Source organism: Kitasatospora sp. NPDC088264 (assembly GCF_040685715.1).
GTDB lineage: Bacteria > Actinomycetota > Actinomycetes > Streptomycetales > Streptomycetaceae > Kitasatospora.
In genome coordinates this window covers 1-98728 of sequence record NZ_JBFBIR010000030.1, presented here as the reverse complement: position 1 = coordinate 98728, position 98728 = coordinate 1, and the positions used below count along the sequence as shown (strand labels likewise).

Annotated in this window: 88 protein-coding genes and 1 pseudogene; 46 read left to right on the top strand and 43 right to left on the bottom strand. The window is 74.1% G+C overall.

The genetic code is table 11. The annotated features are described in order from the left end of the window. Positions 1–39: 39 nt before the first annotated feature. Entirely contained in the window at positions 40–564 is a 525-nt protein-coding gene (locus AB0O82_RS23145) for a hypothetical protein (RefSeq protein ID WP_363585845.1), read from the bottom strand. A gap of 411 nt (positions 565–975) precedes the next feature. On the opposite strand from AB0O82_RS23145, the gene AB0O82_RS23140 reads away from it, so the two are divergent. Beyond that, positions 976–1710, top strand: a complete 735-nt coding sequence (locus AB0O82_RS23140) for a DUF2306 domain-containing protein (RefSeq protein WP_363585844.1) — start codon at positions 976–978, stop codon at positions 1708–1710. Between the two features lie 96 nt (positions 1711–1806). On the opposite strand, the gene AB0O82_RS23135 is transcribed toward AB0O82_RS23140, so the two are convergent. The 4 genes from AB0O82_RS23135 to asnB form a co-directional block, all read right to left on the bottom strand. Beyond that, positions 1807–2328, bottom strand: a complete 522-nt coding sequence (locus AB0O82_RS23135; RefSeq protein WP_363585843.1) for a hypothetical protein — start codon at positions 2326–2328, stop codon at positions 1807–1809. Positions 2329–2404: 76 nt separating this feature from the next. Further along, on the bottom strand, positions 2405–3829 hold the full coding sequence (locus tag AB0O82_RS23130; protein ID WP_363585842.1) for a pyridoxal-dependent decarboxylase: 1425 nt from the start codon (positions 3827–3829) through the stop codon (positions 2405–2407). Positions 3830–3990: 161 nt separating this feature from the next. Then, the gene (locus AB0O82_RS23125) at positions 3991–5109 is read right to left on the bottom strand and encodes a hypothetical protein (protein WP_363585841.1); all 1119 of its coding nucleotides are present in this window, start codon (positions 5107–5109) and stop codon (positions 3991–3993) included. A gap of 239 nt (positions 5110–5348) precedes the next feature. Beyond that, on the bottom strand, positions 5349–7199 hold the full coding sequence (asnB, locus tag AB0O82_RS23120; protein ID WP_363585840.1) for an asparagine synthase (glutamine-hydrolyzing): 1851 nt from the start codon (positions 7197–7199) through the stop codon (positions 5349–5351). Positions 7200–7403: 204 nt separating this feature from the next. On the opposite strand from asnB, the gene AB0O82_RS23115 reads away from it, so the two are divergent. Together AB0O82_RS23115 and glmS are read left to right on the top strand one after the other, a co-directional pair. Then, entirely contained in the window at positions 7404–7679 is a 276-nt protein-coding gene (locus AB0O82_RS23115; protein ID WP_063350341.1) for a hypothetical protein, read from the top strand. A 117-nt stretch (positions 7680–7796) separates the two neighbouring features. After that, positions 7797–9623, top strand: coding sequence for a glutamine--fructose-6-phosphate transaminase (isomerizing) (gene glmS / locus AB0O82_RS23110; RefSeq protein WP_363585839.1), 1827 nt, complete (start codon positions 7797–7799; stop codon positions 9621–9623). Between the two features lie 74 nt (positions 9624–9697). On the opposite strand, the gene AB0O82_RS23105 is transcribed toward glmS, so the two are convergent. Then, entirely contained in the window at positions 9698–11062 is a 1365-nt protein-coding gene (locus tag AB0O82_RS23105) for a lanthionine synthetase LanC family protein (RefSeq protein ID WP_363585838.1), read from the bottom strand. Then, a complete protein-coding gene (locus AB0O82_RS23100) occupies positions 11059–14508 on the bottom strand; it encodes a lantibiotic dehydratase (protein ID WP_363585837.1) in 3450 nt (1149 codons plus the stop codon). Before AB0O82_RS23100 ends, AB0O82_RS23105 begins: the two co-directional genes overlap by 4 nt. 255 nt (positions 14509–14763) lie before the next feature. Here AB0O82_RS23100 and AB0O82_RS23095 point away from each other — a divergent pair, with 255 nt between their 5' ends. Next, positions 14764–14895, top strand: coding sequence for a hypothetical protein (locus AB0O82_RS23095; RefSeq protein WP_279634947.1), 132 nt, complete (start codon positions 14764–14766; stop codon positions 14893–14895). A gap of 101 nt (positions 14896–14996) precedes the next feature. On the opposite strand, the gene AB0O82_RS23090 is transcribed toward AB0O82_RS23095, so the two are convergent. The 5 genes from AB0O82_RS23090 to AB0O82_RS23070 all read right to left on the bottom strand — a co-directional run bounded on the left by AB0O82_RS23090 (position 14997) and on the right by AB0O82_RS23070 (position 21929). Next, positions 14997–15917: a cupin domain-containing protein gene (locus tag AB0O82_RS23090; RefSeq protein ID WP_363585836.1), complete on the bottom strand. Its 921-nt coding sequence runs from the start codon at positions 15915–15917 to the stop codon at positions 14997–14999. Between the two features lie 481 nt (positions 15918–16398). Further along, on the bottom strand, positions 16399–17784 hold the full coding sequence (locus AB0O82_RS23085) for an MFS transporter (RefSeq protein ID WP_363585835.1): 1386 nt from the start codon (positions 17782–17784) through the stop codon (positions 16399–16401). Positions 17785–18318: 534 nt separating this feature from the next. Continuing rightward, the gene (locus tag AB0O82_RS23080; protein ID WP_363585834.1) at positions 18319–19074 is read right to left on the bottom strand and encodes a heparin lyase I family protein; all 756 of its coding nucleotides are present in this window, start codon (positions 19072–19074) and stop codon (positions 18319–18321) included. 222 nt (positions 19075–19296) lie between these two features. Beyond that, a complete protein-coding gene (locus AB0O82_RS23075; protein WP_363585833.1) occupies positions 19297–20715 on the bottom strand; it encodes a solute carrier family 23 protein in 1419 nt (472 codons plus the stop codon). A 260-nt stretch (positions 20716–20975) separates the two neighbouring features. After that, entirely contained in the window at positions 20976–21929 is a 954-nt protein-coding gene (locus AB0O82_RS23070) for a helix-turn-helix transcriptional regulator (RefSeq protein WP_363585832.1), read from the bottom strand. Between the two features lie 191 nt (positions 21930–22120). On the opposite strand from AB0O82_RS23070, the gene AB0O82_RS23065 reads away from it, so the two are divergent. From AB0O82_RS23065 to AB0O82_RS23050, 4 genes are all read left to right on the top strand, one after another. Further along, complete coding sequence (locus AB0O82_RS23065) at positions 22121–22840, top strand: G1 family glutamic endopeptidase (RefSeq protein WP_363585831.1); 720 nt, start codon at positions 22121–22123, stop codon at positions 22838–22840. A gap of 151 nt (positions 22841–22991) precedes the next feature. Beyond that, entirely contained in the window at positions 22992–23639 is a 648-nt protein-coding gene (locus AB0O82_RS23060) for a TetR family transcriptional regulator (protein WP_363585830.1), read from the top strand. A 44-nt stretch (positions 23640–23683) separates the two neighbouring features. Then, entirely contained in the window at positions 23684–24529 is an 846-nt protein-coding gene (locus tag AB0O82_RS23055; protein ID WP_363585829.1) for an SDR family NAD(P)-dependent oxidoreductase, read from the top strand. Further along, on the top strand, positions 24526–25566 hold the full coding sequence (locus AB0O82_RS23050) for an NAD(P)-dependent alcohol dehydrogenase (RefSeq protein ID WP_363585828.1): 1041 nt from the start codon (positions 24526–24528) through the stop codon (positions 25564–25566). Before AB0O82_RS23055 ends, AB0O82_RS23050 begins: the two co-directional genes overlap by 4 nt. A gap of 86 nt (positions 25567–25652) precedes the next feature. Here the strand turns inward: AB0O82_RS23050 and AB0O82_RS23045 are convergent, their stop codons facing one another. Continuing rightward, the gene (locus AB0O82_RS23045; RefSeq protein ID WP_363585827.1) at positions 25653–26243 is read right to left on the bottom strand and encodes a lytic polysaccharide monooxygenase; all 591 of its coding nucleotides are present in this window, start codon (positions 26241–26243) and stop codon (positions 25653–25655) included. A 200-nt stretch (positions 26244–26443) separates the two neighbouring features. Further along, positions 26444–27475 (bottom strand): medium chain dehydrogenase/reductase family protein, encoded by a 1032-nt coding sequence (locus AB0O82_RS23040; protein WP_363585826.1) that lies wholly within the window; start codon positions 27473–27475, stop codon positions 26444–26446. Positions 27476–27608: 133 nt separating this feature from the next. Between AB0O82_RS23040 and AB0O82_RS23035 the strand changes: the two genes are divergently transcribed. Beyond that, a complete protein-coding gene (locus tag AB0O82_RS23035; RefSeq protein WP_363585825.1) occupies positions 27609–28289 on the top strand; it encodes a TetR/AcrR family transcriptional regulator in 681 nt (226 codons plus the stop codon). A 75-nt stretch (positions 28290–28364) separates the two neighbouring features. Here AB0O82_RS23035 and AB0O82_RS23030 read toward each other — a convergent pair whose 3' ends face one another. Continuing rightward, positions 28365–28727 (bottom strand): hypothetical protein, encoded by a 363-nt coding sequence (locus AB0O82_RS23030; RefSeq protein WP_363585824.1) that lies wholly within the window; start codon positions 28725–28727, stop codon positions 28365–28367. A 178-nt stretch (positions 28728–28905) separates the two neighbouring features. Further along, entirely contained in the window at positions 28906–29133 is a 228-nt protein-coding gene (locus AB0O82_RS23025) for a hypothetical protein (protein ID WP_063350359.1), read from the bottom strand. A 439-nt stretch (positions 29134–29572) separates the two neighbouring features. Between AB0O82_RS23025 and AB0O82_RS23020 the strand changes: the two genes are divergently transcribed. Next, positions 29573–29776 (top strand): cold-shock protein, encoded by a 204-nt coding sequence (locus AB0O82_RS23020; protein WP_063350360.1) that lies wholly within the window; start codon positions 29573–29575, stop codon positions 29774–29776. Positions 29777–30129: 353 nt separating this feature from the next. Next, positions 30130–31572, top strand: a complete 1443-nt coding sequence (locus tag AB0O82_RS23015; RefSeq protein WP_363585823.1) for a DEAD/DEAH box helicase — start codon at positions 30130–30132, stop codon at positions 31570–31572. 78 nt (positions 31573–31650) lie between these two features. On the opposite strand, the gene AB0O82_RS23010 is transcribed toward AB0O82_RS23015, so the two are convergent. From AB0O82_RS23010 to AB0O82_RS23000, 3 genes are all read right to left on the bottom strand, one after another. Further along, a complete protein-coding gene (locus AB0O82_RS23010; protein WP_363585822.1) occupies positions 31651–32529 on the bottom strand; it encodes an alpha/beta fold hydrolase in 879 nt (292 codons plus the stop codon). Positions 32530–32690: 161 nt separating this feature from the next. Beyond that, entirely contained in the window at positions 32691–33101 is a 411-nt protein-coding gene (locus AB0O82_RS23005) for a hypothetical protein (protein WP_363585821.1), read from the bottom strand. A gap of 222 nt (positions 33102–33323) precedes the next feature. Beyond that, positions 33324–34253 (bottom strand): glutaminase, encoded by a 930-nt coding sequence (locus AB0O82_RS23000; protein ID WP_363585848.1) that lies wholly within the window; start codon positions 34251–34253, stop codon positions 33324–33326. 286 nt (positions 34254–34539) lie between these two features. Between AB0O82_RS23000 and AB0O82_RS22995 the strand changes: the two genes are divergently transcribed. Further along, complete coding sequence (locus AB0O82_RS22995; RefSeq protein ID WP_363585820.1) at positions 34540–36633, top strand: AAA family ATPase; 2094 nt, start codon at positions 34540–34542, stop codon at positions 36631–36633. Positions 36634–36674: 41 nt separating this feature from the next. On the opposite strand, the gene AB0O82_RS22990 is transcribed toward AB0O82_RS22995, so the two are convergent. Beyond that, a complete protein-coding gene (locus tag AB0O82_RS22990; protein WP_363585819.1) occupies positions 36675–37376 on the bottom strand; it encodes a DUF3152 domain-containing protein in 702 nt (233 codons plus the stop codon). Positions 37377–37813: 437 nt separating this feature from the next. Between AB0O82_RS22990 and AB0O82_RS22985 the strand changes: the two genes are divergently transcribed. After that, positions 37814–38029: a heavy-metal-associated domain-containing protein gene (locus tag AB0O82_RS22985; RefSeq protein WP_363585818.1), complete on the top strand. Its 216-nt coding sequence runs from the start codon at positions 37814–37816 to the stop codon at positions 38027–38029. 96 nt (positions 38030–38125) lie between these two features. Here the strand turns inward: AB0O82_RS22985 and AB0O82_RS22980 are convergent, their stop codons facing one another. Next, positions 38126–38668: a DinB family protein gene (locus AB0O82_RS22980; RefSeq protein WP_363585817.1), complete on the bottom strand. Its 543-nt coding sequence runs from the start codon at positions 38666–38668 to the stop codon at positions 38126–38128. A gap of 99 nt (positions 38669–38767) precedes the next feature. Between AB0O82_RS22980 and AB0O82_RS22975 the strand changes: the two genes are divergently transcribed. Then, positions 38768–39742 carry a YafY family protein gene (locus tag AB0O82_RS22975; RefSeq protein WP_363585816.1) on the top strand — a complete coding sequence of 325 codons (975 nt, stop codon included), beginning with the start codon at positions 38768–38770 and terminating at the stop codon, positions 39740–39742. After that, positions 39694–40107: an enoyl-CoA hydratase-related protein gene (locus tag AB0O82_RS22970; protein ID WP_363585815.1), complete on the top strand. Its 414-nt coding sequence runs from the start codon at positions 39694–39696 to the stop codon at positions 40105–40107. The genes AB0O82_RS22975 and AB0O82_RS22970 overlap by 49 nt, the downstream gene beginning before the upstream one ends. A 353-nt stretch (positions 40108–40460) precedes the next feature. On the opposite strand, the gene AB0O82_RS22965 is transcribed toward AB0O82_RS22970, so the two are convergent. From AB0O82_RS22965 to AB0O82_RS22955, 3 genes are all read right to left on the bottom strand, one after another. Then, on the bottom strand, positions 40461–41372 hold the full coding sequence (locus tag AB0O82_RS22965; RefSeq protein ID WP_363585814.1) for an immunity 49 family protein: 912 nt from the start codon (positions 41370–41372) through the stop codon (positions 40461–40463). Positions 41373–41496: 124 nt separating this feature from the next. Continuing rightward, positions 41497–42285 carry a maleylpyruvate isomerase family mycothiol-dependent enzyme gene (locus tag AB0O82_RS22960; RefSeq protein WP_363585813.1) on the bottom strand — a complete coding sequence of 263 codons (789 nt, stop codon included), beginning with the start codon at positions 42283–42285 and terminating at the stop codon, positions 41497–41499. Between the two features lie 63 nt (positions 42286–42348). Next, positions 42349–43701, bottom strand: a complete 1353-nt coding sequence (locus AB0O82_RS22955; protein WP_363585812.1) for an aldehyde dehydrogenase family protein — start codon at positions 43699–43701, stop codon at positions 42349–42351. 118 nt (positions 43702–43819) lie between these two features. Between AB0O82_RS22955 and AB0O82_RS22950 the strand changes: the two genes are divergently transcribed. Beyond that, positions 43820–44269 carry a MarR family transcriptional regulator gene (locus AB0O82_RS22950; RefSeq protein ID WP_363585811.1) on the top strand — a complete coding sequence of 150 codons (450 nt, stop codon included), beginning with the start codon at positions 43820–43822 and terminating at the stop codon, positions 44267–44269. A 37-nt stretch (positions 44270–44306) separates the two neighbouring features. On the opposite strand, the gene AB0O82_RS22945 is transcribed toward AB0O82_RS22950, so the two are convergent. After that, positions 44307–45656, bottom strand: a complete 1350-nt coding sequence (locus AB0O82_RS22945) for an erythromycin esterase family protein (RefSeq protein ID WP_363585810.1) — start codon at positions 45654–45656, stop codon at positions 44307–44309. 386 nt (positions 45657–46042) lie between these two features. Here AB0O82_RS22945 and AB0O82_RS22940 point away from each other — a divergent pair, with 386 nt between their 5' ends. Then, entirely contained in the window at positions 46043–46705 is a 663-nt protein-coding gene (locus AB0O82_RS22940) for a DUF6461 domain-containing protein (protein ID WP_363585809.1), read from the top strand. A gap of 67 nt (positions 46706–46772) precedes the next feature. Here the strand turns inward: AB0O82_RS22940 and AB0O82_RS22935 are convergent, their stop codons facing one another. Next, the gene (locus AB0O82_RS22935; protein ID WP_363585808.1) at positions 46773–47993 is read right to left on the bottom strand and encodes a DUF6596 domain-containing protein; all 1221 of its coding nucleotides are present in this window, start codon (positions 47991–47993) and stop codon (positions 46773–46775) included. Continuing rightward, entirely contained in the window at positions 47990–48361 is a 372-nt protein-coding gene (locus tag AB0O82_RS22930) for a YciI family protein (RefSeq protein WP_350883944.1), read from the bottom strand. Before AB0O82_RS22930 ends, AB0O82_RS22935 begins: the two co-directional genes overlap by 4 nt. Positions 48362–48670: 309 nt before the next feature. On the opposite strand from AB0O82_RS22930, the gene AB0O82_RS22925 reads away from it, so the two are divergent. Further along, on the top strand, positions 48671–49591 hold the full coding sequence (locus tag AB0O82_RS22925) for a polysaccharide lyase (protein ID WP_363585807.1): 921 nt from the start codon (positions 48671–48673) through the stop codon (positions 49589–49591). 3 nt (positions 49592–49594) lie between these two features. Here the strand turns inward: AB0O82_RS22925 and AB0O82_RS22920 are convergent, their stop codons facing one another. The 4 genes from AB0O82_RS22920 to AB0O82_RS22905 form a co-directional block, all read right to left on the bottom strand. Then, positions 49595–49999, bottom strand: a complete 405-nt coding sequence (locus AB0O82_RS22920; RefSeq protein WP_363585806.1) for a hypothetical protein — start codon at positions 49997–49999, stop codon at positions 49595–49597. A gap of 116 nt (positions 50000–50115) precedes the next feature. Then, complete coding sequence (locus AB0O82_RS22915; RefSeq protein WP_363585805.1) at positions 50116–51942, bottom strand: Ig domain-containing protein; 1827 nt, start codon at positions 51940–51942, stop codon at positions 50116–50118. 489 nt (positions 51943–52431) lie between these two features. Beyond that, complete coding sequence (locus tag AB0O82_RS22910) at positions 52432–53037, bottom strand: hypothetical protein (protein WP_363585804.1); 606 nt, start codon at positions 53035–53037, stop codon at positions 52432–52434. Beyond that, complete coding sequence (locus AB0O82_RS22905; RefSeq protein ID WP_363585803.1) at positions 53034–53414, bottom strand: PadR family transcriptional regulator; 381 nt, start codon at positions 53412–53414, stop codon at positions 53034–53036. Before AB0O82_RS22905 ends, AB0O82_RS22910 begins: the two co-directional genes overlap by 4 nt. A gap of 262 nt (positions 53415–53676) precedes the next feature. Here AB0O82_RS22905 and AB0O82_RS22900 point away from each other — a divergent pair, with 262 nt between their 5' ends. The 5 genes from AB0O82_RS22900 to AB0O82_RS22880 all read left to right on the top strand — a co-directional run bounded on the left by AB0O82_RS22900 (position 53677) and on the right by AB0O82_RS22880 (position 59505). Then, positions 53677–55263 (top strand): alpha/beta hydrolase, encoded by a 1587-nt coding sequence (locus tag AB0O82_RS22900; RefSeq protein ID WP_363585802.1) that lies wholly within the window; start codon positions 53677–53679, stop codon positions 55261–55263. 70 nt (positions 55264–55333) lie between these two features. Further along, positions 55334–55939: a DsbA family protein gene (locus tag AB0O82_RS22895; RefSeq protein ID WP_363585801.1), complete on the top strand. Its 606-nt coding sequence runs from the start codon at positions 55334–55336 to the stop codon at positions 55937–55939. A 115-nt stretch (positions 55940–56054) separates the two neighbouring features. Then, entirely contained in the window at positions 56055–57971 is a 1917-nt protein-coding gene (gene ftsH / locus AB0O82_RS22890; protein ID WP_363585800.1) for an ATP-dependent zinc metalloprotease FtsH, read from the top strand. 110 nt (positions 57972–58081) lie between these two features. Next, positions 58082–58915, top strand: coding sequence for an ammonia-dependent NAD(+) synthetase (gene nadE / locus AB0O82_RS22885; protein ID WP_363585799.1), 834 nt, complete (start codon positions 58082–58084; stop codon positions 58913–58915). Between the two features lie 119 nt (positions 58916–59034). Then, complete coding sequence (locus tag AB0O82_RS22880) at positions 59035–59505, top strand: SAM-dependent methyltransferase (RefSeq protein WP_363585847.1); 471 nt, start codon at positions 59035–59037, stop codon at positions 59503–59505. Between the two features lie 121 nt (positions 59506–59626). Here the strand turns inward: AB0O82_RS22880 and AB0O82_RS22875 are convergent, their stop codons facing one another. Continuing rightward, complete coding sequence (locus AB0O82_RS22875; protein ID WP_363585798.1) at positions 59627–60370, bottom strand: hypothetical protein; 744 nt, start codon at positions 60368–60370, stop codon at positions 59627–59629. Positions 60371–60538: 168 nt separating this feature from the next. On the opposite strand from AB0O82_RS22875, the gene AB0O82_RS22870 reads away from it, so the two are divergent. Beyond that, complete coding sequence (locus tag AB0O82_RS22870; protein WP_363585797.1) at positions 60539–60694, top strand: hypothetical protein; 156 nt, start codon at positions 60539–60541, stop codon at positions 60692–60694. Positions 60695–60758: 64 nt separating this feature from the next. Here the strand turns inward: AB0O82_RS22870 and AB0O82_RS22865 are convergent, their stop codons facing one another. The 3 genes from AB0O82_RS22865 to AB0O82_RS22855 all read right to left on the bottom strand — a co-directional run bounded on the left by AB0O82_RS22865 (position 60759) and on the right by AB0O82_RS22855 (position 64104). Further along, entirely contained in the window at positions 60759–62459 is a 1701-nt protein-coding gene (locus tag AB0O82_RS22865; protein WP_363585796.1) for a DUF885 domain-containing protein, read from the bottom strand. A 153-nt stretch (positions 62460–62612) separates the two neighbouring features. After that, positions 62613–63554 (bottom strand): SDR family oxidoreductase, encoded by a 942-nt coding sequence (locus tag AB0O82_RS22860; protein WP_363585795.1) that lies wholly within the window; start codon positions 63552–63554, stop codon positions 62613–62615. Positions 63555–63675: 121 nt separating this feature from the next. Further along, positions 63676–64104 carry a DUF5997 family protein gene (locus tag AB0O82_RS22855; protein WP_363585794.1) on the bottom strand — a complete coding sequence of 143 codons (429 nt, stop codon included), beginning with the start codon at positions 64102–64104 and terminating at the stop codon, positions 63676–63678. Positions 64105–64162: 58 nt separating this feature from the next. Between AB0O82_RS22855 and AB0O82_RS22850 the strand changes: the two genes are divergently transcribed. The 3 genes from AB0O82_RS22850 to AB0O82_RS22840 all read left to right on the top strand — a co-directional run bounded on the left by AB0O82_RS22850 (position 64163) and on the right by AB0O82_RS22840 (position 66219). Continuing rightward, positions 64163–64957 carry a LysR family substrate-binding domain-containing protein gene (locus AB0O82_RS22850; protein ID WP_363585793.1) on the top strand — a complete coding sequence of 265 codons (795 nt, stop codon included), beginning with the start codon at positions 64163–64165 and terminating at the stop codon, positions 64955–64957. A 108-nt stretch (positions 64958–65065) separates the two neighbouring features. Then, positions 65066–65647 carry a YetF domain-containing protein gene (locus AB0O82_RS22845; RefSeq protein WP_363585792.1) on the top strand — a complete coding sequence of 194 codons (582 nt, stop codon included), beginning with the start codon at positions 65066–65068 and terminating at the stop codon, positions 65645–65647. A 113-nt stretch (positions 65648–65760) separates the two neighbouring features. Next, a complete protein-coding gene (locus AB0O82_RS22840; RefSeq protein ID WP_363585791.1) occupies positions 65761–66219 on the top strand; it encodes a hypothetical protein in 459 nt (152 codons plus the stop codon). Between the two features lie 53 nt (positions 66220–66272). Here the strand turns inward: AB0O82_RS22840 and AB0O82_RS22835 are convergent, their stop codons facing one another. Next, complete coding sequence (locus tag AB0O82_RS22835) at positions 66273–67604, bottom strand: cytochrome P450 (RefSeq protein ID WP_363585790.1); 1332 nt, start codon at positions 67602–67604, stop codon at positions 66273–66275. 240 nt (positions 67605–67844) lie between these two features. Here AB0O82_RS22835 and AB0O82_RS22830 point away from each other — a divergent pair, with 240 nt between their 5' ends. After that, entirely contained in the window at positions 67845–69248 is a 1404-nt protein-coding gene (locus AB0O82_RS22830) for an amidase (RefSeq protein ID WP_363585789.1), read from the top strand. Positions 69249–69318: 70 nt separating this feature from the next. On the opposite strand, the gene AB0O82_RS22825 is transcribed toward AB0O82_RS22830, so the two are convergent. Continuing rightward, on the bottom strand, positions 69319–71268 hold the full coding sequence (locus tag AB0O82_RS22825; protein WP_363585788.1) for an FUSC family protein: 1950 nt from the start codon (positions 71266–71268) through the stop codon (positions 69319–69321). Positions 71269–71721: 453 nt separating this feature from the next. On the opposite strand from AB0O82_RS22825, the gene AB0O82_RS22820 reads away from it, so the two are divergent. The 5 genes from AB0O82_RS22820 to AB0O82_RS22800 all read left to right on the top strand — a co-directional run bounded on the left by AB0O82_RS22820 (position 71722) and on the right by AB0O82_RS22800 (position 77307). Beyond that, positions 71722–72816 carry a YbiU family protein gene (locus tag AB0O82_RS22820; protein WP_363585787.1) on the top strand — a complete coding sequence of 365 codons (1095 nt, stop codon included), beginning with the start codon at positions 71722–71724 and terminating at the stop codon, positions 72814–72816. Then, positions 72798–74162: a DUF6271 family protein gene (locus AB0O82_RS22815; protein ID WP_363585786.1), complete on the top strand. Its 1365-nt coding sequence runs from the start codon at positions 72798–72800 to the stop codon at positions 74160–74162. The genes AB0O82_RS22820 and AB0O82_RS22815 overlap by 19 nt, the downstream gene beginning before the upstream one ends. Positions 74163–74276: 114 nt before the next feature. Next, a complete protein-coding gene (locus AB0O82_RS22810) occupies positions 74277–75455 on the top strand; it encodes a type III PLP-dependent enzyme (protein WP_363585846.1) in 1179 nt (392 codons plus the stop codon). Then, positions 75452–76060, top strand: coding sequence for a GNAT family N-acetyltransferase (locus AB0O82_RS22805; RefSeq protein ID WP_363585785.1), 609 nt, complete (start codon positions 75452–75454; stop codon positions 76058–76060). The genes AB0O82_RS22810 and AB0O82_RS22805 overlap by 4 nt, the downstream gene beginning before the upstream one ends. Positions 76061–76065: 5 nt before the next feature. Then, positions 76066–77307 carry an MFS transporter gene (locus tag AB0O82_RS22800; RefSeq protein ID WP_363585784.1) on the top strand — a complete coding sequence of 414 codons (1242 nt, stop codon included), beginning with the start codon at positions 76066–76068 and terminating at the stop codon, positions 77305–77307. Positions 77308–77391: 84 nt separating this feature from the next. Here AB0O82_RS22800 and AB0O82_RS22795 read toward each other — a convergent pair whose 3' ends face one another. Together AB0O82_RS22795 and AB0O82_RS22790 are read right to left on the bottom strand one after the other, a co-directional pair. Beyond that, complete coding sequence (locus tag AB0O82_RS22795) at positions 77392–77778, bottom strand: MerR family transcriptional regulator (protein ID WP_363585783.1); 387 nt, start codon at positions 77776–77778, stop codon at positions 77392–77394. 18 nt (positions 77779–77796) lie between these two features. Further along, positions 77797–78819, bottom strand: a complete 1023-nt coding sequence (locus AB0O82_RS22790) for an NADP-dependent oxidoreductase (RefSeq protein ID WP_363585782.1) — start codon at positions 78817–78819, stop codon at positions 77797–77799. A gap of 200 nt (positions 78820–79019) precedes the next feature. On the opposite strand from AB0O82_RS22790, the gene AB0O82_RS22785 reads away from it, so the two are divergent. Further along, complete coding sequence (locus AB0O82_RS22785; protein WP_363585781.1) at positions 79020–79769, top strand: PIG-L family deacetylase; 750 nt, start codon at positions 79020–79022, stop codon at positions 79767–79769. 121 nt (positions 79770–79890) lie between these two features. Here the strand turns inward: AB0O82_RS22785 and AB0O82_RS22780 are convergent, their stop codons facing one another. Together AB0O82_RS22780 and AB0O82_RS22775 are read right to left on the bottom strand one after the other, a co-directional pair. Continuing rightward, entirely contained in the window at positions 79891–80085 is a 195-nt protein-coding gene (locus AB0O82_RS22780; protein WP_363585780.1) for a DUF1918 domain-containing protein, read from the bottom strand. A gap of 140 nt (positions 80086–80225) precedes the next feature. Next, a complete protein-coding gene (locus AB0O82_RS22775; RefSeq protein ID WP_363585779.1) occupies positions 80226–80903 on the bottom strand; it encodes a TetR/AcrR family transcriptional regulator in 678 nt (225 codons plus the stop codon). Between the two features lie 363 nt (positions 80904–81266). Between AB0O82_RS22775 and AB0O82_RS22770 the strand changes: the two genes are divergently transcribed. From AB0O82_RS22770 to AB0O82_RS22740, 7 genes are all read left to right on the top strand, one after another. Continuing rightward, on the top strand, positions 81267–82064 hold the full coding sequence (locus tag AB0O82_RS22770; protein WP_363585778.1) for a phytanoyl-CoA dioxygenase: 798 nt from the start codon (positions 81267–81269) through the stop codon (positions 82062–82064). 80 nt (positions 82065–82144) lie between these two features. Continuing rightward, a complete protein-coding gene (locus AB0O82_RS22765; RefSeq protein ID WP_363585777.1) occupies positions 82145–82735 on the top strand; it encodes a DUF6309 family protein in 591 nt (196 codons plus the stop codon). Next, the gene (locus AB0O82_RS22760) at positions 82732–87033 is read left to right on the top strand and encodes an amino acid adenylation domain-containing protein (RefSeq protein ID WP_363585776.1); all 4302 of its coding nucleotides are present in this window, start codon (positions 82732–82734) and stop codon (positions 87031–87033) included. The genes AB0O82_RS22765 and AB0O82_RS22760 overlap by 4 nt, the downstream gene beginning before the upstream one ends. 116 nt (positions 87034–87149) lie before the next feature. Then, positions 87150–88424 (top strand): aminotransferase class III-fold pyridoxal phosphate-dependent enzyme, encoded by a 1275-nt coding sequence (locus AB0O82_RS22755; protein ID WP_363585775.1) that lies wholly within the window; start codon positions 87150–87152, stop codon positions 88422–88424. An 18-nt stretch (positions 88425–88442) separates the two neighbouring features. Next, on the top strand, positions 88443–89303 hold the full coding sequence (locus AB0O82_RS22750; protein ID WP_363585774.1) for a TauD/TfdA family dioxygenase: 861 nt from the start codon (positions 88443–88445) through the stop codon (positions 89301–89303). Then, positions 89300–90070, top strand: a complete 771-nt coding sequence (locus tag AB0O82_RS22745) for an SDR family oxidoreductase (RefSeq protein WP_363585773.1) — start codon at positions 89300–89302, stop codon at positions 90068–90070. Before AB0O82_RS22750 ends, AB0O82_RS22745 begins: the two co-directional genes overlap by 4 nt. A gap of 3 nt (positions 90071–90073) precedes the next feature. Beyond that, entirely contained in the window at positions 90074–90844 is a 771-nt protein-coding gene (locus AB0O82_RS22740) for a methyltransferase domain-containing protein (RefSeq protein WP_363585772.1), read from the top strand. Between the two features lie 100 nt (positions 90845–90944). Here the strand turns inward: AB0O82_RS22740 and cpt are convergent, their stop codons facing one another. Continuing rightward, complete coding sequence (gene cpt, locus AB0O82_RS22735) at positions 90945–91511, bottom strand: chloramphenicol phosphotransferase CPT (RefSeq protein ID WP_363585771.1); 567 nt, start codon at positions 91509–91511, stop codon at positions 90945–90947. A gap of 250 nt (positions 91512–91761) precedes the next feature. Here cpt and AB0O82_RS22730 point away from each other — a divergent pair, with 250 nt between their 5' ends. From AB0O82_RS22730 to AB0O82_RS22720, 3 genes are read left to right on the top strand one after another with little or no spacing between them, the layout of a single operon-like run. After that, entirely contained in the window at positions 91762–92928 is a 1167-nt protein-coding gene (locus AB0O82_RS22730) for a terpene synthase family protein (protein ID WP_363585770.1), read from the top strand. Then, on the top strand, positions 92925–94340 hold the full coding sequence (locus AB0O82_RS22725; protein ID WP_363585769.1) for a cytochrome P450: 1416 nt from the start codon (positions 92925–92927) through the stop codon (positions 94338–94340). Before AB0O82_RS22730 ends, AB0O82_RS22725 begins: the two co-directional genes overlap by 4 nt. Continuing rightward, a complete protein-coding gene (locus AB0O82_RS22720; RefSeq protein ID WP_363585768.1) occupies positions 94337–95734 on the top strand; it encodes an FAD-binding protein in 1398 nt (465 codons plus the stop codon). Before AB0O82_RS22725 ends, AB0O82_RS22720 begins: the two co-directional genes overlap by 4 nt. A gap of 150 nt (positions 95735–95884) precedes the next feature. Here AB0O82_RS22720 and AB0O82_RS22715 read toward each other — a convergent pair whose 3' ends face one another. After that, positions 95885–96109 carry a hypothetical protein gene (locus AB0O82_RS22715; RefSeq protein ID WP_363585767.1) on the bottom strand — a complete coding sequence of 75 codons (225 nt, stop codon included), beginning with the start codon at positions 96107–96109 and terminating at the stop codon, positions 95885–95887. Positions 96110–96352: 243 nt separating this feature from the next. On the opposite strand from AB0O82_RS22715, the gene AB0O82_RS22710 reads away from it, so the two are divergent. Next, positions 96353–97693 carry a GH1 family beta-glucosidase gene (locus tag AB0O82_RS22710; protein WP_363585766.1) on the top strand — a complete coding sequence of 447 codons (1341 nt, stop codon included), beginning with the start codon at positions 96353–96355 and terminating at the stop codon, positions 97691–97693. Between the two features lie 45 nt (positions 97694–97738). Continuing rightward, a pseudogene (locus AB0O82_RS22705) lies at positions 97739–98613 on the top strand (IS5 family transposase). Positions 98614–98728: the final 115 nt, after the last annotated feature.

The following is a 98728-nucleotide window of genomic DNA, read 5'->3' as shown; positions in this document are numbered from 1 at the left end:
GGCAGCGGGTGGCACAGGTGGTGATCACCATCTGCGGGATCACCTTCGCCCCGGTCGCCACCGCCATCGCGGTCGAGGTGCTCGGCCGGAGCGGCGGCGCAGCATCGCGAAGCCCAGCGCACCGGCGCCGACGGCCGCGACGGCCCCGCCACCGGCCAGCATCAGGCCGTTGCTGTCGGTCTCGCCGGACCCGTCGCCGGCCTGGGCCGCGCCCTTGGGCACCTCACGGACCTGGGCCTTGCCGTCACTGGAGACTCCGGCGCCGCCGGCGGCGGGCTGCGCCGTGGGCGCGCCACTGACGGCGGGCTGCGCGCTGGGCTTCGCCGTGGGCGTGGTCGAGGCGTCCTTGCCCGCGACCGAGGGGGCGGCCGGGGCGGGGCGGGCCGGGGTGGGCGTAGAGGTGGGGGCGGCCGACACGCCGGCACCCGCAGCAGGCGCGGCGGACGGGGTCCCGTCGGCGAAGGCCTGTCCGCCGGTGACGACGGTCAGCAGCGCGCCGCCGGTCAGGGCGCAGACGGCCAGCACGCGGCGGGCGGGGGAGCGGTGGGTACGGCTCCTGCTCATACGGTGTTCTCCTTCGTCATGGACGCCTCCCGGCCGGGGTGGCCGGTGCGTCGTCCATGACGGTAGGAGGCCCGTGTCGCGGTCCCCGGCCGGTCGTGTCACGGCCGCCCATCGGCTGCGTAACGAACCCCGGGGCCCGTTGCGGTCAAGCTGGCGGCGGCGGTGCCCGTGCGGTGGGAGGCCGTCCGGTTGACGTCGCGTCGGGTCGTGGGGGTAACCCCCCTCCCGGCCCGGGGGGCCGCTCCATGGCCCGGGGCCGCGGGCCCGGCCACACTGGCTGCGGTTCGAACAGCGTGGTGGTAGGCCCCAGTTCCGGGGTGGTGGTGGGCGCCGCGAGCAGAGCGCCGGCCGACCGCGCGACGCGCACCGTGCACGTGATGCCGTCCCACCTCCAGCCGATCGGGGTCACCGATGACCAGTACCGCCGCCCGCGCCGCGACCGCCCCCGCCCCGACGAGCAGGAGGGGAGGGCGCGTCCGCTGGGCCGTCGTCCTGCTGACCTCGCTCGCGATCGTCGGGTACGCCGTGGGGACGTACGCCCAGGCCGGCCTGCCCATCGCCGCGTCGGAGGGCGGCGTGTCCGCCACCTACGCCGAGCGCCCGACGGCCGTCCAAGTCACCTTCTACGTCCACATCGTGACGGCCGCGCTGGCGCTGCTGGTCGGCCCGTTCCAGTTCTCCACCACGCTGCGCCGGCGATCCCCCGCCGTCCACCGCTGGACCGGCCGCGTCTACGTCTTCGGGGTCGCGGTGGGATCCCTGGCCGCGTTCGTCATGGCGTTCTTCAACTCCGCCGCCTTCAACGGCTTCTTCGGCTTCGGTGGGCTCGCCCTGCTCTGGGCCTGGACCACCTGGCGCGGCTACCGCGCCGTCCGCGACCGCGACCTGCCGAGCCACCGCGCCTGGATGATCCGCAGCTTCGCCCTCACCTACGCCGCCGTCACCCTCCGGTCCTGGCTCGGCGTCCTCATCCTCCTCCAGACGCTCACCGCCCAGGGACACGTCGACGGCGAGCGCTTCTTCGACAACGCCTACGCCGCCGTCCCGTTCCTCAGCTGGCTGCCCAACCTGATAGTCGCCGAATTCCTCATCCGCCGCCGGGGCCTGCCCGCCTACCGTCTCACTCCGGCCGCCCCGCGGTCCTGAGCCGGACGCGGCGTGCGGGCTCGCGGGAGGGGCGTCGAACCCCCTCCTGCGGAGCGGTATTGGGGAGCCCGCCGCGTCGCCGTGGTCGCGCCGCGGTCAGCCGATGCGGGTGGGGGTGTCGAGGAGGGGGTGGCCGGTGGTGGCGAGGAGGGTGGTGAGGTCGGTGGGGGTGAGGGTGTGGGGGGCGCGGAGGTAGAGCTCGTCGACGGTGGTGCCGGGGAGGGGGTGGGGCTGGCGGGAGAGGACGGCGACGTGCTGGTCGGCCAGGGCGGTGTGGACGCGGGCCAGGTCGTCGGGGGTGCTGCGGGCGGCGGTGCGGACGCGCCACAGGGTGGTCGGGGGCGCGGGGGAGTGGGGGTGGTGGCGCTGGGACCACCAGGTGTGGAAGAGGGCGGTGGCGAGGAGGGCGAGGGCGGCGGCGGCGAGGACCACCGGGCCGTCGGGGCCGCGGACGACGATCTTGGCGACCAGGTCGGCCGCGGTGACCGAGACGAAGACGGCGGCGAGTTCGACGCTGTCGCGGCGCCAGCGGTGGGTGCCGGCGCCGCGTCGTCGGGCCCGGGGGAGGGTGGGCGTCGGCTGCATGGTCGGGTGCTCCGTGTGCTCCGTCTGCTCCATGACAGCACTCTGCCCGACGGGTGTTTCCTGTCCACGAACCCGCCGTGACCTGGTGGTTAAGGTCGCCGGGCCCGCGTTACGGTTGCAGGTCCGCAGCCGCCGCCTTGACCTCCGTGAGCAGGAGCTCCAGGTCGGCCTCGGTGGTGGCGGCGTTGAGCAGGCAGGCGCGGAGCATCTCGCGGTCGCCGAGGCGGGCTCCGGTGACGAAGACCCGGCCGCGCCGCTGGACGACGGCGGGGAGTTCGCGGTTGAGGGCGTCGACGGCGGCCTCGTCGTGCCCGGGGGTGCGGTGGCGGAACGCGACGATGGAGGTCTGGACCTCGGCCAGCAGCTCCAACTCCCCGTCTGCCCCGATCAGTTCGCCGAGGCGGCGGGCGAGGGCGGTGCAGCGGGCGATGTCCCGGGCGATGCCGTCGCGGCCCTTGTGGGCGATGGTGGCCCAGACCTTGAGCGCGCGGAACGGGCGGGTCTGCTCGGTGCCGTACTCGGAGAACCAGCCGAGCGCGCCGGCCGCCTCGTCGCGCAGGTAGGAGGGGACGAGGCTGAAGGTGGCGCGCAGTTCCTCGGTGTCGCGCACCAGCGCGCAGCCGCAGTCGACGGGCACGCCCAGCCACTTGTGCGGGTCGAGGGCGAGGGAGTCGGCGCGCTCCAGGCCGGCGTAGCGGTGGGCGATGGCCGGGTCGAGCCTGCCGAAGGCCCCGTACGCGCCGTCGACGTGCAGCCACAGGCGCTGCTCGGCGCAGAGGTCGGCGATCGGGCCGAAGTCGTCGACGGCGCCGGTGCCGACGGTGCCGGCCGAGGCGACGACCAGGAAGGGCAGCAGTCCGGCGGCCCGGTCGCGTTCGACGGCGGCCCGCAGTTCGGCGGGGTCGAGGCGGCCGTCCGGCCCGGTGGCGACGGTGCGCAGGTGCCGGCTGCCGAGGCCGAGGAGTTCGGCGGCCTTGCGGACGCAGGAGTGGGTCTCGCCGGTGACGTAGCCGACCAGCGGCGGCAGGCCGGCCAGGCCGTCCTCGCGGACGTCCCAGCCGGCCCGGCGGGCGGCGCGGTTGCGGGCGGCGGCCAGGCACACGATGGTGGCCATCGAGGTGCCGGAGGTGAGCAGGCCGCCGCCGGCCGGGTGTGGGAAGCCGACGAGTTCGGCGATCCAGCGGACCACGGCGCGTTCCAGGTGGACGTCGGCGTGGTCGCCGCCGGCCGAGCTGGGGTTCATGGCGGAGGCGGCGAGGGTGGCGAGGACTCCGGCGGGGGCGGGGGCGGAGTTGACCCAGCCGAAGAAGCGGGGGTGGCCGTTGCCCATCGGGTGGGGGAGGACGTCCTGCCCGATGGCGGTGAGGAGGTCGGCGAGCGGGCGGCCGGCGGCGGGCAGCGGGGCGTCGAGCAGGGCCCGGCGGGCGGTGTCGTCCATCGGCTGCCAGACCGGGCGCCCGGGCAGTTCGGCGAGGTAGTCGGAGACGAGGTCGGCGGCGGTGTGCGCGGCGGCGCGGAAGTCCTCGGCGGTCATGATGGCGGCTCTCCAGGGGCGGGGGAGGCGCGGCGTCCTCGGCGCACCCTGATCGTCCGGTCCGGTGGACCGGTCGGCCGATCCTACGGAAAGGGCCCGCGCCGTGCGGCGCGGGCCCTCCAGGTGAGACGGGGCGGTCGGTCCCGGTGGGACGGGCGAGGTCAGTCGAGCGAGCTGGACAGGCCGCTGGCGGAGCGGCAGTAGCCCTGCATCTCCCTGTCGGTGATCTTGGCGCAGAGCCGGCCGGCCGCGCCGTCGTCGGTGTAGTTCACCGTGTAGTAGCTGACCAGGCCCTCGGCGCAGGCCTTGCGCTGCCAGCCGTCGGCGGCGGTGCCGCACTGCTGGGCGGCCCAGTCCTCGCGGTCGAGGTTGTACTTCATCGTCCGCGAGCCGACGCCGCGGCTGCAGTCGGTCGCCCCGCCGCTGGCCTTGCCGTTGAGGCACCACTTGAGGGCGTCGGCGTAGACCTCGGGGTGGTTCGGGTAGTCGTGCGAGGAGAGGTAGAAGGTCGGGGCGTAGAAGAAGCACGCGGACTGGAACAGGCCCGGCTGGTCCTTGCACGGGTACAGCGGGTCCTGGGCGAGCTTGTCGGCGGGCAGGTTCGCCTTGGCCTTCTCGTCCTCCTCGTCCGGGCCGAAGAGCTGCATGAACAGTCCTTCGGAACAGCGGATCTTGTTCTGGTCGCTGGGGAACTTGCTGCACAGCTCGCGCGCCTTGGGGACGTCCTGCTTGGCGACGAACATGGTGCCGTGGCCGACACCGTGGATGCACGGGCCGGTGTTCTTGGGCGCGCAGAGCTTGAGCAGGTCCACCTCGGGCTGGGCGGAGGCGTTGAGCATCTCCTCGACCGCGCCGTGCAGGTAGCCGGCCGCGCAGGTCTCGTGCGGGAAGGAGATGACCTTCTGGAAGTCGGCGTTGAAGCGCTTGACCGCCGCGTGGCCGAGCTCGTGCGCGATCGGGTGGCAGAAGCGCACGGTGTACGGCTTCTCCTTGGTGATCTTGTCGAGGTCGGCGAGCGCGACGCCGGGGTCGCTGGCGTCCATCTCGGCCATCAGCTTGTTGCGCAGCGTCGAGCGGGTCCACACCGCCGGGTCGCCGGTCGGGGTGGCGCTCGCGGCCGCCGGCGCGACGCCGGGCGCGGCGGCGCCGGAGCCCGCGGTGGCGGCCGGGGTCGTTGCCACGGTGGCGGTCGCGGGCGACCAGTCGGTGACGGCCACCGACCCGAGGCCCAGGACGCCCAGGAGCAGGGCGGTGAGAATCGCGAATACCCGCGGTTGCATGAGGTGATCCCCCGGCGGATCGAGGTGGACGGTTCGCTCCCATCCTGACGGCACGGCGGCGGGAATCCGCGTTATCGCCCGCCATTCGGGAGGTGTCGGCGACGCTACCGCACCGTCCGACGCCCGGGCGCGGCGGGTTGGTTCCGGATGATCACCCGGGATTCGTCACCCGGATCAATCACCCGAACGGCGCAGCGGCCCGCCGTCGAGGCCGCCGCGCCGCCCGGGGCGGCCCGCCGTCAGATGTCCAGCGTCACCTGGTAGTCCGTCAGCCAGGTGTGCAGTTCGAGCGCGAAGTCGACGGCCAGCCGGACGGACTGCGGGTCGGTGCCCGGATCGAGCGCGTCGGCGAGGCGCCGCCGGTCGAGCAGGGCGAGCGCCGGGGACTTCTGCTCGGCGGCGAGCCGGGCGAGCTCGGCCCGCAGCAGCGCCGGGTAGTGCGGGTCCTCGGTGACCGGGTACGGGCTCTTCACCCGGTCGGCGACGGCGTCCGGCAGCACGTCCCGGACGGCGGCGCGCAGCAGGCTCTTCTCCCGGCCGTCGAAGTGCTTCATCGCCCACGGCGTGTTGAAGACGTACTGGACCAGCCGGTGGTCGCAGAACGGCACCCGCACCTCCAGACCGTTGGCCATGCTCATCCGGTCCTTGCGGTCGAGCAGGATGCAGACGAAGCGGGTCAGGTGGAGGTACGAGATCTCGCGCATCCGCCGTTCCAGCGGATCGGCGTCCGGCAGGTGCGGGACTTCGGCGAGTGCCTCGTGGTAGCGGGCCCGCCGGTAGCCGGGCAGGTCGAGCTCGGCGAGCAGGCCGGCGTCGAGCAGGTGTTCGCGCGGCCCTGTGCCCTGGCCGCCGAGGCCGGTCAGCGAGACCGCCCAGGGGAAGTCGTCGGCGGCGACGGCCTTCGGGTCGTGGAACCAGCGGTAGCCGCCGAACAGCTCGTCCGCGGACTCGCCCGACAGGGCGACGGTGGACTGGCGGCGCACGCCCTGGAAGAGCAGCAACAGCGAGATGTCCATGTCGCCGAAGCCGCCGGGCAGGTCGCGGGCGCGCAGGACGGCGTCCCGCTGGGCGAGGTCGGTGAGCGCGGCGGCGTCCAGCTCGATCACGTTGTGGTCGGCCCCGACGTGCTCGGCCAGCAGCCGGGCGTACGGGCCGTCCAGGGTCGGCCGGACCTCGCTGGCGTGGAAGTTCTCGCTCTGGCCGGCGAAGTCGACGGCGAAGGAGCGCACCGGGCCGGCACCCTCGGCCCGCAGGACCCGGGCGGCGAGGGCGGTGACGGCGCTGGAGTCCAGACCGCCGGAGAGCAGCGAGCAGAGCGGGACGTCCGAATCGAGCTGGCGGTGGACGATGTCGTCCAGCAGGGCCCGGACGGTGGCGACGGTGGCCTCGAGGGTGTCGGTGTGCTCGCGCGCCTCCAGCGCCCAGTAGCGGCGCACCGACACGCCCTCGCGGCGGACCCGGACGACGTGCCCGGGCCGGACCTCGACGATGCCCCGGTAGGGGGTGATGCCCGGGGTGCGGGTGAAGGCGAGCAGTTCGCGCAGCCCGTCCAGGTCGACCACCGGGCGGACGGCGGGGTGGGCCAGGATGGCCTTCACCTCGGAGCCGAAGATCACGCCGTCGGGGGTGAGGTGGTAGTGCAGCGGCTTGACGCCCATCCGGTCGCGGACCAGCAGCAGTTCCTCGCTGCGGGCGTCCCAGATCGCGAAGGCGAACATCCCGTTGAGGCGTTCGGCCAGGCCCTCGCCCCACTCCAGGTAGGCGTGCAGCACGACCTCGGTGTCGCTGCGGGTGCGGAAGCGGTGTCCGGCCGCCTTCAGTTCCGCGCGCAGCTCGCGGTGGTTGTAGACCTCGCCGCTGTAGGTGAGCGCCGCCAGCAGCCGGCCGTCGTGCTCGACGGTCATGGGCTGGACGCCGCCCTCCAGGTCGATCACCGCGAGGCGGCGGTGGCCGAGGGCGGCGTGTCGCTCCAGGTGGACGCCGCCGGCGTCCGGGCCGCGGCAGATCTGGGTGGCCGTCATGGCGTCGACGACGGCCCGTTCGGCGGTGAGGTCACGGTTGAAGGCGACCCATCCGGTGATCCCGCACATCAGCAAGCCTCCGGTCTTCCGCTACGTATGCGGAAAATGACGCTACGTGTCGGAGGGGTGCGGCTACAAGGGTGCGTCGGGAAGGAGTCGGAAGGGGCTCGGGAGGACGATGTGACTGATTGTTTGAGCTGAAAGTCGTAAAGTCTGCCCGATTTCGGGCAGGATTCTTGGCCCCAGAGGCGGCGCGGCCTAGGCTCCTCACTCGTGCCGAGCTCACCCCACCCTCACGACGACCTCCTCGCCCACCTCACCCGGACCAGCCCGCTCGGGCCCCGGGAGGCGGCGCGGGTCGTGGCGGAGGTGCTGGCGTACTTCTCCGAGAGCACCGAGGAGTACGTCCGCCGCCGCCACGGCGAGCTCCAGGCACGCGGACTGACCAACGAACGGATCTTCACCCGGCTCGCCGAGGAACTCCCCGCCCGCCGGGTCGCGGCACCCGAGCTCTCGGCCCGCCAGCTGCGCCGGATCGTCTACGGCTGAGCGCTGCCGGGGCGGGGGCGCGGCACTGGCGCATTCGCAGCATTCGCAGCATTCGCAGCACTCGCGGCATTCACGGCATTCACGGCACTTACGGCATTCACGAAGAGGAGACCACGCATGTGCGGAATCGTGGCCTACATCGGCCCCAAGGACGCGACCCCCTTCCTGCTGGAGGGCCTGGCCCGGCTGGAGTACCGCGGCTACGACTCGGCCGGCGTGGCCGTCACCGGGCGCACCGGTGGGCTCAAGGTCCGCAAGGTCAAGGGCCGGGTCGCCGACCTGGCCGCCGCCGTCCCGGCTCGGTTCAAGGGCGGCACCGGCATCGGCCACACCCGCTGGGCGACCCACGGCGTGCCCAGTGACGCCAACGCCCACCCGCACCTGGACGGCGCCGAGCGGATCGCCGTCGTCCACAACGGCATCGTCGAGAACGCCGACGAACTGCGCGCCAAGCTCACCGCCGACGGCGTCGTGTTCCGCTCCGAGACCGACACCGAGGTGCTCTCCCACCTGATCGCCGCGCACGTCGGCGAGGGAGTCGAGCTGGAGGACGCGGTGCGCGCCGCGCTCGCCCGGGTGGTCGGCACCTACGGCATCGCGGTGCTCGACGCCGAGCAGCCGGACCGGATCGTGGCCGCCCGCAACGGCAGCCCGATAGTGCTCGGCCTCGGTGAGAAGGAGATGTTCGTCGCCTCCGACGTCTCCGCCCTCGTCCGCTACACCCGCCAGGTCGTCCACCTGGAGGACGGCGAGCTGGCCACCGTCCGCGCCGACGGCTTCCGCACCTTCACCACCGACGCCCGCACCACCCACCACCAGCCGTCCACCGTGGACTGGGAGATCGACTCCTACGACACCGGCGGCTACGAGCACTTCCTGCTCAAGGAGATCCACGAGCAGCCCGGCTCGGTCGAGCGCACGCTCAGCGGCCGGCTCGACGAGCGCTTCTCCACCGCGCACCTCGGCGGCCTCAACCTGGACGCCCGGGAGCTGCGCGAGATCCGCCGGGTGAAGATCCTCGGCTGCGGATCCGCCTACTACGCCGGCGAGATGGGCGCCCAGCTGATCGAGGAACTCTCCCGCATCCCCGCGCACAGCGAGCCCGCCTCCGAGTTCCGCTACCGCAACCCGGTGATCGAGGCGGACACGCTCTACATCGCGGTGAGCCAGTCCGGCGAGACCTACGACACGCTGGCCGCCGTCCAGGAGATCAAGCGCAAGGGCGGCCGGGTGCTCGGCGTCGTCAACACCGTGGGCAGCGCCATCGCCCGCGAGTGCGACGGCGGCATGTACCTGCACGCCGGGCCGGAGATCTCGGTCGCCTCCACCAAGGCCTTCACCTCCACCGTGGTCGCCTTCGCGCTGCTCGCCCTGCACTTCGGCCGCATCCACGACCTGTCGCCCGCCGACGGCCGCCGGATCGTCGCGGCCCTGAAGGCGCTGCCGGACCAGATCCGCGAGGTGCTCGCGCAGACCGAGGCCATCGCCGAACTCGCCGCCGAGTACGCCGGATCGGCGGGCATGATGTTCATCGGCCGGGTCCGCGGCTACCCGGTCGCCCGGGAGGGCGCGCAGAAGCTCAAGGAGATCTCCTACGTGCACGCCGAGGCCTACCCGGCGAGCGAGCTGAAGCACGGTCCGCTGGCGCTGATCAGCCCCGAACTGCCCACCGTCGCACTCGTCCCGGACGACGAACTGCTCGACAAGAACCTCACCACCCTCGGTGAGATCAAGGCCCGCTCCGGCCGCGTGATCGCCATCGCGCACCGCCGCCCCGAGGACAAGCTCGCCGACCACTGCGTCCTCGTCCCCAAGAGCGAGCCCGAGCTCGACCCGCTGCTGCTCAACATCCCGCTCCAACTCCTCGCCTACCACGCCGCCGTGGCCCTCGACCGCGATGTCGACAAGCCGCGCAACCTGGCGAAGAGCGTGACGGTGGAGTAGGGCGCCCCCGAGAAGTGACGGCCCGGCGGGTGGGACGGCTTTCCTGATGATCAGCAGATCAGCAGATCAGCGGCTCAGCAGATCAGCAGGAAGGCGTCCCACTCCTCGGCGGCGTCGCCGGTGCCCGCCGAGGACGCCCGCGCAGCGGTACGGGCACGGGCGTGGGCGTGCAGGGCGAGGGCCGCGCCTGCCGTCCCCTCCAGGAGGCCGGGCGGGTCTCCGGCGCCGAGTGCCGTGTCGAGCCGGCTCGCGACGGTGGCGGCGAGCGCGGGCAGGCGGGCGGTCAGTTCGACGGAGCCGGAGTCCTCGGCCATCCGCTGGGCGATCCGCAGCAGGCCGCCGGTGCCGTGGCAGAGTCCGGGGCCCTGGAGGTTCCAGCCGGCGGGGTCGCGCAGCGTGTCGGTCAGCGCCGCGACGGCGGTGGTCCGCCAGTCGGAGCGGCCGTGGGCCGCGCCCGCCAGGAAGAGCGCGCGGGCCGCACCGGGGGTTCCGTAGCACCAGGCCGCCCGCGTCGGCTGGTCGGCCGGCAGCCGGCCGGCCTCCTCGTCCTCGACGCGCACGGTCATCGGCCAGGAGCCGCCCACGCCGGGCCGATCCATGGGCCCCGAAGCGGCCGGCGGGACGGGCCTGACCGGATCGACCGGGGCGCCCTGATCGACCGGGTCGACCGGGCCGGGGATCCGCCGGGCGGCGAGCCAACTCGCCAGCGCCTCGATCGCCTCGTCCTGCCCGGGCACCTCCACACCGCGCAGCCTGGCCAGCGCCAGGAGGGCGAGCGGGCCCGGGACCCCGTGGGCCAGGCCCAGGTTGAGGTGCCCCCGGGGGAACCCGGGATCCGCGCCGGGCAGTCCCGGTCCACCGGCGGTCCACCAGCGCGGCAGCACACCGCCGGTCGGCTCGGCCAGCGCGACCAGCGCGGTGAGCAGATCGGCCAGTGCCGGTCCGGCCGGCTCCAGCGCGAGCAGTAGCCGGCCCAGGCCCGCCGCGCCCGAGACGGCGTCGAAGGTGTGTGCGCGCAGGCCCGTGCCGGCGGCCAGATCGGCGCGCAGGTCGGCGACGCGCCCGGCCGCGGCCTGCCGGACCCGGGGCGTCAGCCCGTCGAGCAGCGTGCGGTACTCGCCGGGGCGCCGCGCCATGGTGCGGGCGGCGAAGGCGATCGCGGCGGCGCTGGAGAAGAGTCCGCCGCCCCGCATCGCCCCGGGGGCTTTCACGGCGGCCGTGAGGTGCCCGTGCGCGGCGCGGCGCAGCGCGGCGTCGTCCTCGCGGTCGGCCAGTACGGCGAGTGCGAGCGCGGCGCCGCTGCGGCCGGCCCCGAGCGCGTGCGCCGCTGGGGGCGGCGCGGACGCCGAGGGCGTCGTGGTGCCGGCGGCCGGTTCTTCGAGCGCACCGGGCCTGCTGAGCGACTCGGCCACGGCGCGGATCGGATCCGTCGTGTTCATCGCCCCTCCCGCGGGCTGGAGCGGCGGGCCCGGTGGGCCTCGACAGCGCCTCGGGCCAGTGCGTAGGCCCGGCGTTCGGCCTCGCGGTCGATCCCGATCAGCCGGTTGTGGCCCATGTGCAGCAGCGAGGCCAGCACCGGGTCGGCCGACGACGGCTCCACCCGGGACGCGTACCGCGCGAGTGCGACGGCCCGCTGCCGCCAGGCGTCGGCCAGCGCGGGGTCGGCGGGCAGCAGGCCGCCCGCCGGGACGGTCGGCCCGTCGGGGCCGATCGCCCGCAACGCGGCCGCGCGCTGGGCCCGGAACGCCTGGTGGTGGCGCTCCGACTTCGGATAGACCCCCGCCAGCCAGGCCCCGACCGAGGGCACGCCGGGGACGGCCGGCGCGACGGCCTGCCGGTCGGCGGGGAGGCCGGCGGGGAGGTCGGCGGAGAGACTGGTGGGGAGGTCGGTGCGGCCCTCGGGCCCGTCGTCAGGAACGCGGTCTCCCACCGGCTGCCCCGCTGGCTGCCCCGCCGACTGCCCCGCGCGGCCGGCCAGGAAGGCCTGCGCGGTGCCGGCGAGGTTCACGGCGGCGAGCAGGTCCCGGGAGAGCGAGCGCTCCGCCCGGGCCAGTCGCAGCGCCGCCAGCGCGACCAGGCTGTCGGCCTGGAAGACCCGTTCGGCGTCGGCGAGCACCTCGGCGCCGCCGTAGCGGTCGGTCTCCGGCGCGTACCCCTCCAGGCGCAGGTCGGCGGCGAGCCCGGCCCGGTGCAGCTCCCGCACCCAGTCGTGCACGGTGGGCAGCAGTCGGGCGGCGAGGACCGGCGGCGCACCGTGGAAACGCAGCCGCAGATGCGGCGCGGAGTCCTGATAGCGGATGAAGAACCAGCGGTCCACGTCGGCGGGCAGGGCGTCGAGCAGCCGGGGCAGGTGTTCGACCAGGATCTCCTCCTGGCGCGCCTCGGTGGCCGCCAGCCGGGCGAACAGCCAGGATCCGCCGGGGAGTTCGACGGTCCGGTCGCGCCGGGCGGGCAGCGGGCGGCGAGGTCCGGACGCGGTCGGCCCGGTCGTGCTGCGGCGCAGCGGGACCACCAGTTCGGCGGTCCGCGCACCATCCGGTCCGCACAGCCAGCCTCCGTCGCCGGCCGGGTTGGGGTCCTCCTGGAGCACGGTGGGCTCGGCGGACCGCGCCTGGCTGTGCAACAGCCGCCGGTGCCACGGGAGGTCGAGGTCCAGGCTGATCCGCTGGTCGCCGCTGATCAGGCGGACGGCGGCCGGCACTCCCCAGCGTCGGCGCCAGCGGGCCAGGCCCTCGTCCCACTGCTCGAACGGGGCGGAGGCCGCCGGGACGGGCGCGGTCAGCCGCCAGGTGGCCGGGGCCAGCACCACCCGGCCCCGGCGGACGCGCGGCAGCACGGGCGCGCTGCTCGCCGCCCCCCAGTCCCAGGGCTGCCAGGGCCGTTGCCCGGTCAGCGTCACCTCCTGGAGGAAACGGGCCGCGTTGGGCGCACCGCTGCGCAGGTTGAGCACGTGATGGGTGGCGACGCGGACCTCGCGGCCGAGGCGGCGGGAGTACACCGCGAGCCGGTCGGGGTCGGCCAGCACGACCAGGTCGTCCAACGGAAGTACGGAGGGGCCGCCCGGGTCGGCGAAGGCGCTGACCACCACCCGGTGGTCGAGCCAGCGCGGGGTCAGGGCGATGTTGGCATGGCGCGCGCGGTACGGGGTGAACTCCAGGTGCGCTTCGAGTGCGCCGTGGTCGCCGGATCCGGTGGGCCCAGCGGACTGCACGGACCCGGCGGCCTCGGCCAGCAGTGCCCCGCCGGCCGCCGCGGGGTCGTCCGCCGACCGGCCCGGGTCCGCGCCCGGTTCGGCACCCGGGCCGCGGTCGCCCCCCGCACCCGCGAGCAGGGTGGCGAAGCGGCCGAAGGTGGCTCCGGCGCGGTCACTGCCGGCGACAGGGGAGAGCACGAGTCGGAAGTCCCCGGCGTCCAGCGCCTCCAGGGAGTCCGCCGCCAGTTCGGCGTACAGCTCCAGGGATGCGGGCGGGGTGTCGACGGCGCCGCCCGCCTCGTCGCGCGGCGGGGCCAGCCGGGCCAGCAGGTCGTCGTCCAGGAGCACTTCGGGCAGCGCGCCGTCCGGCTCCCGGTCGGCGAGGGCGCCCGCCGCCAGTTCGGCCAGCAACCGGTCGCGGGCCGCGTCGGCGTCGGTGCGGGCCCGGGCGGGCTGGGGGTTGGCCGTGCCGCGGGGGCCGGCCGGGCGCCGGTAGCCGGCCGGCGGGCCCAGGCCGGTGTCGGGGTCGAGCAGTTCGGCCAGCGGGACGGGGCTGTCCGTGCTGTACCGCTCGACGAACTCCGCGTGGTACGCGCGCAGGTGCTCGGGCCCGGGGGCCGGCGGCGACAGGCGCCAGAGGAGCGCGGCGGTCCTCTCCAGCTCGGTGCGGACCTGGTCCGGCAGGACCACCTCGGCGTCCAGGGCGAGATCCGCGTGGAGCGGGCGGTCGGCCGGGGCGAGCCGGGTCATCCGGGTCCGGAGTTCGCGCAGCAGGTCGGTGGCCTGCCCGCCGGGCAGGGCGGCGGCCTGCGCCAACGCGCTCCGGACGGCCGCCAGTTCGGGGTGCACCGGGTGGTCGGCGGGTATCCGGTCGAGCACATGGCCGAGCAGGTCGGTGCTGTCCGCCGGAGGCGTCAGGTCGGTGAGCAGGAAGCCCTGGCCGACCAGCGAGCGGACCAGGGCCGCGACGGCCTCGGCCGGGGCCGTGGGGAAGTCGGCGGTCAGCGCGGCCAGCAGGTCGCAGTGCCGGACCGGCTCGGCGGCGGTCCGGATCGCGGCCCGGACGACGGCGGTGGCCCGTACGGTCCGTTCGGCGACCGGCTCCGCCTCGGCACCGGCGGCGGCGGGCCGACGCTCGGGCAGGTACGGCAGCACCAGGCGACCGCCGCGCAGCCGGGCCTGCTGGTCCACGGCCAGCCGCAGGCCGGGCAGCACCGCAGGGTCGGTCCGCAGCCGGTCGAGCAGCGGGAGCAGCCAGCCCAGGTCGGGCCGCAGGGCGCGGCGGTCGGCCCCGCCCCAGCGGACCTTGGCCGCCGCGCCGAAGCGCGCCGGCACCACCGCGGCCATCAGCCCGAACGGCGTCGGCCGGGTGGCCATCCGCAACCGGTAGCGGCTGACCGCCTCGGCCGCCCGGCGCAGCGCGGCCGGGCGGGGCACGGTGCCTGCGGCGACCTGGTCGAGCAGGTCGGCCAGGGAGGGGCTGGAGAGCTCGATCGCCTCGCGCAGGGCCGGGTCGGCGGCGGCCTCGGCGAGGTGCGCCAGGAGCGCGGTGTCGGCGGACCCCGGCGCGGGGTGCGCGGGGTCGGCCGGGACGGTGTGGCGGTGCGAGCGCGGCAGCGCGGGTGTCCGCAGCAGGACCGGGCCGGTCGCGGTGAAGAGTCCGTCCTGGGGCGCTCCGTGCGTCTCGACCACTGTGCTCCTCGTGCCTCGGTGCCTCATGCCACACGCCCCGTACCGATGCCGCCACGCGGCTCGCACTCCTGACGGCGGGTCGGGTCGTGTCTACCTCGGCGATCGAAAACTGTCCACCATCGATCGAACTGTTTCGATTTTTGGCTGAGTTAATCCATTCATCCGTGCAGAACCATTGCTGGGCCCATGCAGGAGTGCCTAACGTCCGCTGCAGTCCGCCGCGGTCAACCGTGGCACTGACGAAGGGAGGCCCTCATGGCCGACGACATGCTGGAGCTGTTCGACCTTGACGTGCAGGACCTGGTCTCGACCGAGCTCGGCGAGCAGGAGGAGTCCGCGTTCAGCATCTCCTGTGAGGGGTCCTGCACCCGTCCGTGGTGCATCTAGTCCGGTAGCAGTACCGGCACTACGGGGCGCGGTTGCCCGGACCAGACGGTCCGGGCAACCGCGCCCTCGTGCGTTCAGGCCCCGCCCGGTCTCGGCCCGGCTCAGCCGCCGGCGGCCAGCGGTCCGTGACCCGGCGCCGCCTGACCGTCGTCCGTCACCGGCGCGGGCAGCGGCCCCCGGGCCAGCCGCAGCAGCTCCTGCGGGGTCAGTTCGGCCAGCCGGGCGCGGCCCAGTCGCAGCACCTCCGCGGCCGTGTCCAGCAGTTCCGCCGGTTTCGCCGGGCGCTCCGGCAGCCCGGCCGCCCAGTCGCCGCCGGCCAGCCACTCGCCGACGGCGCCGCGCAGTTGCCCCGTGCCCGCCTCCCGGATCGTGAACGAGAGGTGCACCGACAGGCCCTGGTGGCCCGTCGCGGTGTGCGGCGCACCGCGTGGCACGTACAGCACCTCGCCCGGCCCGAGCACCGAGTTGAGCGCCACCGCGCCGGGTTCGGGGGCCAGCCCCGGGCGCCAGCGCCCGTCGGCGGGGGCCTCGTGGACCGTCCACTCCTTCTTTCCCGCGAGCTGGACGACCAGCACGTCCGCGTCGTCCCGGTGCACGTCCAGCCCGCGCCGGCCGGCACCCGTCGCGAAGCAGAACGCCTCGGTCCGGCGGCCCAGTTCGACCGCGATGTCGGTGGCCAGCGCGCGCACCGGCGCGTGCCACTGGTCCAGCTGCGGCAGCAGCAGCGTGGCGCCGTCGGCCAGCAGGGCGGCGATCCGGTCAGGGTCGGCGAAGCCCTCCTCCCGGCGCCCGGCGACCACCCGGGTCGTGCAGAACTCCGCGGGCGGTACGACCGCACCCGCCCGGACCATCTCGACGTAGGGCACCCGCAGCAGTCCGCCGCGCAGCGCCTCGTCCAACTCGCCCGGCCGGGGCAGCCCCGCCGGCCAGCCCGCGGTGCGGAACACCTGCGGCCGGCGTTCTTCCAGCGCCTCGGCGAACGTCGCCGCGTCGCCCACCAATTCGGTCAGAACTCGTCCCATCGTCCATCCCTCCGTCCAGCGGCCCACCACCGGTCGACCGTCGCATAACCTACGGATGAACATCTGAGTCGGGTTCAGCGAGAATCCGCCGACCAGCCCGGGATCGGCCAGCTTCGCGCCACGGGGTGACCACCGCGATGCGCTGCGGCGGCCCGTCGCGGGCGGACGGGCCGAGGGGTGAAGCCGGCGAGCGGCGCCGGTGCCGGCTCCGGCCGGCGAGTCCCACCCCCGCAGGTCGGGCGGCCGGCGGCGGCGGGCGCGGCCCGTTCTTGCGACAGCCCGCCCGCCCTCCGGTGCGACAGGCGGCGACGCCGGGGCGCCGGCCGCCCCGCACCGCCCCGAGGGTGTCGGCGAGCCGTTCCGGTCGCCTGTGACGAGCGTCACACCTCAGGTCCGGTCGGCCGGGCGGCGCTGCCCGGAAGGTCCCGGACAGCGCCGCCGGTGCGTCACGCGGTGGCCGTCAGTGCACCTCGGCGCACCCTCAGCGCGCCGTCTGCGGGACGCGCTGGCCCGGGACGGCCGGCCTGGCGGCCGTGCGGCCGGCGGCCGGGGCGGCGCCCAGGGCGGTGCCCCGGGTCTCCTCGGCCCACAGAACGCACACCAGCAGGCCGACCACGGTGGTGCCGGCCGCGATGAGCATGGTCGGACCGGTGCCCAGTCCGGACAGCGACAGCGGCAGCAGGTAGGTGCCGACGGCCGCGCCGATCCGGCTCACCGAGGTCGCCACACCCACCGCCGTCGCCCGGATCTCGGTGGGGAACAGCTCGTTGGGGTAGGTCCAGTCGAGGACGTTGGGCCCGCCGCACAGGAAGGCGTACGCGCACAGCGCCGTCAGGGCGACGGCCGCCGGGGCGGTGGGCCACACGCCCAGCAGGGCCAGCGGGACGGCCATCAGGGCGAACGACCAGATGATGACGGGGCGCCGGCCGCGGGTGTCGATCAGGCGCAGGGCCGGGTAGCAGCCGAGCAGGAAGACGAGGCTGATCAGCCCGGTGCCCAGGGTCTCCATCACGGTGCCGCCGGGCATGCCGAAGGAGGAGAGGATCTGCGGGCCGAAGGTGAGCATCGCGAACAGCGGGCCGACCTGGCAGAGGAAGAACAGGCCGCAGAACAGGGTGCGGCGCCGGTAGGGCGGGGTCATCAGCAGGCGCAGCCCGCCGGGGCGGCCGCGCTCGGCCGGGTCGGGCATCAGCTCGCGGCCGTCCACCCGTACGCCGAGGTGCTTCTCGACCACGCGCACCGCGTCGCCGACCCGCCCGTGGGCGGCCAGCCAGCGCGGGGACTCCGGCGTGCCGCGGCGGATCACCAGGAACACCACGCACAGCACCGTGGAACTCGCGAGCATCCACCGCCAACTGCCGGGCCCGGCCAGCTCCAGGAACGCGTAGCCCACCACGTAGGCGAGCACGGAGCCGGCGTACCAGGCGATGATCTGCTGACCGAGCAGCCGCCCGCGCTGTTTGGCGGGCAGCCACTCGGCGAGCAGGGAGGTGGCGATGGGGTAGTCGGCGGCCACGGCCATGCCGAGCACGAAGCGCAGCACGGCGATCGCCCACACCGTGTCGACCCAGAAGGAGAGCACCGAGCAGGCGACCATCACGAGCAGGTCGGCGGTGTACATCACCTCCCGGCCGATCCGGTCGGTCAGCACGCCGAAGAGCGCGCCGCCGACGAACATGCCCACCAGCGCGGCGGCGCCGATCAGGCTGACCTCCGCGGTGGACAGGCCGAGCTCGGGTCGCATCCCGATCAGGGCGACGCCGACGATGCTCAGGATGTAGCCGTCGAGCAGCGGCCCACCGGAGCAGGCGAGGGCCAGTCTCCGGTGGAAGGCGGTATACGGGGCGTTGTCGATGGTCTGGGACATGTGCTGGGGGTCCTCCGGAGCGTACGGCGGCGGATGGCCCGCTCACCGTGCGCCGGGTAGACGGCAGGGAAGGACGCCGTCCGGCGGACGGCGCCATCGCCCGCTCACACCGGGCGACCGTCCACGGTTGCCCGGGTGCGAGGGGGGCGCCACCGGGCCGAAGGTCGGCCGAAGTCGCGACCAAGGTCCCGAAGCGGACAGGACCTCGGACCGTGTCGCGACCCCGCCCGCCCAGTCCTGCCGGGCCCTGTCGCCGTCCGGGCGCCCGCCGGCCCGCCGGGCGTGACCCTTCTCACCCGGAGGCCCCCGAAGGCCCCGATCGTGTGACCGGCGCCACATCGCACCGGTCGATGTCCGGGGGAATTCACCGGTCGGGCCGCTCGGGCGCTGCGAATTGATCGGCCGGCGGGGGAGGGCGGGTCGGCCCGGCGGCGGGCCGGCCGTGACGAGCTCCGGCGCCGCGCTGGGAAAGGCCGGAGGCCCGGACCGCGAGCTGCGGTCCGGGCCTCCGGACAGGATCTGGGCCGGGCGTCGTTACGAGCCGGCCGTGGCCGCTTCCAGGGTGGTCGCCATGATCGGGCTGGTGAACGTGTTCGTCGCGTCGCCCGAGGAGGGGTGGTAGGAGCCCCACTTGAGGTAGTTGCGGTCGCCGTCCCAGGTGGTGCCCGTGAAGGTGCCCGAGCCGGTGGTGAAGGTCTGCTTCACGCCGTCGAACCAGAAGTCGATGGTGCCGTCGGTGCGGCCCAGGCGGATCTTCAGTGCGTACGAGTGCCACTGGCCGTTGGTGGTCGGCGCCGTCCACAGCGAGTGCGCGACGTGGTCGGTGTCCCACTCCTGGAGGCGGATGCGTCCGGTCGTCGCGTCGATCTCGATCGGGTGGTTCGCCGTGTCGGTGCTCGGCGAGCACTTGAGCTGGAAGACGTAGCGGCTGTTGGAGTCCTGGATGTCGACCTTGGACGACCAGCCGAGGTAGAAGGTGTCGCCCTCCTTCAGGTTGGGGCTGAGCGTCTCGCAGCGCTCCTCGCCCGCGGCCTGGAACGCCCGCCACACACTGCCCTTGGCGGGGTCCTTGACGACGTCGAAGTTCCCCGACGCGCACTGGACGGAGGCGAAGGAGGACGGGCCCTTGCTGGTGCTCGGGGTCCAGAGGACCTTGCCCGCCGCGGCGGCCCCGGTCGGGCCGGCGACGACGGCGGAGCTGCTCGCGGTGGCCGAGCCGCAGGAGATCGCGAGCGTGGCGAGGGCCACGGCGCCGACGGCGACCTTGCGGTGGTGCGACAGAAGGGACATGCCTCTCCCGGGGGGATGAGTGGCCGGAACGGACGCGCCCGGGCCGGCCGGCCCGGGTGCACGGAGCGATTCGACCACCTGACGGCCCGTCGGGCCAGGCGGAAGCACGGGCGGAAGTACCTTTCGGTCACTTCCGCCGGTCGGCTCCAGCCGTAGCCGTAGCCGTAGCCGTAGCCGTAGCCGTGGCCGAGGGCGCCGCCACGGCCACGGCGACCGCCCCGCTTACGGGGTGCGCCGCTGCGCCCCGCCCGACTCGCCGTCCTCGCCGGACCCCTCGTCGTAGGAGGAGGTGCCCTCGTCCAGCAGCGGCTCCTGCGTCTTGAGGTGTGCGGGGGCCAGCGCCCGCAGCGTGTGATAGCCGGTGATGACGACCAGGGTGCCCAGCGCGATGCCGCTGAGGCTGAAGGTGTCGGTGAACTTCAGGGTGACGTTGCCGATGCCGATGATGATGCCCGCGGCGGCCGGCACCAGGTTCAGCGGGTTGCGCAGGTCCACCTTGGACTTGATCCAGATCTGCGCGCCGAGCAGGCCGATCATGCCGTACAGGATGACGGTGATGCCGCCGAGCACCCCGCCGGGGATCGCGGCGACGACGGCGCCGAACTTCGGGCAGACGCCGAACAGCAGCGCGAAGCCGGCCGCGGCCCAGTAGGCGGCGGTGGAGTAGACCCGGGTGGCGGCCATGACGCCGATGTTCTCGGAGTAGGTGGTGTTCGGCGGGCCGCCGAGCGCGGTGGAGAGCATGGAGCCGACGCCGTCGGCGGAGATCGCGACGCCGAGCTTGTCGTCCAGGGTCTGGCCGGTCATCTCGCCCACGGCCTTGACGTGCCCGGCGTTCTCCGCGACGAGCGCGATCACCACGGGCAGGGCGACCAGGATCGCGGACCACTGGAAGGAGGGGCCGTGGAAGGCGGGCAGGCCGATCCAGTCCGCCTTGCCGACGCCCGACAGGTCCAGGCGCCAGTGGTCGGTGAGGTGGCCGCCCGCGTCCACCGAGTGGATCTTGCCGAAGACCTGGTCGAACAGCCAGGAGATCCCGTACCCGAAGAGCAGCCCGAGGAAGATCGCGACGCGCGACCAGAAGCCGCGCAGGCACACCACGGCCAGACCGGTGAACAGCATCACCAGCAGCGCCGTCCACTGGTCCTGCGGCCAGTAGGTCGACGCGGTGACGGGGGCGAGGTTGAAGCCGATCAGCATGACGACCGCGCCGGTCACGATCGGCGGCATCGCCGCGTGGATGATCCGCGCCCCGAACCGCTGGACCGCGAGGCCCACCAGGAACAGTGCCGCGCCCACCACGAACACCGCACCGGTCACGGTCGCGCTGGTGCCGCCCTGCGCCCGGATCACCGCGGCCACGCCCACGAAGGACAGCGAGCAGCCGAGGTAGCTGGGCACCCGGCCGCGGGTGGCCAGCAGGAAGATGATCGTCGAGACGCCGGACATCATGATCGCGAGGTTGGGGTTGAGCCCCATCAGCACGGGCGCCACGAAGCTCGCGCCGAACATGGCCACCACGTGCTGGGCGCCGAGCCCTGCCGTGCGGGGCCAGGAGAGCCGTTCGTCGGGGCGGACGACCGCCCCCGGCGCGGGCGTACGCCCGTCACCGTGCAGCTTCCAGCGCACGCCGAGATCCATGGTGGGGGTTCGCTTTCTCTGTACTTCCGGTGAACTGTCCGCACCATTCTCCCGGTCACCGGGCCTCCCGCGCGCACCCGGCCCGGCCTTGACCTGCGCACTCGCGCGGAGCGGGGCGGGGCCCGCGTGTGCGGGAGCCGGCCCGGGCGCCGTCGGCGATGTCCTCGGTACCGCCCGCGGTACCGCCCTCGGCGGCGGCCTTCAGGCCGCTCGGCCAGGCCTCCGGCCCCGGCGGCCGGCCCGACGGTGGCGCAGCCGGCTCACAGCAGCTCGGCCCGGGCGGCCTGGATGCCCGCCTGGAACCGGGTCCGGGCCCCGAACCGGTCCATCAGCTCCCGCACCCAGCGTTGCACCGTCCGGGTGGACACCCCCAGCTGGCGGGCGATCGACTCGTCGGTGAGCCCCGCCGCGAGCAGCGGGAGCAGCCGGCGGTGCCGGTCCTCCGGGTTCTCCTCCGGCAGGGCGGGCAGCCGCATCGCCTGCGCCCAGTACAGCTCGAACAGCCCGGCCAGCGCGTCCAGCAGGGTGGAGGGCCGGATCAGCAGCACGCTCTGCAGCTCGGTGCCCGCGCTGACCGGCAGCAGCGCCCAGCGGTCGTCCAACAGCGCCAGCTTCAGCGGCAGTTCGGTGTGCACCCGGGCCTGCTCCCCGGCCGTGGTGAAGGAGTGGATCTCCGCCAGGCGCTCCGGATCGCGCAGCACCTGGCTGTGGTACACCACCCTGGTCGTCACCCCCCTTGCCAGCAGGGCCAGTTCGGTCTGCGGATCGCTGCGCCGGATGTACGGGGGCCGGTCCAGGACCCGCAACTGCCGGCGCACCCCCTGTTGCAGGGTGCGCCACAGCTCGGCGACCGACCTGCGCCCGCAGATCACCTCGGCCGGCCCGTCGGAGCCGCTGCCGTCCCGGCCCTGCCGGTAGGCGCGCATCAGCTCGCCCATCCGCCCCCGGGCGCGCCGCAGTTCGACCTCGCGCCGCAGCAGCAGCTCCTCCACCGCCACGTCCGGCGGCACCGCCGCCCAGGCCCCGGCCGCGCAGGCCTCCACGAGCCCCTGCGCGGCCAGCGAGACCAGCGCCGCGAGCACGATCGAGGCCTGGAGGTTCATCTGGGCGGCCAACCACTGCGGGTCGGCGGCCTGGACGCCGAGCAGCCGCAGGTAGAGCTGTTCCTCGACCGCGCCGAGGCCGAGTCCGGCGAGCATGCCCGTCCCCGACACTGCGCCCTCCTCGCCCTCCACCGCCAGTGGACGAGCCGACTGTGCGCCACTCGGTGCCCGAAATCAAGGGATTGATCGGTCGACATGTTCCCGCCATGTCGGGTTCCTGCCCACGCGGCTCCCTTCCCGGCCCGCCCGCGGCGCCCGCAAGCTGGGCGGCACCCCCTCAACCCCCAGTGAAGGAGCCCCCCATGGCCCTTTCCCGCACCGGCCGGCTCGTGCTCGCCGCCCTGCTGGCCCTCCCGGCCGCCGCGGCCGCGACCCCCGCGACCCCCGCGACCGCCGCCCCCGCCGCCCACACCGCCGCGCACGGCTACGGCGCCGCGCACCGCTTCGGCCACGGCGCCCGCTACGACGGCGGAGTCTGGGGCGGCTACGTCGCCCAGGGCAGCGGCTTCCAGAGCGTCTCCGGCTCCTGGACCATGCCCGCCGTGCAGTGCAACACCGCCAACGACCTGTTCGCCCCGTGGGTCGGCATCGACGGCTACGGCTCGCAGACCGTCGAGCAGACCGGTGTCCAGGCCGACTGCTCCAGCGGCTCCCCGGTCTACTCGGCCTGGTACGAGATGTACCCGGCCCCGCCGCAGTACTTCAGCGACCCGGTGGACGCCGGTGACAGCTTCACCGCCTCGGTGGTCAACGACGGCGGCTCCGGCTACACCCTGCAGATCACCGACACCACCAAGGGCTGGAGCGAGAGCACCCGCCAGCAACTCGACGGCCAGAACGTCAGCGCCGAGGCCGTGATCGAGTCCCCGAGCCAGAGCTACCCCTCCTTCAGCCGCCTGGACTTCTCCGGCGTCACGGTCAACGGCCAGGTCTTCGACGGCTACTCCCCGCAGGCCATCAACAGCGGCCCCTACACCGAGACCCCGCTCAGCAACGGCTCCTTCGCGATAGTCCCCGCCTGACCCGGCCGCCTGAACCGTCGGCCTGACCCGTTCCACTCGACCCGCCTCCGAGCCCGCCCCGGCCCCCGCCTTCCCGCGGGGCCCGGGGCGGGTTCGCGTCCCGTCGGGACTCATGTCCCAATGAGACATTTCCGGGTGTACGGTGGCTCCCGTGACCACCGAGAAGGCCGAGCACAGCACCGAGGGGCGGCGTGACCGCAAGGCGCGCCGCACCCGCGAGTCACTGGCCGCCGCCGCCCTCCAGCTGGTGCTGGACCGCGGCCTGGCCGCCGTCTCCGTCGAGGACGTCACCGACCGGGCCGACGTCTCCCGCCGCACCTTCAGCCGATACTTCGCCTCCCGCGAGGACGCCGTGTTGGACTGCCTGCGCGCCGACTTCGGCCGGATCAACGCGACGCTGGCGGCCCGCCCCGCCGCCGAGGCCCCGGTGGCCGCCTACCGCGCGGCGCTGCGGGTCTGGCTGGGCGACGAGCGGGACCCGGCCTGGCACCGGCGCCCCGGCGTGCGGGAGCTGTTCGGCCTGATCGCCGCCGAGCCCTCGCTGACCGCCGCCTACCGGCGGATCTGCGTCGACGAGGAGGAGGCCTCCATCCGGATCGCCGCCGCCCGCCTCGGCCTGGACGCGGAGTACGACCTGCGCCCGGCCGTCGCCGTCGGCCTCGGCGTGGCGGCCCTCCAGGCCGCCTCCCGCGCCTGGGTCCGCCACCCCGTCGGCGCCGACGAACCGGATCTGCCCGACCTCGTGGAACGGGCCTTCGACCTGCTCGCCGCCGAACCGCCCCCCGACGGCCCGGCCTGAACCACCGCGCCCCCCCGGCGCACCCGCACGAAAGGACGTACGCCATGACCGGCACCGACCACCCCCAGGAGTTCACCGGCAAGGCCGCACTGGTCACCGGTGGTGCCTCCGGCATCGGCCTCGCCGTGGCCCGCCGCCTGGCGGCCGGCGGCGCGGCCGTCGCCGTCGCCGACTTCGACCTGGAGGGCGCCCGCAAGGCCGCCGCCGAACTGGAGGCCGCCGGCGCCCGGGCCCTGGCGATCGGGACGGACGTCACCGACCCGGAGTCGGTGCGGGCCGCCGTCCAGGCCACCGTGGACGGTCTCGGTGCCCTGCACCTGGCCGTCAACAACGCCGGCATCAGCGGCGCGAAGGCCCCCACCGGCGCGTACGAGCCCGAGCAGTGGCGCCGGGTCCTGGCCACCAACCTCGACGGCGTCTTCTACTCGCTGCGCTACGAGATCCCCGCCATCCTGGCGGCCGGCGGCGGCGCCGTCGTCAACATGGCCTCGATCCTGGGCACCAACGGCTTCGCCGGTTCGCCCGCCTACGCCGCCGCCAAGCACGGCGTGGTGGGCCTGACCAAGACCGCCGCCCTGGAGTACGCCGCGCAGGGCGTGCGGATCAACGCCGTCGGCCCGGGCTTCATCGACACCCCGCTGCTGAGCGCGGCCGACGAGGAGGCCCGTCAGGCACTGGTCGCCCTGCACCCGGCCGGCCGGCTCGGCCGCGCCGAGGAGGTCGCCGAACTGACCGCCTTCCTGCTCTCCGACCGGGCCTCCTTCATCCACGGTAGCTACCACCTTGGTCGACGGCGCCTACGCGGCCCGCTGACCGGCCCGCCACCGGCCCGTCCGGGAGCCGGGGCAGCGCAACCGGGGGGACCGAGAGAGGGAGTCCGAAACCCATGAAGGCAGTCCAGTACCGCAGCGTCGGCGCCGCCCCCGAGGTGGTCACCGTCCCCGATCCGGAGCCCGGCCCCGGCCAGGTCCTGCTCAAGGTCACCGCGGCGGGGGTGTGCCACTCCGACATCGCCGTGATGAGCATGCCCGCCGAGCGCCTCTCCTTCCCCCTGCCGCTCACCCTCGGGCACGAGGGCGTCGGCACCGTGGCCGCGCTCGGCGCGGGCGTGACCGGCCTGGCCGAGGGCGAACCGGTCGCCGTCTACGGGCCGTGGGGCTGCGGCAACTGCGCCAAGTGCGCGGAGGGCAAGGAGAACTACTGCCTGCGCGCCGCCGAACTGGGCATCCGCCCGCCCGGCCTGGGCGCCCCCGGGGCGATGGCCGAGTACATGGTGGTGGACAGCCCCCGGCACCTGGTGCCGCTCGGCGGCCTCGACCCGGTCCGGGCCGTGCCGCTCACGGACGCCGGCCTGACCCCATACCACGCCATCAAGCGCTCGCTCGGCAAGCTGACGCCCGGCAGCACCGCCGTGGTGATCGGCACCGGCGGCCTGGGCCACGTCGCGATCCAGCTGCTGCGCGCGATGACCGCGGCCCGGGTGATCGCCCTGGACGTGACGGAGGAGAAGCTCGCGCTGGCCCGCGGCGTCGGCGCGCACGAGACGGTCCGCTCCGACGCCTCCGCGCCCGCCCGGGTGCGTGAACTCACCGGCGGCATCGGCGCCCAGGTGGTGCTGGACTTCGTCGGCGCCCCGCCCACGGCGGCCGCGGCCGGAGCGATGGCGGCGGTGGAGGGCGACGTGACGATCGTCGGCCTCGGCGGCGGCACCCTGGCCGTCGGCTTCGGCGCCCTGCCGTACGAGGTCTCGGTGTCCTCCCCGTACTGGGGCACCCGCGGTGAGCTGATCGAGGTCCTCGACCTCGCCCGGGCCGGCGCGGTGGACGTGCACGTCGAGACCTACGGGATCGACGAGGCGCCGCTCGCCTACGAGCGCCTGCACAGCGGCCGGATCAACGGGCGCGCCGTCATCCTCCCCAACGGCTGACGGCTGACGGCTGGGGCCCCGGTCCCGCCGCCCCGGCGAGGGGCGGCGGGACCGGGGCCGTCAGTACGGTGCAGCGGTCAGGACCGTCAGAACTGGACGTCGGTGCAGGAGTAGAAGGCGTTGCCGGTGTCGGCGACGTCCCAGACCGCCACCACCACCTGGTGCCCGGTACGACCGCTGGGGAGGGTCGCGGTGTGGGTGGTGGTGGCGGCGGGCTGGCGGCCGTTGTAGGGGACGGTCAGGAAGGGGGTGAGATCCAGGCTGGCCCGGGTGATCGGCTGGCCGGCGTCGTAACCGGGCTTGGTGAGGTAGTACCTGAAGTTCGTGGTGGAGTGCCGGGCCTCGATGTACCAGGTGAAGGTGAGCTGCTGGCCCGCCGTCACCCGGGTGGTCGGCCAGGTGCCGTTGCGCGGGTCGTCCAGCGGGGCCCAACGGGCGTCCCCGCCGGCGCAGATGGTGCCGTCGGCCGGGCCCCGGCCGGGGAAGCCCTTCGGGCCCTCGACGCTCTGCGGTTCCCACTGGATGTCGCCGCAGTCCCACGGCACCCCGCCCGCTCCGCAGAGCGCGGACCGGCTGGGCGGCAGGTTGATGTAGCCGTGCGACTGGGCGGGCAGGGCCAGCACGAGCGGGAGCGCGATCGCGGCCGCGGCCGCGCCGGCGAGATGACGTTTGCGCATGGTGCTCCTCCGTGGGGGTGGATGGAGTGTGCGCCCGACGTAGGGCGCGCGCGCGTGGGGGCGCGGCCGAAGATCGTGGCATGCCTGCGTCAGGTCGGTGCTGACACCGTAGAAGCCCCCGTCCGGGCCGTCAATGGTCTGAACCATTGCCGGGTCATTGCCGAGTCGTCGCCGGGCCCCGTGCCCCCGTGCCCCGCGGGTCAGGGAACCAGGACGATCTTGCCGCTGACGGTCCCGGACTCCGCCAGCCGCAGGGCCTCGGCCGCCCGGGCGAGCGGGAGCCGGGCGGGGATCCGGGCGGTGACGTCACCGCGGGCGACGGCGGCGAACACCTGGGCGAGGTCGGACCGGAGGCGGGCGCGGAAGCGGTCCCGGCCGAGGGCGCGGCCGGCCCAGATGTTGTAGAAGTGGGCGCGGCGGCCGTTGGGCAGGGTGTTCCAGAGCCAGGTGCGGGCGAGGATCTTCAGCACGGGCCACTGCTTGGAGCCGGTGTCGTCGCGGGTGGAGGCGCTGCCGTAGGCGACGAGCGTGCCGCCGGGGGCGAGCAGGCGCCAGGAGTCGATCACGCTGCGCCCGCCGACGTGGTCGAACACGGCGTCCACCCCGCCGGGCGCCAGCTCCCGGACCCGGGCCGCCACGTCCTCCGTGCGGTAGTCGACCGGGGTCGCGCCGAGCTCCCGCAGGGCGTCGTGGTGTCGCGCGGACGCCGTGCCGATCACCTGCGCGCCGGCCGCGCGCGCCAGCTGGACCAGGACGGAGCCCACCCCGCCGGAGGCGCCGTGCACCAGGATCCGCTGCCCGGCGCGCACCCGTGCCCGGCGGTGCAGCAGCTGCCAGGCCGTGATGCCGTTGACCACCACGGTCTCCGCCTCGGCTGCGGTGAGGCCGTCCGGGACGGGCACGGCGTCGGCGGCGTCGACGGTCACGTGGCTGGCCCATCCGCCGACCTTCATCAGCGCGGCCACCCGCTGCCCGGCCAGCCCCGGGTCGACGCCCTCGCCGATGGCCAGCACCCGGCCGACCAGGTCGTAGCCGGGGACGAACGGGAACGGCGGCTGGTCGTAGTACCGGCCGCGGCGCATCTGCTGCTCGGCGAACGAGACGCCGCTCGCCTCCATGGCGATCAGGACCTGCCCCCGGCCGGCCCGCGGTACGGCTCCGTGCCGGATCTCCAGGCCCTCCGGCGCCACGATGCCCGGCAGTACGACCTGGACGAGGCGTTCGGTGTCCATGACGCCCTCCTTCTCGGTAGATGTTGTTGCCTTCGTTAGAAGTTATAACGAACGGCGTCGGTGAGAGTCAAGAGGGGGAGTGATAGCCTCTAACGAGATGGTGATGTCGTCGTCGTGAGGTCTGGAGGCGGCCATGGGCGCGTCGGATGTGAGGACTCCCCGGGAGCGCTACCGCGCCCAGGTGCAGGAGGAGATCAAGGAGCGGGCCTGGGAGCAGATCGCCACCGCCGGGGCCTCCGCGCTGTCCCTCAACGCCATCGCCAAGCGGATGGGCATGAGCGGCCCGGCCCTCTACCGGTACTTCGCCAGTCGCGACGAGCTGATCACCGAACTCGTCCGGGACGCCTACCGGAGCCTCGCCGACGCCTTCCAGGCCCGCGCCGCCGCGGGTACCGACGTGGCCGGGCTGGCGCAGGCCCTGCGCGGGTGGGCCCTGGACGACCCCCAGCGGTACCTGCTCGTCTACGGCACCCCCGTGCCCGGCTACCGGGCGCCCGAGGACACCACCCGGATCTCCGTCGAGATCATGGCCGTCCTGCTCGATGCCTGCGCCGCCGAACAGCCGCCCGTCGAGAAGTCACCCGCGGAGCAGTCACCGGCCGTGCCGCCGTCCCCGCTCGACGCCCACCTCGCCGAACACCGGGCCTGGGCCGGGGGGCACCCGGCCCCGCCGGCGGTCCTCCGCCTGGCCCTCGCCGTCTGGACCCGGCTGCACGGCGTGCTCTCCCTCGAACTCGCCGGCCACTTCACCGGCATGGGATTCGACCCCGCCGAGCTCTACGCCGCCGAACTTCGCTCGCTCACCGGCCGCTGACGGCGCGGCGCGGGCCCGTGTTCGCGGACGGACAGGGCCCCGGGCGGCCGTGTGGCGCCCGGGGCCCGTCGGAGGTCAGGCGTCGGAGTAGCTGAGGTCACCCACCGTCCAACTGCTCACGTCCTCGATGGCGATCCGGTACATGCCGCCGGTATGGGGCAGTCCGAAGTCGCCCTGGAGGATCCGCGCCCGGTGCAGGTGCAGGTGCGTCGGCCGTGCGGGCGCGCCGGCGGCGGGCGGGGAGAAGAGGGCGGCGAACGGCTTCAAGTGCTGTGAGGTGTGCAGGACTTCCGACACCCGCTCGAACCAGAGGTCCATCGGTGCGAGCCGGCCGGTGATGACCGCTCCGGGGACGACCACGGTCAAGGACATCTGGTTGCTGTGCTCGGACTCCACCATGGCGGCGATGTCAACGAGGAGCTCATCAGAGTTCGACATGCACCCAGACTATTGCGCCGCCGCCGGCTTCGGTGGCCTCGTGCACGGTTCGGCGCAGGCCGGGCGCGTGACCGTGCGCGCGGCCTGTCCTACGGCCTACGCACGGTCCGGCGTCCTGGGGAAGGTCTCGTGGATCGTTCCGGGGCCCGGGCCCTGGTGTCCCGGGGGGAGCCCCGGGTCAGAGCTTCCACATCTCGGCGTACGGAGGGGTGAGTCGCTCCTGGCGGGAGCCGAAGTCGACGAGGACCGCGATGTCGCTGCCGTCCTCGACGTCGACGACCCGGCCGAGGCCGTGCTTGTCGTGGGTGACCCGGTCGCCCGCGGCGAACCGCTTGCGGGGCACCTCGGCCGGGGCTTTGAAGGGACTGGTGGGCAGGTGGCGCCGGACTGCCGGTGATTTCGTCATCCCGATCAGTATGCTCCGAAAAACCGGGGAGTGGACCCTTCCGGAGGGCCGGAACCCCGCCGGGTGACAGGGCACGACCAGCCGGCCCTGGCTCGGCGGACCCGCCCGGCCCGAAAAAATTCTTCGCCCGACCGGGCCCCGCCGCCGGTGTCCCAACTGCCGTGGCGGCACCACCCGTTGCCGAGCCCGTCGGCGGGCGAGCCGCTCCCGTGGGGGAGGGGCCGGAAAGACCGGCCGCGGAATGTCCACCGCGACGAGCCCGGGCCTGCTACAGTCGATTTAGTTGCAGTAGTGGTTCCCATGAACTTTGTGTGCGCCTGCTGATGTATTGCAGGCGCATTTTTTGTTTTCCGGCTCTTTCCCCGGCGGGTGCTCATCGCGGCGACTCGACGGTCCGCACGGTGCGGACTTCGTACAGTCTCTCGAAGGAGATTTTTTTATGGCTACTGGTACCGTGAAGTGGTTCAACGCGGAAAAGGGCTTCGGCTTCATCGAGCAGGAGGACGGCGGCGCTGACGTCTTCGCCCACTACTCGAACATCAACGCCCAGGGCTTCCGTGAGCTGCTCGAGGGCCAGAAGGTCGAGTTCGACGTCACGCAGGGCCAGAAGGGCCCGCAGGCCGAGAACATTCGCCCGCTGTAGTTCTCTGCCACGGCACTCGCCTGGTAGCGAGGGGCCCGCACCGTGCACTACGCCCGGTGCGGGCCCCTCGGCCGTTCCACCCCCGAATCGCCTCCGGCCGTCCTGGCCGCCAGGCCGCCCCGGCCGTACCGGGCCCTGTGGATCCGCCTTCGGCCGTCGTCCGCCGTCCCGCGCGGGCCGTGTCGCGCCGACCGCGCACCGGCGCCCGCCCACCGGCGGCTGCACCGTCCATGCCTCGCCCGGCCGCATCGTTCGCGCCCCGCCCGGCACATCTCCGGCCCGTTTCTTGTGATCTCCGCGCGCCCGTGCAGCGGAGCCTTCCTCGCGACGTGCCGTCTTGAGGAAGGTTCCGTATGAACCGCTCGAATCGCCCGTCGCACCGCAGCCCGCACCGCCGGACCGGAGCCCCGAACCGGGCCCAGGGCCGCTCCTCCCAGCAGGAGTTCGAACTCCCGGTCAGCACCACCCCCGCCCTGCCCGCCGTCGAGTCGTTCGACGAACTGGACATGCCCGCGGCCCTGTTGAAGACGCTGACCCGCCAGGGCGTCACCTCGCCGTTCCCCATCCAGGCCACCACGCTGCCGAACTCGCTGGCCGGCCGTGACGTGCTCGGCCGGGGCCGGACGGGCTCCGGCAAGACCATCGCCTTCGGCCTCGCGGTGCTGGCCCGCACCGCCGCCCGTGCCGCCGGCCGCAGGGCCGAGCCGGGCAGCCCGCTGGCCCTGGTACTGGTCCCCACCCGCGAACTCGCGCAGCAGGTCACCGAGGCGCTCACCCCCTACGCGCACTCGGTGCGGCTGCGGATGGCGACCGTGGTGGGCGGGATGTCGATCGGCCGCCAGTCCCAGGTGCTGCACCGGGGCGCCGAGGTCGTCGTCGCCACCCCCGGCCGGCTGAAGGACCTGATCCAGCGCGGTCACTGCCGACTGGACGACGTCGGCATCGCGGTCCTGGACGAGGCCGACCAGATGGCCGACCTCGGCTTCCTGCCGCAGGTCACCGAGCTGCTCGACCAGGTCTCCGCCGACTGCCAGACGCTGCTCTTCTCCGCGACCCTGGACCGCAACGTCGACCGGCTGGTGCGCCGCTTCCTCAAGGACCCGGTCACCCACTCGGTGGATCCGTCGGCCGGAGCGGTCACCACCATGGAGCACCACGTGCTGCATGTGCAGAACCACGACAAGAACACCCTGATCGTCCGCATCGCGGCCCGGGACGGCGGGGTGATCATGTTCACCGACACCCGGGACCGTGCCGACGCGCTGGTCGATGACCTGCTCGCCAACGGGGTGAAGGCCGCAGCCCTGCACGGCGGCAAGTCCCAGCCCCAGCGCACCCGGACCCTGGAGCAGTTCCGCACCGGCCAGGTCACCGCGCTGATCGCCACCAACGTCGCCGCGCGGGGGATCCACGTCGACGGCCTCGACCTGGTCGTCAACCTGGACCCGCCGGTCGACCACAAGGACTACCTCCACCGGGGCGGCCGCACCGCCCGGGCCGGCGAGTCCGGTACCGTCGTCACCCTCGTCCTGCCCAGCCAGCGCCGCCAGATGGCCCGGCTGGCGGCCACCGCCGGGATCGCCCCCACGGCCACCCGCGTCCACTCCGACGACGACGAACTCGCCCGCCTCACCGGCGCCCGCGTTCCGACCGGCATCCCCGTGACGATCCCCGACCCGGTCGTCGAGCGTCCCCGCCGCTCCGCCCGGGGCGCCGTCGGTGGCGGGCGCCGCCGCCCTGCCGGCGCTGCCGCCGCCCGTCATCCGCGTTCCGTGAGGTCCGCCGCGCGGTCCTGACCCGGTTCGTGCCGGTCCCGGTACGACGGCCCCGTGCTCCTCGCCCCGACGGGCGGCGGAGCACGGGGCCGCTCGCGTTCAGGCCCGGGGCGGGCCGCCTTCCTCGGCGAGGAGGAAGTCGAGGGCCGGCCGGGTTTGGTCCCTGAGCAGGTGGCCGACCTCGGGGAGGAAGGTGACCGACACCCGGGGGGCGGCCCGCTGGAGCCGGCGGCGGGTGCCGTGCGAGTCGATGAGCCGGTCGCGGCCACCGATGGTGACCTGCACCGGCATCTCCAGGCCCGCCAGGTCGTCGTCGGTGACGACCGGCAGCTTCTCCCGGCGCGGCCGGAAGTGCTGGTGGATGAGCAGCACGTACTCGCCGAAGGCGCGTTCCTCGGCCGTGGGCGGGACGGTGGTGGGGGCGGGGCCCAGGGCCAGCCCCAGCATCGTGCGCCGCCCCCAGTCCCCGAACGGCAGCACGAACAACGCGGCGACCAGGACCCCCCGCTTCTGGCGGCCGATCCCGCAGGGGCAGCGCAGCGCCAGCCGGTCCACCCGCTGCGGGCGGCGGATGGCGTAGTCGAGGGCCAGCAGCCCGCCCAGCGACGTCCCCACGAAGGCGGCGTGTTCGACGCGCAGCGCGTCCAGCACGTCGTCCAGCCACAGCGCGTGCGCGTCGGAGTGCAGGTCGGGGCGCACGGGGGCGCTCAGGCCGGGCTCGCCGATCACGTCGACGGCGTAGACGCGGAAGTGGCGGGCCCACAGGGCCATGTCGTCCGCCCACATCGCCGCGTTCGCCCCGGACCCGTGCAGCAGGACCAGGGGCGCCGCGTCCTCGGAGCCGCAGGCCAGGACGAAGGTCGAACCCTGGCGGGTGGGGACGTGCAGCCGTTCGGCGGGCACGGGCCAGCGGTCCAGGAGGGCGGTGTACTCCTGGGCGAGGACGCGGGCGCCCGCGTCGGAGGTGTAGATGGTCATGCCGTACTCCAGCTCGCTCGATAGGTTGGTATCTATCCTTAAGCTACCGTGAGGAGTGAAGTAAAGGTGATTTTAGGGAGTGATGGGGAGTGGATCACCTTGGGTGGAAACGACTCCGGCCCGGCCGCCGTGGGGGCGACCGGGCCGGGAGGCGGGAAGGCTCAGGAGCGTTTGGGCGGCAGCACGGCCAGGGCGAGGAGGAGCACCAGGACGCCGCCGCAGGCGTTCCAGAAGCCGTTCTCCAGATCGCCGATCCCGAGCGAGAGCGGCTTCACCTCCCGTCCCTTCTGGTACACCCAGAGCACGCCGGTGACCACCGCGACCACGGCGGCCAGGAGCAGGCCCGGGCGCGAGCGCACCAGCAGCGCCAGCACCGCGATCGCCGCGGCGACGGCCAGGAGCAGGAACATCGACATGCCGGTCGACGTGGTGCGGGTGGGTGACATGCCCCGGAACAGGTCGGCGACCGGTACGGACCTCGGATCGCTCTTGGCGTACCAGGGCTGGAACGAACTGAGCACCAGCCCTGCCGCGCCGGCCAGGGCCAACAAGCTTGCTACGACGGTTCGCATGGGACGGGACCCCCACTTTCCTCTTGGTCGTGTTCCTCATGGCCGGCCGATCGTCATCACGATCGGCGCCCCCGCCTGGAGCATGCCATGGACAACCGGCCGGTCGGTGCCCAACAGTCGGATCAACGCCACAAGTTGGGCGACGGCCGGGTGTGGCGCGCGAGCCCGCGGAGCGCCGGAGCGGCGGAGCGGCGGGGCGGCGGTCGGGAGGCCGTCGGGAGGTCAGAAGATCGAGCAGCCGGAGAGGGTGGTCAGGGCGTCCAGGGCGGTGACCGCGGCCACCGAGTTGCCGGCCTGGTCCAGCCGGGGGCCCCAGGCGCAGACCGCGGCCCGCCCGGGCAGTATGGCGAGGATGCCGCCGCCCACGCCGCTCTTGCCCGGCAGCCCGACCCGGAAGGCGAACTCGCCCGCCGCGTCGTAGGTGCCGCAGGTGAGCAGGACGGCGTTGACGCGCTTGGCCTCGCTGCGCGACATCAGCCGGGTGCCGTCGGTGCGCACCCCGTAGCGGGCCAGGAAGGAGCCGGCCAGGACCAGGTCCCGGCAGCTGGCGGACACCGCGCAGTGCGCGTAGTAGTGGTCGAGGACGGTCTCGACCGGGTTCTCCAGGTTGCCGTGGCTGGCGATGAAGTGGGCCAGGGCGGCGTTGCGGTGGCCGTGCTCGGCCTCGGACGCGGCCACGACCGGATCGGTGTCGAGCAGCGGGTTGCCGGACTCCCGGCGGAGGAACTCGCGGACCGTCCCGGCGGCGTCGCCCGTCATGGTCTGCAGGCGGTCGGTCACCACGAGCGCGCCGGCGTTGATGAACGGGTTGCGCGGGATGCCGTGCTCGCTCTCCAACTGCACCAGCGAGTTGAAGGGATTGCCGGACGGCTCCCGCCCCACCCCGCGCCAGACCGTGTCCCCGCCGTACGCCAGGGCCAGTGCCAGGGTGAACAGCTTCGAGACGCTCTGGACGGAGAACGGCTGCTCCCAGTCCCCGACCCCGTACAGCTCGCCGTCGACGGTGGCCACCGCCATGCCGAAGGCGTCCGGGTCGACCGTGGCGAGGGCCGGGATGTAGTCGGCGACATGCCCTTGGTCGCCGGTCGCCCGCGCGGCCGCCGCCGCGGCATCCAGCAGCAGCCGGTAGTCGAGGTTCTCTCCGGCGGGCATACCGTTCAACGCTGTTCCTCCATGGGCACGATCAGGACCACGACCTGGTCCGATACAGGATTATCCGTGCTCCGGCATGCGCGGATGAGCACCGAGGGCGAGGTCGGCGCCCGCGGGAGGGGCGGCCGGGGAGGCCTCGGGCGTCCGTCGATCCCCGGACCCGCCCAAAACACAACTCGGTCATTCTCTTAACTGGGTTCAGTTATGCTGCTCCGTGCGTACGTGCTGCGGGCGCACGGCCGGGCGGAACCGGTGGCAGGGAAGTGACGGGGAAAGGGGTGCGGCGATGGCGGGAGACCTCCGGCGCGCGGACGGCGAGCGGACGGCGGCCGGCCTCGACGGGGAGCTGGAAGGCGAACGGGCCCATGTCGAGGCCTGCCGGGCGGCACTGGCCCGGCAGGTCGAGGACGCGGACCACCAGGTCGTCGCCGCGGAGGACGTCTCCGGCGACGGTGCCGGCGCGGAGGCCCTCGGCCGCTACCTGCGGACCCGGGCCCGGCGGATGCGGGAACTGCCGCAGAGCCCGGCATTCTTCGGCCGGCTCGACTTCGACGACGCCCCGGAGACCGGCGACCACCGGCGCCAGCGCTACCACGTGGGCCGCCGCCGGATCTCGGCCGACCCGGCCGCGCCGCCGCTGGTGATCGACTGGCGGGCCCCCGTCTCCCGGGCGTTCTACCAGGCGAGCGCCGACCGGCCGCTCGGCCTCGCGAGGCGACGGCGCTTCGGCTGGGCGCCGTCGAGCCCCGGCGCGCCCGAGGACCTCACCGGCCTGGAGGACGAGTACCTGAGCCGCGCCGAGGCGCGGGGTGGGCGGCGAGGCGCCGGCGGCATCCTCACCGCCGAGATCGAACGCCCACGGACCGGGCCGATGCGTGACATCGTCGCCACCATCCAGCCCGAGCAGGACACGCTGGTGCGCGGCGGGCTGACCGAGTCGGTGTGCGTCCAGGGCGCGCCGGGCAGCGGCAAGACCGCCGTCGGCCTGCACCGCGCCGCCTACCTGCTCTACACCTTCCCCCAGCGGATCCAGCGCGGTGGCCTGCTGGTCGTCGGCCCGAACCCGACCTTCCTGCGCTACATCGCCGAAGTCCTGCCCGCGCTCGGCGAGATCGACATCGCCCAGTGCACCGTCGAGGACCTGGTGGCCACGCACCCCGTCCAGGCGGACGACGACGAGCGGGCCGCCGTGGTCAAGCAGGACGCCCGGATGGCGGCCGTGCTGCGCCGGGCGCTGTACGGGCGGGTCGGCGCGACCGGCTCCGAGGCGTTGGTCGTCCCGGACGGCTCCTACCGCTGGCGCGTCCCGGCGGACGAACTGGACCGGATGGTCGCCGAACTGCGCGAGCAGGACGCGCCGTACGCGATCGGCCGGGAAAACCTCCGCACCCGGGTGGTGGCCGCACTCCAGGACCGGGCCGAGCGGCGGTCCGGGATCAAGGGTGGAGCCTGGCGGACGAGGATCGGCCGCTGCCGGCCGGTGGCGGCCTTCCTCGACGCGGCGTGGCCCGCGCTGCGCCCGGAGGCGGTGCTGGCGGCCCTGCTCGGTGACCCCGCCGTCCTGGCCGAGGCCGCGGACGGCCTGCTCGCCCCGGCCGAGCAGGCGGCGATCCGCTGGCACCGGCCGCCGCGCTCGCCGAAGAGCGCACGCTGGTCCGGGCACGACCTGCTGCTGCTCGACGAGGTGGCCGGGCTGATCGAGCGGCCGGCCGGCTTCGGCCACGTGGTGGTCGACGAGGCGCAGGACCTCTCGCCGATGCAGTGCCGGGCGATCGCCCGCCGCAGTGCCTTCGGTTCGCTCACCGTCCTCGGCGACCTCGCGCAGGCGACCGCGCCGTGGTCGGCGCGCAGCTGGCCCGAGCAACTGGCCCACCTGGGCAAGCCGCAGGCGGCCGTGGTCCCGCTGACCACCGGTTTCCGGGTGCCGGCGGCCGTGCTGGCCCTGGCCAACCAACTGCTCGCCGCGCTGGACGTGGGAGTCCCGCCGGCCCGCTCGCTGCGCCAGGACGGCGAACTGACGGTACGTCAAGTCGGTGACCCGGGGCGGTCGGTGGTGGAGGCGGTGCGCGGCGCGCTGGAGCGGGAGGGGTCGATCGCGGTCATCGCCGCGGACGCGGAGGCCCCGGGGGCCGCCTCGGCACTGCGGGAGGCCGGGGTGGCGGCCGCGTCGGCGGCGGAGGTCGGCACCCCGGCGCGGGTCACGGTGCTACCGGCCTCGCTGGTCAAGGGACTTGAGTACGACCATGTGATCGTGCTGGAGCCCGCCGCCATCGTCGAGGCCGAACCGCGCGGCCTGCACCGCCTCTATGTGGTCGTGACCCGGGCGGTGTCCCGGCTGGACGTACTGCATGCCCGTCCGCTGCCGGCCGCCTGGTCCTGACGCCAGCCGGGCGGCCGGCCGCGGACGGGAGGGGTGGGCCGTCAGGGAGCGGAGGTGGGGGCCTGGACGGGCGGGCCGGTGAGCAGGGTGCCGGTGTCGGAGTAGGGCCAGCCGTTCGGGACGCAGCCGTGCAGGCCCTTGATCTGCTGCATCATCACCGGTGCCGGCGCGCCCGCGCCCGGGCAGTCGACGTGGCCGTTGCCGAGGATGTGGCCGACCTCGTGGTTGACGGCGAGCGCGTGGTAGAGCTCGGGCTTGCCGACGTAGAACTCCGACAGCTCCGTCCAGCGCTTGAGGTTGATGACGACCTGGTGGCCCACGCCGCAGTTCACCGTGCCGCCGGTGTCCAGGCCGTACTGGCCGCAGATCCGGTCGGTGGTCTCCGGGGTGGCCAGGTAGACGGTGAAGTCCACCGGGTCGGCGGGCATGCGCTGGAAGGAGGCGGTGCCACCGGCGGCCCAGCCGTACTGGACGTTCCCGAGGACCGCGTCGACCTCGGTGGCGAACTGCCCGGGGCTCTCGGCGATCCCGTTCTCCGCCCGCACCTTGTAGCGGTACAGGTGCTCGCCGGTGCCGAAGCGGGGTGAGTCGCCGGCGGCCGTGGTGAACTGCATCGGCTTCTGCCCCTCGCCCGGGGCCCACGGGTGCCACCACAGCAGGCCGGCGGTCACGGCGCCGGCCACCACCAGGGCGAGCGCGCCGTGCCAGAGCCGCAGGCGCCGGAATCCGGTGAACCTCTTCATCGGCTGCCCCCGGCTGCGAGGCGCGCCCTCGCTCCGGTGGTCGGGTCGGGTCCGGTGGACCCGCCGGGTATGGAGGTGTGGGGCGTCGGGGTGGGCATGGCGGTGAAGGGCTCCTGGGCGGGTCCGGTCGGGATCAGACGAGTCTAGGCGGAGTTCGGACGGGTTCAGGCAGGTTCGGACGGGGTTCGGTCGCGGAAAGGAAGGGCGTTATGGGGAGGAACGGGCGAAAGCGGACCACCGGTTCAGCCGGTCGGTGACGACCCGTCGGTCGCGCGGACCGATCGGTTCCCGGAACCACTCGAAGGTGCCACCCGTGCGGCGTGTCCCTCGGCGTCGGCGGCGCTTTCCGCTGTCGTGGTGCACGTTGATCACCGGCCGCGTCCGAGCGGGCCCGGCCGGGCTTCCCCACCCCACCCCACCTCACCGGAGGCACCACCATGTCCATCACCACCGTCCTCACCGTCGACGGCATGAGCTGCGGCCACTGCGAGAGGACGGTCAGCGCCGGGCTGGCCGCCCTCCCCGGCGTCACCGGGGTCAGCGCCGACGCGCCGACCGGCCGCGTCACCGTGGCGTCCGCGCAACCGCTCGACGACGCCGTGCTCCGTGGCGCGGTCGCCGGGGCCGGGTTCACCTTCGTCGGCCGGGGCTGACCCGCCCCCGGCAACCGGCCGAGGGGGAGGGGCGGCCCGGGGCCTGTCCGGCGGATCCGCCGGACAGGCCCCGGGCGCCCGGGCCGTCCACCGGCGTCAGCCCATGCTCTTCGCGCCGTCCAGGGCCTCGCGGATGATGTCGGCGTGGCCCGCGTGCTGGGCGCTCTCGGCGACGATGTGCATCAGCACCCGGCGGGCCGACCACTCGGTGTCGGCCTCGAACCAGGGGGCCTTCGGCAGCGGCTGGGTGGCGCCCAGATCGGGGAGGGTGGCGACCAGGTCGTCGGTGCGGCGGGCCACCTCGGCGTACTCGGCCAGGACGCCGGCCAGCGTCTCGCCGGGCAGCAGGCGGAACTCGTCCGCACGGCGGGCGAAGTCGGCCTCGGTGAAGCTGCTGAAATCGGGCATGGCGGACGGGCCTTCCACGATGAAGGCCACCCAGAACCGCTCGACCGCGCTCACGTGCTTGATCAGGCCGCCCAGGCACAGTGCGCTGGCGGTGGTCCGCAGGCCGGCCTGCTCGTCGGTGAGGTCGCGGGTGGTGAAGCGCAGGAAGTGCCGCTGCTTGGCCAGGGCCGCCAGCAGGTCGGCGCGCTCGCCGGTGGTGGTGCTGTTGTTCGGGGTCGCGGTGCTGGTCATGGTGGTGGCCTTCCGTTCGGTTCCTGCTCCTTCGGACAAGGTCCACGCTAAACGCGATAGCGGCCACTTTCTGGCCTGAATTCCGGGATGATCGGAGTCATGGCGAACACCAGCACCCGGACGCTGAGACTGCTCTCCCTGCTCCAGACCCACCGGTACTGGCCCGGCGAGGAACTGGCCGACCGGCTCGGGGTCTCGATCCGCACCCTGCGCCGCGACATCGACCGCCTGCGCGAACTCGGCTACCCCGTGGAGGCGCAGCGCGGCGTCGACGGCGGCTACCAGCTCGCCGCGGGCGCCGCCCTGCCCCCGCTGGTGATCGACGACGAGGAGGCGGTCGCCCTGGCCGTGGGCCTCCAGGCCGCGGCGGAGAGCCCGGTGGAGGGCATCGCCGAGGCCTCGGTGCGGGTGCTGGCCAAGGTGGTGCAGGTGATGCCCGCCCGGCTGCGGCACCGGGTCGAGGCGCTGCGCGCGGTGACCGTCCCCGTCGGCGGGGGCGCCACGGCCGGGCCGGGCGTCGATCCGGACCGGCTCACCGTGGTCGCGCTGGCCTGCCGGGACACCGAACGGCTGCGCTTCTCCTACACCGCCGCCGACGGCCGGCACGCCGAACGGCAGGTCGAACCGCACCGGCTGGTGTGCCTGCACCGCCGCTGGTACCTGGTCGCCTACGACCTCGACCGGCAGGACTGGCGCACCTTCCGGCTCGACCGGCTGAGCGCGCCGCAGGGCGGCGGCGTCCGGTTCGGGCCCCGTTCGCTGCCCGCCGCCGACGCCGCCGAGTTCGTCCGGGCCGGTCTCAACGGCGTACCGCGCCCGTACCGGGTGGCGGCGCTGGTGGACGCCCCGGCCGCGACCGTCCGCGCACGGGTCGGCCGGTGGGGCACCGTCGAGGAGGTCGACGCCGGGCGCTGCCACCTGGAGATGACCGCCGACTCCCTGGACTGGCCGGCCATGGCGCTCGGCTCGCTGGGCGCGGACTTCCGCGTCCTCGGCCCGCCCGAACTGCTCGACCTCGTCGAGGAGTGGGGCGCGCGGTTCACCCGGGCCGCGCGGGGCGGTGTGGGGGAGTAGGGCACCGGGGCAGGACGTCGGGCGGGCTCGTGCGGGCGGTGGCTGTGCGTGCGGTCGGGTGCTGCGCCCTGGAGCTGATCCTGACCGGGGACCCGGTCCCGGCCGCCCGTGCCGCCGAGATCGGACTGGTCAACGCCGTCGTCCCGGCCGGCGAACTGCTCGACGCGGCACGGGGCCTGGTCGACCGGATCATCCGACACGCGCCGACCGCGGTGTCCGCCTGCCTGCGGGCCGTCACCCGTGGCATCAACCTGCCGATCGACGAGGGCCTCGCCGTCGAGGCGGCCTGCTTCGCGGCCACCGTGCCGACGGACGGGGTGCGGGAGGGGCTCCGGCGCTTCCTCGACCGCCCGGCGGCCGGCTGAGCCCGGTTCGTGCCCCTGGTCCCGGTGGTTCCGGGCTGGGCTCGGCGTTCTTCGGCCAGGACGACGACAACGCGGACGGCCGGGCCATCCGATCGGATGACCCGGCCGTCGCGGCGGTTTCTAGGGCTCGGTGCTTGCCGGGGGCGGGTGCGCTCACCAGGAGACCGGGTAGCGGACGGGATGCCCGCCGATCCGGCCGGGGATCGGCGGCTATAGGTGGGATGTTTCGTCTGTTGGGCAACCGTTGGACACTCCGCGGACGGACGGACGGACGGACGGACGGACGGACGGGCGGACGGATGGACGGATGGACGGATGGACGGGCGGACGGGCGGATGGCTGGGGTGGGGCGGTCAGAGCACCGGGGGCTGTATGAGCGTCGCCGGGAGGTAGCCGGAGGAGAGGCGGAGCTGCCAGCCGTGCGCCTGGACGGCGAGTGCGGCCAGGGCGATCGGGAGGACCGGGAGCAGGCTGCGCGGGGCCGCGTCCGGAGCGCTGCTCTCGCGGTGCTGGCCGAGGCGGGCGGCGAGGGCCCGCTCGAAGGTGCTCCGGTCGTCGTCGAGCAGGATGCGCAGCAGCTGCTGGTCCGGCGTGAGCGGACCGGCGGCGTCCAGCGCCCGGGCGGCCGTGGCGCGCTCCTCGGCGTCCGGCTTGCGCAGGGGCACGGGGCCGGGGGCGACCCAGGGTGAGACGGCGGTCGGCACGACGTGGAGGTAGGAGCAGAGCGCGTCCAGCTCGGCGAGGCTCGCCGGATCGGAGGTCGAGTCCAGGTCCGAGTGGGGCAGGCCCTTGCGGACCGAGGGCCCGTAGTCGTCCTTCAGCAGCGGGCCGAGCATGCGGTGGCGCTCCTGGATCAGGCCGCTGATCACGCACATCGCGAAGGCGTCGACCCAGGTGGCGGCCGTGGGGGCGAAGTCGATGGTGTCGCCGAAGCTGGTCTCTTCGCTGGTCAGCGTCTCGCCGATGAACGGGAAGGGGACCTCGAAGTCGCCGCGGGGGAAGCAGCCGAGGGACAGCACACCGAGGGAGCACTCGGCCGCGGTCTCCAGGATGACTCGGGCGGGGTAGCCGCTGAGCGGCCGGCCCTCCAGGGTGAGCGCGCCGATGTGGTCGAGGAGCTCCTCGCCCATCGTCCGGATCTCCTGGATGGCCAGGCGGCCGTAGTGGATCCGGTACCAGCTGGTGAGGGCCCGGTCCTCGATGCCCTTCAGGGCCTGGGTGATCCGCTGGGGTGCGACCTGGTGGCGCGTGACCTCGACGTCCACGATCCGATGCCGCCTTTCCTTGATCGTCTGTTGACGGAACGGCACGCTAGCACCGGCCACCGACAGTCGATCACCCGTACGGACGAGGGGCGGCGGCCCGGCCGCCGCCCCTCGTCCGGGCAGGTCAGAACGCCGAGTTGGCGCACCAGTGCGCGAGCAGTTCCTCGTCCCCGCGCACGTCGAGGCGGGCGGAGGCCAGGTCGAGGCGGCCGTACAGGAGCAGCAGCAGATCGGCGGCGCTCGCGCGGACGGTCACGTCGGCCTCCGGGCCCGGGCCGTCCGCGTCGAGCCCGAAGCGGTCGAGCCCGAAGCCGTCGGGCCGCAGGCGGATCAGCCAGTCACCGTCCGCGGAGGTGGCGCTGCCGTCGGTGCGGGTGAAGCGGATGGTGCGGTCCGCGCCGCGCAGCTCGGCGATCCCCGGGGCGAAGAAAGCGGCGAAGGGCAGGTTGGTGAGGAATTCGGACACCCCGTCGGCGGCCAGCTCCGGGTCGAGTACCGGGGTGCGCCCGAGGGCGAGTTCCGCGTCGGCGCGGTGCACCAGGGTCTCGAACAGCATCCGCCGTACCCAGAAGCGGGCGTGCTGGTCGGCGCCCCAGGCCCACATCGGGGCGTCGAGGTCGGTTTCCGCGAACGTGGCGCCGGCCTCGGCCGCGGCCTCCGCCAGCCAGGCGGGGTAGCCGTCCGGCCCGGTGGGCAGCCGCAGGTCGACCTCGCGGCTGCGGGGCGGCTGCTGGATCCGCTGTCGGAGCAGGACGGTGAACCAGCGCTGCACGCTGCCGGTGTGGCGGGTGAGGTCGGTCAGTGTCCAGCCGGGGCAGGTGGGCACCGGGGTGGCCGGGTCGGCGTCCTGGAGGGCGGCGACGAGCCGGGCGGTCTCCGCGGCGACGGCGGCGCCGTGGTCGATGGTGGTCATGAGGATGCTCGCTCGGTGTCGGGGTGGCGGGGAGGGGAGAAACGATCGGACGAGGGGGAGCGGTCAGGCGAGGGGCTTGTCGACGACGGCCTTGGCGTGGCTGAAGGTGTCGAGGGAGTACTCGCCGTGGTAGCGGCCCATGCCGCTCTCGCCGACGCCGCCGAACGGCAGCTCGGGCATGGCGAGGTGGGAGACCGGCAGTCCGAAGGAGAGCGCGCCGGAGGAGGTCTCCTCGGTCAGCCGCTGCTTGGTGTGCGCGGACTCGGTGAAGGCGTAGAGGGCGAGCGGCTTGTCGCGCTCGTTGATGAAGGCGATCGCCGCGTCGAGGTCGGGCACGGAGACGACGGGGAGGATCGGGCCGAAGATCTCCGCCCGCATCACGGGGGCCTCGGGGGAGACGTCGGCGAGGACGGTCGGGGCGAGGTAGCGGTCGGCGCGGTCGTGGGTGCCGCCGGTGACGGTCCGACCGTCGCCGAGCAGCGCGGTGAGCCGGTCGAAGTGGCGCTCGTTGACGATCCGGCCGTACTCGCCGCCGGTCGCCGGGTCGTCGCCGTACAGCTCCCGGACGGCGTCGGCGAGGTGTGCCTCCAGCGCGGGCGCGCTCTCGCCGATGGCGAGGACGTAGTCGGGGGCGACGCAGGTCTGGCCGGCGTTGAGGAACTTGCCCCGGGCGATCCGCCGGGCGGTGACCGCGAGGTCGACGCCGGGTTCGACCACCACCGGGCTCTTGCCGCCGAGTTCCAGGGTGACCGGGGTGAGGTGCCGGGCGGCGGCTGCCATGACGATCCGGCCGACGGCGCCGTTGCCGGTGTAGAAGATGTGGTCGAAGCGCTGCTCCAGCAGCGCGGTGGTCTCCGGGACGGCGCCTTCGACGACCGCGACGGCCGCCGGGTCGAGGTAGCGCGGGAGCAGTCGGGCGAGCGCGGCGGAGGTCGCGGGGGCGAGCTCGCTGGGCTTGAGGACGGCCGCGTTCCCGGCGGCCAGTGCGCCGACCAGCGGGGACAGGGCGAGCTGGAGCGGGTAGTTCCAGGGTGCGATGATCAGGACCACGCCGAGCGGGTCGCGCACCACGCGGGCCGCGGCGGGCTGGAAGAACTCGGGCACGGCGGCGGGCTTCGGCTGCAGCCACTGCTCCAGGTGGGTGACGGTGTGGTCGAGCTCGTTGAGCGTGAAGCCGATCTCGGTGCGGTAGGCCTCGGCGGTGCTCTTGCCGAGGTCCTCGTGCAGGGCCTGGAGGAACGCCGCGGACTGCTCGGTGAGCAGCGAGCGCAGTGCTGCCAGCTGGGCCTGGCGCCAGGCGAGCGGCTTGGTCCGGCCGGTGTCGAAGGCGGCGCGCAGGCGGGTGACCGTGGCGGCGGCGGTCTCCGGGGTGGCTTCGGAAGCGGCTTCCGGGGTGGCGGCGGGGGTGTGGTTCATGAGGGTCTCGCGGTCCTTCCAGCTGCCTTGAGGTCGTCGATGGTTTATGACCTCAAGCATTCTTGGACGGTAAACCTCAATGGTTGAGGGTGTCAAGCAATGTGCCTATGCTCGAACCGTGCACCAGAACCCCCACCCGGACCCACCGGCCACGCCGGGCGAGCTGATGGATCAGCTCGCCCGGGTGGCCGCGGCCTACTACCGCCACTTCGCCTCCGCCGCGGCCGGGCACGGGCTGACCCTGATGCAGGGCAAGACCCTCAGCCTGCTCACCCGGCCGCGCTCCATGCGCGCCCTCGCCGGTCTGCTGTCCTGTGACGCCTCCAACGTCACCGGCATCGTCGACCGGCTGGAGGGCCGCGACCTGGTCCGCCGCGAGCCCGACCCCGCCGACCGCCGGGTCAAGAGCATCGCCCTGACCGACCGGGGCGAGCAGACCGTCCGGCTGATCCGGGCCGACCTGATGTCCGGCCTGACCGCGCTGGAACAGCTCTCCGGCCAGGACCGGGCCGCCCTGGGCGCGCTGCTGGACCGGGCGTTCCCCGAGACGGCGACCCCGCCGGCCTGAGGCCGGGCCGCCGATCCGAGGCGGGGCCGGAGCCCGGTCAGAGCTTCTCGGCCTCGTGGACCTGGTGGAGGTGGACGAGGACGTCGTGGGCCCGTCCGAGGGCGACGGAGGGCAGCGGGTCCTTCGTGAACGTGGACCCGGCCTCGTAGACGGGGCGGGCGGTGTCCAGCCAGTCGCGGACCACGCGCGGGGCGGTGCGCAGGTCGACGTAGTAGTCCTGGCGGCGGACCTGGTCCAGGGTGTACTCGTTCATGCCGGGCGTGGCCGCGGGCACGGTGTTCTTCTCCCAGTCGGTGCCGAGGGCGGCGCCCATGGTGAGGAAGGAGCCCCGGTCGAAGGTGAACCCGATGTTCAGGTACTCCGGGCCGAAGGTGTCGCGCAGGATCGAGCCCTGCGTCTTGGGGTACATCTCGGGATCGCTGGCCAGGTAGCCGACGTGCCCGTTGTGGGCCGAGAGCAGCATCCGGTCGCCGGTGTGGCGCTGCCACCACGCGGTGTTGTCGGCCATGGCCTGGTCGCGGATGACCTCCGCGGCGTTCACCGAGGCCGGGTCGGTGAGTTCGAAGGTGGCGAAGGCGAAGGTCTGGGCGATGATGCGGGCGTGCTGCACGGCCCAGTCGTACTCCTCGCCGCCGTTGCCCCTGGCGGCGGTGACCAGGTCCAGGGCCTGCTGCGCCTTGGCGGCGTTCTCCTTCCGCTCGGCCACCGGCCGCTTCAGGTAGCCGACGGTGTCGTCGAGCGGGCGCAGGCCCGCGTACAGCCCGTCCACGCGCGCCAGGGCCGCGGGGTCGGCCTTGCGCAGGTAGGCGTCGACCCGGGCGAAGACCTCCTCGCCGAGCTTGGGGGCGCCGACGTCGTCGCCCATGAAGTGGACCGGGCGCTCCGGGTGCTGGCGGTTGTACTCGCGCATCCAGCTGATCAGGTCCACGAACTCCTGGCGCTCCCAAGGTGATTGGCCCAGCTCGTCCTTGACGATCTGCCGGGCGTCGCCCTTGCCGTCCTGGAGGAACTTGTCGATCTTCAGGCCCGCCGACCAGCTCATCTCCAGGGCGAAGGTGGTGAAGCCCTTCTCCTGGACCAGGTAGCGGAAGACCCGCTGCTTCATGGTGAAGAACTCGTGCGAGCCGTGCGTGGCCTCGCCGAGGCCCACCACCTTGGCGTCCCCGACCATCGCGCCGAGCGCCCGCAGGTCGCTGGTGCTGCCGCCGGGCTCGGTCGACCGCAGCGGGTGCGCGGACCGCTCCAACGCGCGGACCACCGTGCTCCGTTGGCCGTCCGCCGCAGGGGCGGCGGAGGCCACCGGGGCCAGCAGGGCGGTGCCGGCGGCTGCCACCGTCACCGCGATCAGTCCGCGTCGGCCGACCGTTCGCTTGTTCGCCGTGGTCACGATCTCTCCTCAGTTTCCTTGTCCCGAAAGCTCGGTGAGAAGATCATCGTTCGCGGCGGGGGTGCGGCGCGCTGGGGCCGACCGCCGGGTTCCTCGGGGGGATAACCCCCGACCTGCGTCGATGCGGGCTCCGCCGGGTGGGGCGGACAGGACACTGAGGGGGCCTCTGGCCAGGCTCCTATAAGGTCATGCTCCGCCCGGCCGGGGCCTTGGGAACGGGCCCCGGCAGCCGGACGGAACAACCGGAGGACAGCCCAGCAGGGCGTCAGTCAGTGGCAGAGCCACGACCACCGGAGACCCGGTTACCACTATCAGTGTCAGTGGCGTCCGTTAGGGTGCGGACCGGCGGCCCGGCCACGCGGGCCGGCGCGAGGTGAGGGGGCGTCATGACGGGCGGTACCGAAGGGGCGGGGGGCGAGGAAGGCATCCGGTGGCTCGCGGACGCCGGGTGCTCCGTCGACGGCGTCCTGTTCGCCCGGGGGATACCGCCGCAGGAGCTCGCCCGCCGGATGGGCGCCGATCCGGCCGCCGCGGCCGGGCCGCTCAGCGGCACCGAGGTGTGGGACCTCGACATCGAGGTGTTCCGCCCGAGCGACGACGGCGACGGCGTGATCCGGGTCGGCGAGTCCGGTGACTGGTCCTTCGCGGTCGAGTACGGCGACTCCACCGGCGGCGAACGGCTCACCGAGATAGCGCGCGACGGGGTCGAGGTGGTCCACTTCCGCCCGATGCCGGACCACCCGCCGGCACTGCTCGACTACGCCCGCGACGGCGCGGTGCTGTGCGGGTTCGGCCTCGCCGAGGAGCGCTGGCGCTGGGGCCGGGAGCCCGACCTGCTGGTCCCCGAGCTGGTCGCCGCGGGCGTCCTGGAGCCCGACGGGATCACCCGCGGCCCCGGGGGCGAGCCGCCCGCGGCCGTCCGCCGCCGCACCCTCGGCGTGGTCGGGCGGCGGTTCGGGCTGAGCCTGCCCCGGGCCGTCCTCGGCGAGCTGCGGCTGCCGGCGTACGCGGTGCGGGGCAGGCCGGGGATGGAGCCGCAGGGTAGTTGAGCCCTGCCGTCCCCGGGCCCGCCCCGGGCCGTCCCCGGGCTGCGTGCCGGACGTCCCGGACGCGTGATCAGCCGGAGCGTGGCCCGGTCCGGCCGGCCCGGGCCTCCAGGTAGCGCCGCTCGGCGAGGCTGGCGGTGGCCTTCGCGGCGCGCCGGTAGTGCTCGTGGGCGCCGGCCGGGTCGCCGGCCTTCTCCAGCAGGTGCGCCCGGACGGACAGCAGCCGGTGGTGCCCGGCCATCCGCCCGTCACCGTCCAGGGCGGACAGCAGGGCCAGTCCGGCCGCCGGGCCGTCGGTCTCGGCGAGCGCGATCGCCCGGTTGAGGGTGACCATCGGGTTGGGCGCGATCCGTTCCAGGATCAGGTAGAGGGCGTGCACCTGGGGCCAGTTGGTCTCCTCGGCGGTGGCCGCGTCGGCGTGCGTGGCCGCGATGGCGGCCTGCAACTGGTAGGGCCCCAGGGTCGGCCCGGCCAGCGCCGCCTCGACCAGTGCGACGCCCTCGTCGATCAGCGCCCGGTCCCAGGCCTTGCGGTCCTGCTCGTCCAGCGGCACCAGGTCGCCGGCCGGGGTGGTGCGCGCCTCCCGGCGCGCGTGGGTCAGCAGCATCAGTGCGAGCAGCCCGGTGACCTCGTCGTCCCCGGGCAGCTGCGCGTGCACCGTCCTGGTCAACCGGATCGCCTCGTGCGCGAGGTCGGGGCGGTGCAACTCCGGTCCGGAGGTGGCGGTGTAGCCCTCGTTGAAGATCAGGTAGAGCACGTGCAGCACGACCCGCAGCCGTTCCTCGCGCTCCGCGCCGTCCGGCAGGGCGAACGAGCTGCCGGCGGCCCTGATGCGCTGCTTGGCCCGGCTGATCCTGGCCGCCATGGTGGCCTCCGGCACCAGGAACGCGCGGGCGATCTCGGCGGTGGTCAGACCGCCGACCGCCCGCAGCGTCAGGGCGGTCCGGGAGGCCGCGGTGAGCGTCGGATGGCAGCACAGGAACAGCAGGACGAGCGTGTCGTCGGTGTCCGGCACCTCCGGCGGCACCACCTCGGTGGCCGTCGCCGACTCCCGTTCGCGGCGCGCGCGGTCGCGGCGCAGCTGGTCGATGAGCCGCCGGGCGGCGACGGTCACCAGCCAGCCGTGCGGATTGTCGGGCATGCCCTCGGACGGCCACTGCACGGTGGCGGCGAGGACGGCCTCCTGGACGGCGTCCTCGCACCCTTCGAACCGGCCGTACCGGCGAACCAAGGTGCCGAGGACCTGTGGCGTGAGCGCACGCAGCAGGTCCTCGAAGTCCGGTGCTGTCATGCCTCCAAGTGTCCGTCGGCGAACATCACCTGCCGCACCTCGACCCCCAGGCCCTCGATCGCGGTGTCCGGGATCAGCGCCGCCAGCGCGATCGCCCGCTCCTTGTCCTCGCAGTCGATCAGGTAGAAGCCGCCCAGGTACTCCTTGGCCTCCAGGAACGGGCCGTCGGTCACCACCGGCTGGCCGTTGCGCACGGTCACCACGGCGGCCTGGGCCGGATCGGCCAGTGCCTGGGTGGTGATCAGCTCTCCGGACGCCTTCAGCGCCTCGATGAACTCGCCGTGGCCGTGGCCGATCGCCGCCTTCTCCTCGTCGGTCAGCGCGTCCATCACGGCCGGGTTGATGTGCAGGCTGATCAGGAACTTCATCTCGTGCTCCTCGTGTTCCTCGTGGTTCGCGGGCCCGGCTGGGCTCCTCGACCGGTGGTCGGAGCCGTCGCCGCGGTCTTGACGTCCTCCGCCGGACGTTCGGAGGAATCTTCGCGGCCGGATCGCCACCTCGCACCTCGCACATCTCCGCATGGCCCGCATCGGGAGGGCCGGGGGCCGGGAATCGTCCCGCCGTCACCCGGGAGTGTGATGGTCACGTCACCTCGGGCGCCGCTACTGTGGCCCGGTGGCGGAGCGTCACATGGAGCGGGTGGGCCGTCCCGGCCGGTCCCGTCGGGAAGGGCAGTCATGAAAAGCACTCGTCGTGTGTTCGGAGCGGTGCTCGCCGCCGCCGCCCTGGCCGCCTGCGCCCCGTCGACGTCGCCCGCTGCGGCCTCGATCGCCGCGCCGGCCGCCTCGGGGTCCGAGGGAGCCAGGGGAGCCGCGCCGGCCGCGGTGGCGAGCGGGAAGGCGGCCTGGACCGGCCAGTTCCGCGGTTACGGGACGGACCAGTGGAAGCACGCCTGGGGCGCGGTCGACCAGGGGACGTGGGGCGGTTCGGACCTGAGCGCGGTCGACGACGCGGCCGCTCCCGGGGGCGGCTCGGCGCTCCAGGTCACCTACGGTGCCGGGTCCTCCTCCAACCAGTGCACCGACTGCCCGAACCCGGGCGGCGGCCAGTTCTACACGGATCTGACCACCCTGGGCCTGTCCGCCCTGGCCCAGGGCGAGACGCTGGACCTGAAGTACTCCCTCAAGTTCCCGGCCGGCCGGGACTGGGGCAAGGCGGGGAAACTGCCCGGGCTGTACGGCGGCAAGATCGGCGAGGAGTCGGGCGGCAACCACGGCGCGGGCTGGTCGACGCGCTACATGTGGCGCGGCGCCAAGGGCGTGCCGGACAACGGCGAGGTCTACCTCTACACCCCGACCAACTCCGGCCCGACCGGCTACGGGGTGGACGAGGGGCTCGGTGACTGGCGGTTCCAGGCCGACGGCGCGTGGCACAGCGTCGAGCAGCTGGTCGACCGCGGCACCGGGGACGTCACCGTCTGGTACGACGGCCGCCAGGTCTACGCGGCGCGCGGGGTGGCCTCGGGCATCGGCAGGATCCCCTTCGGCGGCGTGTTCTTCTCCACCTTCTACGGTGGCCACGACACCAGCTGGGGCCCGGCGAGCACCCAGCGCGCCTACTTCGCGGACTTCTCGCTGTCCTCCGGCGTCCAGCACTGACCGTCAGCCGACGGTCACCGTCACGGTGAAGGCCCGCTGCCCGGGCGGGCAGGCCAGCGCCTCGCCGCAGGTGGTGCGGTGGGCGGAGAGACGGGCGGTGCCGGGGGCGGTGGCGAGGAAACCGGCGGTGACCCGGCCGCAGCCGCCGCCCGGCCGGCAGGAGGGGGCGGGGGTGGTCGCGGTGGCGGTCGGACGCAGCGTCCGCGGGCTGTCGCCGGCGGCCGGGGACCAGTAGGTGCTGTGCAGCTCCACCCGGATGACGGTGCCGGGTGCCACCGGCACGGTCGTGCCGTCGGCGTGCTCGTCGAGCACCAGGGTGGGCGGGCCCGGTGTGGCGGGGCCGGTGTTCGACGAGCAGCCGGCCGCCAGGGCGAGCAGGGCGGCCGCCGCGAGCGTTCGCACGGTCACGGCTCTCCTCCTTCGCGGGGTGCGAGGCGCGGGGCGCAGTGCCACCGGGCGCAGTGTCACCGGGGCGGGCCGTGGTGGCCCGCCCCGGCGGCGTCAGGGGCGTGGACGGGCGGTGGTCAGGAGACGGTCACGTCGTCGTAGTAGGTGTAGGTCGGGTCGCCCGGGTAGTTGTCGTCCACGTTGGTGAGGGTGAGCGTGTAGCTGTGGCCCGGGGTGACGGTGCCGGAGGCGGACTTCCAGCCGAGGCCGCTGGTGCAGGTCTTGGCGAGCACCGTGGTCGTGGTGTTGGTGGTGTTGTCCTTGAGGGTGGCGGTCGCCCAGTCGTAGGTGACGGTGTCCGGGCAGGTGACGTCGTACCAGAAGGCGACCTTGCTGCTGCCGGCCGGGGCGGTGAAGGTCTGGCCGGCCGTGGACGTGGTGGTGGGGCCGGTGGAGCCGAGCATCGCGCCGTAGCCGCCGGTGTGCTTGGCGGCGCTGGCGGCGGCGGCGCTGCCGGTGGAGGTCCAGCCGCTCAGGGTGCCGGTCTCGAAGCCGCCGTTGGTGAGGCCGCCGCCGCCCGCGGAGGTGACGGTCCAGCCGAAGGCGGCGGAGCCGGAGGCGCCGGTGGCGTCCTTGGCGGTGACCGTGACGCTCGCCGTGCCGGCGGTGGTCGGGGTGCCGCTGATCAGGCCGGAGGCGGAGATGGACAGGCCGGCCGGCAGGCCGCTCGCCGTGTAGGTGAGGGTCTGGCCGGAGGCGCTGTCGGTCGCCGCGATCTGGAGGCTGACGGCCTTGCCGGTGGTGCCGGCCTGGGCGCCAGGGTTGGTGACGGTGACGGTGTTGCCGGTCGTGCCGCCGACGATCGGGTGGGACATCTCGCAGCCGCCCGCACCGCTGTTGAAGTCGTTCGCCCAGGTCGACTGCATGGCGAAGCTGCCGGTGGTGAAACCGACGTTCGCCGACGCGCCCTGGCCGCTGCTGACCCAGGCGCACTTGTCGCCGTTCTCGGCGCCGCTGCTGTCGGTCCAGCCGCCGGCCGGGTTCTGGTCGGTGATGGTCTCGGCGTACTCGTGGCCCTCGACAATGGTGACGCCGTCCAGGGTGCCGGCCGTCCCCGCGTTGACGAAGCCCTGGCCGCAGCCGGAGCCCGCGTCGGTCACGTACGGCAGGTTGGTGAAGGCCAGTTCGCCGTACGGGGAGGAGACGGCGCCGCCGGTGAGCGTGGTGTCGCCGGTGTAGTCGTGCCAGGCGCAGAAGTTGCCGGACGCGGTGTTGAAGCCGTCGGGGGTGGTGCCGGTGGGGGAGACGACGACGTACTGGTCGTTCCGGTTGGCCGCGGCGGTGGTGTTGCCGAAGTGGCCGGACGCCTTGACCGCCTCGGCGCCGATCTGGTTGCCGGTCGCGGCGGCGGGCGCCGCGGCGGAGGTGTCCACCCAGACGCCGGCGAGCGCGCCGCCGGTGGGGTAGGCGACGTGCGCGGAGCTGCCCGGGCAGGTCTGGGAGCCGGTGGTGACGCCCTCGCAGTACTGCGTCATGACGCCGGACCAGAGTTCGCTGCCTGCGCCGATGCCCTTGAACAGCTGCTGGAGGCGCGGGGCCATGCCCTTGGCGTCGCCGCTGAGCGTGGTGTTGCCGTTGGCGTCGGTGCCGGAGCTGCCCCACTGGGAGCCCCAGAACACCAGGTAGACGTGCTCCGGTCCGGTGGTCACGCCGATGCTCGGACTGCCCGCCCCGCCACCGTAGTTGAGGTTGTTGGCGGAGGTGGCGTTCGGTGCGGCCTGCTGGCCGCGGAGCGGGACGGCGCCGTGCCGGTACGGGTGGTTCGCCGACGCCGTGGGGTGCGCGGCGTCGTCTGGCTGCGCCTGGGCGGGTGCCGCGGTGAAGCCGGCCGCCGCGAGGGCGAGCGCGGCGACGCCGGTGAGCGCCGCCCGTCCGGCGTGACGGAACGTGGGGGTTCGGCCCATGTGAGGGTTGCCTCTCTCATGCCGACCGCCCGGGCACCGGTGGGTGACGGGTGGTCGCGAAGGACAGGGAGAGGCCGGAGGCGGTGGAAATGCCTGGATGACCCGCCGCACAACGGATCACCGGGCGGAAACAGGCCCGCCTCGGCCGCCGAGAAGCAAAGCAGCCGCCGGAGAACTGGGTCAACGAGCCTGACGGTAAAGTGAGTTGCCTTGATTCCCGCGTAATGGAAAAGCCCCCAGATGGAGGGGGCGGCGGTTCGGATTCTCCGAGCCCGCACACTGTATGCGGGTTTCCGTTAACCGTATGAACGGCCTTGGCCAAAAACGGATTTGATGGTGAGAAACAGGTAAGACGTTAGTCGCCGGGCAGGCACGCGCGCAAGCGCGAGCCTCCGACGTGTGGAGACCGCCTCCCTTGTATGTGGGGGGCGGTCTCCAACATCACCAGGGGGGGCTGGCGAAACGTCGGTGTTGATTGATGAAGCCGGTTCAGGCCATGAGCGCGGCGTTGCGCAGCCGGGCGGCGGACCGGGCCAGGAAGAACGCCGCGAGCAGGGCGGGGCAGAAGCCCACCGCGCAGGCGGCGAGGACGGCTGCCACGGTCAGGCCGACCGGGGACACGACGGCGGCGGCGATGCCGGCCAGCGGAGTGACCAGGACGGGGGAGAGCAGCAGCAGGGCCGCCAGCCGCTTCTCCCGGCGGCTCCACTGCGTGGACCGCCAGACCCTGCTCGCGGCGATGACGGCGGCGGCCAGCGCGAGCGGGGGCCCGACGACCGGGACGAACGACAGCGGAACCGGCAGCACCGCGAAGACCAGGGTGCGGACGGTGCGGCCGCGGCTCTCCGGCTCCGGTCGGGCGCCGCCCTCCTCGTCGAGCGCGGCGTCGGCGATCTGCCGGGGGCTGCCCAGCTGCTCCAGGACCCGCCGGACGGCGGCCTCGTCGGCGGGGTCGCACTCGGCGAGCGAGACCTCGACGTGCTCGCGCAGGTCCGCGAGCAGTTCGCGGCGGCGCTCCTCGGGCAGCGGGGCGGTGTACCGGGCGACCGCGTCCAGGTGGGCGCGGACCAGGGGGTGCTCGATGGGGTTGTTCACGGGTTCTCTCCCGGGGCCAGGACGTGGTCGACGGTTTCGCGGAAGGCGGGCCACAGCGTGGTGAACTCCTCCAGTGCGCTGCGGCCGGTGTCGGTGAGGGTGTAGTACCGGCGGGACGGGCCGCTGGCCGAGTCGCGCAGGAAGGTGTCGGCGAGGCCGGCCCGGCGCAGCCGGGACAGCAGGGGGTAGATGGTGCCCTGGCTGGTCGCCAGCATCGGGAACCGGCCGAGCTCCTGCAGCAGCTCCACCCCGTACCGGGGGCCGTCCCGCAGCAGCGCCAGGACGCAGTACTCCAGTACGCCCTTGCGCAGTTGCGTCGCCACCGGTCCGTCGGCCGTACCGGCGTCGCCGTCGTGGTGTGTGATGCCAGGTACCATGCGATGCAAGATAGCATGCGACGCCAGGTAGTGGGCGATCCGGACGCTGCTCGCCGCCGAGGGCCGCGGGAGCGGGGGTCACCTCACCCGGACGGCGGGTGGCAGCCGGACCGGCGCACGCCCCTCCACCGGGCCTTCCGACGGGCGCGACCGCCCCACCGCCCCTAGGGTCTGTGGTGCGTTGACCGTGCCGAGCGCCGGGGCGCACGCCGCCCCGCCGTCCGCCGGGGCGCGCCCGGTAACCCGAGAGGTGGACCGCTCCATGCACACCGTCGTCCGCGGCGCCGGCGCTTTCGGCCTGGCCGCGCTGCTGCTCGCCTCCGCCGCCGGCTGCCAGGGCGACGCCCGCTCCGCCGTCGAGCCCGCGCCGACCTCCCCGGCCTCCCCGGCCGGTTCGCCCGCCGCGTCCGCGACCGGACTCGCGGCCCAGCGGCTCGACTGGCAGGCCTGCCCGGCCCCCAGCCCCGCGCAGGGCAGCGGCACCGCGCCCGCCGGTGACTGGCAGTGCGCCACCCTCAAGGCGCCGCTCGACCACGGCAAGCCGGACGGCCCGACCATCGACCTGGCCATGATCCGGAGCCGGGCGAAGGACGAGAAGCACCGGATCGGCTCGCTGCTGTTCAACTTCGGCGGCCCCGGTGCCTCCGGCGTCGCCACGTTGCCCGCCCTCGCCGCCGACTACGCCTCCCTCAACGCCCGTTACGACCTGGTGAGCTTCGACCCCCGTGGGGTCGGTGCCAGCGTCGGGGTGAGCTGCCTGGACGACAAGGCGATGGACACCACCCTGGAAATCGACAACACCCCCGGGACCCCCGACGCGGTGAAGGCGCTGGACGCCAGCAACGCGCAGTTCACCGCCGCCTGCGAGCACAACTCCGGTCCGGTGCTGCCCTACGTGGACACCGAGAGCGCCGCCCGCGACCTCGACCTGATGCGGCAGGTGCTCGGCGACCAGAAGCTCTTCTACTTCGGCATCAGCTACGGCACCCAGCTCGGCGGCGTCTACGCGCACCTGTTCCCGCAGGAGGTCGGCCGGATCGTCCTGGACTCAGTCGTCGACCCGACGAAGGACCCGCAGCAGGCCGCGCTCGGCCAGGCCCAGGGCTTCCAGCTCGCGTTCGACAACTTCATGAAGGCCTGCGCCGCCGAGGAGGCCGCCGCCTGCCCGACGGGTGCCGGCGGCGTCGAGGGCACGGCGGCGGTCACGGCGCTGCTGCAGAAGCTGGAGCAGTCCCCGCTGCCCACCACCAGCGGGCGGCAGCTCACCGAGACCCTGGCCGTCACCGGGATCGCCGCGGCCCTGTACAGCGAGGAGACCTGGCCCGTCCTGGCCGCCGGGCTCACCGAGGCGATGCAGCAGGGCACCGGCAACACACTGCTCCAGCTCTCCGACGCGATGTTCGGGCGCGACCCGCAGGGGCGCTACACCAACCTGAGCGCTGCCAACCGGGCGATCAACTGCGTGGACGCCCGGCAGCGCTACTCCGACCAGGACGTCGAACAGCAGCTGCCGCAGTTCCGCACCGCCTCCCCGGTGTTCGGTCCCTACTCCGCCTGGGGCCTGACGAGCTGCACCGGCTGGCCGGTGCCGGGCAAGGCCGACCACCCGGACGTCTCCGCCGCCGGCGCGGCCCCGATCCTGGTGGTCGGCACCACCGGCGACCCGGCCACCCCGGTCGAGGGCGCCCACGCGATGGCGCAGCAGCTCGGCCCGGGCGTCGGCGTCAACGTCACCCTCCAGGGCGAGGGCCACGGCGGCTACAACACCGGCGACCCGTGCCTGAAGCAGGCCGTGGACGCCTACCTGCTGGACGGCACCGTGCCGGCCGACGGGAAGACCTGCAGCTGAGAAGTGGCCCACCACGATGGTGATCGATTGGCCCTGGAAAGCGGTCCACTCGGCGCCTAGGCTTTTCACCGTGACCACCAAAGTCGATTTCTACTTCGATCCGATCTGCCCGTTCGCCTGGATCACCTCCCGGTGGATCCTGGAGGTCGAGCGCCACCGCGAGCTCGACCTCACGTTCCGGGTGATGAGCCTGTCCGTCCTCAACGAGGGCCGCACCGACCTGCCCGAGCGCTACCAGCGCCTGATGACCACCGGCTGGGGCCCCGTCCGGGTCTGCATCGCCGCCGCCGAACAGCACGGCGAGCACGTGCTGCGCGACCTGTACACCGAACTCGGCACCCGCCTGCACGACCAGGACCGGCCCGCCGACGACGCCGTCATCCGGGAGGCCCTGGTCGCGGCCGGACTGCCGGAGGAACTCGCCGCCGCGGCCGACAGCACGGCGTACGACCTCGCGCTGCGCAAGAGCCACCACGAGGGCATGGACCCGGTCGGCGAGGAGGTCGGCACGCCGACCATCCACGTCGACGGCGTCGCCTTCTTCGGCCCGGTGCTGAGCGCCATCCCGCGCGGCGAGGACGCCGTCCGGGTCTTCGAAGGGGTGCGGCTGCTGGCCGGCTACCCGAACTTCTTCGAGCTCAAGCGGACCCGGACCGGCTCGCTCGACTTCTCCTGACGGCGCCGCCGGCCCCCGCGCCGGGGCCGACCGGTTCGTCCTGAACCTCCCGTCCGGGCCCTTCTCCCCCCACCATGGAGAGGAGGGCCCGGCGGCGGAGAGGCGGTGAGCGTGGATGATCACCCGAATCCGGCTGCGCGCCGCCCGCCACCCCGCGACCCCGCCGCCCCCGGGCAGGGGCCCCGAGCGGCCCCGCACCCCCGGCGGCCCTCCGCCGCCCAAGCCGCCCGCGCCCGCGATGCGCCGCTGGCTGCTGCCCGTCGCCGTCCTGGTGACCCTGCTGCTGCTCATCCTGTTCTCGCGCTCCGGCTCGACCGGCGCCAGCTACGGCTACACCGACTTCCTCAACCGGGTCGGCGCCGGGCAGGTGAAGACCGTGGACATCACCGACACCGGCGGGGTCACCGGCACCCTCAAGGACGGCACGCACTTCACCAGCCAGATCCCGACCGCCCTGGACACCTCCCAGCTCAGCGGCGAGCTGGCCGGTCAGCACGTCGACGTCACCGCCAGCCGCAGCGGCGGCAGCTCGATCTGGTCCACGCTGCTGCTGTTCCTGCCGCTGCTGCTCTTCGGCGGGCTGTTCCTGTGGTCCGGCCGGATGGCCGCTCGCTCGCTCGGCGGCGGCCTGAGCGCCATCGGGCGCTCCCGCGCCAAGATCATCGAGGCCGAGCGGCCCGCCACCCGCTTCGCCGACGTCGCCGGGTACGAGGGCGTCAAGCAGGAGGTCAGCGAGGTGGTCGACTTCCTGCGCAGCCCCGAACGCTACGCCGCCGCCGGCGCCAAGGGACCGCGCGGGGTGATCATGGTCGGCCCGCCCGGCACCGGAAAGACCCTGCTCGCCCGGGCCGTCGCCGGAGAGGCCGAGGTGCCCTTCCTCTCCGTGACCGGCTCCGGCTTCGTCGAGATGTTCGTCGGCGTCGGCGCCTCCCGCGTCCGCGACCTCTTCGACGAGGCCCGCAAACGCGCGCCGTCCATCATCTTCATCGACGAGATCGACGCCGTCGGCGGGCGCCGCGCGGGCGGCACCCGGCTCGGCGGCAACGACGAGCGCGAACAGACCCTCAACCAGCTGCTCTCCGAGATGGACGGCTTCGACCCGACCACCGGCATCGTCGTCATCGCCGCCACCAACCGCCCGGACGCCCTCGACCCGGCCCTGCTGCGCCCCGGCCGGTTCGACCGCCAGGTCACCGTCCCGCTGCCCAACCAGGCGGAACGGGCCGCGATCCTCGCCGTCCACGTCCGCGGCAAGACCCTCGCCCCCGATGCCGACCTGAACCGCATCGCCCGCGGCACACCCGGCTTCTCCGGCGCCGACCTCGCCAACCTGGTCAACGAGGCCGCCATCAACGCCGTCCGCGCCGACCGCGCCACCCTCACCGCCGACGACCTCGACACCGCCCGCGACCGCGTCCTGCTCGGCCGCCGGGACTCCTCCAACGCGCTGCTGCCCGAGGAGCGCCACGCCGTCGCCGTCCACGAGTCCGGGCACGCCCTGACCGCCGCGCTGTGCGAACACGCCGACCCCGTCGCCAAGGTGACCATCCTCCCGGCCGGCGTCTCCCTCGGCGCGACCGAACAACTCCCCGAAGCGGAACGCCACCTGTACACCGAGGGCTACCTGATCGACCTGATCACCGTCCAGCTCGGCGGGCGGGCAGCCGAGCTGGTGGTCTTCGGCGAGGGCTCCACCGGCGCCGCCAACGACCTCGCCCACGCCACCGGCGTCGCCACCCGGATGGTCCGCGAATTCGGCCTCTCCCCGGAACTCGGCCCGGTCGGCTACTCCAGCGGCTCCCCGAACTACCTCGGCGACGGCCCCGAGGACCTGTTCCGCCGCCCGTACTCCGAGCAGACCCAGCGCGCCGTCGACGAGGCGGTGGCCCGCCTGCTGCGCCGCGCCGAACGCCGCGCCGTCGACCTGCTCCGCGAACACCGCCACCACCTCGACGAACTGGCCGCCCTGCTGGTCGCCCAGGAGACCGTCGACGGCGCCGTCGTCCTCGACATCCTGCGGCACCCCGCGTAGGCGCTCGCCCCGGCCCGCCGCAGCACCGCCACCACCTCGTCGAACGCGTCGAACCCGCTGGTAGCGTCCAGGGCGGGCACCCACCGTGTCACCTTCACCCGGGAGTCGATATGACCGAAACCCTGTCCGCCGACCTCCAGCGGGAGATCGCCCGCACCCTACGGGTGGCCCCCGTCCCGAGCCCCGAGCAGGAGGCCGAGCGCCGGGCCGACTTCCTCGCCGACCAGCTCCGGGCGGCCGGCGCCCGCACGCTGGTGCTCGGCATCAGCGGCGGCGTCGACTCCACCACCGCCGGGCGGCTCTGCCAGCTCGCCGTCGACCGGCTGCGCGCCGCCGGACACCAGGCCGAGTTCTGCGCCATGCGGCTGCCCTACGGCACCCAGGCGGACGAGGCGGACGCCCGCCGCGCACTCGACTTCATCCAGCCGGACCGGACCCTGACCGTCGACATCAGGCCCGCGACCGACGCCGCCCTCGACGCGCTGGCGTCCGCCGGCCTCACCTTCGCCGACCGCTCCCACGAGGACTTCGTCCGCGGCAACGTCAAGGCCCGCCAGCGGATGGTGGCCCAGTACGCCGTCGCGGGCGCCACCGGCGGCCTGGTCGTCGGCACCGACCACGCCGCCGAGGCGGCCGTCGGCTTCTTCACCAAGTACGGTGACGGCGCCGCCGACGTGATGCCCCTGGATGGACTGACGAAGCGTCAGGTCCGCTCCCTGGCCGAGGCCTTGGGGGCTCCGGCGGACCTCGTCCACAAGACTCCCACCGCCGACCTGGAGACCCTCGCCCCCGGCCGCCCAGACGAGGACGCCCTCGGCGTCCCCTACGAGGCCCTGGACGACTTCCTGGAGGAGCGGCCGGTGAGCGAGGAGGTCTTCCGCACCGTCCTCGGCCACTACCGCCGCACCGAGCACAAGCGCCGCCCGCCCGCCACCCCGGCGTAGGGCGTGTCTTCAGGCCGGGTGGGGACACCACCGTCGGCAGCCCCGGTGACGACCCGGGCGGGGGCGTGGTTACGTACGGGGAACAGGCTTCGACATCGAAGGGGGACGGCGTGGACGAGGTGACATCGCGTCCGGTGGCATGGGTGGTCGGCGGTCGGGAGGAAGTCCGGGACGACGGCTGGGGGAGCGTCGGGGCGGTGATCCGGGTGGACGGCGCGCAGTTCGGTGAGGAGGCGCTGTACGGGCTGGCGGACTTCTCGCACCTGGAGATCGTGTACCACTTCGACCGGGTGCCGGCCGACAGGGTGGAGACCGGTGCCCGGCGCCCGCGCGGCAACCCGGACTGGCCGCTGGTCGGCATCTTCGCCCAGCGCGGCAAGAACCGCCCCAACCGGCTCGGCGTCTCGCGCTGCCGACTGGTCCGGGTGCAGGGCCTGGACCTGCACGTGACCGGGCTGGACGCGGTGGCCGGCACGCCGGTGCTCGACATCAAGCCCTACCTGGCCGAGTTCGGCCCGCGCGGAGAGGTCCGTCAGCCCGCCTGGTCGGCCGAGCTGATGCGCGCCTACTACGTCGCCGAGACGGACTGACGCACGGACGGGTCGGCGCCGGTTGGGGTGAGGAGTTCACGCCGGGGAGGTCGCGGACACCCTGGTGGGCCGTGCCGGCACCCCCGCCGACGTCGCCGAGACGGGCCCCAGGGGCGGGCGGTCAGTCCCCGTCGGTGTCGGCGGCCGCGGTGGGGGAGCCGCCGGACTTGATGCCGAGCTTGGCCTCGGCTGTGGTCCAGTCGGTGGCGATGGCCTGCTGGGCGGCGGCGAGGGTGGCCTGGCCCTTGCAGATCGCGGTGTGCAGGTGCGTCTCCACCGAGTCCTTGGGGTTGTTGGGGCCCTTGCCCGGGACATGGCCGGGGGAGGGCGGCTGCACCCACAGGTTGCGCGGGTCGTTGGGGTCGCCGCCGAGTTGCAGGCTGATCAGGTGGTCGTACTCGGCGTCGCCCATCGGGCCGGTGTAGCCGTAGGACTTGGCGTTCTCGGCCTTCTCCTTGCCGGTGATGTTCGCCGGCGGGCGGATCGTCGAGGTGTAGCCGCCCGGCTTGCAGATGGTGTCGTTGATGTTGCCCTGGTTGACCGCCGGGCTGATCGCGCCCGGGGTGCACTTCGGGTCGGGCAGCGGCTGCTTGTCCGCGGTGTAGCGGTACGTGCAGCTGCCCGGCGCGGGCTGCGGCTGGACGTCGTAGGAGCTCTTCGGGCCGGCGCCGGTGACGATCGCCGCCGGGGCGGGCGGCGCTCCGGCGGCTGCGGCGTCGGCTGCGGGCGGGGCGTCGGTGGCGGAAGAGGCCGGGCCGTGTCCGGCCGGCCGGGCAGTGTGGCCGCCGCCGGACGAGCAGCCTGAGGCTGCGGCGAGCAGGGCGGCCACGGCTATGGCCAGGGCGGCGCGGGCGGGAGCCGGCACGGGTTCCTCCAGATCGGGGCGGTGGGGCGCGGGGCGGGCCGACGGACCTGCCGGTTGCCGCGCCAGCGGACACTACCGCCTGGAGGGGCCGAAGGGGTGACGGCACGTCCGGGCGCGGGAGGACCGCTCAGGGCGTGCGGAATCGTTGACCAGTACGGTCCCTGGGCCGTGCGCCTGGGCAGCCGAGACGGCCGGGTTCTCGGCTACGACGCCGTCCAGCGGAAGTTCGCCGGTGCGGTGACCCTGACCGGCTACGAGGTGGCCGAGGTGTACCTGGTCGGGCCCAAGGGCGACGGCTCGTCCCTCCGGGTGGTCGGCTTCTGACCGCGGTGCCGCTGCGGGGCTGAACCCGGCCCCGCAGCGGTGGGCCCCACTGCGTCGACGGGCCCTACTGCGTCGCGATCCAGTCCGTGACCAGCGTGTCCAGCACTCCCAGCGGCAGGCTGCCGTGCCCGATCAGCTGGTGGTGGAACTCCCGGATGTCGAACCGGGCGCCCAGCGACGCCTGCGCGCGCTCGCGGTGCCGGACGATCTCCCGGCGGCCGATCAGGTACGCGGTCGCCTGGCCCGGCCAGGCGAGGTAGCGGTCGATCTCGTTGCGGACGTTGGCCTCGGTGGTGGCCGTGTTGTCCCGCATGAAGGCGATCGCCCGCTCCCGGGACCAGCCGTAGTGGTGCAGCCCGGTGTCCACGACCAGGCGCACGGCCCGCAGCGCGTCGAGCGACAGCATGCCGAAGCGGGAGAGGTCCGAGCTGTACAGCCCCATCTCGTCCGCGAGCCGCTCGGTGTACAGGCCCCAGCCCTCGACGTGGGCGGTCAGCTGGCCGCTCGGCCGGCGCCGGAACTCCGGCAGGTGGTGCAGCGTCTGGGCGACGGCGATCTGCAGGTGGTGCCCGGGCACGCTCTCGTGGAAGGCGATCGCCTCGTACTCGTACCTGAACCTGGTCTGCGGGCGCAGCGTGTTGATCCAGTGGGTGCCGGGCAGGCCGCCCGGGCCCGGCGGCTGGTAGTAGGCCAGTGGCCCGGTCTCCGCCTCGATCGGGTCGATCTCCCGGGTCACGCAGTCGGCGATCGGGTAGGCCCGGAAGTAGTCGGCCGAGGCGCGGCGGGCGCGCTCCAGCGCCTCGTCGACCAGGGTGATGATCTCCTCGGCGCTGTCGAAGCGCAGCGCGCGGTCCTCCCGCAGCGCGGCCAGCACGGCGTCGGGGCCGGTGATGCCGAGCACCTTGCCGCCCAGCTCGGCGAACTCCGCGCGCAGCTGCGCCAGGGTGTCCAGGCCGATCCGGTGGACCTCCTCCGGGGTGAGCCCGGGCCGGGTGTAGCGCGTGACGGCGTCGGCGTAGCCCTCGGTGCCGCCGGGCACGTGACAGACCCCGGCCCGGTCGTCCGGCCGGGCGTCCGCGGCCAGCCGCTGGGCCAGGCCGGCCCGGTAGCGGGCCACGGCCGGGCGCACGCCGTCGCGGACGATCACCTGGCCCCGGTCGAACTCCGGGCGGCCGTGCAGCGCGCGCAGCAGCTGGTCGTCGTCCGGGCCGGTGACCAGGTACGCGTCGAGCTGGTCGAGGGCGGCGTCGACGCCGCTGCGCAGTGGCGTGCGGCCCTCGGCCGCAGCGTCCAGGTGGAGCTGCAGGGCGGCGTCGAAGTAGCCCGGCAGGCCGGCCAGCCGCTCCAGGTACGCGTCGGCGCCCTCCTGGTCGACGGAGGTCATGGCGAGCGAGGTGAAGGCCTCGTTCTGCGGTGCGGTGATGGTCGCCGAGATGCTGAAGTCGCCCAGCCCGTGGGTGATCCGGCCGGTGCCGTTGTCGATCAGCCGCCCGAGCACGCGGTGGGTGACCAGGTCCTCGCCGGCCAGCGCGTCCACCGGGATCGCGGCCAGTCGCGCCCCGAAGCCCGCCAGCGCGTCCCGGTGGCGCAGCGCGGACGCGCGGGACGGGTCGGGCACCTCGTGGGCGTAGCCCTCGACCCCGCTCAGCGTCGCGTCGAACGGGGCGTGGGCGTTCTCGGCGGCGAAGTACTCCTCGGCCAGGGCGGCGAGTGCGGTGGGGGCGGTGAGCGCGGCGGGTCGGTCGTGGTGCGGTTGGTCGGTCATGCGCGCTCCCCGGTCCGGTGTGGTCAGAGTGACGAGGGTTGCCTGGGCGCCCCGGTGGCGCCGATTATTCGGAGTCGGCGGCGGCGCGGTCAATACGCGGCGCGGGGAAAGCGGTTCTCCCCGGCGCCCGGTGGCGCCGCCGCCGACGCCCCGTCAGCGGTAGCCCTCCGGCGCGGCCGGCTTGCCCGCGTCCTGCACCTCGACCAGGTAGCGCCAGCAGTCCGGCCGGCTGCCGTCGCGGTCGGTGAAGCCGTACTCCAGGGCCAGCTGCCCGCTGGACACCGACCCGCCGTTCCAGCGGGAGACCTCGGGGTCGGCGGCGAGGGCGGCGACCGCCCGGCCGACGAAGTACGGGCTCTCGGAGATGCCGAAGTGCGGCTCCCGGGCCACGGCGTCGCGCCAGTTCTCCTCGGTGACGCCGAAGTGGCCCAGCATGATCTCCGAGCGCATCCAGCCGGGCGTGAGCGCCAGGGCGGTGGCGCCGCGCGGACCCAGCTCGTGGCCGAGAGCGAAGGCCATCCGCAGCACGGAGGCCTTGGCGAGGTCGTAGAAGAACGAGTTGCGGTAGGTGTCGCGGTTGTACTCGGCGGTGCCGTCGGTCATCTCGACGACCAGGCCGCCCGGGCGGCGCAGCAGCAGCGGGAGGGCGTGGTGGCTGGTGACGGCGTGCGTCTCCACCGCGAGGCGGAGCAGCCGCAGGCCGTCGTCCAGGTCGTGCTCCCAGACCGGGACGTTCCAGCCGAACAGGTTCTCGCCGCCCCAGATGTCGTTCACCAGGACGTCCAGCCGGCCCTGCTCGGCGTCGATCCGCTGCACCAGGGCGGCCACCTGGGACGGGACCAGGTGGTCGGTCGGCACCGCGATGCCCCGGCCGCCGGCCGCGGTGACCAGGTCCGCGGTGTCCTCGATGGTCTCCGGCCGGTCGTACTCCGAGCGCTTCTCGCGGGTGCTGCGCCCGGTCACGTACACCGTCGCCCCGGCGGCGCCCAGCTCCACCGCGATGCCCCGCCCGGCTCCTCGGGTCGCCCCCGCGACCAGGGCGATCCGACCGTCCAGCACTCCCGCCGCCCCTGTTGCCCCTGCTGTCTGTGCCATCCGCAAGCTCCCTGTCCGCATGTCCGCCGACGACTGTGCCGACGCCCGTGGAACGGACGTCGGCACCAGCCTTGCGCAGGGGTCTGACAATCGGGCCCGGCCGGCGGCCGGAGCGCGCGGGTCAGCCGGCCTTGGCGGCCTTGGTGGCCTTGACGGCAAGCGCCGCGGCGTCCTTCTCCTGCTTCTCCTTGATCCGGGCGGCCTCCTTGCGGACGTCCACCTGGTTGGCGCGCTCGTGCTGCAGCCAGAGCGGGTTCTCGGCCTTGACGGCCTCGATCTGCTCGGTGGTGAGCGCCTCGGTCACGCCGCCGCGGGCCAGGCCGGCGATGGAGACGCCGAGCTTGGCGGCGACCACCGGGCGAGGGTGCGGGCCGTTCTGGCGCAGCTCCTGGAGCCACTGCGGCGGGTCGGCCTGAAGCGCGTTGAGCTCCTCGCGGGAGACCACACCCTCCTGGAAGCCGGTCGGCGCCGCGTCGAGGTAGATCCCCAGCTTCTTGGCGGCGGTGGCCGGCTTCATGGTCTGGCTGGTCTTCTGCTTGAGCGATGTCATGGTGACAAGGGTAAGGGAGTGAGCGGGCGCTCCCGGTCACGGTCGGTAGCCTTGCCCTGTGACAGACATGCAGGTGAACCCGTCCTTCCGGCTCGCGTACGTCCCGGGCGTGACCCCCGGCAAATGGGTCCGGGTGTGGTCCGAGCGGCTCCCGGACGTGCCGCTCGACCTCCTCGCCGTCCCGGCCGGGGACGGCGAGGCGACCCTGCGCGAGGGCACCGCGGACGCCGGGCTCGTCCGGCTGCCCGTCGACCGGGACGTGCTCAGCGCGATCCCGCTCTACGCCGAGACCACCGTCGTGGTCTTCCCCAAGGACCACTGGCTCGCGGCCGCCGAGGAGGTCGCGCTCGGCGACCTCGCGGAGGAGGTGGTGTTCCACCCGCTCGACGACACCCTCGGCTGGCCGGGCGGGCTGCCCGGCCGCCCGGCGATCGAGCGCCCGGCGAGCACCGCCGACGCCGTCGAGCTGGTCGCGGCCAACGTCGGCGTGCTGCTGGTGCCGCAGTCGCTGGCCCGGCTGCACCACCGCAAGGACCTCACCTTCCGGCCGGTCGCCGAGGCGCCGCAGTCCCAGGTGGCGCTCGCCTGGCTGGAGGAGCGCACGACGGACCTGGTCGAGGAGTTCATCGGCATCGTCCGGGGCCGCACGGTCAACAGCTCGCGCGGGCGCGGCGCCCAGCCGGCGGCCGAGCCCCAGAAGGCCGCGGCGCCGCGCAAGTCCCAGCCGCAGAAGTCCGGCCAGCAGAAGGCGGGTCAGCACAAGGGCGGCCAGCAGAAGGGCCGGCCGAAGCCCGCGGCGGGCGGCCGGGGTGCGGCCGCCGCCAAGCGCGGCAAGCCGAAGCGCCGCTCCTAGTCGGAAGCCCGGGTTCGTCCGGGTGCTGGCCGGGGCCCGGCGGGGCGCGTACCGTCGGGCCCGGGCGCTGCCCGCCCCGTCCGGCCGAGGGGTTGAAGGAGCGGGGCCATGTGGCACGACCTGGTGATCGTCCAGATTCCGATCGTGGAGAAGATCCTCCGCACGATCGCGGTCTACGCCCTGATCCTGATCCTGTTCCGGATCGCGGGAAAGCGCGGGCTGGCGGGCCTGAACACCTTCGACATGGTGGTCATCTTCCTGCTGTCCAACGTGGTGCAGAACGCGATCATCGGCAATGACAACAGCCTGCTCGGCGGCGCCATCGGCGCGGTCACCCTGATCGCGGTGAACGCCGCCGTCACCCGCTGGCTGGCCCACGACCCGCGTGCCGCCCGGCTGTTGGAGGGCACCCCGACCACCGTGGTGCGCGACGGCAAGCTCGTCCCGGGCGCGCTGCGCGGGCTGGCGCTGCGCGCGTCCGAGATCGAGCACGCCGTCCGCGTCCAGAACGGCGACACCATCCGCGACGTCGCGGTCGGGCGGCTGGAGCCCGACGGCCAGCTGGTGATCAGCCTCAAGCCCGCCGAGCAGAGCGCCACCCGCGGCGACGTCGAGGACCTGCACCGACGGTTGGAGGCCATCGAGCGGCTGCTCACCACCCTGGCGGCCGACCGGCGCAGCGAAGACTGACCCGGCGGCCACCCCAGAGGTCTGGGATGGGAACGGCCGCACCCGGCCCGGCAAAATTGGCGTAGACCACTTCCGTCCACGCTCGCCGGACCGCCGTCCGGCCGGAGGAACGCATGCTGCGCAGACTCTCCTGGATCCCGGCCCTGACGGCCGTCCTGCTCGCCCTGGTGGCCGGGCCGACGGCCGGTACGGCATCCGCCGCGACCGAACGTGAATTCCTCCAGGGCTACGGGCAGTTGGTGCCGCTGCCGGCCCCGGTGACGCCGGCGCAGCAATGCGTCGAGCGGCGGCTGTTCCTGGACGCCGGCACGTACGCCTGGAGCTTCGGCACGCCGGGCGGCAACGTGCCGTCCCAGGACGTCCAGCTCTCCTCGGGCTGGTTCCGCTGGACGATCTGCGTGTACCCGCGGGCGTCCGTCTACGGCGCGACCACCTGGCTCGACCCGGAGACCCCCGGGCAGCCGCACCTGGAGCGGACCACCAGCTTCGACGTCACCTTCGCCTACACCTACACGTGGGACTCCATGCTCTACCGCTGGCAGGGCGTCCCCCGCCCGCCGCGCACCATGTGACGCATCGTCAGGAAAGGCTCCCGTCCGCCGCCCGCGCGGGGCGGGAGCCCCGGTCACCACGGCCGGCGGGCGAGGGTGGCCGTGAAGGGGCGGGGGGACAGCGAGGAGCTGCGGGTCGGGCGGACCGGGCGGCCGGGGGTGGGGGTGACGGTCCAGCGGGCCGCGATGGTGGCGATGGCGAGGGCGGCCTCGGTGGTGCCGAACACGTCGCCGATGCAGCGGCGGGGGCCGAGGCCGAAGGGGGCGTAGGTGCCGGGGGAGGGGCGGGTGTTGGTGAGCCAGCGGTCGGGGTCGAAGCGGGCGGGGCAGGCGAAGACGTCGGCGCGGCGGTGCAGCAGGTACGGGCTGAACAGGATGGTCGCGCCGGCCGGGACGCGGTGGCCGCCGAGTTCGGCGTCGGCGGCGACGACGCGGCTGAGGATCCACACCGGCGGGTAGAGCCGCAGCGTCTCGGTGACCACCCGGGCGGTGAGCGGCAGGGCGGGCAGGTCCTCGTGGCGGGCGGGGCGGCCGTCGAGCACGGTGTCCAGCTCGGCGTGCAGGCGGTCGCGGATGGCCGGGTGGGCGGCGAGCAGGGTCCAGGCCCAGGAGAGGGTGGCGGCGGTGGTCTCCATGCCGGCGAGCAGGAAGGTGACCACCTGGTCGTGGATCTCGGCGTCGGTGAGCCCCCGCCCGTCCTCGTCGCGGGCGCTGAGCAGCATGGACAGCAGGTCGTCGTGGTCGGTGCCGGCGGCGCGGTAGTCGGCGATCAGCCGCCAGGTGACCTCCTTCAGGTCCTGCCGGGCGCGGCGGAAGCGGCGGTTGCCCGGGGTGGGGATGCGGTCGGCGCCGGGCAGCGGCATCATGACGCGCCGGCCGACGCCGCGGGTGATGACGTCCATGCTGTCGTGGACGGGCAGCGCGCCGGCCCGCTCGTGGGCGGCGAACAGGCAGCGGGCGGTCACCGCAGTGGTGAGGCGGTACATCGCGGCGGGGACGTCGACCACGTCGCCGTCGCTCCAGGAGGCGGTGGTGCCGGCGATCTCCTCGGCCATCATCGCGGCGTAGCCGGGCAGTCGGTCGCGGTGGAACGCGGGTTGCAGCATGCGGCGTTGGCGCCGGTGCGCCGCGGCCGGGCAGGTGGCCAGGCCGTCGCCGAAGACCTCGCGGGCCTTGTCGAGGACGAGCCCGCCCTTGTCGTAGGTGCGGTCCTCGGTGAGCAGTTGGCGGACCAGCTCGGGGTGGCAGGCGACGTACGCGTCCAGCGGGCCGAGCCGCAGCCGGACGAGGTCGCCGTGGGCGGGCAGGCCGGCGACGAACTCCAGTGGCCGGCGGACGAAGGCGGGGGCGTGGCCGAGCAGGGGGAGGGCGCCGGGGGCGGTGGCCGAGGTGTACTGGGTGGGCACGGGCGTCACCTTGGGGTGGGGGGTGGACCGGATCGGTTCGTGATCCGGCCTTTCCCCGGGGCCGTCGGCGAAACGATCTCCGACCGGCGGGTGGGGTGAACACGGGGGCGCATGCCGAACGCCCGTGCGCCGTCAGGGTTCGGCGGCGGGAGCCGGGGGTGGGGTATCCCTCGGCGCGGCCCCGCGCCTACACTGCGAACTCTTGCGCGACTACCGGTCAGTAGGGATTGGGGAGTTCGGATGACCGACGAGCGGGCCCACGGGTTCACCGACGACGCCCTCGGCGCGCACGACGCCGTGGCCCTGGCCGCCCTCGTCCGCGCCGGCGAGGTGGCCCCCGCCGAACTGGCCGCGGCCGCCGCCGCCCGCGCCGCCCGGGTCGACCGGACGCTCACCCCCGTCGCCCACCCGTCCTACGACCGGCCCCGGCTCGGCCCGGACGGCACCGACGGCCCGCTGTACGGCGTCCCCACCTTCCTCAAGGACAACGTCGACCTGCGCGGCCTGCCGACCGGCATGGGCAGCGAGGCCTTCCAGGCCCGCCCGGCCCGGCGCAACTCCCGCTTCACCGACCAGTTCCTCGCCACCGGCCTGGCCGTCCTCGGCAAGACCCGGCTGCCCGAGTTCGGCCTCAACGCCTCCACCGAGTTCGCCACCGCCCAGCCGGTGCGCAACCCGTGGAAGCCCTCGCACTCGGCCGGCGCCTCCTCCGGCGGCTCGGCGGCGCTGGTCGCCGCCGGAGTGGTGCCGATCGCGCACGCCAACGACGGCGGCGGATCGATCCGGATACCGGCCGCCTGCTGCGGACTGGTCGGACTCAAGCCCACCCGGGGCCGCCTGGTCACCAACGCCCAGGGCGGCAAGCTGCCGATCGACCTCGTCACCGACGGCGTGCTCACCCGCTCCGTCCGCGACACCGCCGCCTTCTACGCCGCCGCCGAGCGCCACCACCGCAACCCCGCGCTGCCCCTGCTCGGCCTGGTCGAAGGCCCGGGGCAGCGCCGGCTGCGGATCGGACTGGTCGTGGACTCGCCGCTCGCCACCACCGACGGACCCACCCGCACCGCCGTCGAGCAGACCGCCGCCCGGCTGGAGGCACTGGGCCACCACGTCGAGGAGACCACCCTGCCGTTCGGCGAGGAGTTCTCCCGCGACTTCGTCCTCTACTGGGGCTACATCGCCTTCGCCATCGCGGTCAGCGGCCGGCTGATGCTGGACCGCAGCTTCCGGATCAACCGGCTCGACGGCCTGACCACCGGGCTGCGCAGGCTCTACCAGCGGGAGTTCCTGCACACCCCGGCCGTGCTGCGCCGACTGCGCGGCGCCGAAGCCGCGTACGCGGGCCTCTTCCGCACCCACGACGTGATCCTCTCGCCGGTCCTCGCGCACGCCGCCCCGCCGATCGGCCACCTCAGCCCGAACGTGGCCTTCGACGAGCTGATCGAGCGCCTCCAGCGCTACGTGGCCTTCACCCCGGTCAACAACGTGACCGGCGGCCCCGGCATCGCCCTGCCCACCGGCGCCGCGCCGAGCGGCCTGCCGATCGGTGTGCACATCTCGGCCGCGCACGGGCAGGAGCGGCTGCTGCTGGAGCTGGCCTTCGAACTGGAGGCGGACCGGCCCTGGCGGCGGATCCAGGACTGACCGGGCCTTCGCGGGGCGGACGCCAGGGCGGGCGCTCCAGGACTGACCCGGCCCCCGGCCGGCCCGGCCCTCAGACGGGCACCACCGCCCGCGCCGCCTGCACCTCGCGGTGCAGCCGGCCCAGCGCGCAGTCGGGCGGGAGGGCGTCCGGCCCGGCCTCGGGCAGCGGCCCGCCGCCGCGCAGCGCCCCGGCCAGGTCGCCCAGCTCCCGGACGACGGCGCCGACCTCGGCCGGGGACGGCGCCGGAGCGCCGTGCTCGACCCGGACCCGGGTGGCGGTCGTGGTGTCCACGATCCGCTCGACCGCGATCACCAGCGGCCACCAGGCCTCGGCCCGGGCCCCGACCGGTGGCGGTTCGGTGAGCGCCCGCTGGAACTCGCTGCGCACGGCGGACAGGTCCCGGTAGAGCCGCCGCCGGTACCGGGCGCGGGCCGGCTGGTCGGCCCCGGGCGCGGTGGTGAAGGCCAGCGAGACGTACGCGGCGGTGTCCGCGACGGCGTCGGCCAGCCGCTCCCCGATCCGGGTGTGCCAGGAATCCGGCCACAGCAGGTAGCCGGTCAGCAGCGCGATGCCGCAGCCGATCAGCGAGTCGTACAGCCGGGGCAGCACCAGGTGGAAGCCCCGGTGGTTGAGCAGGTCGGAGAGCAGCAGGATCACCGGGGTGATCGCCGCGGTCTGGAACGCGTACCCCTTCGCCGACAGCACCGGGATCAGGGTTGCCAGCGCCGCCATCACCGGCACGTCCCACCAGCCGTGCGGCACCTCGGCCAGCACCGGAATGGCGATCAGCAGCCCGGCGGCGGTGCCGAGCGCGCGCAGCACCGCCCGGGAGAACACCGAGCCGAAGTCGGGCTTCAGCACGAAGGTGACGGTCAGCGACACCCAGTACGAGCGGGGCACCGCGATCACCGACACCAGGATCTGGGCGAGGCCGATGCACAGCGCCAGCCGCAGCCCGTACCGCCAGGACGCCCGGGACAGCAGCAGCGCGTGGGCGGCCCGGCGGGCGCGGACCTGCAGTGCGGCGGGCCGGCCGAGCGGGTCGTCGCCGGCGTACGGGTCGGGTGCGGGCTCGTGCGCGACGGCCCGGGCGTGGCCGATCGCGGCGACCAGGGCGCGGGTGGACGGTCCGGCCGGATCGGGCAGTCCGGGCGGCGGGGTCGACCCGACGCGGCCCCGCTCGACGGCCGCGGCCAGCTCGCGCACCGCCGCCGGGTAGGCGGGCGGCAGCGGACCGTACTCGCGCGGGCGCAGCTGTGCCGCCGAGGCGGCCTCCACCACCGGGATGGCAGCGTTGAGCTGGGCGAGCAGCCGGACCAGGGTGGGGGAGCGGCCGTGCCGGCGGGCCCGCCGGGCGAGCAGCAGATCGTAGGACTGGTTCAGCGACTGGGTGAGCGCCTGCCGCGCGTCGTCGGCTCCGGGGGTGCCGGCGGCCTCCAGGAAGTCGGCGACCGACCGGTAGGTGCCGGCCACGGCGAAGCGCTCCGGCGCGCCGCCGCGCAGCGGCCAGGCGAGCAGGGTGAGGCCGAGCACCAACAGGCCGCCGAGCAGCAGCAGTCCGGGCGGCAGCCACCAGGGGGAGGGCAGCGGCAGTCCGGCGCCGACCACCGCGTTGAGCAGCAGGAGCAGTCCGGACACCGAGGCGACCGCGCCGATCGAGGAGATCATGCCGGAGACCAGGGCGACGGTGGTCAGTACGGCGACGGCCGTCCAGCCCGCACCGTACACCAGGGTGCCGAGCAGGATCCCGAGGGCGCCGAAGAGCTGCGGCACGGCGATGTTGAACACCCGCATCCGGTAGGCGTCCGCGGTGTCCCCGATGACCCCGGACAGCGCACCCATCGACACCAGCGCGCCGTACCCGGGCCGGTCGGTGGCCGTGCCGACCGCGAGCGGCGCGGCCAGCGCCACCGAGGCCCGGGCGGCGGCGGCCCAGGGGACCGGCGCGGCCTTGGGGCGCAGGCTCGCGGTCAGCCAGCCGGGCGGGGTGAGCCGGGTGGCGGCGGGGCGGTGTGCCATAGGCCCAACGTACGGCGCGAAGGACGGGGCGCAACGCTGGGGAACTCGTTTCGGTTCACGTCCGGGTATGTCAATTCCCGAAACATACTCCGGCTTATGTCACTCTCCGAAACATAAAGCGAACCCCGAGGGGTCATCTGAACTGCGCGGATTTCCCTATTGGTAACCAGCCGTCGAGGGTTGACACCATTAGTTGGTCTAGTCCAACGTATGAGGGGCGCGGTTCGGCCGGGGCTGAGGCAGGGTGAGAGGCCGTGCCGGACGGACGAGTTGGCCCCCTGACGTGGCGGAACCTTGCACGGTCGGGGCCCGGGCGAGGCGGAGCGTATGCGGACGGCATGCGGTCCACGGGCTGAATTCCACGCACGGCCGGTGACGGGCCGTCGGCTCGCCGTGCCCGCACTGTGCGTCCAGGAAGCGCTGCGTCGACTACGAACCATGGAGTGACTGCCCATGCCGAGCCCTGACGGATATCTGCACCGAGCCGCCTCGGCGCGCCCCTACTTCAGCGAGGACGGGGAGAGCTACCTCGCGCGCACGGCGCTGCGCGAGGTCCGCAAGGAGCGCCCACTGCGGGTGCTCTCCGAGGAGGACTTCGCGTTCTGGCAGACCTACGGCTACATCGTGGTCAAGGAGGCCATCCCGGCCGAGGCCGCACGGCGCCTGCTCGACTTCGCCTGGGACTTCCAGGGCCTCTCGCCCGACCGCCCCGAGGACTGGTACCGCGAACGCGACTACCGCGACGAACTCGACCGGGAACTGCACATCTACGGCTTCGTCGAGGCCTACCACCACCAGCTGATCTGGGACAGCAGACAGGCCCGGCGGGTCTACGACGCCTTCGTCGACGTCTGGGACTGCGAGGAGCTCTGGGTCACCCTCGACCGGCTCAACCTCAACCCACCGAACATCCGCAACCGCGACCGCGCGCTGATCGAGCCCACCGACCGGGGCTTCGACATCGAACTGCACTGGGACGTCGACACCACCCAGGGCATGCTGCCCCAGCGCGTCCAGGGCATCATCGCGCTCGACGACACCCGGCCCGACCACGGCGGCTTCCAGTGCGACCCGGAGCTGTTCCGCCGCTTCAACGAGTGGCAGGCCGCCCAGGCCGCCGACCGCGACCCGATCCGCCCGGACGTCGACCGCACCGAGTTCCCGGTGGTGCGGCCCGAGTTGAAGGCCGGTGACCTGCTGATCTGGAACGGCCTGCTCGCCCACGGCGTCGCCCGCAACACCTCCGAGAACGGCGTCCGCGCCGTGCAGTACCTGTCGATGATGCCCGCGCTGGAGGAGGCCGCGCAGATGCGCCGCTCCCGGGTGGAATCCTGGCGCACCCTCGCCACCCCGGACTGGAACCGCACCCTGGTCGGCGACGCGACCCGCCATGAGTCGCTGCGCTACGGGCCCGCCGAACTCACCGAACTCGGTGAGCGGCTGCTCGGACTGCGCTCCTGGCACGACCCGGATTCCACGGGCGACCGGCCCGCCCCGCAGCAGCCCGCCGAGTCCGCGGGGGAGCCGGCATGCGCGCCGTCTGCCTGACCCTGCCCACCAACCGCGAGTGCGCGGCCACCATCGCCGCGATCGGCGCCGAAGCCGCCTACGCCGCACGGCGGTTCGGCGTCCGGGTGCACCTGCTGATCCTGGACTCCGCCGACCCGGCCACCTACCGGCGGCACGCCGAGGCCGTCGCCGCGCTGCCCGCCGTCGGGTCCGGTGCCGCTTCCGGCACCGCGTTCGGGGCCGGGGAGGTGGTCGTCCACCACCTCGACGAGGCCGCCCAACGCGGCTTCCTGCGCGACGTGATCGAGCGCTCCGGCGCCGCCGGCCCGGACGGGCCGCTCGGCGACCAGCTGCTCGACCTGATGATCCCCGACGCCGTCTCCTACGGCGCCTGCACCAACCGGGCGTTCCTGCTCGCCGGCGCGCTCGGCTGCGCCTCCGTGCACCGCCGCGACTCCGACAGCGCGTACCAACTGCTCGACGGCGAACCGGTGTTCCCGATCGAGCACGAGCTCGCCACGCTCGGCCTCAAGGCGGCCGACGCGGCCGCCGCCGTCACCGAGGTCACCCTCGACCCGGTGCACACCGACAAGCCCGTCGCCCTGGTCGGCGGCTCCTTCGTCGGTGAACTCTCCGTCGACATCGGCGAGATCCGCGAACTCGACCCGGACGCCTACCACCAGGTCGTCGCGCTCTGGGCGCCCACCGGCGCGAGCGAGCAGGAACGCCGCGAACTCGTCGCCGACTCCTTCACCGGCGGCGGCACCGACCCGTTCCGCCACGACCGCGCCGTGCTCGACCTGCCCGACATCTGGCGGATCGACATGTGCAACGTCGCCCTCGACCACGAGGTCTACGACCGCGTCCCGTTGCCGCCCGCCACCGCCACCATCGGCAGCGACTACTTCCTGCTGCACCTCGTCCGCGACGCCACCCTGCCCGGCGTCGTCCACAACCGGCACATCGTCAACTACTACACCCCGGAACGGCGTACCGGCGCGGGCTTCACCGCCTACCAGCTGCGCTACGCCAAGTTCCTGCTCTCCATGCTCTACCTGTACCCGGTCTACTCCGAGATGGAGGCGGCCGGCGGGGCCCTCCTCGACGAGGCGAACCACATCCGCGCCGACGTCATCGCCGACTCCGCCCGCCGCAGCGCCGCGACGGACCGCGCGGAGAACCACCGACGGCTCGACGCGCTGGACCACTGCTACCGGCGACTCGGCGGGAAGTACGCCGAGTTCGCCGACCACCTGGCGCCCCAGCGGGCGCGTCTGCTCGACGAAGCGCAGGCGGACATCGAGGACTTCGCGCTGCTGATCGACGCGTGGGGCCCGCTCATGCGGGCGAGCAAGGCCACGCCCGCCGACCGGCTGCCGCGGTAGCCGCACCGGGAGCCATTCGTGATACGTCAGACCATCGCCCACCGCGCCCCGGCGCACCACACCACCGCCCACACCGGCGTCGCGCCCGACCCGGCCGCGCACGACCGGACGGCGATCCGCGCCGCCCTCGCCGCTGCCACCGACGACCGGATCATCTACGACCTCGACGGCATCGAGCGCCAGTACACCGACCTGATCGGCGAACTGCCCGACGTCGCCGTCCGGTTCGCCATGAAGGCCTGCCCGGTGGACGAGGTGCTCGGGCGCCTCGCCGCCCTCGGCTCCGGCTTCGACGCGGCCAGCCCCCAGGAGATCGCCCAGGCCCTGCGCACCGGGGTGAGCCCCGACCGCATCCACTACGGCAACACCATCAAGTCCGACCGCAACATCGCCGAGGCCTACCGACTGGGCGTGCGCGACTTCGCCACCGACAGCCTGGAGGACGTCGCCGCCATCGCCGAACATGCCCCCGGCTCCCGGGTGTTCTGCCGGGTCGCCACCTCGGGCGACGGCGCCCTGTGGGGCCTGAGCCGCAAGTTCGGCTGCTCGCCCGAGGACGCCCTGCGCGTCCTGGACGCCGCCCGCTCGGCCGGCCTCACCCCGTCCGGACTCTCCGTGCACGTCGGCTCCCAGCAGATGACCGCCGAAGCCTGGGGCGCCGCCGTGGACTCGCTCGCCGCCGTCCTGGAGGCGCTCAACTGGCGCGGCATCACCCCGCAGCGGATCAACCTCGGCGGCGGCCTGCCCGCCCTCGGCGTCCTGGACCGGCACGGCCGCCCGCTCGACCCGCCGCTGGACAAGATGTTCGCGGTCATCCGCGAGGGCATGGACCGGCTGCGCACCGTCAACGCCGCGCCGCTGGAGTTCCTGCTGGAGCCCGGCCGGCACCTGGTCGCCGACCACGGCGCCATCCGCGCCCACGTCGCCCGGCTCTCCTCCCGGCACCAGCTCGACGGCACCCGCGAGGACTGGCTCTTCCTGAGCTGCGGCAAGTTCAACGGCCTGTACGAGATGGACGAGCTCCAGTACCGGCTCGAATTCCCCACCCACCCCGGCGGCCAGTTCGTCAACGCCGTCGTCGCCGGCCCGACCTGCGACAGCGACGACGCGTACGCCCAGGAGGACGGCCTGGTCCGCGTCCCGCGCGCGATCGCCTCCGGCGAACCGGTCTGGATCCTTTCCTGCGGCGCCTACGCCACCGCCTACACCACCCAGGGGTTCAACGGCTTCGAGCCGCTGCCCTACACCTGCATCGGCGGGACCGGCGGCCCGGACGGAGACACCGGCAGATGACCGACCTCCGCATCCGGCTGCTCCAGGAGGACGACTGGGACGGCGTCGTCGCGCTGGAGGAGCGCGCCTACGCTGCCAGCGGCCTGTCCGAAGGCCGCGAGGCGCTGCGCTCCCGCCACCGCGCCTCGCCCGACACCTGCTTCGTCCTGGAGCACGCCGACGGCCTCGGCGGCTACCTGCTGGCCCTGCCCTATCCGCTGTTCCGGTGCCCGGACCTCAGCCGGGCCGAGGCCGGCGGGGTCCGCGCGACCAACATGCACCTCCACGACCTGGTCGTCGCCGAGGAGCTGCGCGGCCGCGGCCTGGCCCACCGGATGCTGCGCGGCCTGGAGGAGACCGCCCGGGCCCGCGGCTACCGCACCATGTCCCTGGTCGCCGTCCGCGGCTCGCAGGTGGTGTGGGCCCCACTGGGCTACCGCGCCCGCCCCGAGATCGGACTGCCCGGGAGCTACGGCCCCGAGGCGCTCTACATGGCGATGCCGCTGGGCCCGGCCGCTGCTTCTGTCGCCGTCCAGGCCCCGGCCGCCGTCCCGGCCGCCGTCCAGGCGTTGACCTCCTCCACCGACCCGTCCCCCGGGTTCCCACCCAGAGCCGAAGTGGGCTGATGCACATGTCCCCCGTTCGCGACGACTTCCGCCGGTCCCAACTGGCCATCGCCGCACTGTTCTTCCTGCTCGGATTCCAGTACGCGACCTGGGTCTCCCGGATCCCCGCGCTGAAGACCAGGCTCGACCTCGGCGAGGCCCAGATCGGCCTGCTGCTGATGACCTGCGGGGTCGGCGCCGCGGTGTCCTTCCCGCTGGTCGCGGTGCTGATGCGGCGGTTCGGCTCCCGCCTGCTGTCCGTGCTCTCCGCGCTCGCCCTCGGCGTCGTCCTGGTCGCCCTGTCCGTGGTGCCCGACTACCCGCTCACCCTGCTGGTGCTGTTCTGCGACGGCGTCGCCGTGGGCTGCCTGAACGTCGCGATGAACGCCCAGGGCGCGGCGCTGGAGGCCCGCTACGCGCGGACCACCATGTCCCGCCTGCACGCCACCTTCAGCGCCGGCTCGCTGCTCGCCGCGCTGCTCGCCTCCGGCGTCACCGCCTTCACCGGCACGCTCGCCGTGCACTTCGGGGTCGCCGCCGCGCTGCTCGCGGTGCTGGTCGTGGCCGCCCGGCCCGGACTGCTCACGGACGACGCGCCGGCCGCGGCGCAGGACGGGTCGGACCAGGAGCAGGCACCGGCCGCGAAGAAGGACCGCCGCCGCTTCGTCCTCCCGGCCGCGGCGACCCTCTGGATGGGCCTGGCGATGGTGTTCGGCACCGTCACCGAGGGCGCCATGAACGACTGGTCCGCGCTCTACCTCAAGGACGTCGTGAACGCCGGTGCCGGGCTCGCCCCGCTGGGCATCGCCGTCGTCTCGGTGATGATGGTGCTCGCCCGGATCTTCGCGGACGGCTGGCGCACCCGCTTCGGCGACGGCCGGATCGTGCGGACCGGCAGCCTGCTGGCCGGCGCCGGACTGGCCCTCGCGCTGCTCGTCGGCGGCGTCGTGCCGACCCTGATCGGCTTCGCCTGCGTCGGCCTCGGCGTCGCGGCGGTCACCCCGTGCGTCTACGTCGCCGCGGCCCGCCAGGGCTCGGACGCGCTCTCCCTGGTCGCCGCGATGGGCACCACCGGGCTGCTCGCCGGGCCCGCCGTGATCGGCTTCATCGCCGACGCCACCAGCCTGGTGTGGGGCATGGCCGCCGTCGCCGTCTCCGCCGCGGTCGTCTCGCTCTGCGCCACCCGGATCGGCTGGCCCGCCCCGGAGCCCCGCCCCGAGCCCCACCCCGAGCCCCTCGACGGCCGACTCGCCCCGGACGCCAGCTAGCTCCCCCCGCAGACCTCGCCCGGAACGCCGCGCCTGCCCCGTCGCGGCGTTCCGGGCGAGCCGCGTTCCGGACGGTGGACCGGGTCAGCCCGGCAGGTCCGCGCCCCCGGCGGCGACGTGCCGGGCGAGGCGCTCGCGCAGGGCGGTCAGCCGGGCGATCTCGGCGTCCAGGGCGGCGAGCCGGGCGGTGACCACGGGGGCGAAGGTCTCCAGGCCGGGGGAGTCCGAGCAGCGGCGCGGCGGCTCCTCGGTGAGCAGGTCCAGGCGGTGCGGGCGGCTGGCCAGGTCGTCGACGGTCAGCCCGACGGCCAGCAGCCGGCGGATCGCCCGCACCCGGGCGACCTCGATCGGCCCGTACTCGCGCTGGCCCGAGGCGGACCGGGCCGGCGGCGGCAGCAGCCCCCGCTGCTCGTAGAAGCGCAGTGCCCTGGGCGTGGTGCCCGCCGCTGCCGCCGCGTCCCCGATCCGCATGGCCGTTCCTCCTCGGTGCTATGCGAGGTCGACGATCGTCGCCCCGAAGGTGTCCCCGTCGAACAACCTCCGCAACGCCTGCGGCGCCTGGTCGATGCCCGCCACCCGCGTCGACGGGAAGACGATCTCGCCGGTGCGCAGCCAGCCGCCGAACCGCTGCCGCCACTCGGCCTCCAGGTCCGGTTGGTCCACGCCGGTGAAGCCGCGCAGGGTCAGGCCCAGCATGATCACCCGGAAGCTGTCCACGAGAGCCGGCGAACTGCCGCCCCGCCGCTCCGGCGCCAACTGCCCGGACAGCGCGCCGACCAGGGCGAACCGGGCCCCCGGCCGGGCCGCGTCGACGGCGGCCGTCAGCTGCTCCCCGCCGACCAGGTCCAGCAGCACGTCGACGCCCTCCGGCGCGGCCTCGGCCAGCTGCGCGGCGAACGGCCGCTCGCCGCGCACCAGTACCGCGTCGTAGCCGAGTTCGGCGGTGAGCCGCTTCGCCTTGGCGGGGGAGCCGGTGGTGCCGATCACCCGGGAGGCGCCCAGCAGCCGGGCGACCTGCCCGGCCAGCGTGCCGACCGCGCCCGCCGCGCCGGTCACCAGCACCACGTCCCCCGGGCGCACCCCGGCGCAGCGGGTCAGCCCGCCGTAGCCGGCCGTGCCGGGGGAGAGCAGCGCCACCGGGTCCGGGAACCCCGGGTCGACCGGAGTGAACCCTGCGGCGTCCGCGACCACGAGGTCCCGCCACCCCCGCAGGTGGGTGACCAGGTCGCCCGGCCGAAGGGGCCCGCCCGCCGGAGCGGCCAGCACCTCCCCGAGGGCCGGCCCGTACAGCGCGTCCCCGGGCCCGATCGCCGGCAACGGCGCCCCCGTGAGCTCGCCCCCGATCAGCGTGCGCAGGCCCGGGAAGACCAGGAAGGCCCGATTGCGGACGACCACCTCGCCCGTCCCCGGCGCCGGCAACGGCTCCTCCACCACCGCGAAGTCCCCGGGCCCGGGCAACCCGCCCGGCTCGGTGACCAACCGGACGACCCGGGCCGTCGTGGGCAGCGTCATCGCAGCACTCCTCCAGAACCGACGCGGCGGCCGATCCACCGCGGGTGCCCGGACGCTAACCCCTGACCCGTGCGTCAGGGGCAACCCCGCCGGCCCGGGAGGGTGTCCGACGGGGTGTGGGTGTGGGGGTCTTCTAGAGTCGCCTGCGGAACGACCGTAGGACCAGGCGACTGTGAGCCGAGCCGAGAGGGACGAGCACCATGAGTGAGCAGGCCGTCGAGCCCTACCAGCCCGTCGACGAGGACTGGCGGACCGCGCTGGCCGTCGTCGCGCACCCGGACGACATGGAGTACGGCGCCGCCGCGGCCGTCGCACGGTGGACGTCGCAGGGCAAGAAGGTCGTCTACGTGATGGTCACCAGCGGCGAGGCCGGGATCGACTCGATGGACCCCGAGGAGTGCGGGCCGCTGCGGGAGGCGGAACAGATCGCCTCGGCGCGGGTGGTCGGCGTCGACGTGGTCGAGTTCCTCGGGTACCCGGACGGGATGGTGGAGTACGGGCTGCCGCTGCGCCGCGACATCGCCCGGGCGGTGCGCCGGCACCGGCCGGACATCGTGATCACCAGCAACTTCCGGGAGACGTACGGCGGGACCGCCCCCAACCAGGCCGACCACATCGCGGTCGGGCGGGCCGCCCTGGACGCGGCTCGGGACGCCGGTAACCGGTGGGTGTTCCGGGAGCTGCTGGCCGAGGGTCACGAGCCGTGGAACGGCGTCCGGCAGGTGTGGGCGGCGGCCTCGCCGGAGTCGGGTCACGCGGTGGACACCACCGAGCACTTCGACCTGGGCGTGGCCTCGCTGGAGGAGCACAAGGCGTACCTGGCCGGGCTGGGCGGGCTGGGCGGTGAGATGGCGGACGCACGCGAGTTCCTGGAGGGTGCCGGGCGGGGAGCGGGCGGCCGGCTCGGGGTGCGGTTCGCGGCGCCGTTCGAGGTGTTCCCGCTGCGCTGAGCCGCGCGGCCACCCGGATGGGCCGGCTGCCCCCACGGCCCCGCTGCCCGGAACGCTCGCCGGGCTCGCGCCGCTGCTCACCACCCCGCCCGGGTGGGGTGCGGGGCGGCGGGGGAGTCGGTCAGCGGTCCGCCGGGCGGTGCTCGATGGCGCAGTCGGGGCCGGGGTAGATCAGACCTTCGTGGCCGTCCTCGAAGCGGACCATGTACGGCGGTTCGCCGTCGACGCCGCGCACCTCGACGATCTCTCCCTTCTGGTCCGTCATGCCCACCGACCTGCTGTGGATGTGGAGCTGGTCACCTACCGCTGCGTGCATGGTCTGCTCCTCGGGTCGTGGCGGCCGCCTCCGCGGCCGTTCCGCTTTCCACTGTGCTGCTGCGGCGACGGGCTCGCAACGGCGCGGGCGGGCGGGACACGGGGGCGAGGCGGGACCCGAGGGGCGGGCGGGGACCGGTCTCAGCCAACGGGCGGCTGCTCCGCGAGGTAGGCGCGGACCAGCCGCTTGCACTCGGCGATCAGCGCCGGATCGCCCTGCGGATCGCCGCGGAAGGCCAGCTTGAGCACCGCGTCGGCGGCCTCCAGGGCGACCCGCAGGGCGAGGGTGAGCGCCGCCGGGTCGCCGGTGGCGAACACCTCGCCGCCGAGCGCCTGGAGGCGCAGCGCGACGGCGGTGTTGTTGTCCACGCCCGGGTCGAGCAGGTGCCGGTCGTCCCGCAGCCCGGCGGGGGCGGTCGCGTTGGCGAGGCCGAAGTCGAGCTGGCCGAATCCGGGCACCGCGCGCTTCATCGCGACGAACTCCTCCACCGCGAGGTCGGTGAACCCGGCCGGGCCGAGGGGCGCGGCGGTCGCCAGCCGGTGGTCGAGCCGCTGGAGGTAGCGGTCGAGGTTGCGGCCGGCGAGGGCGGCCAGCAGGTCCTCCTTGCCGGCGAAGAACTGGTACAGGGTGCCGATCGGCACCTGGGCGCGCTGGGCGACCTGCTTCGTGGTGAGCGCGGTGGCGCCGACCTCGTCGAGCAGCCCGGCGCAGGCGTCGAGGATCCGGCCGTACCGCTCCTGGCTGCGCTGCTGGACCGGACGGCGCCTGGTCACGGGGCCCCGCCCGGCGCTCTCGTGACTCCTGGTGTCGCCGCTCATGACGTCACTGTGCCGCATCCGCTGTGCCAGCGGCGAATCACCGGGGCTCAATGGGTCCGGAGTTTCGGGTGGGGAACGAGTAGATCGGTGGCTGGAGCTGAACGTCACGGTGGCGGGAAGATGTCCAGGAGTCGGCGATGGTCTTGTGGTGGACACGAACAACGGTTCATACTCCTCAGCGGACTACCTTGCGTGATCAACTCGTGCCCTTTCGTGGTGAACGTGTGTCAGCTGTGGCGACGACGGACGAACCCGGCGCCACCCGAGGTCTGGATGATCCCGTGCGTTTCATAGAACCCGTTCAGGTCCCATCCGCCGTGCCCGACTGTGCGACCCGTCATCCGGAAGGAGGGGGCCGGTTCGGTGACGCAGACTTCCGGAGGGCGTGAAGCCCTAGACACCGAGCAACACCGTCAGTTCCTGGAATCCGGATACCTGGTCCTGCCCGGCCTGGTGCCGGAGCCGCTCGGGGCCAGGCTGGCCCCCGAGGTCGACCGCTGGGTGGACGAGGGCCTACGGGCCCGCTCGATCGCCGCCTGCACCGACCCCGCCCGGCACGGCCCGCCCCCGGTGCTGGAACTGGAACTGCCGGCCCACGGCGAACTCCTCACCCACCCACCGCTCTTACGGACGCTGTCCGGTCTGATGGGGCCGTCCTTCGTCTTCCACCACCTGCACAGCGACCGCCAGGCCCCGGGGATCCCCGGCAAGGCCTGGCACCACGACTGCGAGCCCAACGACCGCGCCGACCCGTCGCTGCTGATGGTCCACGCGCTGCACTACCTCGGCGGCCTCGACGAGAAGGTCGGCAGCCTGGCCGTCCTGCCCGGCTCGCACCGGCGTACCGTCGGGAAGACGGCGTACGCCCACCACGGCACCGCCGAACTGCCCGGCGAGGTGGTCATCGACCGGCTGCCGCCCGGCTCCACGGTGCTTCTCAACTCGGCGCTGTTCCACACCCGCAGACCGGCGCCGGACGGCCCGGGCAGGCCCCGGTACTTCATCGACGCGTCCTACTGCCAGGTGGGGGCGCGCTGGCGCCCGGTGAAGCCGCACTGGCGGCTGATGCTCGCCCGGGCCCGTGAACTCGGCCTGGCGGAGGGCCGGTGGCCGGAGCTGTTCGCGGAACGGCACTTCACCGAGTACGTCGGAACCGCCTGACCGGAACTGTTCGATCGGAACCGCCTGACCGGAACGCCCTGGCCGGAACAGCATGATCGGAACTGTCTGAGGAGCACCGCGTGGAGATCGTCACCGCCGTCGCCTACGCCGAGGTCCACCACGCCTACCTGCGGGACCACCCGGTGGAGCGCGCCCACGAGGCGAACAGCAACCGGGACGGCGAGGAGAACGTCGAACGCGCCGGCCGGATCCCCGGCGGCTGGTGGCGCATCCGGCTCTCGCGCTCGGACGTCCTCGGCGTCGTCCTGCCCTGGCACCTGAGCGAGGGCGGCGCGCGCGAACTCGTGCCCCGCTCCGGCCTGACGGTGGCCGAGGCGGCCGAGCGCATCCGCTCCGACGAGGCCGCCTGGTCGGCCGCGAACCCGGTCTGCGCCGCCAAGCTCCGGCTGCTGCGGTGGGCCCCGTTCACCCCGGTCTACCTGAGCACCGGCGCGGTCGACCACCCCGACTACACGGACCTGCTGGTCCGGGAGGGACTGATCCACATCGACGGCCTGCACCGCATGCTGGCCTGGGAGCTGGCCGGACGCCTGCCCGACCGGCCGCGCCTGGACGCGTTCCTCGCGGGCGACCCCCTGGTCGTGGACCCGCACGCGACGGGGCCGGTCCGCGCCGGGCGGGCGGCCCGGACGGGAGGCGAGCCGGAGTGACCTTCGCGACGCAGCACGTCCGGTCCACGCCGTCCGCACCGTCCACGCCGTCCAACCGGGCCGCGTCGTCCGCCCGGTCGCTGTCCGGGTTCCTGTTACGGCTCGCCCGGGAGCACCCGGACCGGACCGCCCTGACCGACGGCGACCGCACCCTCGACTACCGCACCCTCGACGCCGCGGCCGGCCGGATCGCGGCCCGGCTGGCCGCGTCCGGCACCGGCCCGGGCGACCGGGTCGCCCTGCTCGGGCCCCGGGACGCCCGCATGCTGGTGCTGCTGCACGGCGTGCTGCGCTCGGGCGCGGCGGCGGTGATGGCCGACCCGGACTGGTCGGCGGCCGACCTCGCCCGGAGGCTGGCGGCCGTCCGGATCGGCCGGGTGCTCAGCACCGAGGCGGCCTTCCCCGGGCCGGAGGGCCATCCGGCCGAGGTGGTGGACGTCGACCGGCTGGCCGGGCCCGAGGGCCTGCCCGACGCGCCGGGCAGCGTGCCCGGTACGACCGGTGACCTCATGCCCGGCGGGGCCGAGGACCTCATGCTCTGCGGGGCCGAGGAGCTGATGTTCGGTGCGGCCGAGGACCCCGCGTACCTGTCCTTCACCTCGGGGTCGAGCGGCGAGCCCAAGGCGGTGGCCGTCACCCACGCCAACGCGGTGCACTACGCGCGGGCGCTGGCCGACCGGCTGGGCTTCACCGAGGCCGACGCCCCGTGCGTCGCGCACGTCACCACGCTGGCCGCCGACCTCGGCCACACCGCCTGGCTGCTGGCCCTCGCGGTCGGCGGTTCGGTGCACGTGGTGCCGGACGGCGAGGTGCGCGACCCGGAGGCGTTCTGGGCGTCGCTGCGGCGCGCCGGGGTGTCCGTGCTGAAGACCACCCCCTCGCACCTGACCGTCCTGCTGGAGGGCCGGCCCGGCGACGCCCCGCCCCTGCACACCGTGCTGCTCGGCGGGGAGGCGCTGCCGCGCCCGTTCGCGGCCGCCCTGCTCGACACCGGCGTCACCGCCCGGCTGGTCAACCACTACGGCCCGACCGAGACGACCGTCGGCGCCACCTGCTTCCTCGCCGCGACCGCCCGCCAGCTGCCGGCCGAGGAGCCGACCGTCCCGATCGGCACCGGGATCGGCGAGGTGCGGCTCGCCCTGCTGGACGGCGACGGGCGGCCGGTGCCCGACGGCGCGGTGGGGGAGCTGCTGATCGGCGGCCGGGGCGTCAGTGCCGGTTACTTCGGCCGGCCCGCCGAGACGGCGCGCGGGTTCGTCCGCCACGACGGTGAACGCATGTACCGCACGGGCGACTTGTGTCGACGCCGGGCGGACGGGAGCCTGGTCTTCCTCGGCCGGGTGGACCGCCAGGTCAAGATCCGGGGCTACCGGGTCGACCTCGCCGAGATCGAGCGGGCGATGGACGACTTCCCGGGCGTCGCCCGGTCCGCGGTGCTGGTCCGGGAGACCGCCGTGGGGAACCAACTCCTGGCCGCCGTACGGTTGTCGGCCGACGGCGCCGGGCTGGCCGGGATCGGCTCCTACCTGCGCGACCGACTGCCCGGCTACTCCGTGCCGCAGCCGATCCTGACCCTGCCGGAGTTCCCGGTCGGGCCGAACGGCAAGCTCGACCGGGATCGGCTGGCCGAGCTGGTCGCCGAGCTGGTCGAGGCCCGGGCGGAGTCGGGGCCGTCCTCGGACGGGGACGCGCTGGCCCGATCGATCGCCGGGTTCTGGGCGGCCGCACTGGGCCTGCCCGGGGTCGGGCCGCACACCGACGTGCTGGACCTCGGCGGGGACTCCATCCTCGCCATGCGCACCGTCGCCTTCCTGCGCCGGTCGGGCCTGCGCGTCCACTACGACGACTTCTACCGGCACCCGACCGCGCACGGCCTGGCCGCAGCCGCCGCAGCCGTACCGGTTCCGGCCTCCGCTCCGGCCGGGCGGACCGGAAGCGGCGACCGGGGGAGTCAACTCGCCCCCGCGCAGCGGTGGCTGTACCTCCAGCGGTCCGTCGACGACCTGCGGCACTGGAACCAGTCCGTCCTGCTGCGCTGCCGGACGGCCGTCGACCCGGCCGCGCTCTCGGCCGCGCTCGCGGCCGTCCTGGAACGCCACCCGGCGCTGCGGCGGCCCGTCTCGCCGGAGGGCTACGACGCACCCCGGCCGGTGGCCGACCTCGACCCGCTGTCGTTCTCCCGGATCCCGCGCGGGACGGCCCCGATCGCCGAGACCGTCGCCGGGGTCTGCACCGAACTCCACCGCAGCCTGGACCCGTTGGCCGGCCGGCTGCTGCGCGCCCACCTGTTCACCGGCCCGCCCGGCACCGACGACCGGCTCGCCCTGATCGCGCACCACCTGGTGGTCGACGGGCTGTCGTGGCGCATCCTGCTGGACGACCTCGCCCACGCCTACCGGGCGGTGCTCGACCAGAAGCCGGCCGACCTGCCGCCGACCCCCGACTTCTACCAGTGGGCCGCTGCCGCGCCGCCGCCCCCGGCGCCGGTGTCGCCTTCTCCGGAGTCCGCGCCGGAGTCCGTGGTCCGCGCGCAGCCGGCGGCCGTCGGCTGGACGCTCGACGAGGACGGCACCGCTCGGCTGGTCGGCCGCCACGGCGGCGGGACCGGCCTGGAGGCCTTCCTGCTGGCGGCCTTCGCCGACGCCGTGACCGGCTGGAGCGGCCACCCGCGGCTGCCCGTCGAGGTGGAGACCCACGGCCGGGACACCGCCGGCGATCCGGGCGAATTCCTGGACACCGTCGGCTGGTTCACCGCCGTCAAGCGGCTGGTGGTCGAGGCGTCGGCCGGCCCCGAGGGGGCCGCGCAGCGCCTGCGCGAGGCCCCCGTCCAGGCGATGGACGCACCCGGCACCCGCTCCGCCGTCGGGTTCAACTTCCTCGGCACCTTCCGGCTGCCCGACGAGCCCGCACTGGACTGGACCGTCGCGGACGAGCAGGCCGGAGTGGCCCGTTGCACCGGCGGAGACCCGCTGTACGACCTGCGGCTCACCGCCCGCATCGTGGAGAACCGGCTGGTCGCCGACCTGGTGTACGGGTGGCCCGGTCTGCCGCACCCAGCCGCCGAGCGGATCGTCGCCGCGTTCGCCGGGACGGTGGCCGCCGAGGCCGGTGTCGGTGCCGGTACCGCCACCCGTCCCGTCCGGGCGCCGCTGTCGACCTCCGGCCAGCTGCTCCACCCCGGCACCCGGGCACCCGCCGTACCGGCGGCCCGCACCACGGTGCGCGAACCCGCCCGGGTACTGCTCACCGGCGCCACCGGCTACCTGGGGCGGCACCTGCTCGACGCCTTCGTCCAGCGGGGCGCCCACGTCACCTGCTTGGTCCGGGCCGAGCACGACGCCGGCGCCGTCCGGCGGTTGGGCGCGGGCGCCGACGACGGCCGGATCCAGGTCGTCGCCGGGGACATCGACCGGGAGGGGCTGGGCCTGTCCCCGGCCGGACTGGCGTGGGCCCGGGGCGCGCAGCTCGTCGTGCACGCCGCCGCGGACGTCCGGCTGGTGGCCTCGCCCGACGACCTGGAGCGGACCAACCACACCGCGGTGCGGCGGCTGCTCGGCTGGATCGACGAGCACGCCCCGGCGGCCCGCGTCCACCACGTCTCCACGCTCGCCGTCGCGGGCGGCGTGGACGGCCCGCCCCGCCGCTTCAGCGAGGCCGACCTGCGGATCGGCCAGCACTTCCGCACCCCGTACGAGCGGACCAAGTTCGCCGCCGAGCAGACCGTCCGCGCCTGGGCGGCCACCGGGCGGGCCGCCTACCTGTACCGCAGCGGCCACATCGCGGCGCACAGCCGGACCGGCGCCTTCCAGGCCAACATCGGCGACAACCGGATCTACCAGCTGATCCGCGGCTACCTGCTGGCCGGCGCCGCCCCGCGCCGGCCGCGCACCACCTACGCGTTCTCCTACGTCGACACCGTGGCCGCCGGGATCGCCGCGATCGCGCTGGACCCGTACGCCGCGCCCGGCGCCTACCACGTCGAGAGCCCGCACGAGACGCCGCACGACGAGCTCGTCCGCTGGCTCGCCGGCCACGGCCACCCCGTCCGGCTCACCGACGACGAGGCCTTCGCGGCGGCGATCGCCCGGGCCGAACGCGACCACCCGACGGCGGCGGGGCTGGCCGCCGCGTGGTCCCTCCAGGAGGAGCGCAACGTCCTCGTGGACCGCGCGTACACCACCTCCGTGCTGGACCGGCTGGGCGTCCGGTTCGCCGAGCCCACCTCGCAGTGGTGGTCGGCCGCGCTCACCCGGGCCGCCGAGGCCGGCTACCTGCCGCCCGTCGCACCGCCGCACTGACTCCCGTCCGCCGCACTGACTCCCGTGCGTAGGACCGACCCCCGTCCGCCGCGCCGGCGCCCCGTGAGCCGCGCCCCCACCGACCCGTACCCCCAGACCCATGGAAGGCGGACCTCGTGTCCCAGCTCTCCCCGGTGCTCAAGCAGGCCACCCCCGTCGTCGCCACCCGCGGCGAAGGACTCCACCTCTTCGACGCCGACGGCCGCCGCTACCTCGACTTCACCTCCGGCGTGGGGGTGACCAGCACCGGCCACTGCCACCCGCGCGTGGTGGAGGCGGTGCGCGAGCAGGCCGGCCGGCTGATCCACGGCCAGTACACCACCGTGCTGCACGACCCCCTGCTCACCCTCACCGAGCGGCTCGGCGAGGTGCTGCCGCCAGGCCTGGACTCGCTGTTCTACGCCACCGCCGGCACCGAGGCGGTGGAGGCGGCGCTGCGGCTCGCCCGGCACGCCACCGGCCGGCAGAACGTGATCGTCTTCGAGGGCTCCTTCCACGGCCGCACCATGGGCGCGGCCGCGCTCACCACGGCCGGCAGCCGCTTCCGCGCGGGCATCGGCCCGGTGATGCCCGGTGTCGCGGTGGCGCCGTTCCCCGACGCCTTCCGGCTCGGTCTGAGCCTCGGGCTGAGCGAGGCGCAGGCCGTGGAGCACGCCCTGCGCGGACTCGACCAGGTGCTCGCGACCGTCAGCGCCCCCTCCGAGACCGCCGCGATGTTCGTCGAACCGGTGCTCGGCGAGGGAGGCTACGTGCCCGCGCCCGCCGGGTTCCTCGCCGGGCTGCGCGAGCGCGCGGACCGGCACGGCATCCTGCTGGTCGTCGACGAGATCCAGACGGGCTTCGGCCGCACCGGCCGGTTCTGGGCCCACCTGCACCACGAGGGCGTGGTGCCCGACGTCCTGATCACGGCCAAGGGCCTGGCCAGTGGCTTCCCGCTGTCCGCGATCGCCGCGCCGACCGACCTGATGCGGCGGGCCCGGCCCGGCTCGCAGGGCGGCACCTACGGCGGCAACCCGGTGGCCTGCGCCGCCGCGCTGGCCACGCTGGACGTCATCCGGGACGAGCAGCTGGTCGACAACGCCGCCGAACAGGGATCGCGGCTGCTGGACGGCCTGCGGGCGGTCGCCGCCGGAGCGCCGGGCGTCGCCGACGTCCGGGGCCTCGGGCTGATGATCGGCAACGAGTTCTGCCACCCGGACGGCTCTCCGGACCCGGACACCGCCAAGCGCGCCCAGCAGGCGGCGGCTGACCTCGGCCTGCTGCTGCTGATCTGCGGTATCCACCTGAACGTGGTCAGGATGATCCCGGCCCTGACCGTCACGGCCGGGCAGGTCGACGAGGCGCTGGCGCTCTGGTCCAAGGCGGTGGCGGCGGCCGCCGCCCAGCGGTAGAGAGGAGTGGTTCCGCACATGTACGACGACACGGTGTCCGAAATCGGCTGGAGCAGCGAGGAGTTGGAGGCGCGGCGGGAGCAGTGGTCGCTCCCGCTCGACGAGGGTGAGCGACAACTGCTCTGGGCGGACGCGCGGGCCGGACGGTGGGGCGCGGCCGAGCCGGTCCGGGCGAAGCTGCGCGCGCTCGTCCAGGGCGGTGCCCGTTCCGTCGGCGTCGCCCACGTCACCGGGCTGATGGATCCGACCGCCCCGGAGGAGGAGGTCGCGGCGGCCCTGTCGTTCCTGCTGCGGGACTTCGGCGAGATCGTCCCGCAGAACGGGCGCGGCGACCTCACCCAGGTGCTGCACGACCAGGACGGCGACGGCAACACCGAGCTCGGATTCCACTGCGACACCTGCGACCTGCTCGTCCTGCTCTGCATCCAACCCGCCTACAACGGTGGAGGGTTGACCAAGCTGGCGAGTGCGCGGCACGTCTACGACCTGATCAAGCGGGAGCGGCCGGACGCCCTCGCCACCCTCACCGAGGACTGGACCTTCGACCGGACCGGTCGGGCCGGGCCCCAGGTCGTGGTCTCCCCGATCCTCTACACCCAGAAGGACGGGACCATCGCCTGCTACTACCAGACCCGCACCGTCCGCTCGTCCCCCGACCGCGGCGGCCCGCCGCTGACGGACCGCCAGTGGGACGCGCTCGGTGTGCTCGACGAGGTGCTCTACCGGCCCGAGATCGCCTTCGGCCTCCCGATGGCCGCCGGAGACCTGCTGATCATCCGCAACAGCCGGGTCCTGCACGGGCGTTCGGCCTACGTGGACGAGCCTGCGCCGAACTCCCGGCGGATGCTGCGGATCTGGATGAACACGGAGGACATGTGACCGGGAGCGTACAGGCGCCGCACGGGCGGACGGCCGTCGTCACGGGCGGCGGCAGCGGGCTCGGCCGGGCCGTGTCCCTGGCCCTGCTGGGCGCAGGCTGGTCCGTCGCGCTGGCCGGGCGACGCAAGGACGCCCTCCAGGAGACCATCGCCCTCGCGGAGGTCGACCCCGCCCGGGTGCTGGCCGTCCCGACCGACATCCGCCAACCGGAGGAGGTCGCGGCCCTGTTCGACGCCGTCCGCGACCGCTTCGGCCGGGTCGACCTGCTGTTCAACAACGCCGGCGCCGCCGCCCCGCGCCGACCCATCACCGAGACCCCGTTCGAGGACTGGAACCGCGTCCTGGACACCATCGTCACCGGGGGCTTCCTCTGCGCTCGTGAGGCCTTCCGGGTGATGAGCACCCAGTCCCCGCAGGGCGGGCGCATCATCAACAACGGCGCGCCCTCCGCCCACGTCCCGCGGCCCAACTCCATCGCCTACACGGCCGCCAAGCACGCCGTCCTCGGCCTCACCAAGGTGCTCTCCCTGGACGGCCGCGCGCACGGCATCGCGGTCGGCCAGATCGACGTCGGCAACGTCACCCCGGTCGACGGCGGCCCGCAGCCCGCCGCCATGCAGGCGGACGGCACGATGGCGGTCGAGGCGACCATCCCGGTGGAACGCTTCACCGAGGCCGTCCTGCTGATGGCCTCGATGCCGCCGGACACCAACGTCCAGTCCCTGACCGTCCTGCCCACCACCATGCCGTACATCGGGAGGGGCTGAACCGTGCTGGTCAGCGCACGCTGCTTCGACGAGTACCGCGCGATGTTCGCGCTCACCGACGGCGACCTCGCCCCCGGCCGGCGCATCCTGGACTGCCCGGGCGGCGCGGCCAGCTTCACGGCCGAGGCCGGCCGGCGCGGCATCGACGCGGTGGCCGTCGACCGCGAGTACGCCCGCCACCGGGAGGACCTCGGCGTCCTCGTCGAACGGGAGACCCGGCACAAGCGCGACCAACTGGTCCGAGAGGCATCGGACTTCGTCTGGACGTGGTACGGCGACCCCGACCGCCTCACCCGGCAGTGGATCGCCAACGCCCGCGACTTCCAGGCCGACATCGCCGCCCGCCCGGACCGCTACGTCGCCGGCTCACTGCCCGAACTCCCGTTCGCCGACGACTCCTTCGACCTGGTCCTCAGCTCGCACCTGCTCTTCTCGTACGGCAACCGGCTGGACGGGGACTTCCACCTGGCGGCCCTCCTGGAACTCGCCCGGATCGCCCGCCGCGAAGTCCGGCTCTTCCCCGTCATGGTGTACGACACCGGTGTCCGCTACGGGGAGCTGGACGGGTTGCGCCAACACCTGGACGTCCTCGGGATCACGAGCCGCGTGGAGCGGGTGGACTACGAATTCCAGCCCGGTGACAACGAGTTGCTCGTGCTGTCGTGCGCCGACTACCGGCCGCTGGCGCGGACCGGGGCCGGAGCGCCGGGAGCCGACGCGTCGGTGCCGAGCGCCGCCGACCCGGTGCGGTGGCGGCACCGGGAGAACCCCTGACCTCAGGCCTGAGCCCTGCCCGTGCCCCTGGCCCTGACCGACGCCGACTCCGCGTCGGTCAGGGCCAGGGGCCTGACCTGGGCCTGGGCCCAGGCCCAGGTCACCCGCCCACGGGGGCGGATCCGGCGGCGCCGCCCCCGAGGTGGGCGGCAATCCTCCGCGCGCACTCCAGCGACTCGGTGCGCGAGGTGTCCACCTCCAGGTCGTAGCGCACGCCCTGGTGGACCAGCTCCGCCTGCGAAGCGGCCATCCCCAGGATCCGGTTCCCCCGGGCAAGCTCCCGGCCGGTGGCCACCGCCGCCTCGCAGCGGACCCCGACCCACAGCACGTCCAGGCCCACGAGTGCCTTCTCCCAGCGGAGTTGGGACTCCGACCGGCCGAGGAAGACCTCGTCGACGATCACCCGCGCGCCCGCCCCCGCCATGGCCGCGACCCCCGCGATCCACGCCGCCTCCAAGGCCCGGAACGCAGCCCCGACGCTCACCCCGCCATCGGCCGCGAAGCCGATGCCCCCGTCCGTATCGTGCAGGGACGCGGGCGCCGCCTCGATCAGGGTGTCGACCCCGACCGTCAGCCAGGGCTCCGGCAGCACCGCCTGCAGGCACCGGGCGATCCCGGACTTGCCCGAGCTGGAACCGCCGTTCAGCACAATCACCTGAGTCGCCATCCCGCCACCGTAGCCACTCCGGCACCACGTCCCAACCGGTTATCGGACGCCCGGCGAGAGCCTGGCCGCCGAGGGGTGGGGCGCGTCGGGAGGGGGTGGGACTGGTCACGGTCCGTGTCGACGTGGTGACGGCGCGATCACTCGTGCGGGGGAAAAGCGATGGTTGCGCTTTGAACAGTCGCGGTGGCTGGCCAGACTGGTCCTTCTCCGACCGGCCGGTCGGAGGTGGTGAGCGAGGGGGAGCACGGGCATGGGCATTTCGCCGTACCGCGGCATGTGCGGCCTCGCCGCCGAGCACCCCGGAGGCCCGGACCTCCTCGCGGGAGTCGCCAGACCGGCGCCGCACGGCGAGGCCGACGCCCTCCGCCGGGACGTCGGGGCGTGGCTGGTGGCGAGCGGCGTGCTCGGCGGTGACGTCCAAGGGTTCCTGGCACAGGGCCACCTGGACCTGGTGGCGGAGGCGTGGGGCGACGTTCCCCGGGGTCCGCGGCTGGTCGCGGCGGCGAAGTGGCTGGTGCTCACCTGGATCCTCGACGACCGCTTCGACGACCAGTGGATCGGCGGGCCCGTCACGGCGGCCCGGCGGACCGTCCGGGCACTCACGGACGTCCTGGGCGGTGGTTCGGGCGGCGGTTCGGACGGCGTTCTGGGTAGCGTTCCGGGCGGCGGCTCGGGTGGCGGCTTGGGTGGTGCTTCGGACGGCGGTTCGGATGGCATCGAGCCGCCCGGCGACGCACTCGTCGAGGCGTTCGCGGTGCTGTGGCGGGAGACGGCCGAGCTGACGCCGCCGCAGTGGCGGTCGCGCTACGCGGCGTACTTCCGCGCGTACCTGGACACCTCGCTCGGCTACCTCGACGAGACCCCGCTCCGCGACACCGCCTTCCGCGACACCGCCTTCCGCGACACCGCCTTCCGTGACACCCCCTTCCAGGACCTCGGGGCCGCCGCCCCGGCCGGCGCCGTGCAGACCGTCCCCGAGTACCTCCGCCGACGGGACCAGGACGGCGCCGTGTCGTGCGCGGCGGGCTGGATCGAGCTCGCCCACGGCCTGGACCTCGCCGACGAGGTGTTCCGGCACCCGAGGGTGGCGGACCTGCTGATGCGCTTCAACCACGTCGTCTGCTGGGTCAACGACCTCTACTCCGCAGAGGGGGAGTCCGCCGCCGGGAACGGCAAGAACCTGCTGCGCTCGTTCACCGTCCACGAGGGCCTGGCCCCCGAAGAGGCGTCGGCCCGGCTCGGGGCGCTGTGCGAGGCCGAGTCGACGACGCTGGAGTTCCTGGCGGACGGCATCGCCCGCGACCCTTCGTCGCCCGGCGAGGTGCGGGCCTTCGCCCTCGGACTGGTCCGCTTCACCCGCGCGCTCATCCACTGGACGGCGACGGCCGCCCGCTACCATACGGAGTCACCGCGATGATCCCCCGTCCGCCCGGCGGCCTGCCGCTGCTCGGGCACCTGGTGCCGTTCCTGCGCGACCCGCTGGCGTTCCTGCGTTCCCTGCCCCGGTACGGCGGCCTCGTCCAGATCAGACTGGGGCCGGTCTCCGCGGTGGTGGTCTGCGACCTGGAGCTGACCCGGCACGTCCTGCGCGAGGACCGGGTCTTCGACAAGGGCGGGTTCCTGTTCGAACGGGTCCGCGACTTCGCCGGCAACGGCCTGGTGACCTGCCCCCACGCCGACCACCGCCGCCAGCGCCGCTACGTCCAGCCCGCCTTCCGCGCCGACCGGATCGCGCGGTACACGGAGGTGATGGCCCGGGAGGCCCGGCGGCTGGCCGGGTCCTGGAGCGACGGGCAGGAGGTCGACATCACCGCCGAGTTGAGCCTGGCCGCCGGGCGCAGCCTGGTCTCGACCCTGTTCACCCGGCTGCCGTTCACCGGCCTCCAGGAGACCGTCGACGACTTCGTGCTGCTGATCGGCGGCTCCTACCGGCGCATGCTGCTGCCCCACCGGCTCAACCGGATCCCGCTGCCGGCCAACCGCCGCTACGACGCCGCCCGCAGCCGGCTGGTGCGCCTGGTCGACGAGGTCGTCACCGCCTACCGCGCGGATCCGGAGGACCGGGGCGACCTGGTGTCGACGCTGGTGGCCGCTGACGCGGGCGGGCAGGCGCTCTCCAACGCGGAGGTCACCGACCAGGTGATGACGATCTTCGCCGCCGGCTTCGACACCATCGCCAACTCCACCGTGTGGGCCCTGCACCTGCTCGCCCAGCACCCGGACATCGCCGATCGGGTCCGGGCCGAGGTGGACGCGGCCCACGTGGACGCGACCGGGGTGACCGTGCTCGGGGTGAACGCGCCCGAGGCGGACGCGCTCGGTGTGGACGCGGCCGAGACCGACGCCACCCCGGCGGCCGGCACGTCGGCGAGCGTGGACGGGCTGGAGCTCACCACCCGGGTCGTCCGCGAGGCCGTCCGGCTGTACTCCCCGGGCTGGCTGCTCACCCGCGTCACGGCCACCGACACCGAACTCGGCGCGCACCGCCTGCGCGAGGGCACGACGGTCGTCTACAGCCCCTACCTCCTGCACCGCCAGTCCGCCCTGTTCCCCGACCCCGACCGCTTCGACCCCGAGCGGTGGGTGGGCGTCCACCCGCAGCGCGGCCCGTTCATCGGCTTCGGCGCGGGACCGCGCCGCTGCGTCGGCGAGCAGTTCGGCATGACCGAGTCCGTCCTGCTGCTCGCCACGATCATGCGGGCCTGGCGGCTGGAGCACGTCCCCGGCCGGACCGTCCGCGAGCTGCCGCTCGCCACGCTGCGCCCCGGCCCGGTGTGGATGCGCGCGACCCGCCGGGACGGCCTCGCCTCCACCGGAGCCGCCGGGTGAGCACGGCCCTCGTCCTCGGCGGCGGCCTGGCCGGCACGCTGGCCGCCGCCGCCCTGGCGCCGCACGCCCGGACCGTCACCGTTCTCGAACAGGACGTCCTGCCCGTCCTGCCCGGCCCGCGCCGGGGCCTGCCGCAGGGCGAGTTCAGCCACATCCTGCTCGGCGGCGGCGCGGACGCCGTCGAGGAGGTCCTGCCCGGAACGCTCGACGCCCTGCTCGCCGCCGGCGCCCACTACCGCTCGATCCCCGCCGGCCTGCTGATGCGCCTCGGGCCGGGCTGGCTCCAGGGCTTCGACTCGCCGGCCTACCTGATCGCGTGCAGCCGCCACCTGCTCGACCACGTCGTGCGGCGGCGGCTGCGCGAGCAGGCGAACGTGACGGTCCGCGAACGCACCTCCGTCCTCGGCCTGGTGGGCGGCCCGGGCCGGATCGTCGGGGTCCACATCGAGAACCCGGACGGCTCGCGGGAGACCCTGCGGGCCGACCTGGTCGTGGACGCGACCGGCCGCCGCTCCCGCGCCCCGGAGTGGCTGCGCGCGCTGGGGGTCAAGGGCCTGTGCGAGGAGACGGTGGACGCCGGACTCGCCTACGCCGCCCGGGTGTTCGAGACGCCGGGCGGAAACGAGGGCTTCCCGGTGGTGAGCATCGTGCCCGTCCCGGGGCGTGGCCGGCCCGGTCGGGGCGCCACCATCATCCCGATCGAGGACGGGCGCTGGATCGTCACGCTCTCCGGCACCCGGGGCGGCGAACCCGCCAGGGGCGAGCGCGAGTTCCACGACTTCCTGAAGGCGCTGGACCACCCGGTCGTCCACGACCTCGCCCGTGCCGCCCGCCCGCTCGGCCCGATCCGCACCTGCCACGGGACACTGAACCGCCGGCGCCGCTACGAATGCTACGAGGGCGGCCCGCTGGCCGGGTTCGCCGCCACCGGCGACGCGGTGGCGGCGCTGAACCCGGTGTACGGGCACGGCATGACGGTCGCCGCCCAGTGCGCCGCCGCCATCCGCGCCGCCGTCGACAGCGAAGGCCTGCACCCGGGGGTGAGCGCACTGATCCAGCGGCGGATCGCCAGGGTCGTCGACACGCCCTGGGACATGGCCAAGGACCAGGACGAGGGCTTCCCGGACGCGCTGTCGAGCCACCCCGCCACCGCCGCCGGGCCCGCCGCCGTGTTCACCCGCTGGTACACCCGCCGGGTGCTGGGCGCGGCCCTCACCGACCCCGCCGTCTCGGCCGCCTACTTCGAGGTGTTCTCCCTCGCCGCCAGACCCGCCCGGCTGGCCAGGCCCGCGGTGGCCCTCGGCGCACTGCGACCCCGGCGTGCCCACCCGCCGACCGCCGGCCAGGCGATCGCCCGCTTCCCGGGGGTGGCCGCACTGGCCGGGCCGTACTGACCGGCCCGGACGGTCGGAACCGCCCAACCTCCCGCTCAGGTGCTCCTGTTCACGCCCTCGCCGTCGCCGTTGCCGTCGCCGCCCTCGGACGCCCAGGTCCTGTCCCGCCAAGATCGGTCGGACGGACCCGGGGCGACCTGACGGCGTCGGTCACCGAGCCGCCGCGGCCATGGCCTCGCGAACGGTGATCAGGCATGGATCGCAGTAGCGGTCCGGGCCCGCCGACTCCCCGCCGCCCGCGGCCGGCGCGACGCGCTGGGCGGGTTCGAGGAAACGTCCGCACAGGGACGTCGACGAGTCGTTCTTCGTCACCACGTGCCACACCACGGCCGGCGGTGACACCGCCGGGTCGTGCTCGGCCCACATCTCGTACACGGCAGCCTCCCGAATCGCTGGGGCCCGGTCACCCCATGCAACCTCCCTCCCCGGCGGTCGGCCACCGGACGGGGCCCGGTGGGATGGCGCGCGGGCGGTCGGGGCCCGTCCGGCCACTCCCGCCGGGGCGCGCGCCGCGCTCCTCCGGCCGGGTTTCCCTTGTCGTGGTGGCCGGTTGCCCCTGGCGTTTCGGTGTCGCGTCAGTAACATGAGTTCCCCTCACGTTCACGTCAGGAGGCAGTCATGCCGGACCGCTACGACCTGCCGACGGGGTTCCGCTGGGGCGCCGCCACCGCCGCCTACCAGATCGAGGGGGCGGTGACCGAGGACGGCCGCGGGCCCTCCGTCTGGGACGTCTTCGCGGCCCGCCCCGGCGCCGTCCGCGACGGCCACACGGGCGCGGTGGCCTGCGACCACTACCACCGGTACCCCGAGGACATCGCGCTGATGAAGGACCTCGGGCTCGACGGCTACCGCTTCTCCATCGCCTGGCCCCGCGTGCTCCCCACGGGCAGCGGTCCCGTGAACCCCGCCGGACTCGCCTTCTACGACCGCCTGGTGGACGCCCTCCTCGACGCCGGCATCACCCCGCTCCCCACCCTCTTCCACTGGGACCTCCCGCAGGCCCTGGAAGACGGCGGCGGCTGGTTGAACCGCGACACCGCCCACCACTTCGCCGACTACGCCGCGATCGTGACCGACCGCCTCGGCGACCGCGTCCCCGCCTGGATCACCCTCAACGAGCCCTTCGTCCACACCGTCTTCGGCTACGCCCTGGGCACCCACGCCCCCGGCCGCACCCTGATGCTGGAGGCCCTCCCGGCCGCCCACCACCAGCTCCTCGCCCACGGTCTGGCCGCCTCGGTCCTCCACGACCGCGGCCTGGAGGTGATGCTCTCCAACAACCTCACCCCGGTCGAGCCGGCCACCCCCTCCGACGCCGACCTCGCCGCCGCCCAGGCCTACGACGCCCTCCACAACCGCCTGTTCACCGACCCCGTCCTCCTCGGCCGCTACCCCGACCTCTCCGCCCTGGGTGTCCCCGACGACCTGTACGGCGCCATCCACCCCGGCGACACCGACCTCATCGCCGCCCCCGGCCTCGACGGCCTCGGCCTCAACTTCTACAACCCCACCCGCATCGCCGCCCCCACCGATCCGGGCCTCCCCTTCGACTTCGTCGACATCCCCGACGTCCCCCACACCGCCTTCGGCTGGCCCGTCGTCCCCGACGCCCTCCGCCAACTCCTCCTCAACCTCCGCGACACCTACGGTAAATCCCTCCCACCCATCACCATCACCGAGAACGGCTGCTCCGTCACCGAGTCCACCACCCCCGACCAACCCCGCATCGACTTCATGTCCGCCCACCTCGACGCCCTCGCCGCCGCCATCGCCGAAGGCATCGACATCCGCGGCTACTACACCTGGTCCCTCCTCGACAACTACGAGTGGGCCGAGGGCTACCACCAGCGCTTCGGCCTCATCCACGTCGACTTCGCGACCCAACAGCGCACCCCGAAGGCCTCCTACACCTGGTACCGCGACCTGATCGCCGCCCACCGTGCGAGGTCCGCGAACTAGGGCGTGTTTCAGAAGTGGATCAAGGTCATGCGATGATCTTGATCCGTGGCTCGGGGAGATCTGACGGATGCCCAGTGGGTGGTGCTGGAACCGCTGCTACCGCAGGGCATCAAGCCCGGTCGGCCGCCGGTGCACACCAAGCGGCAGCTGATCAACGGCATACGGTTCCGCACCCGCTCGGGCATGCCGTGGCGGGATCTGCCCGAGCAGTACGGGCCGTGGGAGACGGTGTGCGGGCTGTTCCGCCGCTGGCAGCGCGACGGCACGTGGCACCGGATCCTTGAGCAGTTGCAGGCCCGCGCCGATGCGAAGGGCCTGATCACCTGGGATATCTCCGTGGACTCCACGATCGCTCGCGCGCACCAGCACGCGGCCGGTGCGCGCAAAAGGGGGACCTTCAGGTCGAGCCGCCCGGCGGCGTCTTCACCGAGCCCGACGACCACGGGCTCGGACGCTCCCGCGGCGGGCTGACTACCAAGATCCACCTGGCGGTCGAGCAGGCGCAGAAGCTGATGTCGCTCGTGATCACCGCTGGGCAGCGCGGCGACTCCCCGCAGTTCCAGGTGGTCCTGGGCCGTATCCGTGTGCCGCGTCTCGGTCCGGGGCGGCCACGCACCCGGCCGGACAAGGTCCGCGCCGACAAGGCGTACGGCTCGCGCGCGAACCGCGTCTACCTGCGCAGACGACGCGTCTTCTGCACGATCCCGGAGAAGTGCGACCAGGTCGCCAACCGCAAGAAGCGCGGCCCCCACGGCGGTCGGCCTCCGAAGTTCGACAAGGACGACTACAAGGAGCGCCACGCGGTGGAGTGCGGGATCAACCGCCTCAAACGCCACCGCGCAGTCGCCACGAGGTATGAGAAACTCGCCGTCCGCTACGAAGCGACCGTGCTGGTCGCAGCCATCAACGAGTGGCTGTGACCAGCACTTTCGAAACACGCCCTAGGCAGTGTCGTCAAAGGTCAGGCCCACATGAGGAGTGAGGCGAGGGTGGCGGCGGCTTGGTAGGACACGGCGGTCTTGTCGAACCTGGTGG

Excerpts from the sequence above, each read along its gene's own strand:
- AB0O82_RS23145 (WP_363585845.1), bottom strand. The coding sequence starts at position 564 with ATGAGCAGGAGCCGTACCCACCGCTCCCCCGCCCGCCGCGTGCTGGCC.
- AB0O82_RS23140 (WP_363585844.1), top strand. The coding sequence starts at position 976 with ATGACCAGTACCGCCGCCCGCGCCGCGACCGCCCCCGCCCCGACGAGC.
- AB0O82_RS23135 (WP_363585843.1), bottom strand. The coding sequence starts at position 2,328 with ATGGAGCAGACGGAGCACACGGAGCACCCGACCATGCAGCCGACGCCC.
- AB0O82_RS23130 (WP_363585842.1), bottom strand. The coding sequence starts at position 3,829 with ATGACCGCCGAGGACTTCCGCGCCGCCGCGCACACCGCCGCCGACCTC.
- AB0O82_RS23125 (WP_363585841.1), bottom strand. The coding sequence starts at position 5,109 with ATGCAACCGCGGGTATTCGCGATTCTCACCGCCCTGCTCCTGGGCGTC.
- asnB (WP_363585840.1), bottom strand. The coding sequence starts at position 7,199 with ATGTGCGGGATCACCGGATGGGTCGCCTTCAACCGTGACCTCACCGCC.
- glmS (WP_363585839.1), top strand. The coding sequence starts at position 7,797 with ATGTGCGGAATCGTGGCCTACATCGGCCCCAAGGACGCGACCCCCTTC.
- AB0O82_RS23105 (WP_363585838.1), bottom strand. The coding sequence starts at position 11,062 with ATGAACACGACGGATCCGATCCGCGCCGTGGCCGAGTCGCTCAGCAGG.
- AB0O82_RS23095 (WP_279634947.1), top strand. The coding sequence starts at position 14,764 with ATGGCCGACGACATGCTGGAGCTGTTCGACCTTGACGTGCAGGACCTG.
- AB0O82_RS23090 (WP_363585836.1), bottom strand. The coding sequence starts at position 15,917 with ATGGGACGAGTTCTGACCGAATTGGTGGGCGACGCGGCGACGTTCGCC.
- AB0O82_RS23085 (WP_363585835.1), bottom strand. The coding sequence starts at position 17,784 with ATGTCCCAGACCATCGACAACGCCCCGTATACCGCCTTCCACCGGAGA.
- AB0O82_RS23080 (WP_363585834.1), bottom strand. The coding sequence starts at position 19,074 with ATGTCCCTTCTGTCGCACCACCGCAAGGTCGCCGTCGGCGCCGTGGCC.
- AB0O82_RS23075 (WP_363585833.1), bottom strand. The coding sequence starts at position 20,715 with ATGGATCTCGGCGTGCGCTGGAAGCTGCACGGTGACGGGCGTACGCCC.
- AB0O82_RS23065 (WP_363585831.1), top strand. The coding sequence starts at position 22,121 with ATGGCCCTTTCCCGCACCGGCCGGCTCGTGCTCGCCGCCCTGCTGGCC.
- AB0O82_RS23055 (WP_363585829.1), top strand. The coding sequence starts at position 23,684 with ATGACCGGCACCGACCACCCCCAGGAGTTCACCGGCAAGGCCGCACTG.
- AB0O82_RS23050 (WP_363585828.1), top strand. The coding sequence starts at position 24,526 with ATGAAGGCAGTCCAGTACCGCAGCGTCGGCGCCGCCCCCGAGGTGGTC.
- AB0O82_RS23045 (WP_363585827.1), bottom strand. The coding sequence starts at position 26,243 with ATGCGCAAACGTCATCTCGCCGGCGCGGCCGCGGCCGCGATCGCGCTC.
- AB0O82_RS23040 (WP_363585826.1), bottom strand. The coding sequence starts at position 27,475 with ATGGACACCGAACGCCTCGTCCAGGTCGTACTGCCGGGCATCGTGGCG.
- AB0O82_RS23035 (WP_363585825.1), top strand. The coding sequence starts at position 27,609 with ATGGGCGCGTCGGATGTGAGGACTCCCCGGGAGCGCTACCGCGCCCAG.
- AB0O82_RS23030 (WP_363585824.1), bottom strand. The coding sequence starts at position 28,727 with ATGTCGAACTCTGATGAGCTCCTCGTTGACATCGCCGCCATGGTGGAG.
- AB0O82_RS23025 (WP_063350359.1), bottom strand. The coding sequence starts at position 29,133 with ATGACGAAATCACCGGCAGTCCGGCGCCACCTGCCCACCAGTCCCTTC.
- AB0O82_RS23020 (WP_063350360.1), top strand. The coding sequence starts at position 29,573 with ATGGCTACTGGTACCGTGAAGTGGTTCAACGCGGAAAAGGGCTTCGGC.
- AB0O82_RS23015 (WP_363585823.1), top strand. The coding sequence starts at position 30,130 with ATGAACCGCTCGAATCGCCCGTCGCACCGCAGCCCGCACCGCCGGACC.
- AB0O82_RS23010 (WP_363585822.1), bottom strand. The coding sequence starts at position 32,529 with ATGACCATCTACACCTCCGACGCGGGCGCCCGCGTCCTCGCCCAGGAG.
- AB0O82_RS23005 (WP_363585821.1), bottom strand. The coding sequence starts at position 33,101 with ATGCGAACCGTCGTAGCAAGCTTGTTGGCCCTGGCCGGCGCGGCAGGG.
- AB0O82_RS23000 (WP_363585848.1), bottom strand. The coding sequence starts at position 34,253 with ATGCCCGCCGGAGAGAACCTCGACTACCGGCTGCTGCTGGATGCCGCG.
- AB0O82_RS22995 (WP_363585820.1), top strand. The coding sequence starts at position 34,540 with ATGGCGGGAGACCTCCGGCGCGCGGACGGCGAGCGGACGGCGGCCGGC.
- AB0O82_RS22990 (WP_363585819.1), bottom strand. The coding sequence starts at position 37,376 with ATGAAGAGGTTCACCGGATTCCGGCGCCTGCGGCTCTGGCACGGCGCG.
- AB0O82_RS22985 (WP_363585818.1), top strand. The coding sequence starts at position 37,814 with ATGTCCATCACCACCGTCCTCACCGTCGACGGCATGAGCTGCGGCCAC.
- AB0O82_RS22980 (WP_363585817.1), bottom strand. The coding sequence starts at position 38,668 with ATGACCAGCACCGCGACCCCGAACAACAGCACCACCACCGGCGAGCGC.
- AB0O82_RS22975 (WP_363585816.1), top strand. The coding sequence starts at position 38,768 with ATGGCGAACACCAGCACCCGGACGCTGAGACTGCTCTCCCTGCTCCAG.
- AB0O82_RS22960 (WP_363585813.1), bottom strand. The coding sequence starts at position 42,285 with ATGACCACCATCGACCACGGCGCCGCCGTCGCCGCGGAGACCGCCCGG.
- AB0O82_RS22955 (WP_363585812.1), bottom strand. The coding sequence starts at position 43,701 with ATGAACCACACCCCCGCCGCCACCCCGGAAGCCGCTTCCGAAGCCACC.
- AB0O82_RS22940 (WP_363585809.1), top strand. The coding sequence starts at position 46,043 with ATGACGGGCGGTACCGAAGGGGCGGGGGGCGAGGAAGGCATCCGGTGG.
- AB0O82_RS22935 (WP_363585808.1), bottom strand. The coding sequence starts at position 47,993 with ATGACAGCACCGGACTTCGAGGACCTGCTGCGTGCGCTCACGCCACAG.
- AB0O82_RS22930 (WP_350883944.1), bottom strand. The coding sequence starts at position 48,361 with ATGAAGTTCCTGATCAGCCTGCACATCAACCCGGCCGTGATGGACGCG.
- AB0O82_RS22925 (WP_363585807.1), top strand. The coding sequence starts at position 48,671 with ATGAAAAGCACTCGTCGTGTGTTCGGAGCGGTGCTCGCCGCCGCCGCC.
- AB0O82_RS22915 (WP_363585805.1), bottom strand. The coding sequence starts at position 51,942 with ATGGGCCGAACCCCCACGTTCCGTCACGCCGGACGGGCGGCGCTCACC.
- AB0O82_RS22905 (WP_363585803.1), bottom strand. The coding sequence starts at position 53,414 with ATGGTACCTGGCATCACACACCACGACGGCGACGCCGGTACGGCCGAC.
- AB0O82_RS22900 (WP_363585802.1), top strand. The coding sequence starts at position 53,677 with ATGCACACCGTCGTCCGCGGCGCCGGCGCTTTCGGCCTGGCCGCGCTG.
- ftsH (WP_363585800.1), top strand. The coding sequence starts at position 56,055 with ATGATCACCCGAATCCGGCTGCGCGCCGCCCGCCACCCCGCGACCCCG.
- nadE (WP_363585799.1), top strand. The coding sequence starts at position 58,082 with ATGACCGAAACCCTGTCCGCCGACCTCCAGCGGGAGATCGCCCGCACC.
- AB0O82_RS22865 (WP_363585796.1), bottom strand. The coding sequence starts at position 62,459 with ATGACCGACCAACCGCACCACGACCGACCCGCCGCGCTCACCGCCCCC.
- AB0O82_RS22860 (WP_363585795.1), bottom strand. The coding sequence starts at position 63,554 with ATGGCACAGACAGCAGGGGCAACAGGGGCGGCGGGAGTGCTGGACGGT.
- AB0O82_RS22855 (WP_363585794.1), bottom strand. The coding sequence starts at position 64,104 with ATGACATCGCTCAAGCAGAAGACCAGCCAGACCATGAAGCCGGCCACC.
- AB0O82_RS22845 (WP_363585792.1), top strand. The coding sequence starts at position 65,066 with ATGTGGCACGACCTGGTGATCGTCCAGATTCCGATCGTGGAGAAGATC.
- AB0O82_RS22840 (WP_363585791.1), top strand. The coding sequence starts at position 65,761 with ATGCTGCGCAGACTCTCCTGGATCCCGGCCCTGACGGCCGTCCTGCTC.
- AB0O82_RS22830 (WP_363585789.1), top strand. The coding sequence starts at position 67,845 with ATGACCGACGAGCGGGCCCACGGGTTCACCGACGACGCCCTCGGCGCG.
- AB0O82_RS22825 (WP_363585788.1), bottom strand. The coding sequence starts at position 71,268 with ATGGCACACCGCCCCGCCGCCACCCGGCTCACCCCGCCCGGCTGGCTG.
- AB0O82_RS22820 (WP_363585787.1), top strand. The coding sequence starts at position 71,722 with ATGCCGAGCCCTGACGGATATCTGCACCGAGCCGCCTCGGCGCGCCCC.
- AB0O82_RS22815 (WP_363585786.1), top strand. The coding sequence starts at position 72,798 with ATGCGCGCCGTCTGCCTGACCCTGCCCACCAACCGCGAGTGCGCGGCC.
- AB0O82_RS22805 (WP_363585785.1), top strand. The coding sequence starts at position 75,452 with ATGACCGACCTCCGCATCCGGCTGCTCCAGGAGGACGACTGGGACGGC.
- AB0O82_RS22800 (WP_363585784.1), top strand. The coding sequence starts at position 76,066 with ATGTCCCCCGTTCGCGACGACTTCCGCCGGTCCCAACTGGCCATCGCC.
- AB0O82_RS22795 (WP_363585783.1), bottom strand. The coding sequence starts at position 77,778 with ATGCGGATCGGGGACGCGGCGGCAGCGGCGGGCACCACGCCCAGGGCA.
- AB0O82_RS22790 (WP_363585782.1), bottom strand. The coding sequence starts at position 78,819 with ATGACGCTGCCCACGACGGCCCGGGTCGTCCGGTTGGTCACCGAGCCG.
- AB0O82_RS22785 (WP_363585781.1), top strand. The coding sequence starts at position 79,020 with ATGAGTGAGCAGGCCGTCGAGCCCTACCAGCCCGTCGACGAGGACTGG.
- AB0O82_RS22780 (WP_363585780.1), bottom strand. The coding sequence starts at position 80,085 with ATGCACGCAGCGGTAGGTGACCAGCTCCACATCCACAGCAGGTCGGTG.
- AB0O82_RS22775 (WP_363585779.1), bottom strand. The coding sequence starts at position 80,903 with ATGAGCGGCGACACCAGGAGTCACGAGAGCGCCGGGCGGGGCCCCGTG.
- AB0O82_RS22750 (WP_363585774.1), top strand. The coding sequence starts at position 88,443 with ATGTACGACGACACGGTGTCCGAAATCGGCTGGAGCAGCGAGGAGTTG.
- cpt (WP_363585771.1), bottom strand. The coding sequence starts at position 91,511 with ATGGCGACTCAGGTGATTGTGCTGAACGGCGGTTCCAGCTCGGGCAAG.
- AB0O82_RS22730 (WP_363585770.1), top strand. The coding sequence starts at position 91,762 with ATGGGCATTTCGCCGTACCGCGGCATGTGCGGCCTCGCCGCCGAGCAC.
- AB0O82_RS22725 (WP_363585769.1), top strand. The coding sequence starts at position 92,925 with ATGATCCCCCGTCCGCCCGGCGGCCTGCCGCTGCTCGGGCACCTGGTG.
- AB0O82_RS22710 (WP_363585766.1), top strand. The coding sequence starts at position 96,353 with ATGCCGGACCGCTACGACCTGCCGACGGGGTTCCGCTGGGGCGCCGCC.